Source organism: Rhodanobacter humi (genome assembly GCF_041107455.1).
GTDB lineage: Bacteria > Pseudomonadota > Gammaproteobacteria > Xanthomonadales > Rhodanobacteraceae > Rhodanobacter_A.
The window spans coordinates 1,421,378-1,533,096 of the sequence record NZ_JBGBPY010000001.1 but is presented as its reverse complement, the minus strand read 5'-3'; the positions used below and the strand labels follow the sequence as shown (position 1 = coordinate 1,533,096).

General features: G+C 68.8%; 104 protein-coding genes, 1 tRNA gene and 2 riboswitches (2 of these 107 running past the window's edge). Of the genes, 62 read left to right on the top strand and 43 right to left on the bottom strand.

Annotation, left to right across the window (positions count from 1 at the left end; all coding sequences use genetic code 11):
• A protein-coding gene (locus AB7878_RS06800) for a DUF6491 family protein (protein ID WP_369493637.1) crosses the window boundary here: on the top strand, positions 1-355 show its 3' portion. Its footprint begins 98 nt before the window's first position; 355 of the gene's 453 nt are visible here — the last part of the coding sequence; its start codon lies beyond the left edge, outside the window; its stop codon occupies positions 353-355.
• A gap of 4 nt (positions 356-359) precedes the next feature.
• On the opposite strand, the gene AB7878_RS06795 is transcribed toward AB7878_RS06800, so the two are convergent.
• On the bottom strand, positions 360-773 hold the full coding sequence (locus AB7878_RS06795; RefSeq protein WP_369493636.1) for a universal stress protein: 414 nt from the start codon (positions 771-773) through the stop codon (positions 360-362).
• 201 nt (positions 774-974) lie between these two features.
• Here AB7878_RS06795 and AB7878_RS06790 point away from each other — a divergent pair, with 201 nt between their 5' ends.
• From AB7878_RS06790 to AB7878_RS06750, 9 genes are all read left to right on the top strand, one after another.
• Positions 975-1,433, top strand: coding sequence for a hypothetical protein (locus AB7878_RS06790; RefSeq protein ID WP_369493635.1), 459 nt, complete (start codon positions 975-977; stop codon positions 1,431-1,433).
• A 97-nt stretch (positions 1,434-1,530) separates the two neighbouring features.
• Complete coding sequence (locus AB7878_RS06785; protein ID WP_369493634.1) at positions 1,531-2,073, top strand: peroxiredoxin; 543 nt, start codon at positions 1,531-1,533, stop codon at positions 2,071-2,073.
• A complete protein-coding gene (locus AB7878_RS06780; protein WP_369493633.1) occupies positions 2,073-2,618 on the top strand; it encodes a hypothetical protein in 546 nt (181 codons plus the stop codon). The genes AB7878_RS06785 and AB7878_RS06780 overlap by 1 nt, the downstream gene beginning before the upstream one ends.
• 61 nt (positions 2,619-2,679) lie before the next feature.
• Positions 2,680-3,519: an energy transducer TonB gene (locus AB7878_RS06775; protein WP_369493632.1), complete on the top strand. Its 840-nt coding sequence runs from the start codon at positions 2,680-2,682 to the stop codon at positions 3,517-3,519.
• 128 nt (positions 3,520-3,647) lie between these two features.
• The gene (locus AB7878_RS06770) at positions 3,648-4,397 is read left to right on the top strand and encodes a DUF2884 family protein (RefSeq protein WP_369493631.1); all 750 of its coding nucleotides are present in this window, start codon (positions 3,648-3,650) and stop codon (positions 4,395-4,397) included.
• 92 nt (positions 4,398-4,489) lie between these two features.
• Positions 4,490-4,933, top strand: coding sequence for a PA2169 family four-helix-bundle protein (locus AB7878_RS06765; protein ID WP_369493630.1), 444 nt, complete (start codon positions 4,490-4,492; stop codon positions 4,931-4,933).
• Between the two features lie 135 nt (positions 4,934-5,068).
• Positions 5,069-5,395, top strand: coding sequence for a DUF2845 domain-containing protein (locus tag AB7878_RS06760; RefSeq protein WP_369493629.1), 327 nt, complete (start codon positions 5,069-5,071; stop codon positions 5,393-5,395).
• A 130-nt stretch (positions 5,396-5,525) separates the two neighbouring features.
• Entirely contained in the window at positions 5,526-6,350 is an 825-nt protein-coding gene (locus AB7878_RS06755) for a DUF2884 family protein (RefSeq protein ID WP_369493628.1), read from the top strand.
• A gap of 227 nt (positions 6,351-6,577) precedes the next feature.
• Positions 6,578-7,426, top strand: coding sequence for a mechanosensitive ion channel family protein (locus AB7878_RS06750; RefSeq protein ID WP_369493627.1), 849 nt, complete (start codon positions 6,578-6,580; stop codon positions 7,424-7,426).
• Between the two features lie 516 nt (positions 7,427-7,942).
• On the opposite strand, the gene AB7878_RS06745 is transcribed toward AB7878_RS06750, so the two are convergent.
• Together AB7878_RS06745 and AB7878_RS06740 are read right to left on the bottom strand one after the other, a co-directional pair.
• Positions 7,943-11,542, bottom strand: coding sequence for a M1 family aminopeptidase (locus tag AB7878_RS06745; protein WP_369493626.1), 3,600 nt, complete (start codon positions 11,540-11,542; stop codon positions 7,943-7,945).
• Positions 11,543-11,566: 24 nt separating this feature from the next.
• Complete coding sequence (locus AB7878_RS06740) at positions 11,567-12,451, bottom strand: ABC transporter ATP-binding protein (protein WP_369493625.1); 885 nt, start codon at positions 12,449-12,451, stop codon at positions 11,567-11,569.
• A 243-nt stretch (positions 12,452-12,694) separates the two neighbouring features.
• On the opposite strand from AB7878_RS06740, the gene aceF reads away from it, so the two are divergent.
• Positions 12,695-14,398, top strand: coding sequence for a dihydrolipoyllysine-residue acetyltransferase (gene aceF, locus AB7878_RS06735; protein WP_369493624.1), 1,704 nt, complete (start codon positions 12,695-12,697; stop codon positions 14,396-14,398).
• A gap of 97 nt (positions 14,399-14,495) precedes the next feature.
• Complete coding sequence (gene lpdA / locus AB7878_RS06730) at positions 14,496-16,328, top strand: dihydrolipoyl dehydrogenase (protein WP_369493623.1); 1,833 nt, start codon at positions 14,496-14,498, stop codon at positions 16,326-16,328.
• Between the two features lie 76 nt (positions 16,329-16,404).
• On the opposite strand, the gene AB7878_RS06725 is transcribed toward lpdA, so the two are convergent.
• Complete coding sequence (locus AB7878_RS06725; RefSeq protein WP_369493622.1) at positions 16,405-17,097, bottom strand: hypothetical protein; 693 nt, start codon at positions 17,095-17,097, stop codon at positions 16,405-16,407.
• Positions 17,098-17,211: 114 nt separating this feature from the next.
• Between AB7878_RS06725 and dapB the strand changes: the two genes are divergently transcribed.
• Positions 17,212-18,069, top strand: coding sequence for a 4-hydroxy-tetrahydrodipicolinate reductase (dapB, locus tag AB7878_RS06720; protein WP_369493621.1), 858 nt, complete (start codon positions 17,212-17,214; stop codon positions 18,067-18,069).
• Between the two features lie 19 nt (positions 18,070-18,088).
• Here the strand turns inward: dapB and AB7878_RS06715 are convergent, their stop codons facing one another.
• From AB7878_RS06715 to AB7878_RS06705, 3 genes are all read right to left on the bottom strand, one after another.
• On the bottom strand, positions 18,089-18,772 hold the full coding sequence (locus AB7878_RS06715; protein ID WP_369493620.1) for a hypothetical protein: 684 nt from the start codon (positions 18,770-18,772) through the stop codon (positions 18,089-18,091).
• Between the two features lie 86 nt (positions 18,773-18,858).
• Positions 18,859-19,326, bottom strand: a complete 468-nt coding sequence (locus tag AB7878_RS06710) for a hypothetical protein (protein WP_369493619.1) — start codon at positions 19,324-19,326, stop codon at positions 18,859-18,861.
• The gene (locus AB7878_RS06705) at positions 19,323-19,898 is read right to left on the bottom strand and encodes an RNA polymerase sigma factor (protein WP_369493618.1); all 576 of its coding nucleotides are present in this window, start codon (positions 19,896-19,898) and stop codon (positions 19,323-19,325) included. Before AB7878_RS06705 ends, AB7878_RS06710 begins: the two co-directional genes overlap by 4 nt.
• Positions 19,899-20,018: 120 nt before the next feature.
• On the opposite strand from AB7878_RS06705, the gene AB7878_RS06700 reads away from it, so the two are divergent.
• Positions 20,019-20,345 carry a hypothetical protein gene (locus AB7878_RS06700; protein ID WP_369493617.1) on the top strand — a complete coding sequence of 109 codons (327 nt, stop codon included), beginning with the start codon at positions 20,019-20,021 and terminating at the stop codon, positions 20,343-20,345.
• A gap of 112 nt (positions 20,346-20,457) precedes the next feature.
• Positions 20,458-21,087 (top strand): trimeric intracellular cation channel family protein, encoded by a 630-nt coding sequence (locus AB7878_RS06695; protein WP_369493616.1) that lies wholly within the window; start codon positions 20,458-20,460, stop codon positions 21,085-21,087.
• Positions 21,088-21,169: 82 nt separating this feature from the next.
• Here AB7878_RS06695 and AB7878_RS06690 read toward each other — a convergent pair whose 3' ends face one another.
• A complete protein-coding gene (locus AB7878_RS06690) occupies positions 21,170-21,445 on the bottom strand; it encodes a hypothetical protein (RefSeq protein ID WP_369493615.1) in 276 nt (91 codons plus the stop codon).
• Between the two features lie 290 nt (positions 21,446-21,735).
• Here AB7878_RS06690 and AB7878_RS06685 point away from each other — a divergent pair, with 290 nt between their 5' ends.
• Genes AB7878_RS06685 through AB7878_RS06675 form a run of 3 tightly spaced genes read left to right on the top strand, consistent with a single transcriptional unit; the run spans position 21,736 to position 24,490 of the window.
• Positions 21,736-22,698: an ABC transporter ATP-binding protein gene (locus tag AB7878_RS06685; protein ID WP_369493614.1), complete on the top strand. Its 963-nt coding sequence runs from the start codon at positions 21,736-21,738 to the stop codon at positions 22,696-22,698.
• A complete protein-coding gene (locus AB7878_RS06680; protein ID WP_369493613.1) occupies positions 22,695-24,011 on the top strand; it encodes an ABC transporter permease in 1,317 nt (438 codons plus the stop codon). Before AB7878_RS06685 ends, AB7878_RS06680 begins: the two co-directional genes overlap by 4 nt.
• Positions 24,012-24,046: 35 nt before the next feature.
• A complete protein-coding gene (locus tag AB7878_RS06675) occupies positions 24,047-24,490 on the top strand; it encodes a DUF4262 domain-containing protein (protein WP_369493612.1) in 444 nt (147 codons plus the stop codon).
• 8 nt (positions 24,491-24,498) lie between these two features.
• Here AB7878_RS06675 and dinB read toward each other — a convergent pair whose 3' ends face one another.
• From dinB to AB7878_RS06660, 3 genes are all read right to left on the bottom strand, one after another.
• Positions 24,499-25,578 carry a DNA polymerase IV gene (dinB, locus tag AB7878_RS06670; RefSeq protein WP_369493611.1) on the bottom strand — a complete coding sequence of 360 codons (1,080 nt, stop codon included), beginning with the start codon at positions 25,576-25,578 and terminating at the stop codon, positions 24,499-24,501.
• Between the two features lie 94 nt (positions 25,579-25,672).
• Entirely contained in the window at positions 25,673-26,023 is a 351-nt protein-coding gene (locus AB7878_RS06665) for a gamma-glutamylcyclotransferase family protein (RefSeq protein ID WP_369493610.1), read from the bottom strand.
• Positions 26,023-26,919 (bottom strand): ATP-grasp domain-containing protein, encoded by an 897-nt coding sequence (locus AB7878_RS06660; RefSeq protein WP_369493609.1) that lies wholly within the window; start codon positions 26,917-26,919, stop codon positions 26,023-26,025. Before AB7878_RS06660 ends, AB7878_RS06665 begins: the two co-directional genes overlap by 1 nt.
• A gap of 11 nt (positions 26,920-26,930) precedes the next feature.
• Positions 26,931-27,006: riboswitch (S-adenosyl-L-homocysteine riboswitch) on the bottom strand.
• Positions 27,007-27,148: 142 nt separating this feature from the next.
• Between AB7878_RS06660 and AB7878_RS06655 the strand changes: the two genes are divergently transcribed.
• Positions 27,149-27,913, top strand: coding sequence for a COG4280 domain-containing protein (locus AB7878_RS06655; protein WP_369493608.1), 765 nt, complete (start codon positions 27,149-27,151; stop codon positions 27,911-27,913).
• A complete protein-coding gene (locus tag AB7878_RS06650; protein ID WP_369493607.1) occupies positions 27,910-28,116 on the top strand; it encodes a hypothetical protein in 207 nt (68 codons plus the stop codon). The genes AB7878_RS06655 and AB7878_RS06650 overlap by 4 nt, the downstream gene beginning before the upstream one ends.
• Here AB7878_RS06650 and AB7878_RS06645 read toward each other — a convergent pair.
• Positions 28,113-28,439 (bottom strand): hypothetical protein, encoded by a 327-nt coding sequence (locus AB7878_RS06645; protein ID WP_369493606.1) that lies wholly within the window; start codon positions 28,437-28,439, stop codon positions 28,113-28,115. The two genes, AB7878_RS06650 and AB7878_RS06645, sit on opposite strands and share 4 nt — an antisense overlap.
• Before the next feature lie 274 nt (positions 28,440-28,713).
• On the opposite strand from AB7878_RS06645, the gene AB7878_RS06640 reads away from it, so the two are divergent.
• The 4 genes from AB7878_RS06640 to ligB all read left to right on the top strand — a co-directional run bounded on the left by AB7878_RS06640 (position 28,714) and on the right by ligB (position 34,978).
• Entirely contained in the window at positions 28,714-30,054 is a 1,341-nt protein-coding gene (locus AB7878_RS06640) for an APC family permease (protein ID WP_369493605.1), read from the top strand.
• 185 nt (positions 30,055-30,239) lie between these two features.
• Entirely contained in the window at positions 30,240-32,357 is a 2,118-nt protein-coding gene (locus tag AB7878_RS06635) for a beta-galactosidase (protein ID WP_369493604.1), read from the top strand.
• Positions 32,358-32,423: 66 nt separating this feature from the next.
• Complete coding sequence (locus AB7878_RS06630) at positions 32,424-33,200, top strand: NRDE family protein (RefSeq protein WP_369493603.1); 777 nt, start codon at positions 32,424-32,426, stop codon at positions 33,198-33,200.
• A gap of 95 nt (positions 33,201-33,295) precedes the next feature.
• On the top strand, positions 33,296-34,978 hold the full coding sequence (gene ligB, locus AB7878_RS06625; protein WP_369493602.1) for an NAD-dependent DNA ligase LigB: 1,683 nt from the start codon (positions 33,296-33,298) through the stop codon (positions 34,976-34,978).
• Positions 34,979-35,081: 103 nt separating this feature from the next.
• Here ligB and AB7878_RS06620 read toward each other — a convergent pair whose 3' ends face one another.
• From AB7878_RS06620 to dinG, 6 genes are all read right to left on the bottom strand, one after another.
• Entirely contained in the window at positions 35,082-35,483 is a 402-nt protein-coding gene (locus AB7878_RS06620; RefSeq protein ID WP_369493601.1) for a YchJ family protein, read from the bottom strand.
• Between the two features lie 347 nt (positions 35,484-35,830).
• On the bottom strand, positions 35,831-36,427 hold the full coding sequence (locus tag AB7878_RS06615; RefSeq protein ID WP_369493600.1) for a DUF938 domain-containing protein: 597 nt from the start codon (positions 36,425-36,427) through the stop codon (positions 35,831-35,833).
• A gap of 10 nt (positions 36,428-36,437) precedes the next feature.
• Positions 36,438-36,635: a hypothetical protein gene (locus AB7878_RS06610; protein WP_369493599.1), complete on the bottom strand. Its 198-nt coding sequence runs from the start codon at positions 36,633-36,635 to the stop codon at positions 36,438-36,440.
• A 97-nt stretch (positions 36,636-36,732) separates the two neighbouring features.
• A complete protein-coding gene (locus AB7878_RS06605) occupies positions 36,733-37,311 on the bottom strand; it encodes an NnrU family protein (RefSeq protein ID WP_369493598.1) in 579 nt (192 codons plus the stop codon).
• Positions 37,312-37,379: 68 nt separating this feature from the next.
• Positions 37,380-37,931 carry a HutD/Ves family protein gene (locus AB7878_RS06600; RefSeq protein ID WP_369493597.1) on the bottom strand — a complete coding sequence of 184 codons (552 nt, stop codon included), beginning with the start codon at positions 37,929-37,931 and terminating at the stop codon, positions 37,380-37,382.
• A 3-nt stretch (positions 37,932-37,934) separates the two neighbouring features.
• Positions 37,935-40,034: an ATP-dependent DNA helicase DinG gene (gene dinG / locus AB7878_RS06595; protein ID WP_369493596.1), complete on the bottom strand. Its 2,100-nt coding sequence runs from the start codon at positions 40,032-40,034 to the stop codon at positions 37,935-37,937.
• A gap of 113 nt (positions 40,035-40,147) precedes the next feature.
• Here dinG and AB7878_RS06590 point away from each other — a divergent pair, with 113 nt between their 5' ends.
• A complete protein-coding gene (locus tag AB7878_RS06590) occupies positions 40,148-43,096 on the top strand; it encodes a bifunctional diguanylate cyclase/phosphodiesterase (protein WP_369493595.1) in 2,949 nt (982 codons plus the stop codon).
• 30 nt (positions 43,097-43,126) lie between these two features.
• Here the strand turns inward: AB7878_RS06590 and crp are convergent, their stop codons facing one another.
• Positions 43,127-43,822, bottom strand: coding sequence for a cAMP-activated global transcriptional regulator CRP (gene crp, locus AB7878_RS06585; RefSeq protein WP_369493594.1), 696 nt, complete (start codon positions 43,820-43,822; stop codon positions 43,127-43,129).
• 425 nt (positions 43,823-44,247) lie between these two features.
• Between crp and speD the strand changes: the two genes are divergently transcribed.
• Positions 44,248-45,033: an adenosylmethionine decarboxylase gene (gene speD / locus AB7878_RS06580; protein WP_369493593.1), complete on the top strand. Its 786-nt coding sequence runs from the start codon at positions 44,248-44,250 to the stop codon at positions 45,031-45,033.
• Positions 45,034-45,202: 169 nt separating this feature from the next.
• On the opposite strand, the gene coq7 is transcribed toward speD, so the two are convergent.
• The gene (gene coq7, locus AB7878_RS06575; protein WP_369493592.1) at positions 45,203-45,844 is read right to left on the bottom strand and encodes a 2-polyprenyl-3-methyl-6-methoxy-1,4-benzoquinone monooxygenase; all 642 of its coding nucleotides are present in this window, start codon (positions 45,842-45,844) and stop codon (positions 45,203-45,205) included.
• Positions 45,845-46,042: 198 nt separating this feature from the next.
• Between coq7 and rplM the strand changes: the two genes are divergently transcribed.
• The 3 genes from rplM to AB7878_RS06560 all read left to right on the top strand — a co-directional run bounded on the left by rplM (position 46,043) and on the right by AB7878_RS06560 (position 46,959).
• Entirely contained in the window at positions 46,043-46,471 is a 429-nt protein-coding gene (rplM, locus tag AB7878_RS06570; protein WP_369493591.1) for a 50S ribosomal protein L13, read from the top strand.
• Positions 46,472-46,480: 9 nt separating this feature from the next.
• A complete protein-coding gene (gene rpsI, locus AB7878_RS06565; protein ID WP_077484758.1) occupies positions 46,481-46,873 on the top strand; it encodes a 30S ribosomal protein S9 in 393 nt (130 codons plus the stop codon).
• Positions 46,874-46,884: 11 nt separating this feature from the next.
• Positions 46,885-46,959: transfer RNA gene (locus AB7878_RS06560), tRNA-Gln, on the top strand.
• A gap of 215 nt (positions 46,960-47,174) precedes the next feature.
• On the opposite strand, the gene AB7878_RS06555 is transcribed toward AB7878_RS06560, so the two are convergent.
• The 3 genes from AB7878_RS06555 to AB7878_RS06545 form a co-directional block, all read right to left on the bottom strand.
• Positions 47,175-47,582, bottom strand: coding sequence for a hypothetical protein (locus AB7878_RS06555; protein WP_369493590.1), 408 nt, complete (start codon positions 47,580-47,582; stop codon positions 47,175-47,177).
• Entirely contained in the window at positions 47,579-48,070 is a 492-nt protein-coding gene (locus tag AB7878_RS06550; protein ID WP_369493589.1) for an Mpo1 family 2-hydroxy fatty acid dioxygenase, read from the bottom strand. Before AB7878_RS06550 ends, AB7878_RS06555 begins: the two co-directional genes overlap by 4 nt.
• A 157-nt stretch (positions 48,071-48,227) precedes the next feature.
• A complete protein-coding gene (locus tag AB7878_RS06545; protein WP_369493588.1) occupies positions 48,228-49,124 on the bottom strand; it encodes a phosphoribosylaminoimidazolesuccinocarboxamide synthase in 897 nt (298 codons plus the stop codon).
• Between the two features lie 116 nt (positions 49,125-49,240).
• Here AB7878_RS06545 and AB7878_RS06540 point away from each other — a divergent pair, with 116 nt between their 5' ends.
• From AB7878_RS06540 to AB7878_RS06500, 9 genes are all read left to right on the top strand, one after another.
• A complete protein-coding gene (locus tag AB7878_RS06540; RefSeq protein WP_369493587.1) occupies positions 49,241-49,564 on the top strand; it encodes a c-type cytochrome in 324 nt (107 codons plus the stop codon).
• The gene (gene djlA, locus AB7878_RS06535; RefSeq protein ID WP_369493586.1) at positions 49,561-50,367 is read left to right on the top strand and encodes a co-chaperone DjlA; all 807 of its coding nucleotides are present in this window, start codon (positions 49,561-49,563) and stop codon (positions 50,365-50,367) included. The genes AB7878_RS06540 and djlA overlap by 4 nt, the downstream gene beginning before the upstream one ends.
• Before the next feature lie 85 nt (positions 50,368-50,452).
• Entirely contained in the window at positions 50,453-51,121 is a 669-nt protein-coding gene (gene rpe / locus AB7878_RS06530) for a ribulose-phosphate 3-epimerase (RefSeq protein WP_369493585.1), read from the top strand.
• A gap of 103 nt (positions 51,122-51,224) precedes the next feature.
• Positions 51,225-52,001 carry an SEL1-like repeat protein gene (locus tag AB7878_RS06525; RefSeq protein ID WP_369493584.1) on the top strand — a complete coding sequence of 259 codons (777 nt, stop codon included), beginning with the start codon at positions 51,225-51,227 and terminating at the stop codon, positions 51,999-52,001.
• 763 nt (positions 52,002-52,764) lie between these two features.
• Positions 52,765-53,454 (top strand): proteobacterial dedicated sortase system response regulator, encoded by a 690-nt coding sequence (gene pdsR, locus AB7878_RS06520; protein WP_369493583.1) that lies wholly within the window; start codon positions 52,765-52,767, stop codon positions 53,452-53,454.
• 2 nt (positions 53,455-53,456) lie between these two features.
• Positions 53,457-54,041: a hypothetical protein gene (locus tag AB7878_RS06515; RefSeq protein ID WP_369493582.1), complete on the top strand. Its 585-nt coding sequence runs from the start codon at positions 53,457-53,459 to the stop codon at positions 54,039-54,041.
• A gap of 7 nt (positions 54,042-54,048) precedes the next feature.
• On the top strand, positions 54,049-56,061 hold the full coding sequence (locus AB7878_RS06510) for an ATP-binding protein (protein WP_369493581.1): 2,013 nt from the start codon (positions 54,049-54,051) through the stop codon (positions 56,059-56,061).
• A 262-nt stretch (positions 56,062-56,323) separates the two neighbouring features.
• Positions 56,324-57,799 carry an anthranilate synthase component I gene (gene trpE, locus AB7878_RS06505; RefSeq protein WP_369493580.1) on the top strand — a complete coding sequence of 492 codons (1,476 nt, stop codon included), beginning with the start codon at positions 56,324-56,326 and terminating at the stop codon, positions 57,797-57,799.
• Between the two features lie 20 nt (positions 57,800-57,819).
• Complete coding sequence (locus tag AB7878_RS06500) at positions 57,820-58,458, top strand: hypothetical protein (RefSeq protein ID WP_369493579.1); 639 nt, start codon at positions 57,820-57,822, stop codon at positions 58,456-58,458.
• Here AB7878_RS06500 and AB7878_RS06495 read toward each other — a convergent pair.
• The 6 genes from AB7878_RS06495 to AB7878_RS06470 all read right to left on the bottom strand — a co-directional run bounded on the left by AB7878_RS06495 (position 58,455) and on the right by AB7878_RS06470 (position 65,905).
• Positions 58,455-59,273 (bottom strand): N-acetylmuramoyl-L-alanine amidase, encoded by an 819-nt coding sequence (locus AB7878_RS06495; protein WP_369493578.1) that lies wholly within the window; start codon positions 59,271-59,273, stop codon positions 58,455-58,457. The two genes, AB7878_RS06500 and AB7878_RS06495, sit on opposite strands and share 4 nt — an antisense overlap.
• A 221-nt stretch (positions 59,274-59,494) precedes the next feature.
• Positions 59,495-60,562 carry a serine hydrolase domain-containing protein gene (locus AB7878_RS06490; RefSeq protein ID WP_369493577.1) on the bottom strand — a complete coding sequence of 356 codons (1,068 nt, stop codon included), beginning with the start codon at positions 60,560-60,562 and terminating at the stop codon, positions 59,495-59,497.
• 151 nt (positions 60,563-60,713) lie between these two features.
• Positions 60,714-61,508: a M15 family metallopeptidase gene (locus AB7878_RS06485; RefSeq protein ID WP_369493576.1), complete on the bottom strand. Its 795-nt coding sequence runs from the start codon at positions 61,506-61,508 to the stop codon at positions 60,714-60,716.
• A complete protein-coding gene (locus AB7878_RS06480) occupies positions 61,505-63,079 on the bottom strand; it encodes a serine hydrolase (RefSeq protein ID WP_369493575.1) in 1,575 nt (524 codons plus the stop codon). Before AB7878_RS06480 ends, AB7878_RS06485 begins: the two co-directional genes overlap by 4 nt.
• A 62-nt stretch (positions 63,080-63,141) precedes the next feature.
• Positions 63,142-64,410 (bottom strand): diaminopimelate decarboxylase, encoded by a 1,269-nt coding sequence (gene lysA, locus AB7878_RS06475; RefSeq protein WP_369493574.1) that lies wholly within the window; start codon positions 64,408-64,410, stop codon positions 63,142-63,144.
• A gap of 13 nt (positions 64,411-64,423) precedes the next feature.
• Complete coding sequence (locus tag AB7878_RS06470) at positions 64,424-65,905, bottom strand: transglutaminase-like domain-containing protein (RefSeq protein ID WP_439653772.1); 1,482 nt, start codon at positions 65,903-65,905, stop codon at positions 64,424-64,426.
• A 160-nt stretch (positions 65,906-66,065) separates the two neighbouring features.
• Here AB7878_RS06470 and AB7878_RS06465 point away from each other — a divergent pair, with 160 nt between their 5' ends.
• The 9 genes from AB7878_RS06465 to AB7878_RS06425 all read left to right on the top strand — a co-directional run bounded on the left by AB7878_RS06465 (position 66,066) and on the right by AB7878_RS06425 (position 75,799).
• Positions 66,066-67,475 (top strand): C40 family peptidase, encoded by a 1,410-nt coding sequence (locus AB7878_RS06465; RefSeq protein ID WP_369493573.1) that lies wholly within the window; start codon positions 66,066-66,068, stop codon positions 67,473-67,475.
• A gap of 873 nt (positions 67,476-68,348) precedes the next feature.
• Positions 68,349-69,449, top strand: coding sequence for a dipeptide epimerase (locus tag AB7878_RS06460; RefSeq protein ID WP_369493572.1), 1,101 nt, complete (start codon positions 68,349-68,351; stop codon positions 69,447-69,449).
• Between the two features lies 1 nt (position 69,450).
• Positions 69,451-70,308 (top strand): MurR/RpiR family transcriptional regulator, encoded by an 858-nt coding sequence (locus AB7878_RS06455; RefSeq protein WP_369493571.1) that lies wholly within the window; start codon positions 69,451-69,453, stop codon positions 70,306-70,308.
• Between the two features lie 120 nt (positions 70,309-70,428).
• A complete protein-coding gene (locus AB7878_RS06450) occupies positions 70,429-71,199 on the top strand; it encodes a L,D-transpeptidase family protein (RefSeq protein WP_369493570.1) in 771 nt (256 codons plus the stop codon).
• The gene (locus AB7878_RS06445; protein ID WP_369493569.1) at positions 71,196-72,470 is read left to right on the top strand and encodes a dicarboxylate/amino acid:cation symporter; all 1,275 of its coding nucleotides are present in this window, start codon (positions 71,196-71,198) and stop codon (positions 72,468-72,470) included. The genes AB7878_RS06450 and AB7878_RS06445 overlap by 4 nt, the downstream gene beginning before the upstream one ends.
• A gap of 115 nt (positions 72,471-72,585) precedes the next feature.
• On the top strand, positions 72,586-73,185 hold the full coding sequence (locus AB7878_RS06440; RefSeq protein WP_369493568.1) for an anthranilate synthase component II: 600 nt from the start codon (positions 72,586-72,588) through the stop codon (positions 73,183-73,185).
• Entirely contained in the window at positions 73,182-74,237 is a 1,056-nt protein-coding gene (trpD, locus tag AB7878_RS06435; protein ID WP_369493567.1) for an anthranilate phosphoribosyltransferase, read from the top strand. The genes AB7878_RS06440 and trpD overlap by 4 nt, the downstream gene beginning before the upstream one ends.
• A 63-nt stretch (positions 74,238-74,300) precedes the next feature.
• Positions 74,301-75,095 carry an indole-3-glycerol phosphate synthase TrpC gene (gene trpC / locus AB7878_RS06430; protein ID WP_369493566.1) on the top strand — a complete coding sequence of 265 codons (795 nt, stop codon included), beginning with the start codon at positions 74,301-74,303 and terminating at the stop codon, positions 75,093-75,095.
• A 5-nt stretch (positions 75,096-75,100) separates the two neighbouring features.
• The gene (locus AB7878_RS06425; protein WP_369493565.1) at positions 75,101-75,799 is read left to right on the top strand and encodes an HAD family hydrolase; all 699 of its coding nucleotides are present in this window, start codon (positions 75,101-75,103) and stop codon (positions 75,797-75,799) included.
• Between the two features lie 89 nt (positions 75,800-75,888).
• Here AB7878_RS06425 and AB7878_RS06420 read toward each other — a convergent pair whose 3' ends face one another.
• The 7 genes from AB7878_RS06420 to AB7878_RS06390 all read right to left on the bottom strand — a co-directional run bounded on the left by AB7878_RS06420 (position 75,889) and on the right by AB7878_RS06390 (position 83,807).
• Positions 75,889-77,526, bottom strand: a complete 1,638-nt coding sequence (locus AB7878_RS06420; RefSeq protein ID WP_369493564.1) for an NAD(P)/FAD-dependent oxidoreductase — start codon at positions 77,524-77,526, stop codon at positions 75,889-75,891.
• Positions 77,527-77,673: 147 nt separating this feature from the next.
• Positions 77,674-78,189, bottom strand: coding sequence for a DUF1993 domain-containing protein (locus AB7878_RS06415; RefSeq protein ID WP_369493563.1), 516 nt, complete (start codon positions 78,187-78,189; stop codon positions 77,674-77,676).
• Positions 78,186-79,532, bottom strand: coding sequence for a TCR/Tet family MFS transporter (locus AB7878_RS06410; protein WP_369493562.1), 1,347 nt, complete (start codon positions 79,530-79,532; stop codon positions 78,186-78,188). Before AB7878_RS06410 ends, AB7878_RS06415 begins: the two co-directional genes overlap by 4 nt.
• An 82-nt stretch (positions 79,533-79,614) precedes the next feature.
• A complete protein-coding gene (locus AB7878_RS06405) occupies positions 79,615-79,965 on the bottom strand; it encodes an EF-hand domain-containing protein (protein ID WP_369493561.1) in 351 nt (116 codons plus the stop codon).
• 130 nt (positions 79,966-80,095) lie between these two features.
• A complete protein-coding gene (locus AB7878_RS06400) occupies positions 80,096-81,322 on the bottom strand; it encodes a GGDEF domain-containing protein (RefSeq protein WP_369493560.1) in 1,227 nt (408 codons plus the stop codon).
• A gap of 266 nt (positions 81,323-81,588) precedes the next feature.
• On the bottom strand, positions 81,589-82,188 hold the full coding sequence (folE, locus tag AB7878_RS06395; RefSeq protein WP_369493559.1) for a GTP cyclohydrolase I FolE: 600 nt from the start codon (positions 82,186-82,188) through the stop codon (positions 81,589-81,591).
• Positions 82,189-82,277: 89 nt separating this feature from the next.
• A complete protein-coding gene (locus tag AB7878_RS06390) occupies positions 82,278-83,807 on the bottom strand; it encodes a DNA recombination protein RmuC (RefSeq protein WP_369493558.1) in 1,530 nt (509 codons plus the stop codon).
• Positions 83,808-84,031: 224 nt separating this feature from the next.
• Between AB7878_RS06390 and AB7878_RS06385 the strand changes: the two genes are divergently transcribed.
• The gene (locus AB7878_RS06385) at positions 84,032-85,225 is read left to right on the top strand and encodes an NAD(P)/FAD-dependent oxidoreductase (RefSeq protein WP_369493557.1); all 1,194 of its coding nucleotides are present in this window, start codon (positions 84,032-84,034) and stop codon (positions 85,223-85,225) included.
• Between the two features lie 113 nt (positions 85,226-85,338).
• On the opposite strand, the gene AB7878_RS06380 is transcribed toward AB7878_RS06385, so the two are convergent.
• From AB7878_RS06380 to metF, 4 genes are all read right to left on the bottom strand, one after another.
• Positions 85,339-86,514: a class I SAM-dependent rRNA methyltransferase gene (locus AB7878_RS06380; RefSeq protein ID WP_369493556.1), complete on the bottom strand. Its 1,176-nt coding sequence runs from the start codon at positions 86,512-86,514 to the stop codon at positions 85,339-85,341.
• 172 nt (positions 86,515-86,686) lie between these two features.
• A complete protein-coding gene (locus AB7878_RS06375) occupies positions 86,687-87,604 on the bottom strand; it encodes a branched-chain amino acid transaminase (protein WP_369493555.1) in 918 nt (305 codons plus the stop codon).
• Positions 87,605-87,682: 78 nt separating this feature from the next.
• Positions 87,683-88,252 carry a DUF4124 domain-containing protein gene (locus AB7878_RS06370; RefSeq protein ID WP_369493554.1) on the bottom strand — a complete coding sequence of 190 codons (570 nt, stop codon included), beginning with the start codon at positions 88,250-88,252 and terminating at the stop codon, positions 87,683-87,685.
• Positions 88,253-88,304: 52 nt separating this feature from the next.
• On the bottom strand, positions 88,305-89,129 hold the full coding sequence (metF, locus tag AB7878_RS06365) for a methylenetetrahydrofolate reductase [NAD(P)H] (RefSeq protein ID WP_369493553.1): 825 nt from the start codon (positions 89,127-89,129) through the stop codon (positions 88,305-88,307).
• Between the two features lie 273 nt (positions 89,130-89,402).
• Between metF and AB7878_RS06360 the strand changes: the two genes are divergently transcribed.
• Together AB7878_RS06360 and AB7878_RS06355 are read left to right on the top strand one after the other, a co-directional pair.
• Complete coding sequence (locus AB7878_RS06360; protein WP_369493552.1) at positions 89,403-89,960, top strand: DUF3228 family protein; 558 nt, start codon at positions 89,403-89,405, stop codon at positions 89,958-89,960.
• Positions 89,961-90,024: 64 nt separating this feature from the next.
• On the top strand, positions 90,025-90,855 hold the full coding sequence (locus AB7878_RS06355; RefSeq protein ID WP_439653771.1) for a restriction endonuclease: 831 nt from the start codon (positions 90,025-90,027) through the stop codon (positions 90,853-90,855).
• Positions 90,856-90,931: 76 nt separating this feature from the next.
• Here the strand turns inward: AB7878_RS06355 and ahcY are convergent, their stop codons facing one another.
• Positions 90,932-92,368 carry an adenosylhomocysteinase gene (ahcY, locus tag AB7878_RS06350; protein WP_369493550.1) on the bottom strand — a complete coding sequence of 479 codons (1,437 nt, stop codon included), beginning with the start codon at positions 92,366-92,368 and terminating at the stop codon, positions 90,932-90,934.
• Between the two features lie 23 nt (positions 92,369-92,391).
• A riboswitch (S-adenosyl-L-homocysteine riboswitch) is annotated at positions 92,392-92,517 on the bottom strand.
• Between the two features lie 147 nt (positions 92,518-92,664).
• Between ahcY and ppc the strand changes: the two genes are divergently transcribed.
• From ppc to AB7878_RS06300, 10 genes are all read left to right on the top strand, one after another.
• The gene (gene ppc / locus AB7878_RS06345; protein WP_369493549.1) at positions 92,665-95,373 is read left to right on the top strand and encodes a phosphoenolpyruvate carboxylase; all 2,709 of its coding nucleotides are present in this window, start codon (positions 92,665-92,667) and stop codon (positions 95,371-95,373) included.
• Between the two features lie 286 nt (positions 95,374-95,659).
• Positions 95,660-96,913 carry an efflux RND transporter periplasmic adaptor subunit gene (locus tag AB7878_RS06340; protein ID WP_369493548.1) on the top strand — a complete coding sequence of 418 codons (1,254 nt, stop codon included), beginning with the start codon at positions 95,660-95,662 and terminating at the stop codon, positions 96,911-96,913.
• 115 nt (positions 96,914-97,028) lie between these two features.
• Entirely contained in the window at positions 97,029-97,793 is a 765-nt protein-coding gene (locus tag AB7878_RS06335) for an ABC transporter ATP-binding protein (protein ID WP_369493547.1), read from the top strand.
• Positions 97,790-100,291: an ADOP family duplicated permease gene (locus AB7878_RS06330; protein ID WP_369493546.1), complete on the top strand. Its 2,502-nt coding sequence runs from the start codon at positions 97,790-97,792 to the stop codon at positions 100,289-100,291. Before AB7878_RS06335 ends, AB7878_RS06330 begins: the two co-directional genes overlap by 4 nt.
• A gap of 33 nt (positions 100,292-100,324) precedes the next feature.
• Positions 100,325-102,766 (top strand): ADOP family duplicated permease, encoded by a 2,442-nt coding sequence (locus AB7878_RS06325; RefSeq protein WP_369493545.1) that lies wholly within the window; start codon positions 100,325-100,327, stop codon positions 102,764-102,766.
• 2 nt (positions 102,767-102,768) lie between these two features.
• On the top strand, positions 102,769-102,954 hold the full coding sequence (locus tag AB7878_RS06320) for a hypothetical protein (RefSeq protein ID WP_369493544.1): 186 nt from the start codon (positions 102,769-102,771) through the stop codon (positions 102,952-102,954).
• Between the two features lie 28 nt (positions 102,955-102,982).
• Positions 102,983-104,377 carry a sigma-54-dependent transcriptional regulator gene (locus tag AB7878_RS06315; protein ID WP_369493543.1) on the top strand — a complete coding sequence of 465 codons (1,395 nt, stop codon included), beginning with the start codon at positions 102,983-102,985 and terminating at the stop codon, positions 104,375-104,377.
• Positions 104,367-105,722: a sensor histidine kinase gene (locus tag AB7878_RS06310; protein ID WP_369493542.1), complete on the top strand. Its 1,356-nt coding sequence runs from the start codon at positions 104,367-104,369 to the stop codon at positions 105,720-105,722. Before AB7878_RS06315 ends, AB7878_RS06310 begins: the two co-directional genes overlap by 11 nt.
• Before the next feature lie 68 nt (positions 105,723-105,790).
• Positions 105,791-106,021, top strand: a complete 231-nt coding sequence (locus tag AB7878_RS06305; protein ID WP_369493541.1) for a hypothetical protein — start codon at positions 105,791-105,793, stop codon at positions 106,019-106,021.
• 23 nt (positions 106,022-106,044) lie between these two features.
• A complete protein-coding gene (locus AB7878_RS06300; RefSeq protein ID WP_369493540.1) occupies positions 106,045-106,512 on the top strand; it encodes a TA system VapC family ribonuclease toxin in 468 nt (155 codons plus the stop codon).
• 66 nt (positions 106,513-106,578) lie between these two features.
• Here AB7878_RS06300 and AB7878_RS06295 read toward each other — a convergent pair whose 3' ends face one another.
• On the bottom strand, positions 106,579-107,208 hold the full coding sequence (locus tag AB7878_RS06295) for a glutathione S-transferase family protein (protein WP_369493539.1): 630 nt from the start codon (positions 107,206-107,208) through the stop codon (positions 106,579-106,581).
• Positions 107,209-107,250: 42 nt separating this feature from the next.
• Positions 107,251-109,122, bottom strand: coding sequence for an ATP-binding cassette domain-containing protein (locus tag AB7878_RS06290; RefSeq protein ID WP_369493538.1), 1,872 nt, complete (start codon positions 109,120-109,122; stop codon positions 107,251-107,253).
• Positions 109,123-109,324: 202 nt separating this feature from the next.
• Between AB7878_RS06290 and AB7878_RS06285 the strand changes: the two genes are divergently transcribed.
• Both AB7878_RS06285 and AB7878_RS06280 read left to right on the top strand, forming a co-directional pair.
• Positions 109,325-110,458, top strand: a complete 1,134-nt coding sequence (locus tag AB7878_RS06285; protein ID WP_369493537.1) for a D-alanyl-D-alanine carboxypeptidase family protein — start codon at positions 109,325-109,327, stop codon at positions 110,456-110,458.
• 172 nt (positions 110,459-110,630) lie between these two features.
• Positions 110,631-111,719 carry the 5' end (the start) of a serine/threonine-protein kinase gene (locus AB7878_RS06280; protein ID WP_369493536.1) on the top strand. It continues 1,809 nt past the right edge of the window, so only the first 1,089 of its 2,898 coding nucleotides appear in the window; the start codon lies at positions 110,631-110,633; its stop codon lies beyond the right edge, outside the window.

Here is a 111,719-nt window from a genome sequence, read left to right as displayed (position 1 = left end):
CGCCTACGCGGCGGCGGCCGGCGCGCCGGTGCGCAGCTTCCATTATTTCGACCTGTACTCGTGGGAGCCGCTGGGTGACAGCCAGCTGGCCGTCTACGCCCAGCCGAACCGCGCCTGGCTGCTGGACGTGGGGCCTTGCCCGAACCTGGAATTCGCCAATGCGATCGGACTCACCTCGTTCACCGGCGAGGTGTCGGTGAACTTCGACAAGGTGCTCACCGGTCGCGGCTTTCCGCCGTGCTTCATCTCCAGGATCCGGCCGGTCGACGTGGCGAAGCTGAAGCTGGAACAGCAGGCGCAGCGCAAGATCGAATCCGAGCCGCGGCAGCCGGCCGCCGACGCAGCGCAAAAGTAGACCTCTAGCGAACCACCGTCACCGGCACGTGGGCGCGCGCCAGCACGTTGGTGGAGACCGAGCCGAGCAGCCAGCGCGCCAGCGCGCCGCGCTCGGTGTGGCCGATCACGATGTGGTCGATACCGTGCTGGCCGACTTGGCTGAGCAGCACGTCGCCGGGGCTGCCGTGGGTCAATTCGACATCGACCAGGCTGGCGGCATCCGGCGCGATCGCGGCCAGTTCGTCCTTCAGTTCCTGCAGGCGCTGGGTGCCGGAGTCGGTCATCATCAGCGCGCAGGTGTCGCCGCCCTCGGCCACCTGCAGCACCGACACCACGCGCACCCGGCCGCCGCAGGCGCGTGCCAGTTCCATCGCGAACGCGAACGCGCGGCGCGCGGCGTCCGAGCCGTCGTAACCGACCAGTGAATACTTGGGCATGCTGGCTCCTGTCGCGGCGAAACATCGTCGTTTGGTGAAGGAGTCTGAACGGCACCGCGTTAGCGGAACATCAAGATGAACGGACGCACGCGCGGCTCACGTGCACGTCACGGAGGGCTGTCGAAGCTGGATCGCACGTTCCGCCGGGCAACCGGATGGAAACGGATCCCGCGCCAGATTGCGCCACTGAAGGAGAAGCCGATGAGCAAGCACACTCTCGCCCTGACCGCCGCCCTGCTGCTCGGTGCGGGTGCCTTGGTAGCCGTGCCGGCCGCCCCCGTCCACGCCGCCGAGGCGAACGTGAAGTGCCACCTCACCTTCAGCCTCTCGGGCTGGTCGATCCTCTACAAGCACGCCGAAGGCAGCGGCACCGTGCGCTGCGAGAACGGCCAGCAGGCCGAAGTGAAGATCGTGATGATCGGCGGCGGCCTCACCGCCGGCAAGTACCGCATCGACCACGGCACCGGCGACATCACCCATGTGCGCGGCATCGACGACGTGTTCGGCGACTATGCGCAGGCCGGCGCCGAAGCCGGCGTGGTGAAGAGCGGCACCGCGCAGGTGCTGACCAAGGGCACCACCTCGCTGGCGCTGGCCGGCCACGGCGAGGGCATCAACCTCGGCGTGTCGGTGGGCAAGTTCACCATCAGCCATCGCTGAAGCGGCGCGGCAGGAGGGTTCGAAGGGCGCCGCGCGGCGCCCTTCGTTTGCGCGGCGGCGTACACTGGGCGGCGCTGCCCCCTCCCGGAGAACCGCGATGCGTCGCCTGTCGCTGCTGTTCGTGCTGACCCTGCTGTGCGGCCTGCTGGCCGCTCCCGTCGTTGCCGCCGATGCGTTGCCCCAGGTCGGCGCCGCCGCGCCCGGTTTCCGGCTGCAGGACCAGAACGGCCACTGGCGCAGCCCCGCCGACTATCACGGCCATTGGCTGGTGCTGTACTTCTATCCCAAGGACTTCACCCCTGGCTGCACCACCGAGGTGTGCACCTTCCGCGATGACGTCGCCAAGCTGCGCCAGGCCGGCGCCTCGGTGGTCGGCGTGAGCCTGGACGACGTGAAGTCGCATGCCGATTTCGCCGCCAAGTACCACGTGCCGTTCCCGCTGCTCGCCGACACTGCGCATCAGGCGGCCACCGCATACGGCGTGTTGTCCTCGATGGTGGGCATGCACTACGCCAAGCGCACCACCTTCCTGATCGACCCCGCGGGCAGGATCGCCAAGGTCTATGCCGACGTCGACCCCAAGGCGAACTCCAGCCAGGTGCTCACCGACCTCGCCGCCATGAAGAAGGCGGCGCCCTGATGGCGGTGATGTCCCGGGCCGAATCCGGTTCCACCGCGCGCGGTTTCGCGGCCTGGCGCGTGCTGGTCTGGCTGATGCTGTTGCTGGCCGCGTTCGGCAGCGTGCAATACCTCAGTCATGCAGATCTCCTGTGGGCGCATCGCGCCGGCCTGTCGCCGGACGACGGCGCCGCGCTGCAACGCATGCTGGCCTGGGACATCGGCTACCTGCTGGCCGCGTTCGTGCTGATCGTGCTGTGCGCCGGCTGCATCCTGCGCCAGGCCTGGGCGCGCGCACCGCTGCGCGTGGCCTGCGGCGTGCTGGTGCTGTGGGCGCTTGCCAGCGGCGGCATGATGCTGGCCCAATGGCCGCAGTTCCATCGCGCCAGCGCCGACGCGCTGGCCCAGCTCGGCAACGACGCGACCCTGCGCAACGCCGTGGTGCACGCCCGCCGCGTCTACCGCATCACGCTGGGGCTGAAGGCCATCGCGATCCCCGTGCTGCTGTGGCTGGCCTGGCGGCTGGGCACGCCAGCGGTGCGCTCGCAATTTCGCCATCGGCGCTGAGCGGTGGTAGCGCAGGACACGTTTCCGAATCGGTCCATCGTGCAGTCAGGGAGGGGCAGGGATGAAACGCTGGTTGCCGGGGTTGTTGTGCATGGTGCTGTCGGGTGCGGCGCTGGCTGCTGGGCCGGGTGCGGCGAGCAAGCGGGTGCAGGCGAGCATGCTGGTTACCGGCACGATCGAGGTGGCGCCGGACGGTAGCGTGGCGCAGTACGTGCTCGACCATCCGAATGAACTGCCCTCTGCGGTGAAGGGCCTGCTGGTCAAGGCCATCCCGATCTGGAAATTCGAGCCGATCGTGGTGGATGGCAAGCCGGCCATCGCCAAGGCGGCGATGAGCCTGCGCATCGTCGCCAAGCCGTTGGGCGACGGCAATTACAGCATTACCGTTGCCGCCACCCACTTCGGTGATCGGAACGACGACCACGCGATCAAGTCCGTGCAGCGGCGGCCGCCGGTGTATCCGCCCGAGGCCATACGCGAGCACGTGACCGGCACGGTGTATCTGGCGCTGCGCGTGGATGCCGCGGGCAAGGTGGCCGATGCCGCCGCCGAGCAGGTGAACCTTGGCGAGATCGGCAGCGATGTCCAGATGAAGCAGTGGCGTGATCGGCTGGCATCGGTCTCGGTGGCCACCGCCAGTCGCTGGACGTTCAGCCCGGCGACGGACGCCGCGTCGCCGTATCGCGTGGTCCGGGTACCGGTGACCTTCAATCTCCGGATCAACGGCTATTCCACCCGCGTCGGTTATGGCCAGTGGAATGTCTACGTGCCCGGGCCGGTGCAGCTGATCCCGTGGCTGGACAACAAGCTGATGTCAGGCGGGGCCGATGCCTTGCCGGACGGCGACATCGATCAGGTTGGCCACGATCTGCGCCTGCTGACGCCCATCAAGGGCGCCTGAGCCAGCTGGTGACGGACGGAACGCGCTCCGGTTCGCGAGGGCGTCTTTGTGCCGATGCGCCACATGTTCAGCATGGGTTGCCCCGGTCGCGGGTATCGCTGCGCTATCCCATTCCCGGAATCCTCCCGATGCGCCTCTGTCGTCTGCCGCTGTTCCTGCTGCTGTTCGCCGCGTTGCCATTGCAGGCGCAGGACCTCGCTACCACCTGCCACGCCACCAGCAGCTACGACGTGACGCTGCGGCCGGGCAGCGTGCTGTTCGACCGTCCTTCGCCCGCACCCACGCGAGTGGAACTGGGCCAAGGCGCGTTGCGCACCGATGGCGTGGCGGTGCCGCTGAATGCCGAGGAGCAGGACCGGATGAGCCTGTTCGAGCGCGACCTGCGCGCGCTGGCGCCGCGCGTGCGCACGGTGGCGCAGCACGGCGTGGACATTGCGGCGCAGGGCCTGCGCGAGGAAGCGGCGGGCATGGGCCTCGGCGCCGATACGCGGGCGCAACTCGACCAGCGGCTGGCGGCCGACGCGGCCAGCCTCAAGCAGCGCATCGCGGCCAGCAACAGCACGCACGACTGGCAAGGCGGCGCGATGGACCAGTACGTCAACCAGATCGAGAGCGATCTGCTGCCGTTGATCGCGGCCGACCTTGGCCAGCAGGCGCTCACCGCCGCCATGAGCGGCGACCTGCAAACCGCGGCCAGCCTGCGCGACCGCGCCACGAACCTTGCCACGCAACTGGAGCCGCGCATGCGCCAGCGAATGCAGGCGCTGCGGCCGCAGATCGAGGCGCTGTGTCCGGCGATCCGCCAGCTGGCCACGCTGCAGCAAGGTGTGCGCGACAGCAAGGGCCGGCCATTGGACTTGCTGCAGATCGGCCAGTGAGCGTGACATCTCCCTGACGCGGATTAATCTCCGGCTAAGTAGCCGTGGGCGAGGATGACGCCATCAACCTCACCGCCCGATCGGGGGCGACCGTGGCCTCGAGCGTCATCTGCACCACTTGCAACCAGCTGATCCGCCGTGGCATCGACCTGTGCCGCCTGTATCGTCATGCCGCCCTCGCGGTGAGCGAACCGGGTCTGCGCGCGGTGCTGGACGAGGATGCCCAGGCGCTCGCCGCCATGGTCGTCGAGTTGCAGCACGAGGTGACGCTGGCCGGCGGCGTGCCGCGCATGCACGGCAGCTGGCGCGCCGCGCTGCGTTGCCGACTGGTGGACGGCATGGCGCGCACCGCCGCGCGGCGCGACAGCGCCTGGATCCACGCCCTGGCGCAGGACGAGTCGGGCCTGCTGCGGGCCTTCGAACGGGCGATTGCCGGCCTGCCCGAGGACTCGGCCAAGGTGCTGCGCCGGCAGCTGCCGCGCCTGCGCGGCATCCATCTGGACATGCACAGCCTGGCCGGCCCCGCCCATTCCTGACGGCACGCGCCTGACGGCACGCGCCGACACACGCGCGGGCGGCACGCCCACCCGATCCCCGGCATCCTGCCGTCGCCGACGTCGCGGCGTCCGCATTAGCTTGCATGCTCTTGTCCGTCGCACGGGGAGCGTGCCATGCATCGTCACCGACTGGCCAGCCTGCTGGCCTGCATCCTGTTCACCTGCGCTACCGGCGCCGCCGCCTCCGACAGCCTGCGCGTGGGCAACCGCGTGCTGGTGGTGGGCGACAGCGCGGCCACGGTGAGCGCCCTGCTCGGCAAGCCCACACACAAGTCGCACCAAGGCACCTCCCGCAGCGGCGGCCGCCACGGCAAGCGCGCGCGCGGCGTCTCCGCCAGCGCGACGCACGGTGAGCAGTGGCAATACCGGCGCAACGGCAAGGTGATCGTGGTCACCCTGGTCGACGGTCGCGTCAGCGACATCGACGAGCGCAGCTACTGACGGTTTCGCGCCACGCAAACCGTGACTGATGGCAGGGCATGACGCATGGCGCATGCCGCTGGGGACTGCGTAACTGAAGCTTCCGGGCATGCCGGTGCTCGCAGCCGGCATCAGACCACGGGAGGTTTGCATGTCCGGACATCGCACAGTCGCCACGCTTGTCCTCGCGCTCAGCCTTGCCCTCGGCCTGCCAGTGCAGGCGGACGGGGTCCACGTGCGCGGCAACCAGTGCGGCTACAACAGCAACTACGACGTGCGCGTGACGCCGGCCGGCATCGACTTCAGCCGCAGTGGCACGCAGCCGGGCAAGGTCTTCATGCACGACGGCACGCTGCGCATCGACGGCCGGCCGGTCACGGTGTCGGCGGAGGATGCGGCGCGGCTGCGCCGCTACGAAGCGGGCATGCGCAACCTGCTGCCCGAGATGGCGGGCATCGCGCACGAGGCCGTGGGCATCGCGTTCGATGCGCTGACCACGGTGGCCGCCACGCTGGGTGGCAGCCAGCATCGCCGCGATGCGCTGGTGCGCGAGCTCAACCAGTCGCGGGTGCAGGCACTGCGCGGCACGGACGCCAGCATCGATGCCGCGCACTGGAGCCAGCAGGACTTCGCCGACGCGATCGAGCAGCCGGTCGACAAGGCCAGCAACCAGTTGGCCAGCGCGCTCACGCGCAGCGTGATGTGGTCGCTGTTCACCGGCCGCGCCGACGAACTCGAGGCCCGCGCCGATTCGATCGACGCGTCGATGGAAAAGGAGATGCAGGCGCGCTCGGGCCAGCTGGAGGCGCGCGCCAAGGCGATCTGCCCGCGTCTGGCGGAGCTGGACGAACTGCAGCAGCAGTTCCGTTTCCGGCTCGCCGATGGCCAGCCGCTGCAACTGCTGACGGACAACCGGGATCGCAAGGGCAGGGACAGCCAGAGCGGCGCGGACGACGACGCAGTCGCCACGCGCTGATACCCCCAGGATCCGTGCGCTCCCCGCACGGTGACATGCCGCGCCCGGCGTGATGCCGCCCGCGGCATTTTTTTATGACCACCATCCTTGGCGGTCGCCCTTCGGGCCATCGCTGCGCGATGTCATTGTCGCTCTTGGCGATTTTTTGTCTGCTGGCTGCAGGGGCGGGGACGCGGCGGACACGGCCCTGCTGCTAGGCTCCTTGCCAGTCTTTCCGAGCGACCGCCATGCACGAATTGTCGACCCGTCTTGCCTCCGTGGATCTCTCCGCCATCGTGGCCAGCGTCGGTCCACGCCTGCTCGGCGCGCTGCTGATCCTGCTGATCGGCGCGTGGCTGGCCGCGCGGCTGGCGAATTTCAGCCAGCGTGCGTTGCGTCGCGCGAAGGTGGACGACACCTTGGGTGGTTTCCTGCGCAACCTGATCTACGGCGTGCTGATCGCGGTGCTGGTGGCAATGGTGCTCGCCGCGCTGGGCGTGTCGCCGGCGCCGATGGTGGCCGCGCTGGGCACCGCCGGCCTGGCAATCGGTCTGGCGCTGCAAGGTTCGCTGTCCAACCTCGCCTGGGGTGTGCTGCTGATCATGTTCCGGCCGTTCCGGGTGGGCGACTACGTCACCGCCGGCGGCATCGACGGTACCGTGCAGAGCATCGACCTGATGTACACCCAAGTGCTGCTGCCCGACGGCCGCGAAGCGGCGGTGCCCAACGCCAAGGTGGGCAGCGACGCCATCCTCAACTTCAACCGCCGCGGCACGCGCCGGGTCGACCTGAAGATCGGCGTGGGCTGGCGCGATGACCTCACGCAGGCGATGGCCACACTGCAGCAGGTGCTGGCGGACGAGCCGCTGGTGCTGACCGAGCCCGCGCCCGGCGTGTGGGTGGACGGTATCGCCGGGCAGACCGTGACCCTGGTGCTGCGCGGCTGGGTGAAGAGCCCCGACGTGTGGGCCACGCAAACCGCGCTGCTGCGCGCGGTGAAACAGCGCATCGACGCCGGCGAGTTGAGTTTGCCGGCGACGGCGCACGAGGTGAGTGTGGTGCAGGGGGCGGTAAAGGGTGGCGCGGGAGCGCCGTGACCATGACACTGGGGGTGCTTGCGCAAGCGACGAAGCGGTTTCGGGCGCCTGCCGGCGCCCGAGTCGCTTTCTCTCGCGTGCCCGAGAGAAAGTGACCAAAAAGCTTCTTGCACTGTGTTTTTGATCCGGCTTTTCGAGCAGTGCGCGCAGGATGCGCGCCGCTCTTCCGGGGCCCCTGGGCGGCGGTGAGGCGGGGACGACAGGCCGCGCAGCGGGCGAGTCCATGGATGGGCTCGCCTTTTCGCGCGGGCAGGATGCCCGCTCGAAAAGCCCGACCCCGTCTCACGGACTTGCCGTCCATGGATGGACGGCAAGCGCCAACCGGGGCGGCCTTCTCTTTGGGTTACTTTTCTCTTGGCCGCGCAAGAGAAAAGTAACTCGGGCCGCGGCAGCGGCTCGAAACCGCTTTGTCGCTTGCGACAAATCCCAAAACCAACCCTGCCACTGCATGCAGGGGAGGGAGTCAAGGCGATACGTGCAGCCTTACAGGCCGCGGCGCAAGCGGCTCAAGGCCCCCTACTGCAGCGTCACCGGCTTGCGGTTGTCGGCGGGCACCTTGTCGATCAGTTCGTTGTAGGGGTCGATGCCGGCGATCGCGGGCTTGCCGTCCACGGTGACGGTGATGGTGCTGTCGCCGTCGGGCAGCATGCGCTTTTCGAGGTACAGCGGCTTGCCGTCCCTGCCGCCGCCGGGCGAGGCGGCGAACACGCCGATGGCGATCGGGATGTTCGGGGCGGCCTGGGTCTCCTTGCCCTTGCCGTCGGCCCAGGCCATGCCGGCGTGCACCTTCATCGTCACCTCGTACCTGCCGTCGGGCAGCTGCTTCGCGCTGGCGTCGAGCATGCGGTTGTCGAACAAGGTGATCTTCCAGAAGAAGTCGTCGAGCAGCGGCTGCCACTTGGGCCCCAGTGCGGCGGACAGCGCGGCCACGAATTCCTTCGAGGTGGTGTAGGGCGGTTGCTGGAAGCCCTTGTCGAGCAGGAACTGCTTCAGCACGGCGTCGAGCTTGTCCTCGCCCACGTAGTCCTGCAGCGCGTAGAAGATCAGCGAGCCCTTGTTGTAGTGGATGTATTGCTCGTTCTCCACTTTCGCCAGCGGCTCCTCGGCCACCTTGTCGGTGGCGCGGCCCATCAGGTACCTGTCCAGCTCGTACTTCAGGAACTTGCGCATCTGGTCGGCGCCGTACTTGTGCTTCATCACCATCAACGCGCTGTACTGCGCCAGCGATTCGCTGAGCATGGTCGAGCCCTGCATGTCCGCGCCGATCACCCGGTGCGCCCACCACTGGTGCGCCACCTCGTGGGCGGTGACGTAGTACACGTAGTCGATCTTGCTCTGGTCGCGCAGGTCGGCGATGAAACCGATGCTCTCGGAGAACGGAATGGTGTTGGCGAAGCTCTGCGCCAAGGACATGTAGCCGGGGAACTCCAGGATGCGCAGCTGCTTGAACTGGTAGGGCGTGTAGTGGGCGTCGTAGTACGCCAGTGAATCCTTCGCGGCCTCCAGCATGCGACCCACGTTCCAGGCATGCGCCGGGTTGTAGTACACCGACACCTTCACGCCGGCCGCGTCTTCGCTTTTCACCGCGTAGCGCGCGGACAGCCAGGAGTAGAAGTTCAGCATCGGCTGCTGCCTGCCATCATCGAGCGTGGCGTAGTGGAAGTAGCGGCGATTGCCCGCCGTCCATTCCTTCTGCAGCGTGCCGGGCGCCAGCGCGATCTGGTCGGCGGTGGTGGAAACGGTGGTGTCGAAGCTGATCCAGTCCGCGTCGTTCGAGATGTAGGTATTGGCGCGTGCGGCCTCGTCGCCCAGCGGCGGCATGCGCGGCACGTCCAGCTTCAGTCCGTACTTGCGGCGGTCGTTGCGGTCGGTGAGCTGGTTGCCGGGCTGGTAGCCGAATTGCGGCAGCTTGCCGCTGTTGAAGAACGTGCCGTTGTGCACCAGGAAGGTCTCGCCGCTGTCGTTGGTGAAGCCCTTGGGCGCGTAGTCGATGTCGAAGTCGAACGGCATCGTGGCGCCGGGCGCCAGCGGCGTCTTCAGCTTGTAGATCGCCACGCCGAGGCGCCGGTCGAAGCTCATGGTGTCATGCGGCGCGAAGGCCAGCGTCTTCGGCGCGAAGCCGTCGGCGTAGTTCACCAGCAGCTCGGTCACCGGCACGTCGTGCCGGTTGACCAAGGTGTAGTGCGCACGGATGTGCAGCTCGCGCTGGTACGGGTAAATGTCCACGTCGGCCTGTACCGCGGCGATGCGCGGCTGCGGCAGCCCGGCGTATTGCGCGTACTGCTTCTCGTAGTCGGCGCGCTCGCGCTTCTGCGTCGTGCCGTTCGCGTAATGGTTGAGCACGTTGGTGTTGTAGTAGATCCAGCCGCCCAGGCCCGCGAAGCCGAGCAGCGTGGCGGCCAGCACCGCCGCGAGCGCGGGACGCAGCCGCGCGCGCGCCTCGCGCAGGCGTTCCCGCCAGCCCTGGCCAGTGCCACGCACCCACAGCAGCGCGGCCAGCACCAGCAGCGCCAGTGCGAGGCAGGCCCAGTACGCGTCGAACCACAGCGCGCCGACCAGGAAGTGGCCGAAGCCGTTCAAGTCCGAATACGGCACGTCGGGCGCGGCGGCGTAGTTGTAGAGGTTGTGGTCCCAGTGCAACCAGGGGAAAGCGAGCTGGCAGACGAACCAGACGATGACCAGCAGGTAGCCGAGGTAGCGGTTGTCGGTGGCCACCTGCAGGAACAGCGCCAGCACCGCCAGCAGCGCGAACGGGATCGCCTGCAGCGCCAGCGTGCCCAGGTACAGCCCTGGCTCGATGTGGCTGTAGCCGTGGGCCAGCTGCCAGGCGATGCCGAATACGGCGCCGGCGAGCAGGTACGTCACGATCACCGCCAGCAGTGCGCCGAGCTTGGCGGCCAGCGCGATCCAGTCCGGCAGCGGAAACGCGTCGCTGACCTCGGCGCTGCGCTGTGCGCGCTCGCGCCACACCAGTTCGCCGGCGTAGAACATCACAATGATGTACAGCAGCCATTGCGAGCTGCCGGCGATCAACTCCAGCACGCTGTGCGTCACCGGATACGTGGCGGTGCCGTAGATGCGCCCGGACAGCGCCAACGAGAACGCCAGGTTGACCAGGCCGAACACCAGCATCACCAGGAACGGCACGCCGCGCAGCACGCTGGCGGTGTCGAACGCCAGCAGTCGCCACAACTGCACCAGGCGTGCGCGCCAGTCGGCGGAAAGTCGAACCGCGGGCAGGGTCAGCTCGGTGGCGGTGGCGGCCGGCCGCAGCAGCGGCGGTTCGGCGCGCTGCACGCGCCGACGCAGCCGCAAGCCTTCGCGGTCGGCGCGGAACAGCGCGAACGCGGTGCCGGCCAGCAGCACCGCGACGCCGCTCCACAGCAGCCGGTTGAACAGCAGCAGGCCGGCCAGCGGCGGCAGCTGGCGATTGATCTGTTCCGGCGCCCAGTAGCGCGTGACGATCTGCAGCGTGCGGCCGCCGAACGGGTCGAGGATCGCCGCCAACGCGTGGTTGTTCACGTCCTGGGTCAGCAGCTTGGCGATCGAGAGCAGCACGATGAAGGCAATCACGCCGATCAGCGTGGCCAGCAGCGAGCGCGTGGCGGTGGCGAGCAGGAACAGCACGGCGGCGATGAACAGCAGGTTCGGCAGCACCATCACGCCGAACGCCCAAGCGTAGCCGTGCCAGTTCGGCGGACCCAGCCGCGCCGCATCGACCCAGGGCATGCTTCCGCCCGCAGCCAGCCCCAGCGCGCACAGCAGCATGATCGCCACCATCACCAGGTAGCCCGCCGCAAAGCGCCCGCCCAGGTAGGCGCGCTTGCGCAGCGGCGTGGCGAACACCAGCTCGGCGGTGCCGTGGTCGAAGTCGCGCAGCGCCGCACCTGCCACGAACGCGGCGGCCAGCAGCAGGCACAGCGGCGCGAGGTTGTCGAGCAGCCGCACGATCACCAGCGGCGCGTTGCGCAGCACGTTGCCGCTGGCGCCGCCGACCACCACCGCGTCGGTGCTGGCGAACAGGAAGGCCAGCGCCGCGAACACGAAGGCGATGATCCAGAACAGCGGGGCCCTCAGTTGCTGGCGCAGCTCGAAGCGGAGGATCTCGAAGAACATGGGCTGCATTCCCGGAAGGCGGTGTCAGGCGGCGCGCGTGGTGGCCTGCGCGCGCAGGCGGCCGAAGTACACGTCTTCCAGGTCGGGGGCGACCGGCTCGAAGCCTGTCTCGGGCAGGCCGTCGGCCAGCACGTGCAGCAGGGTGCGGCCGCCGGCGAGGCGGGTGGAGAGGATGTTCATGCGGGCGCGGTAGCCGTCCAGTTCGCCCTTGTCGATCGTGCGTCGCCAGACCCGGCCTTCCAGCGCGCGGATCGCCTCGCGCGGCTCGCCGGCCAGCAGCAGCTGGCCCTGGCCGATGATCGCCATGCGCTGACAGAGGTCGGTGACGTCTTCCACGATGTGGGTGGAGAGGATCACCACCACGCGCTCGCCGATCTCCGCGAGCAGGTTGAGGAAACGGTTGCGCTCCTCCGGGTCGAGGCCCGCGGTGGGTTCGTCCACGATCACCAGGCGCGGGTCGCCGATCAGCGCCTGGGCGATGCCGAAGCGCTGGCGCATGCCGCCGGAGTAGCTGCCCAGCTTGCGCTTGCGCACGTCCCACAGGTTCACCTGGCGCAGCAGCGCCTCCACCAGCTCGCGCCGCTCGCCCTTCGCGGTGACGCCCTTCAGCACTGCGAAGTGGTCCAGCATCGCCTCGGCCGACACCTTCGGATACACGCCGAATTCCTGCGGCAGGTAGCCCAGCAGGTGGCGAGTGGCCTGCTTGTCGGCCAGCAGGTCCATGTCGTCCAGGTGGATGCTGCCCTCGTCCGGGTCCTGCAGCGTGGCGATCGTGCGCATCAGCGTGGACTTGCCCGCGCCGTTCGGCCCGAGCAGGCCGAACATGCCGTTCGGGATGTCCAGCGAGATGTCGCGCAATGCGCGCACGCCGTTGGCGTAGGTCTTGGACAGCTGGCGGATGCGGAGCATGGGTTCCTTGTGCCGTGGCGGCGATGGCAGGCAGGCACAGTGTGGCCGAGCCGATCCGTGGGCCGCATGGGCCTCACGTCACGGGACTTTCGTCACGTGGCGCATACGCATGCATACGTATGCGCATGCGTACCGGATGGCTTTGAAAGCTGCCGCGACGGCCCCCCGTTCGCTATGATGGAAGCCTTGCGGCCGCCCCTCTGTCCCCCGCGCGGTCTGCCCTCGCCATTCGCAGGAGACACCATGGCCGACATCCAAGAAGCCCGCGTACCCGACATCGGCGGCCACGACAACGTGCCGGTGATCGAGGTGATGATCAAACCCGGCGACCGGGTGGAGAAGGAACAGAGCCTGATCACGCTGGAGTCGGACAAGGCCACCATGGAAGTGCCCGCGCCGTTCGCCGGCACGGTGAAGGAAGTGAAACTGAAGGTGGGCGACGAGGTCTCCGAGGGCGCGGTGATCGCGCTGATCGAGGCCGATGGCGCCGCCGCGAAGCCGGCACCCGCACCCGCGCCGGCGGAAGCGCCGAAGGCAGCGGCTCCCGCTCCCGCGAAGGCAGCCGAGCCGAGCCGCAGCGAAGCGCCCAAGGCCGCGGCCGGCGGCGGCGTGCGCGAGGCCCGCGTGCCCGACATCGGCGGCCACGAGGGCGTGCCGGTGATCGAGGTGCTGGTGAAGGCCGGCGACACCGTTACCAAGGACCAGGGCCTGGTCACGCTGGAATCGGACAAGGCCACGATGGAAGTGCCCGCTCCGTTTGCCGGCACGGTGAAGGAAGTGAAGCTGAAGGTGGGCGACGAGGTCTCCGAGGGCGCGCTGATCGCGCTGATCGAAGGTGCGGACGGCGGCGCCGCCGCGCCGGCCCCCGCGGCACCGGCGCCGGCCAGGGCGGAGGCCCCGATGGCGGCGGAAGCGCCTGCACCGAGTCGCCGCGCCGAGCCGGGCCATGCGCCGGAGGGCGACGTGCCGCCGCAGGCGCGCCCGCCGTTCGACGCGAACATCGTGATGCCGGGTGACGCGCCCTACGCCAGCCCCGCGGTACGCGCGTTCGCGCGCGAGCTGGGTGTGGACATCCACCAGGTGAAGGGCAGCGCGCGTGGCGGCCGCATCGTGCGCGAGGACATCAGCGCCTACGTCAAGCACGCGCTGGCCTCGGGCGCGCGACCGGTGAGCGGCGGCGCCGTCGCGGCGGGTGGCGGGCTCAACCTGCTGCCGTGGCCGAAGGTGGACTTCGCCAAGTTCGGTCCGGTGGAGGAGAAGCCGCTCTCGCGCATCCAGAAGATCTCCGGCGCCAACCTCGCGCGCAACTGGGCAATGATCCCGCACGTCACCCAGCACGAAGACGCCGACATCACCGAGCTGGAGGCCTTCCGCAAGAAGCTCGGCGAGGAGGTCAAGTCGTCCAAGGAAGGGGACCTCAAGATCACCCCGCTGGTGTTCCAGATGAAGGCGGTGGTGGCGGCGCTGAAGGAATACCCGCAGTTCAACGCCTCGCTGGACGAAACCGGCGAGAAGCTGATCCTCAAGAAGTACTTCCACGTCGGCATTGCGGTGGACACGCCCGACGGCCTGGTGGTGCCGGTGATCCGCGACGTGGACAAGAAGGGCCTGCTCGACCTCGCCCGCGAGCTGGGCGAGATCTCGAAGAAGGCGCGCGACAAGAAACTGGGTCCGGCCGACATGTCCGGCGGCTGCTTCTCGATCAGCTCGCTGGGCGGCATCGGCGGCACCGCGTTCACACCCATCGTCAACGCGCCGGAAGTGGCCATCCTCGGCGTCTCCAAGGCCTCGATGAAGCCGGTGTGGAACGGCAAGGAATTCGCGCCGCGCCTGATGCTGCCGCTGTCGCTCAGCTACGACCACCGCGTGATCGACGGCGCGCTCGCCGCCCGCTTCGCCGTGTTCGTCGCGAAGCAGCTCGGCGACATCCGCCGCCTGCTCCTCTGACGGTTGTCCCCCTCTCCCGCTTGCGGGAGAGGGCCGGGGAGAGGGCAGGCTCGCGACGAGCCCACACGCGCAGCGCATAGCAATTCAAGGATTCCCCATGGCGAACACGATAGAAGTGAAAGTCCCCGACATCGGCGGCCACGACAACGTGCCGGTGATCGAGGTGCTGGTGAAGGCCGGCGACACGGTGACGAAGGAACAGAGCCTGATCACGCTGGAGTCGGACAAGGCCACGATGGAAGTGCCATCGAGTGCTGCCGGCACGGTGAAGGAACTCAAGATGAAGGTGGGCGACGAGGTGTCCGAGGGCGCGGTGATCCTGCTGCTCGAAACCGATGCCGCCGCAGCTCCCGCTCCCGCTCCGCTCCCCTCTCCCTCCGGGAGAGGGGTCGGGGGAGAGGGTTCGGCCTCGCCTCAGGTCAGCATTCCCGCGAGCACCCGCCCCTCACCCCAACCCTCTCCCCAAAGGGGAGAGGGTGCAAACGCGCCGCAGGCGGCGGCTGTTACCGGAAAAGAGCCGGACATCTCCTGCCAGCTCGTCGTCCTCGGCTCCGGCCCCGGCGGCTACTCCGCCGCGTTCCGCGCCGCCGACCTCGGCCTCGACACCGTGCTGGTGGAGCGCTACGACACGCTGGGCGGCGTCTGCCTCAACGTGGGCTGCATCCCCTCCAAGGCGCTGCTGCACGCCGCCGCGGTGATCGACGAGGCCGAGGCGATGGCCGCGCACGGCGTCAGTTTCGGCAAGCCCAAGCTGGACCTCGACCAGTTGCGCGGGTTCAAGACCAAGGTGGTGGGCCAGTTGACCGGCGGCCTCGCGGGCATGGCCAAGCAGCGCAAGGTGCGCACGGTGCAGGGCACCGGCGCGTTCGTGTCGCCGCATGAAATGGAAGTCCAGACGGCCGAAGGCGTGAAGCTGATCCGTTTCGAGCAGGCGATCATCGCCGCGGGTTCGCAGGCGGTGCGCCTGCCGACGTTCCCGTGGGACGACGAGCGTGTGATGGATTCCACCGGCGCGCTGGAAATGCAGGACGTGCCGGGCAAGCTGCTGGTCGTGGGCGGAGGCATCATCGGCCTGGAGATGGCCACCGTGTATGCCGCGCTGGGCAGCGAAGTGACCGTGGTCGAGTTCATGGACCAGATCATCCCCGGCGCCGACGCGGATCTCGTCAAGCCGCTGGCCAAGCGCCTGGGCGGCAAGCTCAAGGGCATCCACCTGAAGACCAAGGTGGTCGCCGCCAAGGCCACGAAGAAGGGCATCGAGGTGGGCTACGAGGGCGAGAGCATTCCCGAAACCACCGTGTTCGACCGCGTGCTGGTGGCGGTGGGCCGCTCACCGAACGGCGGCAAGATCGGCGCCGACAAGGCCGGCGTGGCGGTGACCGAGCGCGGCTTCATCAACGTCGATACGCAGCTGCGCACCAACGTGCCGCACATCTTCGCCATCGGCGACCTTGTCGGCCAGCCCATGCTGGCGCACAAGGCGGTGCACGAGGCGCACGTGGCGGCGGAAGTCGCAGCGGGCCACAAGGCGTATTTCGACGCGCGGGTGATCCCGTCGGTGGCCTTCACCAATCCCGAAGTGGCCTGGGTCGGCGTCACCGAGCGCGAGGCGAAGGAGAAGGGCCTCAAGGTGGGCGTGGGCAAGTTCCCGTGGGCGGCTTCGGGCCGCGCCATCGGCATCGCGCGCACCGAGGGCTTCACCAAGCTGATCTTCGACGAGGCGACGCACCGCATCGTGGGCGGCGCCGTGGTCGGTGTGAACGCCGGCGACCTGATTTCCGAGCTGGCGCTGGCCGTGGAAATGGGCGCCGAAGCCGCCGACATTGCGCTCACCGTGCACCCGCATCCCACCTTGGGCGAATCGGTGGGCATGGCGGCCGAGGTCTACGAAGGCACCATCACCGACCTGTACATCCCGAAGAAGAAATAAGCTTCGGCGTTTCGCAAAAAGCCCGGCTTCGGCCGGGCTTTTTCGTGCGTGCCAACTGTTGAGGTGATGGCGATGTTCAGTGCCGAGGCGCAGCAGGCGACGCCGCGACGAGGTCGGGCATCTCAAGCTTGAATGCCCGTTCCAGGGAATTCAGCGCGACGACCGTGTCGCCTATCGAGGAGTCCATGGAATTCACGGCATTCATCATCTCGAGTGGCTGGATCGTGCCGGCCCTCAGGCCGGCATCGACATCGTTCATTCGCGATCCCAGCAGGTTGACGCTGGTATTGAACGAGATGCGTCGTTCGAACTCGCTCTGGTCGGCAAAGATCGTGGCGTAGTGGCGCAGCCGGTTGGCGTCGATCCAGCCTGCCGACTGGTTGGCGACAGCCACGTCCCAGGCTTCGTGGCGCATTTCCGGCAAATACAGTCCGAGAAAGAAATGACCCTTCGTCTGTTCGTTGACGTGCTGCCGGACGGCTGCGGCATCGGTGCCATCCTTCACGGCCTGGATCAGGTAGTCGTCCAGCTGCGTCAGCACCTTCAGGCGCTGCACGTCGGCCTCGTGCATCTTGCGGATGTCGGCGAGGTTGGCGCCCAGCTCTGCCTCGATCTGCGCGCTGGCCATGGCCGCCGCATGGACGTGGTGGGTGTGCTCGATCCAAGCCTCCAACCCCAACGCAGTGAGGATGCTGAGCACGATCATCAGGTAGTGCTTGGCGAAATCCCTGAAGGATTCCAGTCGGGTGTTCGGCGGTTCGATGTGCACGGAGGACTCCGACAGTGGCGGGCCAGCTGCAGAGCGTAGCGGATCGCCCGGCACGCGACTTCGGACATGACGTGCCATGCCGGCACGGATACCATCGCAAGCCGCAGCCTATTGATGAAGCATGCGACGAACGCCGCATTCCGGCGCAACACACGAATCTGCGAGGTGACCATGTCGCTGAAGGTATGTCTCGCCGGCGCCACCGGCTGGGCCGGCTCCGAGTTGGCGCGCGGCATCGCCGCGAACAGCGATCTCGATCTGGTGGCCGCGGTGTCGCGCCGCCATGCCGGCCAGCCGCTGGGTACGGCGCTGGGTGACGCTGCGATCACCACGCCGGTGTTCGCCAGTGCCGCCGAGGCGCTGGCCGCGCGCTGCGATGTGTTCGTCGAGTACACCCATCCCGACACCGCGCGGGCGAACATCCTCGCCGCGCTGGAACACGGCGCCCACGTGGTGGTGGGCACCTCGGGTCTCAGCGACGAGGACTATGCGCGGATCGACGCGGTGGCGCGCGAGCGCGGTCGCGGCGTGCTCGCCTGCGGCAACTTCGCGCTCACCGCGGTGCTGCTGATCAAGTTCTCCGAGATGGCGGCGAAGATCCTGCCGCAGTGGGAGATCATCGACTACGCCTACGCCGGCAAGCCGGACGCGCCCAGCGGCACGGTGCGCGAGCTGGCCACGCGCATGGGCAAGGTGCGCCAGCCACGGCTGGAAGTGCCGCTGGAGCAGACCAAGGGCCTGCGCGAGACGCGCGGCGGCACGCTGGCCGGCAGCCAGGTGCACGCGGTGCGACTGCCGGGTTTCGTGCTCGGCGCGGAGACGATCTTCGGCTTGCCGGACCAGACCCTCAGCATCCGCCACAACGCCGGCGGCAGCGCCAAGCCCTACGTGGACGGCGCGCTGCTGGCGATCCGCAAGGTGTCCACGCTGACCGGCCTGCACCGCGGGCTGGACGCGGTGCTGGAACTCTAGGGAGCTGCTTGCGGCCCCCTCAGCCGTGCACCCCGCTTTCTGCGTCCTTGCCGAGCGCGGTGACGAGGTGACTTTCCAATTGCTGCAGGTGGGACTGGGTTTCCGCGGAGGTGTTGATCATCTGCCGCGCGGCATTGACGAAGTCGAGCGGGTCGACGGTGGCGCCCAGGGCGATGCGCGTGCGCAGACGCTCCACGGCCGGCGCGTCGATCAGCAAGGTGCCGTCGTGGCTGATCCAGTCCGAGGTTTCGCGCAGGTCGGCGTAGGCCACGGAATAGCGGCGCAACACGGCGTCATCCATCCAGCTGGCCGACTGGTTGGCCACGGCGACGTCCCACGATTGCGAGGCGAACGTCGGCCAGTTGATGCTGAGCCGGAAGTCCTCCTTGTGCGCCTGGATGTACTGGTTGATCGTCGCGGCGGGCACGCCGTCGCGGATGTCCCTGGCGACGGCGTCGTCGAGCTGCCGCAAAGGGGCGACCAGGCCCTGGTTGGTCTTGATCGAGGTACGCACGTCGGCCAAGTTCGCCTGCAGTTCCGTGCGGATGTGCAGGCTGGCCGCCTCGGCCGCATGGGCATGGTGCGCATGCTCGATCCAGGCCTCCAGTCCCAGCGCGGTGAGGATGCTGAGCACGATCATCAGGTAGTGCTTGGCGAAATCCCGGATGGATGCCAGCCGGGTGTTCGGCGGTTCGATGTGCATGGGGTCTCCGACGCAGGCGGGAAAGCGGCGAAGCGTAGCGGATCGTACGGTTCCGGTTGGCGCCGGGTGTCGGCCGGTTCGGAGGCTCAGGCGGTCGGGCCGTGCATGTGCCGCTGCCATAGCCCGAGCAGCCAGGACGCGACTAGGCAACCGCCCAGCGCCAGCAGCCAGCCCGTGGCGGGCGTGCCGGAGGAGGGCAGCAGGCCGCGGAAGGCGGGCAGCCAGGCGCTGCCGTAGTACGCGAGCACCACGCCGCCGGCGACCAGCAGCATGACGACGAGCGTGCTCGCCAGCGTGGATTCGAGACGCGCCTCGGCGGCATGCTGTCGGACTGGCGCAGCAGTGACCCGCGCAGCCATCCGCCGCGCGAAATCCGCCGGCAGCGCCACGGGCATGGGTTCGCGCAGCGCACGTGCCAGCAGGCGGTAGCGGCGCACGCGGGCGTTGTCGCCGGCCGGAGCCAGGCCGCGGCGCTCGGCGTCGAGCGCACGTTCCTGCGCCAGCCATTCGCGCTCGCGGGCGGGATCGTCGAAAGGAGGAAGATCGTGGTTCATGCGGCTACTCCCGTCCGGGTTTCCAGCGCCTCGCGCAGGCGCAGGCGCGACCGGAACAAGTGGCTCTTGATGGTACCGCTGGCCAGCCCGGTGATGTGGGCGATCTCGGGAATGGTGTTTTCCTCGAGGTAGTACAGGGTCAGCACCGTACGCTGCAGCGGCGGCAGCGCTTCGATCGCGCGGTGGAGCTGCTGCGCGGTTTCCGCATCGGCCCAGGCGGCTTCCAGGTCGAAGTCGTCGGCCACGGTTTCGACCAGCGGCGCGCCGTCGTCGTCGTGCGCTTCGGCCAGCGGGATGCGCTTGTGCTGCAGGTGGCGCAGCGCGATGGTGTACGCCACGCGGCCGATCCAGGATTTCAGCGCGCTCTCGCCGCGGTACTGGTGCAGGCACTGGTGCACGCGCAGGAAGGTGTCCTGGCACAGCTCGCGCGTGTCCTCCGGATTGCGCACCATGCGCTGGATGATGTGCCAGCACAGCCCCTGGTGCTCGCGCACGAGACGTTCGAACGCGCCTGGCCGATGGGCCAGCGCGGCGTCGACCAAGGCGCGGTCGGAGGGGTAGGTGTCATCCATGGCGCAAGAGATACACGCAGGCGCGCGACGGTTGCAGCACGTCGACTGCAACCGCTGGCTGGTGACTGGTATCCATGTACCTGAAACCCGTCATCACCCTTGCCCGACACGGAGGAATCCATGAATACCGAGATCTTGGTCCCGATTGCACTGTTTGTCTGCATTACCTACGCCATCAAGGTCTGCGTGGACGCGATAACGCGCCGGCGCATGCTGGATGCCGGCGGCTCGGCCGACCTGGTCGCCTCGGTGCTGCGCGACGAGGAGCTGCGCCGCCGCCATTCCTCGCTGCGCTGGGGCATCGTGCTGCTGTCGGTGGCGCTGGGCTTCGGCCTGATCCAGTGGTTCGGCTGGCAGGACGTCACCCCCGGCATGATCGCCGTGCTGGCGGGCGCCACCGGCCTCGGCAACCTGGTGTTCTTCGCGATCTCGCGCAAGCTCGGTTGAGAGCCGGCGCGAAGTCTGAGGCGCGCGCCGACCGCAGACTTCGCGCCGGCCGGAAAACTGGTTCAATGGCGGGCATCGCCGCACCGTCGGCATGCCCGCTTGAGCCGGCCACATGAACGAGCAACTGCTGTTCAACCTCGTCGACCTGGCCGGCACCTTCGCGTTCGCGATCAGCGGCGCCGTCGCGGCGCGGCGGCGCAACCTCGACCTGTTCGGCATCCTGGTGATCGCCTACATCACCGCCTGCGGCGGCGGCATCGTGCGCGACCTGTGCATCGGCGCGATCCCGCCGGCGGGCCTGTCGGACTGGCGCTACCTGCTCACCGCGGTGGTCGCTGCGCTCGCCACCATCGTGGCCTACCGACAAGTGGAGCGGCTGACCTATCCGGTGCGGTTGTTCGACGCGATGGGCCTCGGCCTGTTCGCGGTGTACGGCGCGCACAAGGCGCTGCTGTTCGGCGACAACGCCGAGGTCGCGATCCTGCTCGGCATGACCACCGCGATCGGCGGCGGCCTGGCGCGCGACGTGCTGCTGGCGCGCGTGCCGGTCGTGTTGCAGAAGGAGATCTACGCCTCGGCCGCCTGCGCGGGTGCCGCGCTGGCGGTATTCGGCGAACGGCTCGGCTGGCCAGCGTTGTGGGCGACCTGGTTGCCGATCGGGTTGTGCTTCGCGCTGCGCTTCGTTTCGCTGCGCTATGGATGGAACCTGCCGCGTTTCGGGGGCAAACACGACGGATCCTGACTGCGCGCGGGTCGCGGTCGGCACGCAAAAAGGGCCGGATCGTGCGATCCGGCCCTCGTCGCGCGCCAGGGGCGCAGGATGCTCAGTGATGATGGCCCTTGGCGTGGCCCTTGGCCGTGTGCTTGCCCTTGTTCTTGTCGTTGGCAACCGGGCTGACGGTCTTGCCGACGTTGCTGTCGTCCGCCTTGGCCGTGTGCGCGGCATCGGATACCGCATCACCATGCGCATCCTGGTTCATGGGCATGGACGCATGGCTGGGCGGGGTGTGGCCGCCGGCGTGCTGCGGAGCAGCGGTGGCGTACGAGATCGGCAACGCGAAGGCGGCGGCGATCAGGGCAGCGGTGACGATCTTGGTCATGGCATACCTCGGTCTGGGTGAACCATGCGGCGCATGGCGCAGCCACGATAGAGCCGTGCCCGGCCCGCAAGATGAACAGCAGATATTCGTGAAAGATCTGTGCGAGAGCGATCTCGCGTGTTGCGGTTTCGGGGGGTGTTGCGCGGTCGCAGGAACCTGTCGGTGCCTGGGGCCCAGGTGTGAAACCGGGGCGCCGGATGCCGAAAGGCAGGGGTATGCGCGGCTGGGTGCATGTTAAGTTGCGGAAATTCGGGCCGGGAAGGCCTTGGCGGCAAGGGGGAGAAGCAGGCATGTCCACGCCCAGCGTCAGCGTCGAATCGGTGACCAAGCGGTTCGCCGGCCATGTCGCGGTAAGCGATTTGTCGTTGCAGGTGCCGTCCGGCGGCATCTACGGCCTGCTCGGCCCCAACGGGGCCGGCAAGTCCACCACCATCCGCCTCATCATGAGCATCCTGCAGCCGGACGAGGGGCGCATCGCGCTGTTCGGTGCCAGCGGCAACAGCCGCGACCTGTCAGCGCGCATCGGCTACCTGCCCGAGGAGCGCGGCCTGTACAAGAAGATGAAGGTGCTCGATCACCTGGTGTTCCTGGGCGAGGTCAAGGGCATCGCGCGCAACGATGCGCGCAAGCGCGCGCTGATATGGCTGGAACGCCTCGACATCGCCGGCTGGGCGCAGAAGAAGGTGGAGGACCTCTCCAAGGGTATGCAGCAAAAGGTGCAGTTCGCCGGCGCGCTGCTGCACGAACCGGAGCTGGTGATCCTGGACGAGCCGTTCTCCGGCCTCGACCCGATCAACGCGCAGACCATGAAGGACATCGTGGTGGAGATCGCCGCCAGCGGCCGCACCGTGCTGTTCTCCACGCACGTGATGGAGCAGGCCGAGCGCATGTGCGACCGCGTGGCGATCATCGCGCGCGGCAAGCTGGTGGTGGACGGCACGGTGGCGCAGGTGAAGGCCGACTTCGGCGGCCGTCACGTGGCGCTGGGCTTCAGCCATGACCGTGAGCGCGCCAACGCCGTGCTCGCCGATCCGCGCCTGGTCGCTCGGCTGGACGACTATGGCGCCAGCGCCGAGTTGAAGATGGCCGACGGCGCGGACCCCGAACAGTTGCTGGCCGCGCTGGTCAGCGCCGGCGTGGGCCTGCGCCGCTTCGAGGTGGTGGAGCCTTCGCTGCACGCCATCTTCGTCGCCAAGGTGGGCGTCGACCCCGACGCCACCCCTTTGCCTGCCGTCGCCGGAGTCGCCGCATGAACAAGACCCTTGCCGTGATCCGCCGCGAGTACGTGGAGCGCGTGCGCACCAAGGCCTTTCTGATCTCCACCTTGCTGCTGCCGGTGTTCATGCTGGCGATGGCGGTGTTGCCTGCCTTGCTGATGAGCGGTGGCGACCACACCAGCCGCGTGGCGGTGGTGGACGCGTCCGGCAGCGGCCTGGGGCAACCGGTGCTGACCACGCTGGATGCCGCCACCATCGGCGACGGAAAAACGGCCAGGCCGCGTTACGAGGCGACGCTGTTCCCCGCCGATGGGGCGAACCTGGCCCAGGTGCGCGATGGCCTGATCGCCAAATCCGGCTTCGCGAAGGGCAACGGACGGGACGGCTGGGACGGTGTGCTGGTGCTTGATGCCGGCACGCTGGCCAGCGGCAAGCTGCGCTACTACGGCGACGACGTGACCTCACCCGAGGGCATGAGCCGGCTGCAGCGCGAGATTTCCAAGGCGCTGGCCGGCGTGCGCCTGGCGCATGCCGGCGTGGATCAGGCGTTGGTCACCAAGGCGATGGCGCCAGCGGACATGGACACCGCCAAGGTCACCGACGGCAAGCTCACCGGGCAGAGCGGCGAGGCTTCGTTCGCGCTGGCCTATGCGATGGGTTTCCTCCTCTACATCGCCATCATCTCCTACGGCAGCCGCACCCTCACCTCGGTGATCGAGGAAAAGAACTCGCGCATCATGGAGGTGCTCACCTCCTCGCTGACCCCGTTCCAGATGCTGATGGGCAAGGTGCTGGGCGTGGGGCTGGCCGGCTTGACCCAGATGGGAATCTGGGTGGGCACGGCGTTCGTGCTGGGCAGCCAGGGCCCGCACCTGGCCGGCGCGTTCGGCATGGGCGCCGCCGCCGCGGGCAAGTTCGCCATCCCCAGCATGCCGCCGGCGCTGCTGGTGGTGTTCCTGCTCTACTTCGCGCTGGGCTTCCTGATCTACGGCTCGCTGTACGCGGCGATCGGCGCGATGTGCAACACCATCCAGGAGGCCCAGCAATACGCGGTGTTCGTCACGATGAGCATCCTCGTGGGCTTCATGGCGATGTTCGGCCTGATCAACGACCCCTCGGGCGCGCTGGGCACCACGATGTCCTTCATCCCGTTCTTCGCCCCGTTCACCATGCCGGTGCGCTGGTCGATGACCGCGGTGCCGCCGCTGCAACTGGCACTGTCGCTGGGCCTGATGGTGCTGGGCCTCATGGCCTGCGTGTGGTTTGCCGCGCGCATCTACCGCACCGGCATCCTGATGTACGGCAAGAAGCCCACGTGGGGCGAGCTGTGGCGGTGGATTCGGGCGTGAGGCGGTGGCGTTCTATGGGTGGGGAATGCTTCGCCGTGCATGACACCATGGTCGCAACAGACATCAAGCGCTACGGATGGCATTGCCTCCATGTGTCCCCTGCGCTAGGCGAAAAGGGCTGTGTCTTTACCTATTCCATAGGGTTCGCGAAGTCATACGGCGCACCTGAGATAGCGGTGTTCGGCATGCAGCAAGAAAAGGCTCATTCGTTGCTCAGCGAGTGTGCAACCTTGCTCAGGAACGGTTACGTCATACGGTTCGATGTCGAGGATCCCAATGTCTTGGCCGGTGATTACAACGTAATTTTCAGGCCAGTTCGACCGGCCTACAGGGGCGAGTACTTCGGCACTGCCATGCGCTACTACGCAGACAAGGCGTTCACTGCTGCGGTCATGTTCTTGCCTGATCGGCAGCATCGTTTTCCGTGGGAGGCCGGTTACGACTACGTTCCGGTCGATGAGGCGCTAGCCATCGTCTAGCTCCAGCATCACCCGAACAGCTCGTACTGCGCCGCGTACTGGTCGGCTTCCACGAAGCCGGCCAAGCCCACGCCGACGAGGCGATAGCGGTTGTCGGCGGGGCGTTCCACCCGCGCGCGCAGCGCGCAGGCCAGTTCGGCGAGTTCGCGTTCGGATTGCGGCCGTTGCGCGGGCGTGAGGCTGCGCGTCAGCGTGTGGAAATCGGCGGTCTTCAACTTCAGCACCACGGTGCGCGCGATGCGGCCTTCGCTCGCCTCGCGTTGGTGCGCAGCCCAGGCCTTCTCGGCGAGCCGGCGGATGTGCGGTTCCAGCTCGTCTAGCGTGAGGTCGTGCTCGAAGGTGTCCTCGGCGGACACCTGCAAGGTAGGGCGGTCGGGCGTCACCGGATGTTCGTCGATGCCCAGCGACAGCTCGTGCAGGCGCCGGCCCCAGCGACCAAAGCGTTGCTCCAGTTCCTCTGCCGCGAACGCGCGCAAGTCGCCCACGGTGGCCAGGCCCAGTGCGACGAGTTTGCCTTCCATCACCTTGCCCACGCCGGGCAGGCGGCCGATGGGCAGCGGCGCGAGGAAGTCCAGCACCTCGCGCGGGCGTACCACGAACAGGCCGTCGGGCTTGCGGAAGTCCGAGGCGATCTTGGCGAGGAACTTGTTCGGCGCCACGCCGGCCGAGGCGGTGAGGCGGGTTTCCTCGCGGATCGCGGTGCGGATCGCCTCGGCGGTGGCGGTGGCCGAAGGCAGGCCGTTGTCCGTGGTGGTGACATCGAGGTAGGCCTCGTCCAGCGACAGCGGCTCGATCAGAGCGGTGTGCCGCGCGAAGATCTCGCGCACCTGGCGCGATACTGCCTTGTAGCGCGTGAAGTCCGGCGGCACGAAGATCGCCTGCGGGCACAACCGCTCGGCGCGGATCGCGGGCATCGCCGAGCGCACGCCGAACTTGCGCGCCTCGTAGCTGGCCGCGCACACCACCGAGCGCGCGCCCTTCCACGCCACCACCACGGGCTTGCCACGCAGTGACGGATCGTCGCGCTGCTCCACCGACGCGTAGAACGCGTCCATGTCGACGTGGATGATCTTGCGGGGTGTGGGCACGTGGCGGGGACGGGCGATGCGGTGCGCACGATTCTAGAACGCGTTGATCCGGATCGCGCCGGCACCGCCGCGCTGGCGGTGCCGGCGCGGGCGATTACTCCGCGCGCACGTACATCCACGCCCGCAGGCCGGAGGCGAGCACCACGGCCGCGCGCCGGTAATCGTCCACCTCGTAGGCGTCCGCCTGCGCCAGTTCCTGCGACGTGAGGCGGAACACCGTGCCGCGCACGCGATCCGCCGCATCCCCGCTGGGCATCGCGATGGGGTGGTGCGTGGCGCCGCTGGTGGCGACGACCTGCGCGTCGCGGATCGCCAGCTGTTCGAGACGGTAGCCGGGCAGTGCGTCCGGCGCGCCAGTTAGGTGGCGGCCGAAGGTGGCGAGCTGCACGGCCTCGCTTTGCAACGTGCCGTAGGAGAACAGCAACTCGTCGGCCTGGGTTTCCATCAGGCGTTCTCCGGCGTGCGTGGGGCGCGCCGTGCCTGCAGCCGTGCGGCGACGGCGCGGGCAAAGCGTTCGGCGGCATCGGGCCGTCCGGCCAGGAACAGCGAAGGCTCGATCAATTCCAGCTCCATCAGCAGGAAGCGGCCGTCCGCGACCACGCCGTCCACCCGCGCGTACACCGCCTCGCCCAGTCCGAGCTCCCCGCAAGCCGCCAGGGCGTGCCGGGCTGCGGCCAGCGTGGCCGCCTCCGGTTCGGCGGCTTCGGTAAGGCCGCCGTGCTCGTGCTGCACGCGGTAGTCGCCCCGCGCTGGCCGCTTGATGACGGCGTGGCTGAATTCGCCGCCGAAGAACAGCAGCGACCATTCGCCCTGCTCGACCACCGCCGGCACGAAGGGTTGCAGCAGGTAATCGCCGGGCGGTAGTTCCGCCACGGCGCGATCGAAGGCGACATCGCCCGCGGTGCCGCGCACCGTGCGCCACGCACCGCCGCTGACGCTGGGCTTGACCACCACGTTGCGCCCCGCCTGCGCGGCCAGCGCGTCGCGCAGTTCGGCATGCGCCAGAAAGCGGGTGGGAATGGTGGCCACGCCCAGCGATTCCAGTTGTGCCAGGTAGTGCTTGTCGCTGTTCCAGCGCAGCAGGGCGCTGTCGTTGATCGTGGGCACGGCCAGCGCGTCGAGCCGGTCCAGCCAGTGCAGGAACTGCGCATGGTGCTTGAAGTAGTCCCACACGGTGCGGATCAGCACGGCGTCGTGGCGCGTCCAGTCCACGGCGGGGTCGTTCCACATGCAGGGCGTGGCATGCACGCCGAGGCGTGCGAGCGTGGCGACGGCATGCGCGTCGTCGGGATGGACGCCCGGATGGTCGGCGTCGGTGGCAAGGGCAAGCTGGATGGACATAAAAACCCTCTGCATGGAGGGCGCCCTTGTCTCGAGGATCGCGGGCCGAGCGTGGCGGATCGCTCCGTCGCAGCACCCCTCGGCGCGGACTGCGCGGCGCGAATCGCCGGCGCAACAGGGAAGCATCGCGCAGGCGATGCATGGCGCGCATTCTTCGGCGGCGAGGGGCGGCTGTCAATCGCGCGGGCGTATGCTGCGTGCCTGTACCCGCCCCGCGACGGAGCCCAACATGCCGATCGACTGGACCCATGCCGGCGCCACCGTGCTGGCCGCATTCCTCGCCTCGCTGGTGGAATGCGTGGAGGCGCTGACCGTGGTGCTGGCGGTGGGCGCCACGCGCGGCTGGCGCAGCGCGCTGGCCGGCAGTGCGACGGGCCTGCTGGCCTTGCTGCTGCTGGTGGTGCTGCTCGGTCACGTGCTCACCCGCATCCCCTTGCACGGTTTCCAGCTGGTGGTGGGCGCCTTGCTGCTGCTGTTCGGCATGCGCTGGCTGCGCAAGGCCGTGTTGCGCGCGGCCGGCGTGCTGGCGCTGCACGACGAGGAAGCGATCTACCGGCGCGAGATGCGGGTGCTGCGCGAGCAGGGCGACGCGCGGCCGGGCCTGGACAAGCTTGCGTTCGCGGTGACGTTCAAGAGCACGGTGCTCGAAGGCGTCGAGGTGGTGTTCATCGTGCTCGCCATCGGCGCCGGCCGCGCCGACCTGCTGTGGCCGGCCAGCCTGGGCGCGCTGGCCGCGCTGCTGCTGGTGGTGGCGTTGGGATTGGTGGTGCATCGGCCGCTGGCGCGGGTGCCGGAGAACACGCTGAAGTTCGCGGTGGGCGTGCTGCTCTGCGCGTTCGGCACGTTCTGGGCCGGCGAGGGCATGGGCTACGCGTGGCCGGGTGGCGACTGGTCCATCCCCGGCCTGGTCGGTGCGTTCCTCGTGGTGGCCGCGCTGTGCGTGGCTTCGTGTCGTCGCCTCGCCGCCGTCGGCGCGAAGGAGCTCGCGCGATGAACGGCTTGCGCACGGCGCTGACGGAGCTGTGGGGCCTGTTCGTCGAGGATGGTCGCTACGCGCTCGCCATCGTGGTCTGGCTGCTGCTGGCGTGGCGCGTGCTGCCGCTGCTGCAGCTGGGCCGCGGCTGGAATGCGGTCATCCTCGCCGCGGGCCTGCTCGCGATCCTGGTCGAGAGCGTGCTGCGCCGCGCACGGCATTAGTGGTCGTCCCAGAACACCTCGACCGCGCCGCGATTCATGAAGCCCCATATGGGCGTGCCCAGCCGTACCAGGCCCTCGCGGATGCGGTGGGTGGATTCGTCGTAGGCCGAGATGCGGTAGACCATCTGATATTTCGAGGTGGTGAACCACATCGACAGCGGCATGGCCAGCCAGAACGCATTGGATTTTGCGTGCAGGATGCGCAGGCCGTTGGCGGCGGCCCAGTCCTGCAGCAGGGCCTTGGCGTTTTGCCAGTGGCGCCAGCTCAGCCAGATCGCCGCGGCGATCAGCAGCAGGAACAGCAACGTCGTGGTTCTGGTCATCGCGCCTCCATGGATTCCCCGCGCGCAGCGTGATCCGGGTTTAGCAGCCTGTCGAGCTTTGATCGGCCGGCCTGCGAATCCGGCCGTGTGGTCCATATTTCCGCCACTTCTTGCCCCATAGAACCACTATGGGGCGGCGAATTGTCGAAAACCGGCCCTCACACAACCGAATTCTCGCCTCGACCATCAAAGTCCGACAGGCTGCTAGCGGGCGGGCAAGCCCCCTGTCCACGGGGACTGGTCGAACCCCCGTCCGCCATGCCAAGGTTGCCGGATGACGACAGCCACCAGCTCCCCTTCGTACCTGCGCCGCCTCGGCGTGTGGGACGGCGCGATGATCGTGATCGGCGGCGTGATCGGCGCCGGCATCTTCCGCACGCCGGCGACGGTGGCCGAGCGCACGAGCTCGGGCCTGCCGCTGCTGGTGCTGTGGGTGCTGGGCGGCCTGCTCACGCTCACCGGCGTGCTGTGCTACGCGGAGCTCGGCTCGCGGCGACCGCAGGCGGGCGGCATCTACCTCTACCTGCGCGAAGCGTTCGGCATGCTGCCGGCCTTCCTGTTCGGCTGGACGATGGCGCTGATCAACTACCCGGGCAGCGTGGCGGCGGTGGCGACCACGTTTGCCGACTACTTCTGCAAGGCGGTGGACCTACCGCTGCTGTGGGTGAAGCCGGTGGGCGTGGCGGCGATCGTGTTCATCGTGGGCGTGAACCTGTTCGGCATCCGTGCCGGCGCGCTGATGCAGAACATCTTCGCGGTGCTGAAGCTGGCGGCGATCGCGCTGCTGGTGGCGGTGGGCCTGGCGCTGGCGCACGGCCACCTGGGCGGCGTGCTGGCGGCGGACGCCACGCAGCACGTGTCCAGCGGCGCCTTCGTGGGCGCGCTGCTGCCGGTGCTGTTCACCTACGGCGGCTTCCACTACTTGAACGACCTCGCCGGCGAGGTGCGCGATCCGCAGCGCACGCTGCCGCGCGCCCTGCTGCTGGGCATGCTGGGCGTGGTGCTGGCCTACGTGCTGGCCAACGTGGCCTACCTCACCGGCCTGGGGCACGCGGGGCTGGCCGCCAGCCAGGCGCCGGCGGCCGACCTGATGCGCCGCCTGTTCGGCGAAACCGGCGCGAAGGTGATGGCGGTCGGCATCGCCTGCTCCACCTTCGGCTACTGCAGCATCGCGATCGCCGGCGGTGCCCGCGTGCTGCAGACCATGGGTGCGGACGGCATGCTGTTCCGGGCGGTGGGCTACATCGACCCGCGCACGCGCGCGCCGCAGGTGGCGCTGGCGCTGCTGGGCGGGTGGACGGTGGTGCTGATGCTGTGGGGCAACTTCGGTCAGCTGGTGGACTACACCACGGTGGGCGAGTGGCTGGGCCATGCGTTCGGCATCGGCACGCTGTTCTGGTACCGCTGGAAGTTCGTGGACGAACCCGCGCCCTACCGCGTGCCGCTGTTCCCGCTGCTGCCGCTGGTGTTCGTGCTCACCGTGCTGGGCGTGATCGTCGCCACCGCGATCGCCTCGCCGCACGACGCGGGCATGAGCCTGGTCATCATCGCGTTGGGTGCACCGGTGTACTGGCTGTGGCGGCGCTGGCAGGGCCGTTCACTCCGTTCGCCCTGAGCGTAGGTGCGCAGCACCGGAGTCGAAGGGCAGTCGGCTGCTGGCGCTTCGACTTCCTCGCTCACCAAAGCGCGGCCATCCGTGGCCGCTCCTCGCGTCGCTTGCTTTCGCAAGCTACGCTCAGTGTGAACGGATAGTGCGGCTGGGTGATCGCGTTTGATGAGTTTCGTGAGGATGCGCACGTCATGAAACGGGCTTGGTTGTTCGCTTTTGTTGCCTTGTTCGCCAGCCACGCGATGGCGACAGACGTGGTCGATCTGGCGTCGTCGCCGACAACAGCGCGCATCGGCTTGCAGCAGGTGACGCGCGCGGTGGCGACGGAGACGGCGCAGGACGGTGTGCAGCAGCGGCGCTACACCTTCCAGCCATCCGCGCAGCCGCAGATCACGATCGCTCCTGCGCAAGGCGCGTGGAACTGGAGCGGGCAGGGCGAGCTGCACCTGCGCGTGCAGAACGCGATGCCGTGGGCGGTCACCCTGGTGGTGGACATCGACGGGCGCGACGCGAAGCAGCAACTGCATGCGGTGGTGGGCTTGCCAGCCGGTCCCGCGCAGACCCTGGTGATTCCGTTGCACGTCACCTCGCCGCTGGCCTTCGGCATGCAGGTGGGCCCGGCCAAGCCGTTCGAGGATGGCGGCCGGCGGGTGCTGCTGGCGACCACGGTGGCGGGAGGGCTGGATCGTTCCGGCGTGCGCGACGTGCGGCTCTCCATGCCCGCGCCGCAGGCTGCGCAATCCATCCTGTTCGGCAAGTTCGAGGTGGTGGCGGGCGAGGCAGCGCTGCGCGACGCCTACACCGACATCGTGGATCGCTACGGCCAGTACACGCGCGAGGCGTGGCCGGAGAAGATCGCCGACGATGCCGCGTTGCGTGCCGCCGTGAAGCGCGCGCCGCCAGCCGCATCGGCGGCTGGCGTGGACCGTTACGGCGGACGTCTGGACGTCCGTCTGCGGGCCACCGGCTGGTTCCACACGCAAAAGGCGGATGGTCGCTGGTGGCTGGTCACGCCCGGCGGCCACGGCTTCTTCTCGCTGGGCGTGAACACCGTGAAGGCCGACGACACCCGCACCTACGTGCAGGGCCGCGCGTCCATGTTCCGCGACCTGCCGCCGGACAGCGGCACGTGGGCCGCGTTTTACGGCAACGCCGACAACCGCAACGCACAGCAGGGCGCGGGCGCCGGCCGCTGCTGCGACCACGGACAGTGGTTCGACTTCTACGCCGCCAACCTGTATCGCGTGGATGGCCGGGACTGGCTTGCCGCCTGGCGCATGCGCGCCCTGGCGCGGCTCAAGGCCTGGGGCTTCAACACCGTCGCCAACTGGAGCGACCCCGCGCTGGGCGCGCTGCACCAGTTGCCGTACACGCGCGAACTGGACATCCGCGGCGACTTCGGCAATGTCGCCACCGGTTACGACTGGTGGGGCCGCATGCCCGACCCGTTCGATCCACGCTTCGCGCAGGCGGCGGATGCGGCAGCGGCGAAGGCCGCGCAAGGCGTGCGCGACGATCCTTGGTTGCTGGGCTATTTCGCCGACAACGAGTTGTCGTGGTCCGCATACGGCCCGCAGGGGCGCTGGGCGCTGGCCGTCGGCACTTTGCACGGCGAGGCGCGCAGCGCGGCCAAGCAGGCCTTCATCGCCGACTTGAGGAAGAGGTACGGCACGCCGGACAAGCTCGCGGCGGCATGGGGCATCACGCTGGCGTCGTGGGATGCGCTGGACGCCACCGATTTTCCCGCGCCCGAGCCGAACGAAGCGCACCCCGCCATCGCCGACGACTACAGTGCGTGGCTGAGCCGTTACGCCGCGCAATTCTTCCGCACCGTCGCCGAGGCCATCCATAGTCACGATCCGCATCATCTCTACCTCGGCAGCCGCTTCGCGGTCAGCACGCCCGAGGCCATCGCGGCCTGCGCCAGGTACTGTGACGTGATGAGCTTCAACGTCTATGCCGACGTGCCGCAACACGGCTATGACGCGGCGCTGGCGAAGAAGCTGGACAGGCCGGTGTTGATCACCGAATTCCATTTCGGCTCGGACGACCGCGGCCCGTTCGGCAAGGGCGTCGTGTCCGTGGCGAACGAGGAACAGCGCGGCGCGGCCTATGCGCGCTACCTGCAGGCGGCGGTGGGCGACCCCGACATCGTGGGGGCACACTGGTTCGAATACGCGGACGAGCCGGTGACCGGTCGCCTGCTCGACGGCGAGAACTCGCATTTCGGCCTGGTCGGCATCACCGACATTCCGTTCGCGGGCTTCGTGGAAGCGGTGCGCAAAGCCAATGCGTCGCTACGGCATTGATGTGCTGCCGGGTCGCAGCGACGGTGCAGTGACTATGCTTGCCCGGATACTTCGTGAGGTGAACCCATGTGTCTGATCGCCTTCGCCTGGCAGGCCCATCCGCGCTGGCGCCTCGTGCTGGCCGGCAACCGCGACGAATTCCACGCACGGCCCAGTGCGCCGCTGGCGCGCTGGGACGATTTGCCGATCACCGGCGGCCGCGACCTCGAAGCCGGCGGCACCTGGCTGGGCGTCACCGACGCCGGGCGTTGTTGCGTGGTCACCAACGTGCGCGACCCGCGCGATCCGCAGCTGGGCGCCTCGCGCGGCCTGCTCGCCACTGACTATCTCGTGGGTGCCGACGACGCCACGGCGCATGCGCAGACCTTGCTGGCGGCGGCAGCGGACTACCGTCCGTTCAATCTGCTCACCTTCGATGCGCAGGCCGCGTTCTATCTCGGCAACCGGCCCGAGGCGCGCGCACAGGCAGTGACGCCCGGCGTGCACGGCTTGTCGAATGCCGACTTCAACACGCCCTGGCCGAAGACGCGCGCGCTGATGGCGCGGCTCGCCGCATGGACCGGGACCGGCGACGCGGACGATTTCGCGCCGCTGTTCGCCGCGCTCGCCGACGAGCGGCAGGCGTCGGATGCCGAGTTGCCCGACACCGGCATCGGGCTGGAGCGCGAGCGCTGGCTGTCCGCGGCTTTCATCCGCGGCACCGACTACGGCACCCGCGCCAGCACCGTGGTGGCGATCGCCCATGACGGGCGCGGCGTGATCGAGGAACGCCGCTTTGGCCCCGAGGGGCGCTTCCTCGGCGAAAGCCGGCTGAGCTTCGGTCCGCGCGCCGCCGTGGATTGACGCCCCGCGCCTACGCGCTGGCGCGCGCGAGGCTGTCCGACGCCATGCAGTGGCACGGTTAGCGTTGACGGCGCCATTCACGGTGGGAGCGTCACATGCGCACGGCTTGCCTGTTGTTGCTGCTGGTCATGTCGGGCGCCGGTCTCGTGCATGCGGCAGACTGCCCCGACTGGTCGCCCGAGCAGGCCCGCCGGGAGCTGGCTGCGCTGCACGACAGGCTGGACGGCTGGAACCATGCCTATCGGGTCGATGGCCACTCGTCGGTGAGCGACGCCGTTTACGACCAGGCCGAGCAGCAGCTTGCGACGTGGAGCCGGTGCTTCCCCGAACAGGCGCCGGCGCCGCTGGCGCATCTGGGCGATGCCGGTGGCCGTGTCGGTTCGCCGGTGGCACAAACCGGGCTGGCCAAGTTGCCCGATGCCGCCGCGGTCGAGGCGTGGATGCGTGCGCGCGGCAACCGCGACCTGTGGGTGCAGCCCAAGGCGGATGGCGTGGCGGTGACCCTGCTCTACGAGCACGGCCGACTGCGCCAGGCCGTCAGTCGCGGCGACGGCCTGCATGGTTCGGACTGGACCGCGTTGGCGCAGGCGATAGACGCGATCCCCAAGCAGCTGCTGCAGGCGCCAGCCCGCGTGGTGCTGCAGGGCGAGCTGGTGTGGCGCCTGCCCGGCCACGTGCAGGCCAAGGACGGCGGCGTCAATGCGCGTTCGGCGGTGGCCGGCGCGCTGGCGCGCAACACGCTGGACGCCGCCACCGCCGCGAAGATCGGCCTGTTCGTGTGGGACTGGCCCAGCGGCCCGGCCGACATGCCGGCGCGACTGGCCGGCCTCGCCACGATGGGCTTCGCCGACAGCGCGGCGCTCGCGCAACCGGTGGCGAGCCTCGACGAAGCGAGGCGCTGGCGCGAGCAGTGGTACCGCCAGGCGTTGCCGTTTGCCGCCGACGGCACGGTGCTGCGCCAGGGCCATCGACCGTCGGCCGACACCTGGCAGGCGCGGCCGCCGGACTGGGCGGTGGCGTGGAAATACCCGGCCGCCTCCGCGCTGGCCGAGGTGCGTGCGGTGAACTTCACCATCGGCCGCAGCGGGCGCATCACGCCGGTACTGGAACTGGCGCCCGTGCAGTTGGACGACCATCGCGTGCAGCGGGTCAGCGTGGGTTCGTTCAAGCGCTGGCAGGCACTGGACATCCGCCCCGGCGACCAGGTCGAGGTGGCGCTGGCGGGGCTGACCATCCCGCGCCTGCAGTCGGTGGCGTGGCGCGCGGCGCAGCGTGCCGCGGTGGATGCGCCCGATCTGGCCCGTTATGGCCCGCTGAGTTGCTGGCAAGCCACGCCGGGCTGCGAACAGCAATTCCAGGCGCGACTGGCCTGGTTGGGCGGAAAGCAAGGCCTGCGCCTGCCAGGTGTTAGCGTGGGCACCTGGCAGGCGCTGGCGGATGCCGGCGTGGTCCGTGGCCTACTGGACTGGCTGACGCTCACGCCCACGCAACTCGCCGCGGTGCCGGGGCTGGGTGCGAGCCGCTCCGCAGCACTGGCGCAGGCGTTTGCCGACGCACGCGGGCGACCGTTCGGTGACTGGCTGCACGCGCTCGGCGCGCCGGATGACGCGGCGGATGCTGGAGAGGATTGGGCCACGTTGGCTGCGCTGGGCGAAGGCGACTGGCGTGCGCGCGGCGCCAGCGCGGCGCGTGCGCGCCAACTGGCTGTCTTCTTCGCCCATCCCGAGGTGCAAGCCTTGGCGGGCCAATTGCGCACAGCCGGCGTGCAGGGTTTTTAGGTCTGTAGGAGCGCACCCCCGGATCAAGTCCGGGGCAGGCTCTGTGCGCGAATGCTTTGATGCTTCGATCAGAGCGAAAAGCCATCGCGCACAGGGTGCGCTCCTACATCAGCTCGCCGTCGACGTAATACCAGCGGCCCGCCTCACGCACGAAGCGGCTGAGCTCGTGCTGGCGGTGCGCACGGCCGCTGCCGAGACGGTAGCGGGCCACGAACTCCACGGTCGCATGCTCGTCGTCGATGCGCTGCTCGCGGCGCACGTCCAGTCCCAGCCAGGTCGGCGCGGGCTGCTGCGCGGCCAGCCGCAGCGAGGCGGGGCGGGTGTCGGCGTGCCAGCTGGCCAGCAGGTAATCCTCGCGCTTGAGCACGTAGGCGCTGTAGCGCGAGCGCATCAATTGCGCGGCGCTGGCGGCGATCACGTTGCCGTCATGCAGCGGGCCGCAGCAGGCGCCGTAGCCGGCGGGATTGCCGCAGGGGCAGGGGGTCAGGGTGTCGATCGCCTTCATGCCGCCTTTGTACACGAGAGCCTGCCCCATATCTCCACTTGGCTCGCATTGCCTTGCCGTGGCCGTCAGGTGGTGGCGCGTGGCGCAGCGCCTGCTTGGCTGGCAGGTCAAGGCGCGCGCTGCCGCATGGCGGCCACGGCAAGGCAACCCTTCCTCGCTCCTCAAAGCCGAGTCCATCCATGGACTCTCCCCGCGTGCGGGTCGGGTCTGTTTGCCCGCATCCCTGCGTCATCACTCAGTCGTGGACGGACGTCCACTCCTTCGTTCTTCCTTGGCCTGCGCACAAACAGCTCCCGATGCGGGCCAGGCGGAGATATGGGGCAGGCTCTTGGCGGTGGCGTGCAGGCTCAGTGCCGGCTGCGCTGCCAGACGCGGCAGCGGTTGTTCGCCGGCATCGCCACGTCGTCGACCAGCGCAAAGCCTGCCGCCGCGGCCAGCGCGTCCACGGCCTCGGCGTCGCGGATGCCCATGTGCGCGTCGCGCGCCTTCAGCCACTGGTCGAACGCGGCATTGCTGTCGCTGGTGTAGCGGTCGCCGTCATTGAACGGGCCATAGATCGCCAGCCGCGCGTCGTCGGTCACGACGGCCGGCAGCTGGGCGAACAGCGCCTCCACCTCGTGCCAGGCCATGATGTGCAAGGTGTTGGCGCTGAACACCGCGTCGAACGCGCCGCGTGGCCACGGTCCGTCGACATCGAGTTCCAGTGGCGGCGGCGTGTTGGGTAGCGCCGCCTCGTCCAGCCAAGCGCGGATGCCCGGCAGATTTTCAGTGCGGTCCGAGCATTGCCAGTCCAGCCAGGTCAGCGCGGCGGCGAAATGCACGGCGTGCTGGCCGGTGCCGCTGCCGATCTCCAGCACGTGCCGCCGGTCGGCAAAGTACTGGCGCAACACCTCAAGGATGGGTTCGCGGTTGCGTTCGCAGGAAGGGGCGTGGGGTTTGTCCACGCCCACGCCATCAGGCCGGGCGGCCGCGCAGCACGCGGGCCGGCAACATCAGCAGCGCGCCGAGGAAGGCGAATACCGCGCCCACGGTGATGCCGATCAATCGTAGCGGCAAGCAGATCAACCACACGATGGGGTAGAGCACCAACGCCAGCAGCGCGAGCGGCCAGCAGAACACCAGCAGCAACAGCCAGAGCAGGAAGGCGGCCATGGCACGACCTCACGGGGGATGGGTGACAGCACTCTAGCGCGATCCGCCGCCGCCGCGCAGGTGGCTTTCGGCACATCGGCGGCACGTTGCCACGGGGCTACATCACCGGCTTCACGCCGATCAGCAGCGCATGCAGCCAGAACGCGAAGATTGCCCAGACCACCACGCCGATCACCACGGTGATGGCGGTGTTCTTGGCCGTGCCGGGCGGGTACGCCGTGCCCTCGCGGCGGTCGCGCCGGCGCGAGGCGGCGAACAGCACGACGGCCCACAGCAGGAACGCGCCGAACAGCACCACGTCGTGCAGCATGCCGGTGGCGAGCAGGTGGCCGAACGCCCAGGTCTTCACCGCCAGCAGCTGCGGATGGTGCAGGCGCGCCTTGATGCCGTTGCGCGGTGCCCGCCCCGCAATGAACAGCACGAACGCGACCAGGGTGAACAGCGCATTCAGCCGCACCAACCACGGCAGCGGCGTGTACAGCAGCACCGGATGGTGCCGCGCCAGCGCGAAACCCCAGCAGATCAGCACGAAGCCGACCAGCGACACCAGCGCGAACAGGCCCTTCCACTTCTTCTCGCCGAGTCGCGCGATCTGCCGCTTGCGCCAGCCATCGGCGAAGACGCGCAGCGAATGTATGCCGAGAAACAACACGAGACCGAGGATCAGCACAGGCATGGCAGGCGACTCCGGGGGCGGTGCGCTGGAGTATAGGCAGCCGGGGCTGGCGCCACGAGTGACGGTTGTCAGGTAACTGCTTCGACGCGCACGGTCAGCGCCAGCGTGTTCTCGTGCAGGACGAACGCGCCGGAACCGGGGCGCCAGGCGTCGCCCGCGTGCAGCACACCGTCGCCGGTGTCGATGCGACCGTGCGCGCAGTACACCAGCACGATGGCGGCATCGGCTTGCTGCGTACCCGCCGTGCGCCACACCTCGATGCCGCCACGCGCACGGCCGCGGCGCAGCATCAGGTTGAAATCGCGGTTGGGGCCGCCGGCCAGCGCCACGTCCACGCCGGCTTCGCCGGGGAACGCAAACGGAACGCAGGGCGTGGTGAGCGCATGCGTGCAGCCGTCGTCGAGTTTCATCGTGAAACCGTCGCCGGCCAGCAGGGCGATCACGCGATCGATGCCCGGAAACGCGGAGAACGGCGCGGCGCTCTCCACCTCGGCCACGCTCACCCGCCACAGGAAATCGTCCATGCCTGCACCGGGCGGATGGACGGCCAATTCGCGGGTGCGGCCCAAGCCGTTCTTCCACGGTTTGGCCGGGCAATCGGCGAGGTGGAGGATGCCCATGCGCTACCTCTCGATCACGCGCCGGAACGGCGGCAACGCCCGCAGCATCCCGGCGCCGTAGCGCTTGGTGACCACGCGACGGTCCAGCAGCACGATGCGGCCGGTGTCGCTCTCGTTGCGGATCAGGCGGCCGCAGTACTGGGTGAGCAGGCGGGTGGCTTCGGGGATGCTCACCTCGATGAAGGGATTGCGGCCGCGCGATTCCAGCCATTCCGCGTAGGTGGCGCCCACCGGGTCGGTGGGCACGGCGAACGGCAGCTGGGTGATGACCACGGTCTCACACAGCTTGCCGGGCAGGTCCAGGCCTTCGCCGAAGCTGGCGAGGCCGAACAGCGTGCTGCCACGGCCTGATTCAACGTCCGTGATGTGCTCGGCGATCAGCTGCGTCTTGCCCAGCGAGCCCTGCGCGCGCACCTTGCGCACCTTGTCGATGGGCAGGCGCTGCAGCACGCGGTCGAGTTTGGCGCGCGAGGTGAACAGCACGAGGTTGCCGGCGCTCCAGTCGAGGTGTTCGGCCAACCAGTCGCTGATCGCCTGCGCGTGTTCCTCGCGCGCGTCGGGCAGGGCGGCGATGGCGGGCACTTCGAGCTGCGCCTGCGCGGCGAGGTCGAACGGCGAGGGCAGGCTGAGCGTCACCGCGTCGTCGGGCAGGCCCACCGCGTCGGCGTAGCCGCGGAAATTGCCGCCCGCGCTCAGCGTGGCGGATGTCAGCACTACGCCGCTGGCGTTGCCCCATAGCACGTTGCGCAACAGGCCCGCGGCGGACACGGCCGAGGCATGGCAGACCAGTTGCTGGTCGCCGGTGAGCGTGACCCAGCGCGCCAGCGGCGGCGCCTGATCCGGATCGTCCACCGACCAGGCCTGCCAGCAGGCGGCCTGCTTGCCGACGCGTTCCAGCGCGATGCCCAGTTCGCGCGACAACGCGTCCTGGGTGGGGCCGCCGTCGGTCATCTCCACCACGGCGCGGCGTACCGCGGCGAGCCAGCGCTGCACTTCGCCGGCCTGCAGGCCGAGCAGGCGCGCGTGCTCCACCCAGGCTTCGGGCAGGCGGCCCAGCGAGCCGCGGTACATCGGTTCGCTCTCGGCGGGGTCGGGCAGCCAGCCGAGGCGGATCTCCTTTTCCAGCGCTTCCAATGCGTCGGAGAGTTCCTGCAGCCTGGCGTCGCCGGCATCGAGCGTGAGCTTGCCGAGGTTTTCCTTGTCGGTGAGCGAATAGGCCGCGTGCACCTGGCGGCCCAGTCGGCTCAGCTGGCGCACCGCGTTGGCCAGATGCACCTCGGCGGCGCCGCGGTCGATCGCCTTGCCCGGGATGTGGTGGGCCTCGTCGAACACGTACAGCGTCTCGTCCGGACGCGGCAGGATCACGCCACCCCAGTTGTCGTCCTCGCCCGGCATGGTGAGGTCGGCGAGTACCAGGTCCTGGTTCGCCACGATGATCTCGGCATCGTCCACCGCGCGGCGTGCGGCGAAGAACGGGCAGATCATGAACTGGCCGCACTTGCGGTTGGTGCAGCCGCCCGCGCTGGTGGTGAGCATGGGGCGCAGCAGCTCGCTGACCGGTTCGGGCGCGCTGTCCATGTCGCCATTCCATTCGCCGGCGTCGAAGGCCTGGGCGAGTTTCGACAAGGCTTGCTTGTCGCGCTCGGCGGGTGGCCTGGCCCACAGCGCGAGGTCGGCGTCGAAGCCGGCAAGGCCCATCTGCGCCGAACCGGCGAGGCTGTTGCGCGCCATCGCGAGGTTGCGCGGGCACAGGTAGCGGCCGCGACCCTTGGCCAGCGCCACCTTGGCCTGATGGCCGGACAGCTGCAGGTACAGCGGAATGTCGCGCTCCACCAGCTGCTCCTGCAGCGCCACCGTGGCGGTGGCGATCAGCAGCTTCTTCTTCTGCGCCCGCGCCACCTCGTGGCCGGCGATCAGGTAGGCCATGGACTTGCCGGTGCCGGTGGGCGCCTCGATCGCGGCGACGCCGCCCTCGCTGGCCAGCGCCTTCGCCACCTCGGCGATCATCTTTCCCTGCGAGGCGCGCGGGCGGAAGCCGGGCAGGCCGTCCTTCAGGCGCGTATAGGCGGCGCGGATGGCGTCCTTGGTGGTGTCGGCGAGCATGCGTGCATCCGGGGCGAGCCGCCCATTCTAGCGGGCGGGTGGTGCCAGGAACGGATGCTGGGCGCTGCCGCGGTCGCGCGCTACCATCGGCCGGGGGAAAAATCATCGGCGCCATGAACCAGTTCGGCAGGTCGCATGTCACGATTCCAGGCGAAACCGACCAGCTGGCCTGGTTGGGACGGCTGATCGGTGCGTCCACGCCGCAGGCGGTGGGCGAACTGGTGGTGGAACTGGCCCGTGGCTGCGCGGGCTGTCGCGATGCCCGCCTGCTGTGGCTGGAGCGGGGCGAGTGCCGTGCCGCGGACGGCCCCGTGGACGCGCCTGTGCGCGCGCGGATGCTGGCGCTGCTGCGCGACGAGGAGGGTGTGGCGACGGCCGTCGACGGCGAACTCGCGATCTGGCTGGCGCCGGACGTGCCCGCCGTGCTGTTGCTGGCGCCGGAGGACACGGCGACCGGCCCGCGGCTGGCCGCGGTGCTGGAACCCCGCCTGGCGCTGGCCGGGCGCCAGCTGCAGCAGTTGCTGGCACTGGCCGAGCTGCACGGTTCGCATCGCCAGCTGGAACGCTCGGAGAACCTGCAGCGCGCCCTGTTCGCGATCTCCGACCTGGCCGGCGCCGATCTCGACATGCCCGAGCTGTTGCGCGGCATCCACGCCATCGTCGGCACGCTGATGTACGCCGAAAACTTCTACATCGTGCGGCACGACCCCGAGCGCGGCACGGTGCGGTTCCTGTACTTCGCCGACACGGCGGATACCGCAGGCCCCGACATCGACCGCGACGAACCGCTGGAGGCATTGCGCGGTTCGCTCACCTGGCACCTGCTGGGCCAGGGGCAGTCGCTGATGGGCAACGCCGAGCAGCTGGCGGCGCAGATCGGCGAACCGCTGGAGGTGGTCGGCCCGGACAGCGTGGACTGGCTGGGCGTGCCGATGCTGCGCGAAGGGCGCGTGCATGGTGCGCTGGTGGTGCAGAGCTATCGCCAGGGCGTGGGCTACTCCGACGAGGATCGCGCGGTGCTGGGCTTCGTCGCCGCGCACGTGCTCACCGCGCTGGAGCGCAAGCAGAGCAAGGATGAACTGGAACGCCGGGTGCTGCGACGCACCCGCGAACTGGCCGCCGCCAACCGCGAGCTGCAGCAGGAAGTGCTGGAGCGCCAGCGCGCGGAACGCCTGCAGTCGGTGCTGTTCCGGCTGGCCGAGCTGGCCACCGCCGACCTCGACGAGGGCGCGTTCTACCAGCACGTGCACGCGGAGGTGGGCAGCCTGCTGGACGCCTCGAATTTCTACATCGCCTTGCTGGACGAGGAGCGGCAGCGGCTGGATTTCCCGTATTACGTCGATGCCGGCGTGCAGAGCACGTTCAGCCTGCCGCTGGAGCGCAGCATCACCGCCTACGTGCTGCGCACCGGCCGGCCGTGGCTGGGCACCCGGCGCGAACTGGAGGCGATGGAAGCGGCCGGCGAGGTGGTGCCGCACCACATCGGCACGCCGTCCGCCTGCTGGCTGGGCGTGCCGTTGCGCACGGGCGAGACGGTGATCGGCGTGGTCGCCGTGCAGGGCTATGGCGACGAGATGCGCTTCGGCGCCGCCGACCAGGAACTGCTGGGCTTCGCCGCGCTGCAGATCGCCAACAGCATCCATCGCCGCCGTGCCGCCACCGACCTGCTGCAGGCCAACCTGCAGCTGGAGCACCGGGTGGAGGCGCGCACCCGCGAGTTGCGCGAGCAGATCGCCGAGCGCGAGCAGGTCCAGCGGCAGCTGCGCCACGAGGTGATGCACGATCCGCTCACCGGCCTGCCCAACCGCGGCTTCCTGCGCGAGCGCCTGGGCGAGCGGCTGGCGCGGCAGCCGTCGGGCGCACTGCCTTGCGCGCTGCTGTACCTGGACGTGGATCGCTTCAAGGTGATCAACGACAGCCTGGGCCACCTGGCCGGCGATGCCTTCCTGCAGGCGACCGCGAACCGCCTGCGCGCCTGCGTGCACGAACCGGACGTGGTGGCGCGGCTGGCCGGCGACGAGTTCGCGGTCCTGCTGGATGCGGTCGCCGAACCGGCCGTCGCCGAGCGCATGGCGCAGGGCGTTCTGCAGGCCTTGCACCAGCCGCTGTCGATCGGTGGTCGCGAGCTGCAGCCCTCCGCCAGCGTGGGCATCGCGATCGGCGGTGATCGCCACGTGCTGGCCGACGCGCTGCTGCGCGACGCCGACATCGCGCTGTATCGCGCCAAGCAGCTGGGACGTGGCCGCCACGTGTTGTTCGACGAGACGCTGGCCCGCAATGCGGTGGACGAACTGGCGCTGGAGGTCGAGCTGCACCATGCCCTGCTGCACGGCGAGTTCGTGCCGCACTACCAGCCGATCTTCCGGCTCGACAACGGTGCGGTGGTCGGCCACGAGGCGCTGCTGCGTTGGAACCATCCGCGGCGTGGCCTGCTGCTGCCCGACGACTTCGTGCGCGTCGCGCAGGACTGCGGCCAGCTTGAGGCGATCGACTGGCAGCTCTACGAGCAGATCTGCGCACGCATGGCGCGGCCGGATGCCGGCGCGGGTTTCGTGACGATCAATGTCTCGCCGCAGCACCTGCGCCATGCGCATTTCGACCGCCGGCTGCTGCAACTGCTCGAACGCAGCGGCTTGCCGCCTGCGCGGCTGCTGATCGAGCTGACCGAAGGCGCGCTGCTGGACGATCCGGAACTGGTGCGCACCATCCTGGAGCGCCTGCGCGCCGCCGGCGTGCTGACGGCGCTGGACGATTTCGGCACCGGCTATTCCTCGCTGAGCTACCTGCACTCGCTGCCGCTGGGCAAGCTGAAGATCGACCGGATGTTCGTGCGCGAGCTGGATGCCGTCGGCGGCGCCGGCACCGACTCGGTGGTGGCGGCGATCCTCGCGCTGGCCCGCACGCTGGGCATCGGCGTGATCGCCGAAGGCGTCGAAACCGCGAGGCAGCGCATGTCGCTGCTGGCGATGGGCTGCGAATTCGGGCAGGGCTTCATGCTGGGCCGGCCGGAGCCGTCGCCCTGCCTTCCCGCGGCCGCCATGGGCGCGGCAAGGCAGGGGTGATGCGGCGCGCCCGCCGGCGGGCGCGATGGCCTAGCGCGTGCCGCGCACCACGATGGTCTTGCCGGACACGTCGATCATGCCCTGCTCCTCCAGCTGCTTGAGCACGCGGCCGACCATTTCGCGCGAGCAGCCCACGATGCGGCTGACTTCCTGGCGCGAGATGCGGATCTGGGTGCCCTCGGGGTGGCTCATCGCGTCCGGCTCGTCGCACAGGTCGAGCAGGGTGCGCGAGATGCGGCTGGTGACGTCCATGAACGCCATCCGGCTCACCTGGCGCGAGGTGCGCAGCAGGCGGTTGGTGAGTTGGGAGCCGATCGCGAACAGGATCTTCGGACATTCCTCCTGCAGCGGGCCCTTCATCAGCTGGAACAGGCGCTCGTAGCTGATCTCGGCCATCTCGCACACGGTGCGCGTACGCACCACCGACTCGCGCTGGGACTGCTCCACGAACAGGCCCATCTCGCCGATGAACTGGCCGCGGTTGATGTAGGCGAGGATCAGCTCGCGGCCCTGCTCGTCCTCGGTGCACACCGCGAGCGAACCGTCGATCACGTAGTACAGCGTGTTGGCCGGGTCGCCGGGGCGGATGATCGCGGTCTTGCTCGGGTAGCGGCGGCGATGGCAGAGCGCGAGGAAGCGCTCCATCGAGGCCGGGTCCGGCGCGAAGGCGAGCGGGGCCTGGGAGCGTTCGAAGGCCTGTTGCAGCTGGTATTTGAGTAGCGCCACGGTGTCTGGTTCCCCTTGAATGGTGGCCCTGCGAGCCTTCCATGGGCCGACGGGCTGCATCGATCAGCTGGCTGTCGCGCGCCGTTGCCGGCGGCGGGTTCACGCGGGACGCACGCAGGCGATGGAAACTTGCGCGGCGTCCGGCAGGTCATCGTTGCGCACGGGGCTGGCCTTGGCGTGCGCCGCGGCTTGCCGCGGGCCGGACCCTCCCCGAACCCCCATTATGGCAAACCCGGGTGAATTGACGCAGGTTCAGTTTTTCCCGATTTTGCCGCATACTTCGCAGTCTTTCGCTCGTGGCCCATGGCCGCGGGTCGTTCGCCGGGTCGTGGGAGACAAGGGTCCCCACCATCCGAATTCCCGCGGGGACCCTTGGTGCTAACCCGCCTCATCTGCTGACCGTGATCCGGTCATGGAGAGTCGCCGTGGTCAAGCCGCTTCCGCGCCTGCGCCTGCAGGGCTTCAACAACCTCACCAAGGCCCTGAGCTTCAACATCTACGACATCTGCTACGCGGTGTCCGAAGAGCAGCGCCAGCGCTACATCGAGTACATCGACGAGCAGTACGACGCCGATCGCCTCACCCAGATCCTCACCGACGTGGCCGAGATCATCGGTGCGAACATCCTGAACGTGGCTCGCCAGGACTACGACCCGCAGGGCGCCTCGGTGACCATCCTCATTTCCGAGGAGCCTATCGTCGACAAGCTCGGCCGCGATTCGATCGCCGGCGCGGTGGTCGCGCACATGGACAAGAGCCACATCACCGTCCATACCTATCCGGAAACGCACCCCCACAACGGCATCGCCACTTTCCGCGCCGACATCGACGTGGCCACCTGCGGCGTGATCTCGCCGCTGAAGGCGCTGAACTACCTGATCGACAGCTTCGAGTCGGACATCGTGGTGTGCGACTACCGCGTGCGCGGCTTCACTCGCGACGTGAAGGGCAAGAAGCACTTCATCGACCACAAGATCAACTCGGTGCAGGACTACCTGGCGCGGCACATCCGCCAGAAGTACGAGATGTTCGACGTCAACGTGTACCAGGAAAACATCTTCCACACGAAGATGCACATCAAGGACTTCGACCTCGACACCTACCTGTTCGAGGCCCACGCCGACGACCTCTCGTTCAAGGAACGCCAGCGCATCGAGTCGCTGCTGCGCCGGGAGATCGAGGAGCTGTTCCACGGCCGCAACCTGATGTGACGCGAAAAACCCGCCGAAAGGCGGGTTTTTCTTGTGGAGCGTGGCATCCGCCGAAAGGCAGGTTTTTCGGGGCCTTTGCTTTTGCAGGAGCGGCTTCAGCCACGATGCTTTTCCATGGGTGACCGAGGGCATCGCGGCTGAAGCCGCTCCTGCATAACAAGAATCCGTCCTACACCCGGTAGGCCACCGTCTTCATCACCATCGAACTGGCCTGCATCAGCTGCGGGATCGGGAACGGCAGGGCGATGCCGCCGCGCGCCTGCGCGTCCTGCGCGTGGCGCACCTCGTCGGCCTGCATCTGCGCCAGCACGGCGCGCGAGCGTTCGTCCTGTGCGGGCAGGCGCTCCAGGTGCTCGGCCAGGTGCGCTTCCACCTGGCGCTCGGTTTCCACCACGAAGCCCAGGCTCACCGCGTCGCCGACCAGTGCGGCCAGCGCGCCGATCGCGTAGCTGCCGGCGTACCACACGGGGTTCAGCAGGCTGGGGCGGCTGTCCAGCTCCTGCAGGCGCTCGCCGCACCAGGCGAGGTGGTCGGTTTCCTCGGCGGCGGCGTGCAGCAGGTGTTCGCGGTTCTCCGCGTGGCGCGCGAACGCGGCCTGACCGTCATACAGCGCCTGCGCGCAGACCTCGCCAGTGTGGTTCACGCGCATCAGGCCGGCGGCGTGGCGGCGTTCGGCATCGTCCAGTTCCGCGTGGGCAGCGCCGTGTGCGGGCGAGGGGCGATTCGCCTCGGGTGCGCCGGCCACCGTCTCCAGCGCGCGTTCGATGCCGGCCAGCAGGCGGTCCAGCGGGCTGAGCGTGCGGGCGTTCATGGGCGATCCTCCGGTGACGGGCGGCGACGCAGGTTCGGGGACTATGCAAGCGTCGGGCGCCGCATGCTATCATTGCCAGCTCACAGGCCACCTGTCGGTGGACTTGCGCCAGTGATGACGGCTCCGCTATCATCTCGCGCCTTTGCTTCACCGATTATTGTGCAACCGCCCTCGCCGGCGGCAGACGGGTATCTCGAAATGAAAACTTTCAGCGCCAAGGCAGAAAGCGTCAAGCGCGACTGGTTCGTGGTCGACGCCACGAACAAGACGCTCGGTCGCCTGTCGACCGAAATCGCGCGTCGCCTGCGCGGCAAGCACAAGCCGGAATTCACCCCGCACGTGGACACCGGCGACTACATCGTCGTGGTCAACGCGCAGAAGGTGCACGTCACCGGCGCGAAGCTGGACGACAAGATGTATCACCGCTTCACCGGCTACGTCGGCAACCTGAAGACCACCAGTCTGAAGGATCTGCTGGCCACCCACCCGGAGCGCGTGATCGAGATCGCCGTCAAGGGCATGCTGCCGAAGAACGCGCTGGGCCGCGAGATGTATCGCAAGCTCAAGGTGTACGGCGGCGCCGAGCATCCGCACGCTGCGCAGCAGCCCCAGGCGCTGGAAGTTTAAGGAACCATCATGGCGATTCAGCAGAATTACGGCACCGGCCGCCGCAAGACCTCCGCCGCCCGCGTGTTCCTGCGCAAGGGCACCGGCGCGATCGAAGTCAACGGCAAGACCCTCGACCAGTTCTTCGGTCGCGAGACCTCGCGCATGATCGTGCGCCAGCCGCTCGAACTGACCCAGAACACCGACAAGTTCGACATCAAGGTCACCGTCGAAGGCGGCGGCATCACCGGCCAGGCCGGCGCGATCCGCCTCGGCATCGCCCGCGCGCTGATCGAGTACGACGAAAGCCTGAAGTCGTCGCTGCGCAAGGCCGGCTTCGTGACCCGCGACGCCCGCGAGGTCGAGCGCAAGAAGGTCGGCCTCCACAAGGCCCGCCGCGCCACCCAGTTCTCGAAGCGCTAAACTACGTTTACAGCCCCGTCGCCAAGCGGTAAGGCACCTGACTCTGACTCAGGCATTCGGTGGTTCGAATCCATCCGGGGCTGCCAAAACCCCAAAAAGCCCGCCGCAAGGCGGGTTTTTTGCGTATGGATGGCAGACCTTCCGGTCGCCAGGTCGGGACTGATGCTTGCCAGGCCATTGATGATGCGCGACATGCCGAGACGTCCTGAGCGGCATTGGTGACCTCGACTCCCAGCGGCAGCGGCACGTCCTCGCGCGGCGTCTCGCCGGGATGCGGATGGTTCTTCATCCTCCGGCAGCCTCACACCAAACTGGTAGCCACCCCGAACCCCACCGCCATCACCACCCCCACTGCCAGACACGCACTCCCTGGTCTTACCCGCCGCGCATCCACTCGCGGCGTCAACCGCCACAGCAGCGCTACGCCGACCGCCATGTCCAGCACCAGCGCCCAGCGCAGCAGTCCGGAAGTGAGCAGTGCCCGGAACGGCGGCTGCAGATGCCCCTCGTACGCGGCCACGCCGACCACCAGCAGCATCCCGAGCAGGGTCCACAGCAGGCAGGCGAGGTAGACGCGGTTGAACACCACGTTGCAGCGCTCGGTCCAGCGCAACACGGCCCAGGCGATCAGCGCACAGAGCAGCGCGCCGATGCTGCCGTAGAGCACCCACCACACCAGGGAGCTGACCAGGGTGAGCAGGGAATTCATACGGCGTGTTTGAAGCCGAGCCGGCGCAGCAGCTTGGCCATCAGCCAAGCCGGGCCGATCAGCAGGTAGGCGAGGTCGGTGAGGAAGCTGGGCTTGCGGCCTTCGAACTTGTGGCCGATGAACTGGCCGATCCACGCCACCACGAACACGCCGACAGCGAGCCAGCGCAGGTTGGCCGCGCCGAGCTGCCAGTACAGGAAGTTGGTGAGCAGGCCGAGCACGGCGAACGCGACCAGCAGCGCCAGCGCCAGCGGGCGCGAACGCTTCCAGTACCAGTAGAACGCCAGCACCATCACCGCCACCGCCCAGGCGCCGGGGCGCAGCCACGCCTGCGGCACGGGGATCGTCCACAGCAACGCGATCACCGACCACACGATCGGCGGTACGCAGCACCAGTGGAATACCTGGTTCATCGGGTTGCGGTGATCGGCGCTGTAGCTGTCCAGCCAGTCCTGCATGCTGCGCGGGTTTGCGGCTTGTGTGGCCATGGTGCGCTCCGCTCGTGGATCAGGGATGCAATAGCAGCACGGCGATGGCTGGCGTCGCAAGCCGGGGCAGCCGCAGGAACGCCGTAGGAGCGGCTTCAGCCGCGATTTCCACACACGCCAGGCAATCGCGGCTGAAGCCGCTCCTACGAACCGATCGTCAGTCCAGCTTGATGCCGGCCAGCCGCTCCAGCGCCTCACCATACTTCGCAGCGGTGCGCGCGATCACCTCGTCGGGGATCACCGGGCCGGGCGGGGACTTGTTCCAGCCCTGCGCCTCCAGCCAGTCGCGCACGAACTGCTTGTCGTAGCTGGGCGGGCTGATGCCGACCTGGTAGCTGTCGGCGGGCCAGTAGCGCGTGGAGTCGGGCGTGAGCATCTCGTCCATCACGTACAGCTTGCCGTCGGCGTCGGTGCCGAACTCGAACTTGGTGTCGGCGAGGATGATGCCGCGCCCGGCGGCATAGGCGGCGGCCCACTTGTAGATCGCCAGCGTGGCGTCACGCACCTTTTCCGCCAGCTCGCGGCCCACCAGGTTCACCACGGCGTCGAAGCTGACGTTCTCGTCGTGATCGCCCACGGCGGCCTTGGTCGAGGGCGTGAAGATCGGCTCGGGCAGCTGCTGCGCCTGCTTGAGGCCCGCGGGCAGCGTGATGCCGCACACCGCGCCGGTCTTCTGGTAGTCCTTCCAGCCCGAGCCGATCAGGTAGCCGCGCGCGATCGCCTCCACCGGCACCGGCTTCAGCCGGCGCGTCACCACGGCGCGCTTCGCATAGAGCGCGAGGTCGGTGCCGGGCGGCAGCACCTCGGCCAGCGGCACGTCGAGCAGGTGGTTGGGGATCAGGTGCGCGGTCTTGCCGAACCAGAAGTTGGAGATCTGGGTGAGCATCTCGCCCTTGCCGGGGATCGGGTTCGGCATCACCACGTCGAACGCGGAGAGTCGGTCGGTGGCCACCATCAACAGACGCTGTTCGTCCAGCGCGTAGACATCGCGCACCTTGCCGCGGTGGATCAGTTCCAGGCCTGGCAGGTTCGATTGCGGCAAGGTGGTGGGCACGACGGCGGTTCCGTGGCGAGGAGGGAAGCGCTCATTGTAGCGGCTGGCGTCGCATTGCCGCGGTGCGCCGCGGGCAGGCTGCTAGAATTCGCGGCTTTCGGCCCCAGCTTCCGTCGATGCGCATTTTGATCGCGGCACTCTGCCTCACCGTCGCCCTTCCGGGCCTGGCCCAGACACCGACGTCCGCCGCGGCGAAGCCGTCGCGGCTGGGCTTGTGCGCGGCCTGCCACGGCGACACCGGCATGGCCGTGATGCCCGGCGCGCCGAACCTTGCCGGGCAGCGGTTGGATTACCTGCGCCAGGCGCTGAAGGATTACCGCGATGGCCGCCGCGACGTGCCGGTGATGCGCGCCGCGCTCGGCCCGCTCAGCGACGCCGAGCTGGACGCGCTGGCGCGCTGGTACAGCGCGCAGACCCTGACGCCGGCGGGCCAGCCATGAGTTTCACCTACACGCTCTGGTTCGGCTTCTTCGGCCTCTTGATCGGCCACCTGCCCGGTGCGATCACCGGCGCCATCATCGGCTTCGTGTTCGACAACCTGCGCCACAGTCAGCGCAAGCAGGCGACGCCGGAGGCGGGCGGCTTCGTCGGTCCGCTGTTCGCGCTGCTGGGTGCGGTGGCGAAGTCCGACGGCCGCGTCTCCGAGGCCGAGATCGCCGTGGCCGAACGCATGATGGCGCGCATGGGCCTGGACGCCGTGCAGCGCCAGCAGGCGATCGCCAGCTTCAACGCCGGCAAGCAGCCGGAGTTCGACGTCACGCCGACCATCGATGAGCTGCGTCGGTGGGCCGGCCTGCGCCGCGACCATGCGTTCCCGGTGCTGGACGTGGTGATCGACACCGTGCTCGCCGAAGGCAATCCGCCGCCGGAGAAGATGGCGATACTGCGCCAGCTCGCGTTCGCGCTGCGCATCAGCGACATGGAGCTGATGGCGCTGATGGCGATGAAGGGCTACGCGTGGAACGCTGGCGGTGCGCGCGGCCGCGGCGGCCAAAGCTACGGCGGTGGCGGCTACGTGCCGCCGCAGCGCAATACCCAGGGCCCCGATCCCTACACCGTGCTCGGCATCGAGCGCAGCGCGGACGACCGTGCGGTGAAGCGCGCCTACCGCAAGCTGATTTCCGAACACCACCCCGACCGCCTCGGCGACCTGCCCGAGGCGATGCGCAGGCAGGCCGAGGCCCGCGCCAGCGAGATCAACGCCGCCTACGAGCGGATCAAGGCGGAACGCGGCTTCAAGTAGGAGCGCACCCTGTGCGCGAATGCCTTGGCTTCGTTCAATATCAGAGCGGTCGCGCACAGGGTGCGCTCCTACAGGAATCATGCCCATGAGCAAGCAGAGCCCCGTCATCGCCCCCTCCATCCTCGCCGCCGACTTCGCGCGATTGGGCGAGGACACCGCCGCCGCGCTGGCCGCGGGTGCGGACTGGGTGCATTTCGACGTGATGGACAACCACTACGTGCCCAACCTCACGATGGGCCCGATGGTGCTGTCCGCGCTGCGCAAGTACGGCATCGCGGCGCCGATCGACGTGCACCTGATGGTGAAGCCGGTGGATCGCATCGTGCCGGATTTCGCCAAGGCCGGCGCCAGCCTGATCAGCTTCCACCCCGAGGCCAGCGAGCACATCGACCGCACGATCGGGCTGATCAAGGATTCCGGCTGCCAGGCCGGCCTGGTGTTCAACCCCGCCACTTCGCTGGATTGCCTCGACTACGTGCTGGACAAGCTCGACCTCGTGCTGATCATGTCGGTGAACCCCGGCTTCGGTGGGCAGAAGTTCATTCCGATGGCGCTGGAGAAGCTGCGCCGCGTGCGTCGCATGATCGACGAGCGCGGCCTCGCCGTGCGACTGGAGATCGACGGCGGTGTCACCGCCGACAACATCGGTGCGATTGCCGCCGCGGGTGCCGACACCTTCGTCGCCGGCTCGGCGATCTTCCACGCGAAGGACTACCGCGCCGAGATCGCAGCGATGCGTGCGGCCATCGGCTGACGTACTGAGTCGCCCGGGAGCAAGGAAAGTCCCGTGATTTAGCCGGTTGTCGCCATGGAGGCCTTGATCGTAGGATCATGCGGAACCGCCAAGGGAGGCAGCGATGATCACGATCGATCGGGGGGTGGGGCGCGCAGCACGAGCATGGCTCTTGATGAGCGGACTCGTCATTGCCGGTTCGTTGCCGGCCGAACCACTTCCCGTGCCCGCCACGGGTGGCACGTCGAAAGAAGCCTCGATCGAGTGCAACGACAGCCTCTATCGCTTCCTGCCGGGCGAAGTGAATTTCTGCCTGGCAGCACGCGAACGGCAGCGGAACAATGCGGTCGGCACGCTGGAGATGTTGAAACTGGCGGCGGGCTGGGGCAGCAAGAAGGCCCAGTACGCACTGGGCTTGATGTATTTCAATGGCGAACTGGTCACGGCCAATCGCCCGCTGGGTCTGGCCTGGCTGGGTCTGGCCGCCGAGCGTGGCGATCGCGTTTATGGGGCTGTGTTTGCCTCCGCGTATGGCAAGGCCACGACCACCGAACGGCAGCAGGCTCAGACGAGGTATGCCTCGCTGCTGCCAGTTTATGCCGATGCGGTAGCGGCGCGGCGGGCGCAACGACGCTTCGATCGCGAGATGCATGAACTCTCGCGATTCGAGCCCTATCCCAGTGACCTTTGCATTGCAGGCATTGCAGGCATTGCAGGCGGTGTTGCCATCGACCAGGGCAATCCGGTTTGTCCAAGCTCCTCGGTAGCCGTTACGCGGTTGAACCGGATCGGCGACATGTACTTCGAGGGCTGGGTGGGGCATGTGAGCGTAGGTGCACTGCAGCCGGTGCGGAATGACGATCACAACCAGCGGGAGCAGCCATCCGCCGGCGGCAGATAGCCAAGGTCGGCAGAAGCGGCTTCCAGGAAGCGTTGAGGGCGCCACAGACACGCAAAAAACCCCGGCGCGATAACGGTCACGCCGGGGCAAACGTCATTGCATGACGTGCGAGGAGACACCATCGACCGGCGCCGTGGCGCGGATGCGGTCGTCGCGGAGGGGAGGTCCATCGGCCGCATCGGCGCCATCCACGGCAATGGAATGGCGCCAGTCAAGAAGACTGACCGGGCCTGGCCGGATTGGTTCCCGCCAAACGGCGCCGGGAGTTGCGTGACATCGCGTCAACGATGGTGGCCGCAAAAAAATCCCCTCGCTCGGAGGGGATGAAAGGAACCACCATGTTGGAGGAACGGGGTTGGCTGGATGGGCCGTCGTGCCAAGGCATCTTCATGCCCCGCGACCGGCGCGCCTCCCTGCGCGCCAGCCGCACACTGGCCTTCCACGGATAAACGGTGTCAGTGCAGCCCCAGTAGCAGGCCGAGCAGCAGGGCGCCCAGCGCCAGCGTCACCCGCAGCGGCTCGAAGCTGCGCAGTTCAGCGTTGGGGTCGCGGTCGGTGGCATCGTGGCGGGGCATGGCGGCATTCCGGAGGGCGTTGGATGCATCTCACGCCCCGGCGCGGCCGCGCGGGCGGCGCGGCAAGGGCCGCTTGCCGCTGGGTTGTGGCAAAACGCGGGCAGCGCCCGCATGCGGCTTGCGCCATCGGCGCGCACATAGCACGCTGCGCGCCATCGCATCGCAGCATCACAAAGCCGGGAGCCGCCATGGGTCGCAATATCGCCATCGTCGAAGACGAGCCGCTGATCCGCGCCAATTACGTCGAGGCGCTGAACCGCTTCGGCTACGACACCCGCGGCTACGGCTCGCGTCGGGAGGCGTCGAACGCGTTCGCGATCCGGCTGCCGGAGCTGGTCATCATCGACATCGGCCTCGGCGACGAGCCGGAAGGCGGTTTCGACCTGTGCCGTGAACTGCGCGCGAAGTCGGCGACGCTGCCGATCATCTTCCTCACCGCGCGCGATTCGGATTTCGACGTGATCTCCGGCCTGCGTCTGGGCGCGGACGACTACCTCAGCAAGGACACCAGCCTGCACCAGCTCGCCGCGCGCATCGCCGCGCTGTTCCGCCGCATCGAGTCGCTGAAGGCGCCGGCGGCCAGCGAGACGGTGATCGAGCACGGCCCGCTGAAGATGGAATCCGAGCGCATGCGCATCACCTGGAACGGCGCCGAGGTGCCGCTCACCGTCACTGAGTTCTGGATGGTGCACACCTTGATCCGCTTCCCCGGCCACGTGAAGAACCGCGACCAGCTGATGCGCGAGGCGGAACTGGTGGTGGACGACGCCACCATCACCTCGCACATCAAGCGCATCCGCAAGAAGTTCATCGCGGTGGCGCCGGAATTCGACGCGATCGAGACCGTGCACGGCGTGGGTTACCGGTGGAAGCCGTGAGCATGCGTGCGACGAGGAAGTTGCTGCTGGCGCTAACCTTGCTCGCGCCTTTTGCGGCACTGGCTGCCGCACCGACTGACGACGTGCTGGCACACGGCGTGCGCGACGGCAAGGCGCCCGCCTGGGCGATCGCGGTGGCGAGTCCGCCCGGCTGGACGCGCGATTGCTGCATGTATGCGAAGGCGATCGGCGTCGATGCCGTGCTCTACCAGGGCGAATGGACCGGCAAGCCCGAGCGCGTGATGGTGCTCAACGTGTGGCCGCGCAAGCTGGCCACGCTGGCCGACGAGCTGGCGGCCGACCGCAAGCAGTACCTGCAGCGCGATGAAGCGGGCAAGGCCACCGCCATCCGCATCCACAACCCGCACATGCCGTGCCGGGGCGTGGTGTACGAGGGCAGCGACCGCATCGACGATGCGGTGGTGTTCTGCGATCCGGGCGTGGCCAGCGGCATCCGCCTGAGCTGGTCGATGAGCTTCGCCGACGGCGATGTCACGCAGCGTGCGTTGCTCGACGCCTTCATGCGGGTGGCGACGAACGCGCGTTACCTGCGTTACGTGGCGCCGCCCGCGGCCAAGAAATCCTGACGACACGATGACCCTGCGCCGCAAGCTGCTGCTGGTCGCGCTGTGCACGCTGGCGCTGCCGGTCGCCGGCTGGCTGTACGTGCGGCAGATGGAGGCGCTGCTGCGCGAAGGACAGGCGCAAGCGCTGATCGCCTCCGCGCGCGCGGTGGCGCGCAGTCTGGTGGTGACGCACGCGCCGCTGCCGCAGGGCGAAGCGGCCTGGTACGTGCAGCAGGCGGCCAACCCGATCACCGTGGACGGCTACGGCGACGACTGGGCGCCGCTGACGCCGTGGAGCCAGCCGTTCGGCACCCGCGGCAAGCTGCTGCTGGCCGAGGATGCGAGCGGGCTGTACCTCTATGCCGAGGTGCGCGACACCCGGCGTACCCGCGCCGACGCGCAGGACGGCGCGAACGCGCTGGCCGCCGATCATCTCAACCTGGTGCTGGGCAATGCTTCCGGCCAGCAGCATTACCTGCTGGAAAGCGATGCGCCCGGCACGATCGCGGCCCGTGCGCTGGGGCCGCCGGTGGCCGGCCTGCCCGCGGAATTCCCGGCGCAATGGCAGGAGGACGGCAGCGGTTTTCGCATCGAGTTGCGCCTGCCGCGCAGCTTGCAGTTGCAGATGCTGGGCATCGGCGCCTATGTCGCGGTGGCCGGTGGCGACCGCATGGCGGTGGAAACGCGACCGCTGCTGGACTATTCGGCCGCGCTGTCCGCCGAACTCGCCAGCCTCGCGCCCGAGCGCACGCAGGCGCGCGTGCTGTCGCCGCAAGGCTGGCTGCTGGCGCGCAGCGGTCGGCTGGATACCGCGCCCGGCGCGCACGGCCAGCCTGGCTGGTTCGCATCCATGGTCTACCGTTCGCTGCTGGCCACACGGCTGGAGGACGCGAACCTGTGGGCGCAGGACGTGCCGCGGCTGGACACGCCCGAAGTGCTGCGCGCCCGCACCGGAACGCCGGTGAGCGTGTGGCGCAGCGGCGAGGAGCGCGGCAGCGTGGTGCTGAGCGCAGCGGTGCCGATCGAGAGCGACGGCAAGCCTGTCGGCGTGCTGCTGCTGGAACAGGCCAGTCGTGCGGTGCCGCTGCTGGCCAACCGCGCACTGTTCGGCCTGCTGCTGACCAGTTTCGGCGTGCTGCTGCTGGCCGGCGCTATCCTGCTGTGGTTCGCGACCCGGCTCAGCCTGCGGCTGGGTCGGTTGCGCAATGCGGCCGAGCGTGCGCAGCTGTCGGATGGACGTCTGGACGGCCTGTTCGAGCGTGGCCGCTTCCCGATGACCGACGCGCCGGACGAGATCGGCGACCTCGCGCGCAGCTTCGAGCGGCTGTTCGAGGCGGTGGGCGGCTACACCGACTACCTGCGCACGCTGGCCTCGAAGCTTTCGCATGAGCTCAACACGCCACTGGCGATCGTGAAGTCCTCGCTGGACAACCTGGAACACGCCGAGCTGCCGCCGGATGCCCAGCCCTACCTCGCTCGCGCCCGCGACGGCGTGGCGCGGCTGGGCGCGCTGGTGCGCGCGATGAGCGAGGCCAGCCGCATGGAGCGCGCGATCGCCGCCGCCGAGCCGGAAGACGTGGACCTGCGCGAGGTGGTACGCGGCTGCGCCGAGGCCTACCGGCCGCTGGCCGGTGCGCGGCGGCTGGACTGCATGCTGCCCGATGCGCCGCTGCACCTGCACTGTGCGCCCGAGCCGATCGCCCAGGCGCTGGACAAGCTGTTCGACAACGCGCTCTCGTTCACCCCGGCGGACGGCTGGTTGCGGCTCAGCCTGCGCGCCGTCGACGGCGGGGCCGAGATCGAGCTGGCCAACCAGGGCCCGCCGCTGCCCGCGGCGATGCAGGGGAGGTTGTTCGATTCGCTGGTGAGCCTGCGCGACAAAGCCACCCCCGGCGACGCGCCGCACCTGGGTCTGGGCCTGTACGTGGTGCGGCTGGTGGCCGAACGCCACGGCGGCGTGGCCAGCGCGCGCAACCTCGACGACGGCAGCGGCGTGGCGTTCAGCCTGCGCTTGCATGGCATGCCGCGGCAGCGGCTTTGAAGAGCTAAGGAGCTTCATCCTCCTTCTGTGACGCGCTCGCATCGCTGCTGTTTCCCCTCTCCCCATCGGCTTGCCGATGGGGGAGAGGGTTAGGGAGAGGGGGGCTTTTGCTCCGGAAGTCCGCGGAATGAAAGCGCCCCCTCACCCAGCCCTCTCCCCCAAGCGAGCTTGGGGGAGAGGGAGTTGCAAGTTCGGACGTCCATACGGAAAACCGCGTGGCCCTGCTATCGTGTGCAACCCGTCCCCGTCCGGATTGTTCCCCGTGATCTCCCGTAGCGATTTCGACGCGCTGGCCGCGCAAGGCCACACCCGCATCCCGCTGGTGCGCGAGGTGTTTTCCGACCTCGACACCCCGCTGTCGGTGTACCTGAAGCTGGCCGATGGCCCGTACACCTTCCTGTTCGAGTCGGTCGAGGGCGGCGCCACCTGGGGACGCTATTCGATCATCGGCTTGCCGGCGAAGCGGGTGTACCGGTTGCGCGGGCATGAACTGGAGGTGGAGGATTCGGGCGAGATCACCGAGCGTCGTCACCTGGACGATCCGCTGGGCGAGATCGAGCGGCTGCGCCAGCAATACGACGTGCCACGACTGCCGCAGCTGCCCGCGTTTTCGGGCGGTCTTGTCGGCTACTTCGGTTTCGAGACCATCGGCTACATCGAGCCGCGCCTCGCGCAGTGGGATCGCGCCGACGAGCTGGGCACGCCCGACGTGCTGCTGATGCTGGCCGAGGAGGTCGCGGTATTCGACAACCTCAAGGGTCGGTTGTACCTGATCGTGCATGCCGATCCGGCGCAGCCGCAGGCGTATGCCGAGGCGCAACGCCGGCTCGATGCGCTGGTCTACCGGCTGCGCCAGGGTGGTGCCTCGTATCCGCAGCTCACCCAGTCGACCGCGCTGGACGAGAGCGATTTCAAATCCTCGTTCACGCGCGAGGAATTCGAGGCGATGGTCGAACGCGCGAAGGAATACATTCGCGCCGGCGACATCTTCCAGGTGGTGCCCTCGCAGCGTCTGAGCGTGGGCTTCAATGCGCGGCCGGTGGACGTGTACCGCGCGCTGCGCGCGCTGAATCCCTCGCCGTACATGTATTTCGTCGACCTGGGCCGGACGCAGATCGTTGGCTCCTCGCCCGAGATCCTCGCGCGGCTGAAGGACGGCAAGGTGCTGGTGCGTCCGCTGGCCGGCACGCGCAAGCGCGGCGCCACCGAGGCCGAGGATCAGGCGCTGGAAGCGGAGCTGCTGGCCGACCCCAAGGAGCGCGCCGAGCACGTGATGCTGATCGACCTGGGACGCAACGACATCGGCCGGATCAGCGAGACCGGCACGGTGGAAGTCGCCGAATCCTTCGCGATCGAGCGCTACTCGCACGTGATGCATATCGTCTCGCAGGTGCAGGGCACGGCGAAGCCGAACCTCAGCTACATGGACGTGCTCAAGGCCACGTTCCCGGCCGGCACGCTCAGCGGCGCACCGAAGATCCGCGCGCTGGAAATCATCCAGGAACTCGAACCTTACAAGCGCAACATCTACGCCGGCGCGATCGGCTGGATCGGCTGGTGGGGCGACGCCGACACCGCCATCGCGATCCGCACCGCGGTGATCCAGGACGGCCGCCTGCACGTGCAGGCCGGCGCCGGCATCGTCTACGACTCCGACCCCGCCGCCGAGTGGGAGGAGACGATGAACAAGGGCCGCGCGCTGTTCCGCGCAGTGGCGCAGGCGGCGCAGGGCTTGTAGGCGTGCGTTCGCGGAACCTCGTGGCGTGCGTTGCGCTGACGCTGCTGGTTGCGCCGGTCGCCTCCGCGCGTGGGGGCTGGCCGGACACGCCGCTCGCCCGCACGCAGGCGCTGGCCGAGTTGCAGACGCTCAACGCCGAGTTGCTGAGTCATCCCAGCGCCACGCTGACGCTGGAGCGCTGGTGCAGTGCGCATCATCTGGCGGCGCCGGCAAAGATCGTGGCGCATCGCGTGCAGGGCGGGGACAAGCCGCTGCCGCCGGACGGTCGCACGCTGCTCGGCATTGGTGCGGGTGAGTCGGTGCGCTATCGCCGCGTGCAACTGGCCTGCGGCGACACGGTGCTTTCCGATGCCGACAACTGGTACGTGCCGTCGCGGCTGACCGCGGCGATGAACCGGCAGCTCGACACTACCGACGTACCGTTCGGCAAGGTGGTGCAACCGCTGCACTTCCGCCGCCAGACGCTCTCCGCCGAGCTGCTGTGGTCGCCGTTGCCGCAAGGCTGGGACAGTGGCGCCGCCCTGCCGCCGGCCAGCGGCCAGCCATTGGCGATCCCGTCCCACGTGCTGCAACACCGCGCCTTGCTGTACACGCAGAACAACCAGCCCTTCAGCCTGGTGGTGGAGAGCTATACCGCGAGCGTGCTGGTTCGCCCTTAGCCGGCCGACGTTTGCGTCGTAGGCGCAACGCAGGTGTTCGCGCTTGGCTCGATCTGCTGCGCAAGGTTGTAGAGGATGCGCAGATCCTCGGCATCCAGCGTGTCGCCTTGCATGCCGCGGAAGTGGTGGTGGAAGGAGCGCACGGCGGCGGCGCGGTCGTCCAGCGCATAGCCGACCACGGCCATCGCCATCCACGGATCGAAGCCGGGCGGCGGGTCGCACAACGGGCCGTGCGGCCAGCGGCCGAAGCCGGCGTCGGCGAGTTGCTGCCACGGGAACAGCGGGCCGGGGTCGTCCTTGCGACCGGGCGCGAGATCCTCGTGGCCGATGATCTGGGTGGGCGGGATGTGCAGCCGCGTGGTGAGGTCGGCGAGCAGGCGCAGCAGGCTGGCGATCTGCGGTTGGGCGAACGGCGAATGGCCGTCGTTGTCCAGCTCGATGCCGATGGAGGCCGAATTGAGGTCGGTGATGGTGCCCCAGCGTCCCGGCCCCGCCTGCCATGCGCGCAACTGGTCGGGCACCAATTGGTAGATGTGGCCGTCGCTGCCGATCAGGTAATGCGCGCTCACCGGGCCGCCACTGTTCTTCGTGCGCAAGGTGTCCAGCGCTTCCTGCGCGGAGTGCTCGTCGGTGAAGTGCAGCACGATCAGCACCGGTCGGCGGACGTCGTGGTTCGGCGAGGGCACCCAGGTGGCCAGCGGGTTGCGCAGCGGCAGCGGCGCGCAGGCGGCAAGCAGTGCGAGCGACAGCAGCAGGATGGCGGTGCGCAGGAGGCGGGGTGTGGGGTGTGTCTGTAGCATGGCGATGGGTTTCATGGCTTCTGCATTTTGCCCGTCATTCCAGCGAAAGCTGGAATCCAGTGAAGCATGCGTGCGAAGCACACGAAACAGGTATTGTGTGCTTCGCACGAGTTCCCCGACTGGATGACTCGCTGCGCTCGCCCCTGCGGGGCCGTCTGCTATGCAGACGTTCTGCGCGCTTCGCGCTTGTCCGGCCTGCGCCGGAATGACGGTGATGGCCGTGGGGGCGATGATGTTCAATGCAGGAACGGCTCCGCAATCGCCAGCACGGTGCGGTAGGGCTCAGGGTCGTTGCGGTTGCTGAGCAGGATCACCGTGAGGTGCTGCTTCGGCCAACGCACGATCACGTTGCGGAAGCCGATGCTCTCGCCTGAATGCCACAGCGTGTCGCCGGTGATGCGCCAACCGTAGCCGTAACTGGCTTCGTACGGCTCGCCCACGACCTTCGCATGCGGGCTGAAGGCGAGCTTGCGCGAGGCGTCGCTGAGCAGGCGGTCGTCGTACAGCGCAGCGTCCCATTTCGCGAGGTCGTCGATGCTGGAATAGATGCCGCCGTCGCCGCGGGTGGCGCTGGTCAGATCCTGGTCGGTGCGCTGCCATTGGCCGTCGGTTTCGCTGTAGCCGTACGCGCGGTTGGGCACTCCGCTCTTTGAAGGCATGGTGTCGTCGTGCACGTAGAGCAGGGTGTGGTCCATGTGCAGCGGCTGGAAGATGCGCCGTGCGAGGAAGTCCTGCAACGTCACGCCTGAGGCCTTCTCCACCACCAGGCCGAGCAGCACGAAACCGGTGTTGCTGTAGCGGTAGGCGGTGCCGGGCGGGAAGTAGCCGTGCGTGGTGGCGGCGATCATGCGCAGCACGTCGTTGTCGTTGAGCTGCTTCGTGGTGTCGGGCGGGATCAGGTCCTCGTAGTCGAGCAGGCCGCCGGTGTGGCAGAGCAGTTCGCTCAACGTCACATGGGCAGTGAAGGTCGGCAGCGTGGGCAGCCAGTGGCGGATCGAGTCGTCGAGCTTGAGCTTGCCGTCCTGTGCCAGCAGCAGGATCGCGGCGGCGGTGAACTGCTTGGTGACCGAGGCGAGGCGGTAGTCGGTGGCCGGGGAGGCGGCGACGTGGTGCTCCAGGTCGGCCATGCCGTAGCCGCGGTCGAGCAGAGGCTTGCCGTCCTTGATGACCAGCAGCGAGGCGCCGGGGACGTCGCCGGTGTAAGGCTGCATCAGGCGGTTGGCGTTCCGGATGGCGTCGGTGGTCGATGCGCTTGCAGTGCCGGTGATGAGAAGCGACAGGGCGAGGATGGTGGCGAGACGCATGATAAACCTCCAGGCACGGCGGCTTGAGCCCCTCCCCCGCCGGGGGAGGGGTTGGGGAGAGGGTTCGGTATCGCCGCAACGTTCGGCTTCGTCCCAACCCTTTCCCCAACCCCTCTCCCGGTGGGAGAGGGGAGTTTCGGTGGGCGCGATGTCATTCCACCGGCACGTCGTACAGCGTGTGCGGTGTGGGTTCGGGCGTGAGGGTGTAGTGCCACCACTCCAGCGGATAGTTCCGGAAGCCCTCGCGTCCCATCGCCGCGCGCAGCAGCAGGCGGTTGGTATGTTGCTTCGCGTCGATGCCGGGCGCGTCGGTATGGGCACGCACGCCGAACCAGTCGAAGCCGGTGCCCATGTCCAGCGGCGCGCAATGTGTGCCGTCGGCGGCGCAGCGTTCCATGGTGAGGTCCACGGTGGCGCCGCGGCTGTGGCCAGAGATGGGCGCGATGTAGTCGCCCAGCAGTTGCGACTTGTCCAGGTTCGGGTAGTGCTGGGGCTTGGTGCGCTGGTCGCCGAGGTCGTGCGCCCAGTGCACGAAGTCCGCCACCGCGAGGGCGGGGCGATAGCAATCCCACAGCTTCAGCCGGTAGTGCTGCGTGCGCAGTTCGCGCTCGACGCGCGCCAGCGCTTCGGCGGCGGGGCGCAGCAGCAGGCACTTGGGCGCGAGGTAGCCGTGCACTGGCCGGCCGACGAAGTTGTCGCTGCTGGCGTACTTGATGTCCTCGGCGATGTCGGGCACCAGGCTGCGGATGTCGACCAGGTTGGCCTGCGCTGCGGTCTTCGCTGGCGAGAGTTGTGGCGGTGGCTCGTCGGCCTGTGCGATCTGCAGACAGGTCGCGAGGACGATGATCGACGCGATGCCGTAGGAGCGCACCCTGTGCGCGATCCAGCTTTTCGTGGAGAGCCGATCGCGCACAGGGTGCGCTCCTACAGTGAGCCGGTGCTTCATGGGCAATCCCCGGTGCGCACGAAGTGCAGGTCTTCGTAGTCGGAACTGAAGTCGCCCAGCGGATCGACCTTGGCCATGGTCAGCGTGGCGGCCTGGCCGCCTTGCGCGGGATGGAAATCCAGCCAGGCGTCGGGGTCCATGCCATGTTTGCTCCAGTGCACCAGGTCGCGGTTGCCGAGACGCATCACGTCGCCGTTGAGCCGTGGCGACTTGGCGACGGCGAAATGCACGCGGTCGCCGCTGGGGCACAGCATGAGATCGCCCAGCCAGGGATCGCGGTAACGCCCCGTCCACGCCGCCAGCGCGGCAGGCGCGACGGGCGTGGCCTTTGAGGTGTCCGGCGCAGCTGCACGCTTGCTGGCCCGCTCGTCGATGCGTTGCTGCGCATCCGCGTACCACGTGACATCGTGCGTGTCGTCCGGCTTGGTGAAGTGCTTGAGCAACGCTTCGCCGAGCACGGTGCGCGCGGATTCCGCCTCGCCGTTGATGAGGAACACGAAGCCGTTCTTCCGGTCGGGCAGCAGCATCAGTTCGGAATACATGCCATCCAGCGTGCCGGTGTGCCACACCGTCCAGCTGCCGTCCACGTCGGTCATGCGCCAACCATAGCCGTAGGCCATGATGTGGCTGTCGTCCCAGTCGCGGCGCTGTTCGGAGACGGGGATCAGCATGTGCGGCGACTGCAGCACGTGGCGCTGTTCCGCAGAGAGCCACTGCAATTGCGCCGGCGTAGGCACCAGCCAGTTGCGCGCCCAGGTCAGCAAGCCGTCGAGGTCGCAGCGGATGCCGCCGGCGGGGGCGGAGGTGATCGCGGGAATCACCGGGCCGTCCTCGTCCACCGGCACGTTGCGGTCACCCTCGCGGGAGTGCGGCTCGGCCACGTCGCCCACCGCGTCGCGGTTCCACTCGCCGACCTGGCAGCGGGCCAGGCCCAGCGGCTGGAACACCTCGCGGTGCATCAGCGTTTCGTACGGCGCGCCGCCCGCGGCGGCGGCCACTTCGCCGGCCACCACGTAGAGCAGGTTGTCGTACTGGTACTTCGAGCGGAAGCTGTAGCCGGGCTTGATGTGGCGCAAGCCGTGGATGATGTCGGCGCGGGTGAACGCGTTCGGTTCCGGCCACAGCATCAGGTCGCCGCCGCCTTCGGGCAGGCCGCTGGAGTGCGTAAGCAGGTCGGCCACGCGCATGTTCTTCGTGACCCACGGGTCGTGCATCTGGAAGTCCGGCAGGTACTTCGTCACCGGGTCGTCCCAGCGCAGCTTGCCCTGGTCGACGAGGCGGCCGAGCAAGGCGGTGGTCATCGCCTTGCTGTTGGAGGCGATCTTGAACAGGGTGTGCGGAGTGATCTTGTGTCCCGAACCGGCGACGGTCTCGCCGCGCGTGGCAATGTAGACCACCTTGCCGTGCTCGATCACGCCGAGCGCGATGCCGGGCAGGTGGTAGCGCGCGACCACGGCGTCGAGGATGCGGTCGTAGTCGCCGTTCGCCGGAGGCGTCGCAGGCGCGGCGGCGTGCGCGGAGCCGACGATCGCGAGGACGGCGAGCAGGGCGAGGCAAAGACGCCCCCTCACCCCGACCCTCTCCCCCGCGGCTTCGCAGCAGGGGAGAGGGAGTTGGGCGTGCGCGCTGCGTTTCATGTCGTCTCCCACTGGCTGGCCGACTGTTCGCCGGCGAGCATTTCATCCAGTGTCTGCCGACGGCGGATCAGCGCATGGCGACCATGGTCGAGCAGCACTTCGGCGGCCAGCGGCCGCGAGTTGTAGGTGGAGGCCATCGAGGCGCCATAGGCGCCGGTGGCGCGGATCATCACCAGGTCGCCTGCCGCGCACGCCGGCAGCGGGCGGGCCTGTGCGAAGGTATCGCCGGTTTCGCAGACCGGGCCGACGATGTCGTATACGGCCTGTGGGCGGGCTTTGTCCGTTACCGGCACGATGTCGTGCCAGGCGTCGTACAGGCTGGGGCGGGCCAGATCGTTCATCGCCGCGTCCAGCACCAGGAAGTCGCGCGCCTCGCCCTGCTTGATGCGCAGCACGCGCGTCAGCAGCACGCCGGCCTCGGCCACCAGGTAGCGGCCGGGTTCCAGCAGCAGGCGCCCCTCGAAGCCGGCGAGCGCCTCGCGGATCACCGCCACGTAATCCGCCGGCGCGATAGTCACGTCGCCTTCGCGATAGCGCACGCCGAGGCCACCGCCCACGTCGATGCTGGCGACGGGATGACCGGCGTCGCGCAGCTCGCGCCAGAACGCGGCCACGCGTTGCAGGGCGAGGCGATATGGTTCCAGCGAGAGGATCTGCGAACCGATATGCACGTGCAGGCCGTCCAACTGCACATGCTTGAGCGTGGCGCGCGCATCGAACCAGCGGCGCGCCTCGGCGATGCTCACGCCGAACTTGTTCTCCGACTTGCCGGTGGAAATCTTGGCGTGGGTCAGTGCGTCCACGTCCGGGTTGATGCGCACCGCCGCGCGCGCCATGGCGCCGTGTTCTCCCGCAATGCGCTCGATGGCGTGCAGCTCGTCCAGCGATTCCACGTTGAAGCGCTGGATGCCCGCAGCCAGCGCCGCGGCGATCTCGTCGTCGCGCTTGCCCACACCGGAAAACACGATGCGTGCGGGAGGCATGCCGGCACGCAGCGCGCGCTGCAATTCGCCGGCGGAGACGATGTCCGCGCCCAGCCCGGCCTGCTCCATCAACTCCAGGATGGCGCGGTTGCCGTTGGCCTTGACCGCGTAGCAGATCATCGCGTCCATACCGTGCAGCGCCTGCTGCAGGCCGGCGATGCGCTGGCGGATCGCGCTGGCCGAGTAGGCGTACAGCGGCGTGCCGTATCGAATGGCGAGCGCGGCGAGATCCACGCCGTCGAAATGCGTGGAGGGCGAGGCGGCCGTAGCGCGAATATTCATGTCGATGGATGGATCAGGGCTGCGCGACCGGCGACCAGTCGAAGCTGTAGTTCCACTGGTCGTAGTAGAGGTTGCCGCCGCTCCACTCGACTTCACCGCGTTGCGAATCCACGTTGTCGGAACGGAACGCGTGCTTGGCCGGCACGAAACGCTGGCCGTAATCGCTGTTGAAGGCGACGCGCCAGGCGTCCAGCCCGCCGAGGTAGAACCATTCCAGCGCGTCGTCGCCGGGCTTGGCTTGCGCGCCCGGATGCAGGCGGCCGAAGGTGACGTCCATCGGCACCCAGCCATAGGGCGCGAGGTAGAGCTGGCCCCAGTCGTGGATGTCGTTGTAGCCGTGGTCGGCGAAGATCGCGCCGGACTGCCAGCGCGCCGGGATGCCGTTCAGGCGCAGCAGGGTGATCAGCAGCATGGTCTGCTGGCCGCAGTCACCGTGGCCGGCATGCAGCGTGTAGTCGCTGAGGTTGGGGATGGTGGAGTACTCGCGCGCGCCGGCCCACGGGATCTCGTCAACCGCGGCGAACAGCTTCTGCGCGATGCGATAGGGGTTCTTCTCGTCGCCCACCACCTGCCGCGAGAACAGGCGCAACTGCTCGGTGAACACGAGGTGCGGCGGGCGCTCGGCCACGTACGGCGCGAGTGCCGGCGTGATCGTCGCGGGCACCACCTGCGCCGGGTCGATCACGTGGTACTGCGCGGAAAGCGTGAGTTCGTAGGTGACCGAGAACGTGGTGGGCTTGCCGGCCTGCGCGGGTTTCTCGAAATACACCGTGCGCATCGGCGCGGCGTTGGGCGCGAGTTCGTGCTTCGCCGGCTCGCTGCTCACGTAGCGGATGTCGTCCTGCTGGCCCGGCAGCGGTTTCGGGTAGGGAATCCATGCCCGCACGATCTTGCCGGCCGGCACCGCGTCGGCATCCACGGTGAGCGTCTGGGTGATGCGCACGCGATGCGGCAGCACGCTGCTGCGGTGTTCCTGCAATGCGGCTGCGCGCACTTCGCGGTGGTAGTCGTTCAGCACCTGCAGCGGGTCGTCGTCGAACGGCGCCGGATGGGCGCGGCGCGCGGCGGCCTCGGCGCTGAGCCGGAAGATGTTGGAGGCGTCGCGCTTGAAGTACATCACGCGGCCATCGATCACCATGCGTTCGAGCAGGCCGTGTTCGTCCCAGTCGCGGAATTCGTCGTCGCGCAGGTCGGGCACCTGCTGGCGGATGCGCGCCTTCAGCGCGTCGGCGTCGAGCGAGAAGTCGTAGCGGATGCGGCGCATGCGTTCGCGCTGGAACAGCAGTGTCTCGCGCGTGGCGGCATCCGTCCCTGGTTGGTTCAACGCCTGCGTGATGTCGGCATCGGCGGCCTGGAACTGGCCGGCATCGACCAGGGCGGCAATGCTGGTCGGCGTATCGGTGGCCCAAGTCGCCGCAAAGGGCGCGGCCAGCAAGGCCAGCGCGAGCAGCAGGCGTGTTGCCTGGCGTGGAGCGGTTGCCACGTTCGCCACCATGAGAACCCCGCGATGCTTCCCCAAGCGGGCTGTGTAGCACGCTTGCAAATGGCGGTCAATAATTTATGCTGACGACGAAATTTATTGGAATCAAATATTCCTTGGCACATTGCGTGACCATGCTGCGCATCTGGCGGCGTGCAGGCGAAGGGGTGAAACGATGAAACGTCCGGTTCTCGCAGCCTTGGTGCTCGCCCTCGCGCTCGTCCACGCGCCGCTGTCGGCGCGCGATGCACCGGCTGCCGCCTTGCCGATCCCGCCCAGTGGCGTGCTCGGCGTAGGTGATGCGCAGCTCACCCCGGCCTTCTGGATCGGCCTGCAGGCGCAGCCCGACCGGAGCATCCTCAGCCGCGCACAGATCGACGCGCAGAACGCGAAGCTGTTCAAGCTCGATCCCACCATGCACGACCTCGCGGCACTGCCCGCCACGCTGCCGCGCGCGCCGGTGGCCGCATGGATCGAGCACTTGTCGAAGCGTCCTGCGCATGTCCTGTACGACGTGCACGGCCAGCCGGTGCCTGCGGCCACGCTGGACAAGATGCAAAACGATCTGGCTCTGGACGCGATTCCCGCGCAGACCACGGTGCGCTACGGCCTGGTGGTGCAGCGCGCCGCGTTGCGCAGCTTCCCCACCACGCTGCGCGTGTTCAGCGAGCAGGGCGACACCGACATCGACCGCTTCCAGGAAAGCGCCGAATTCCCCGGCACGCCGGTGGCCATCGTGCACACCAGCCGCGACGGGCAGTGGCTATTCGTGCTCAGCCCGCGCTACGCGGCGTGGGTGCAGAAGCGGTACGTGGCGGAAGGCACGAAGGACGTGGTGCTGGCCTACGCCGCGAAGACGCCGTACCGCGTGGTCACCGCCGCCAGCGTGCGCACCGTGTTCACGCCCGAGCAGCCGGCGATGTCGCAGCTGCAGCTCGACATGGGTACGCGCGTCCCGCTGCTCACCACGCTGCCGCCCGACCAGCCGGTGAACGGCCAGACGCCGTATGCCGCGTACACGCTGCAGCTGCCGATTCGCAAGGACGACGGCAGCCTGCAACTGGTGCCCGCGCTGCTGCAGAAGAACACCGATACCGCCGGCGACTACCTGCCACCGACGCCGCGCAACCTGATCACCCAGGCGTTCAAGTTCCTCGGCGAGCGCTACGGCTGGGGCCATGCCTATGACGGCCGCGATTGCTCCGGCTTCGTCTCCGACGTGTACCGCAGCCTGGGCGTGCAGATGCCGCGCAACACCGGCGACCAGGCCAAAAGCCCCGCGCTGGAACACCGCCTGTTCACCGCCGCCGACAGCCACGCGGTGCGCCTGCAGGCGGCGATGCAGCTGCAGCTGGGCGACCTGGTCTACATCCCCGGTCACGTGATGATGGTGCTTGGCCAGTGGCAGGGGCAGCCGTGGGTGATCCACGACGTGCTGGGCATGAGCTACCGCACGGCCGACGGATCCACCGCGCACGTCAAGCTCAACGCGGTGTCGGTGACGCCGCTGTTGCCGATGCTTTATGGCGATGACGGTTCCACTTTCATCGATCACATGACCAGCATCGTGCACATCCGCCGATGAATCGCAGGCGATCCCAACGGTGGCCACCATCTCCCTGCCTCCGTTGGCGGGCTTTGCTCCCCTCGCCCGCTTGCGGGAGAGGGGTTGGGGGAGAGGGGGCTTTTGCTTTTCTCAAGTTTCCAGAAGCGACAAAGCGGTTTCGAGCGCCTGTCGGCGCCCGAGTTACTTTCTCTTTGCGTGGCCAAAGAGAAAGTAACCAAAGAGAAAGGCCACCCCGGTTGGCGCTTGCCGGGCGTCCTGCCCGGCAAGTGCGTGAGGCGTGGCCGGGCTTTTCGAGCGGGCTCCTGCCCGCGCGAAAAGGCGAGTCCATCCATGGCCTCGCCCGCTGCGCGGCCTGGTCGTCCCCGCCTCCCCGCCGTCCAGGGGCCCCGGAAGAGCAGGCGCGCACCGTGCGCGCCAGAAGCGACAGCAACAGCAGGGCACTGCGGGCTTGCGGTTCGCCGTCTCCCTCCCCTGCGTGCAGGGGAGGGTTGGGGTGGGGTGCTCTTGCTTCTGCGCGCTGCGAGCGCGCTGCTCTACCCGGGCCCCTATGGCGCGGCGGGCGGGTGGAGGAAAGTCCGCAGGATGGCCGGCAGGAGGCCGGCCAGTTTTTCGCCGGTATATGGACGTGCCGTCGAAAAACCCCGGAGCCCGCCCGCGCACCCGCAGGGCAGGATGCCCGGAGGGCGAGCCATCGGGGCGCCCCTCTCTTTGGTTACTTTCTCTCGGGCATGCGAGAGAAAGTAACTCGGGCGCCGACAGGCGCTCGAAACCGCTTTGTTCTCGCGATCAACCGGCACTGTGCGTGCTCAAGGTCATCGCGCACAGGGTGCGCTCCTACGATCGCGGGAGCGCGCGGACACCTACGTATTCAACAAGGATGAAAGCCATCCCATGAAAATCACCGACATCCAGTTCGGCATGCTGCGTGTGCCGCTGAAGACCCCGTTCAAGACCGCGCTGCGCACCGTCAACCAGGTCGAGGACATCGTGGTGATGGTGCACACCGACACCGGCCACGTGGGCTACGGCGAGGCGCCGGCCACGGCGGTGATCACCGGCGACACGCACGGCTCCATCGTCGATGCGATCCGCCACTACATCACGCCGCGGTTGCTGGGTCAGGAGGTGGCCGACCTCAATCGGCTGACCGGGCTGATCCAGTCCTCGATGGAGAAGAACTCCAGCGCCAAGGCGGCGGTGGAGATCGCGCTGTACGACCTGTGGGGCCAGCTCTACGGCGCGCCGCTGTACAAGCTGCTGGGCGGCGGAGACCCCGTCATCACCACCGACATCACGATCAGCGTGGACTACATCGACAAGATGGTGGCCGATTCCGTCGCCGCGGTGGAGCGCGGCTTCGAGTCGCTGAAGATCAAGGTGGGCAAGGACATCGGCGTCGACATCGAGCGGGTCAAGGCGATCTACGCCGCGGTGGAAGGCCGCGCGCTGCTGCGCCTGGATGCGAACCAGGGCTGGACCGCCAAGCAGGCGGTGTACGCGCTGCAGACGCTGGAGGAGGCCGGCATCAAGCTGGAGCTGGTCGAGCAGCCGGTGAAGGCGCGCGACCTGGAAGGCATGCGCTACGTCACCGAACGCGTGCACACGCCGATCATGGCCGACGAGAGCGTGTTCGGGCCGATGGAGGTGATCGAGCTGATCCGCCTGCGCGCCGCCGACATCATCAACATCAAGCTGATGAAGACCGGCGGCATCTCGAACGCGATCAAGATCGCCGACATCGCCGCGCTGCACGGTGTGGAATGCATGATCGGCTGCATGCTGGAAACCTCGATCAGCGTGGCGGCGGCGGTGCACGTGGCGGTGGCCAAGTCCAACGCGATCACCAAGGTGGACCTGGACGGGCCTTCGCTGTGCCAGTTCAACCCGGTGGACGGCGGCGTGATCTTCAACGAGTCCGAGATCTCGGTGACGGATGCGCCGGGACTGGGCATCCGCGAGATCCGCGGGCTGGAAACCGGCGTCGTCGCCTGACATGTCGCCGCTGGTCAAAATCCGCTCCGAGCGCGACCGGATGTCGGCGGTGGAACGCCGCATCGCCGATTTCGTGCTGGACAACGCGCAACTGCTGCGCGACTACTCCTCGCAGCAGCTCGCCAACGCGCTGGGCATCAGCCAGTCCAGCGTGGTGAAGTTCACCCAGAAGCTGGGTTTCAAGGGCTATCCCGACCTCAAATACTCGGTGGGCGAGGCGATCGCCCGCGCCGACAACGGCGACGACGACGAGGCCGCCGCCCAGGTCGGCGGCGAGACCGGCGAGTCGCTGGCCGGCAGCCTGTGGCGGCGCAAGTCCGAGGCGGAGGAGGCGACCCGGTTGATCAATCCGCCGCAGACGCTGGCGGCGGTGGCCGCCGCGATCGGCACGGCCGGGCGCAGCGGCAAGGTGTTCATCATCGGCCTCGGCGAGGACGACATCCCGGCGCGCAGCTTCGCGCTGAAGCTGTCGCTGCTGGGCATCCTCACCGTGCACAACTTCGACACCGCACGGATGACCGCCAACGTCTCCGCCGCCGGCCCCGGCGACGTGCTGGTGGTGTTCTCCGAGCACGGCAACCATCCGGCGCTGGGCAAGATCAGCCGCTACTTCCGCGAGCGGCGCGGGCAGGTGATCAGTGTGACCCGGCACACCGCCAACCCGCTGCGCACGCTGGCGGACGTGGCGCTGCTGGTGTCGGCGCACGACGAGCGCCCGTACATCCAGCCACTGCTCTACCAGTCCGCGTTGCAACACCTGCTGGACGTCGTCTTCGTGCGCCTGTGCGAAGGCGACGACGCCAGGCACGCGCAACTGGTCGCCAACCTGGACCGCATCCAGCAGATGCTGGAGCCGTGAATGGCCGCTCGGACGTCCATCCACATCGCACCCTCGAGCCCCGCTCCCTCCGGGAGAGCGATACCCTTGAACCCCTCTTCCGCCGGGAGAGGAAATCCTTCGCTGGAGGTTTTCGTGGCCATGCGCAACCGCCTCGTCACTCTGCTGATCGCCGGCCTGGCCTTCGCAGGCAGCGCCGTCGCCGCCAGCGCCCCGTCCGCCGCCTGGTCCAATGCCGGCCAGATGATTCTGGTCACCGTGCCCGACTGGAACACGATCGAAGGCACGTTGCACGCCTACCAGCGCGACCACGGCGGCGCGTGGCATGAAGTGGGCGCGGCGCGGCCGGTGGTGATCGGGAAGAGCGGCGCGGCCTGGGGCATCGGCCTGAACCCGGCGCAACACGATGGCCCGCAGAAGCGCGAGGGCGACGGCCGCAGCCCGGCCGGCGTGTTCCGCATCGGTACCGCGTTCGGCTACGCCGCCCACGCGGACACGGCACTGCCGTATCTCGCGCTCACCGCCACCGACTGGTGCATGGACGTCAGCGGCACGCCGCTCTACAACCGCATCGCCGACACGGCCAAGGTGGGCGCAGCGGCGCTGAAGGGGGCCAGCGAACCGATGCGGCGCGACCTGCACTTCCATGGCGACCAGGCCTACCGGCTCGGCTTCGTGATCGAGCACAACCCGGATGGTGTGCCGAACGGCGGCAGTTGCATCTTCGCGCACCTGTGGTCGTCGCCGACCACCGGCACCACCGGCTGCACCGCGATGACGCCGGACAGCATGCAGCACCTGCTGGCATGGCTGAAACCGGAGGAACACCCGGTGTTCGTGCTGCTGCCGCAGGACGAATACGCGCGCCTGCGCCACGCATGGCAACTGCCCGACCTGGAGGCCGGCCGATGAGCGCCACTACCCGCGTGTTGCTGGGCCTCGCGGTGGGCGCGCTGGCCGGCCTGGCGCTCGCCGCCTGGGCTCCAGGCTGGGCCGTGCGGGCGGCGGACGTCGCCCAGCCGATCGGCCACCTGTGGCTCAATGCCTTGCAGATGACGGTGGTGCCGCTGGTGCTGGCGCTGGTGGTGGTGGGCGTGAACACGGCCAGCGATGCGGCGGCTTCCGGGCGCATCGCGCGGCGCACCCTCGTCGCCATCATCGCGGTGCTCGCGCTGGGCGCAGCCGTCGCCGCGCTGCTCGCACCGCCGCTGCTGGCGCTGTTCCCGCACGATCCGGCCTTGGGCGCAGTGCTCGGCGGCCATGCCACGAATGCCCCCGTGGCGGCCGCGCCGGGCTGGGCCACTTGGTTCGAGGGCATCGTGCCCAGCAACGCGCTGATGGCCGCGGCGCAGAGCGCGATGCTGCCGCTGGTGGTGTTCGCGTTGTGCCTCGGCTTCGCGCTGACGCAGTTGCAGCCGGCGCGGCGCGCCCTGCTGCTGGAGTTCTTCCAGGCCATCGCGGACGCGATGATCGCGATCGTGCGCTGGGTGCTGTGGCTGGCGCCGCTGGGCGTGTTCGCGCTGATCCTCGCCGTCTGCGCGCGCGCCGGCCTGGGCATGGTGCGCGCGCTGGGCGTGTTCGTGCTGCTGGAGATCGTCCTGCACCTCACGGTCACCGTGTTGATGCTGCCGGTGGCGGTGCTGTGGGGCGGCGAACGGTTGCGCCGCTTCGTGGTCGCGCTGGCGCCCGCGCAGGCGGTGGCGGCCAGCACGCAGTCCTCGCTGGCCTCGCTGCCGGCGATGCTGGAGAGCGCGGAACGGCGGCTCGGCTACCCGACCCAGGTCACCGCGCTGGCGCTGCCGATGGCGGTGTCGCTGTGCCGGCTCACCAGCCCGGTGCAGTACATCGCTTCGGCCTGCTTCATCGCCTGGGCCAGCGGCATCCACCTGGGGCCGGCGCAGCTCGCGGCGGGCGCGGCGCTGGCGGTGGTGATCAGCCTGGGCTCGGTCGGCCTGCCGGGCCAGGTCACCTTCATGGCGACCAACCTGCCGGTGGCGCAGGCGATGGGCGTGCCGGTGGCGCCGCTGGGCCTGATGCTGGCGGTGGACGCGCTGCCCGACGTGTTCGCCACGCTGGGCAATGTCACCGCCGACCTCACCGTGACCAGCGTGGTGGCGCGGCAATCGCGACATGACGCGGCAACCGACGCGCCGCGCGCGCCGGAGGGCGCCAACGGACCGTAACGCCCGTGGAACGTCGCAGGACGGACGGGCGCCCGGCGCAACGAGCACGGGCAAATGGCCGGCTATACTGCAAGGCCCGCGGCGCCCGTTGCGCCGTCCCGCCCGCAGGCCCGCCATGCTGCTGATGATCGACAACTACGACAGCTTCACCTTCAACCTCGTGCAGTACCTGGGCGAGCTGGGGCAGGAGGTGAAGGTGGTGCGCAACGATGCGCTGGACGTGGCCGGCATCCGCGCGCTGAAGCCCGCGCACATCATGATCTCGCCGGGGCCGGGCACACCGGACGACGCGGGCGTGTCGCTGGACGTGTTGCGCGAGCTGTCGGGCGAGATCCCGGTGTTCGGCGTGTGCCTGGGCCACCAGGCGATCGGCCAGGCCTTCGGCGGCAAGGTGATCCGCGCCAAGCGGATCATGCACGGCAAGACCTCGCCGGTGCGCCATCGCGGCCAGGGTGTGTTCGCCGGCCTGCCCGACCCGTTCGAGGCCACGCGCTACCACTCGCTGGTGGTGGAGCAGGGTTCGCTGCCGGATTGCCTGGAAGTGACGGCGTGGACGGAGAACGCGGACGGCAGCATCGACGAGATCATGGGCCTGCGCCACAGGACCTTGCCGGTCGAGGGCGTGCAGTTCCACCCCGAATCCATCCTCACCCAGCACGGCCACGACCTGCTGGCGAACTTCCTGGGCCTGCCGCGGCGGAAGCTGGCGGCATGAGCGCACGCGAAATCACCATCACGCCGCAGGAGGCCCTGCAGCGCACGATCGAGCACCGCGAGATCTTCCACGACGAGATGATCGCGCTGATGCGCCAGATCATGGCGGGCGAGGTGAGTCCGCTGATGACCGCGGCGATCATCACCGGCCTGCGCGTGAAGAAGGAGACGGTGGGCGAGATCACCGGCGCGGCGCGGGTGATGCGCGAGCTGGCACACAAGGTCGAGGTGGCGGGCGATACCGCGCACCTGCTCGACATCGTGGGCACCGGTGGCGACGGCGCCTCCAGCTTCAACATCTCCACCGCCTCGATGTTCGTGGCCGCGGCGGCGGGCGCACGCATCGCCAAGCACGGCGGGCGCAGCGTGTCGTCCAAGTCCGGCAGCGCCGACGTGCTGGAGGCACTGGGCGCGCGCATCGACCTCGCGCCCGCGCAGGTGGCCGAGTGCCTGGCCGAGACCGGCATCGGCTTCATGTTCGCGCCCAACCATCATCCGGCGATGAAGGTGGTGGCGCCGGTGCGCAAGGAGATGGGCGTGCGCACCCTGTTCAACATCCTGGGCCCGCTCACCAACCCGGCCGGCGCGCCGAACATCCTGATGGGCGTGTTCCACCCCGATCTGGTCGGCATTCAGGTGCGCGTGCTGCAGCAGCTCGGCGCGCGGCGCGCGCTGGTGGTGTGGGGCCGCGACGGCATGGACGAGATCTCGCTGGGCGCGGCCACCCTTGTCGGCGAGCTGAAGGACGGCGTGGTGCGCGAGTACGAGGTCGAACCGGAGGATTTCGGCCTGGCGATGGCGTCCAGCCGCAACCTGCGCGTGGCCGACGTGGCCGAGTCGAAGGCGATGCTGGAACGGGCGCTGGACGGCGAACGCGGCGTGCCGCACGACATCGTCTGTCTCAACGCGGGCGCGGCGCTGTACGCCGCGAACGTGGCCGCATCGATAGCCGAGGGCATCGCGCTGGCGCGAGCCGCGATTGCCAGCGGCGCGGCCCGTGCGAAAATGCAGACCTTCGTGGCAACGACGCAACGGCTGGCCGGCGGGCTGTGATAGCTTGACGGCGCGACGACATGGTCGTCGCCACGATGCCCCGGCCCCGACTCCCCACCGCCCATGACCGACATCCTCAACCGCATCCTCGCCCGCAAGGCGGAAGAAGTGGCCGAACGCCAGTCGCGGCTGCCGCTGGCCGAACTGGCCGCGCGCATCCCCGATCTGCCCGAGACGCGCGGCTTCGCCGCGGCGATCGAGGCGAAGATCAACGCCGGCAAGCCCGCGGTGATCGCCGAGGTGAAGAAGGCCAGCCCCAGCAAGGGCGTGATCCGCGCCGACTTCGATCCGGCGGCGATCGCGAAAAGCTACGCGAAGGGTGGCGCGGCCTGCCTCTCGGTGCTCACCGACAGCGACTTCTTCCAGGGCAGCGAGGCGTTCCTGCAGCAGGCGCGCGACGCGTGTTCGCTGCCGGTGCTGCGCAAGGACTTCATCATCGACCCGTACCAGGTACACGAGGCGCGCGTGATCGGCGCCGACTGCGTGCTGCTGATCGTGGCCGCGCTGGACGACGACGTGCTGCTGCAGCTCTCGCTGCAGGCGGCCGAGCTCGACCTCGACGTGCTGTGCGAAGTGCACGACGAGGAGGAGCTGGAGCGCGCGCTGGCGCTGCCGGTGCCGCTGATCGGCGTCAACAACCGCAATCTGCGCAACTTCGAGACCTCGCTGGAGACCTCGCTGGCGCTGCAGGAACTGATGGAATACGACCGCATCCTGGTCGCCGAATCCGGCATCCGCACGCCCGAGGACGTGGCGCGGCTGCGCGAGGGCGGCATCAACGCGTTCCTGGTCGGCGAGGCGTTCATGCGCGCCGAGGACCCGGGCAGCGAACTGAAGCGGTTGTTCGGCACGAAGTAATGCACATGGACACAGGGGACATGGCGTCGTCCGCGACGGTCGGCACGGACGTGCCGGCGCAGCGCGTGGTGTTGTTCGACTTCGACGGCGTGCTGCTGCACGGCGACGCGTTTTACCTGTTCATCCGCAGCCGCTATGCGCGCTCGTGGCTGCGCAAGCTGCTGGTGCTGCCCTGTCTGCCGTGGCTGCTGCTGCAGCTGCCGTTCTCGCGCCGGCGCGTGGCGCGCACCCTGGTGCACGCCGCGCTGTTCGGTACGGGCGAGCAGCGCTACCAGGCGCAGGCGCGCACCTACGCCGCCGAGATGGTGCAGCACTCGCGCCTGTTCAACCGCGACGCCTTGCGCACGTTGCGCCGCCACCAGCAGGCGGGCGACCGCGTGATCGTGGTGACCGGCTGCGAGCAGGCGCTGGTGGGCGGGATCCTCGAACAGCTGGGCCTGGGCGGGGTCGAGCTGCTGGCCTCACGGCTGCGTGCCACCGGCCTGGGCATGCGCATCGGCTTCCACAACATCGGCGCGAACAAGCTCAAGGCGCTGGCCGCGCACGGCGTGACCGCGTGGCAGCAGGCCTACAGCGATTCGCTGATGGACGTGCCGATGCTCAAGCCCGCCGCCGAGCCGGTGCTGGTTAATGGCACGCCGAAGCTGTGCAAGAAGATGGACGTGGCGCTGGGCCGGGTGGTCGGCCGCGCCGAGTGGCGTTGACGCGCCCGTGAACCGTTCACGCTGAGCGTAGCCCGCGTAGCGGGCGAAGTCGAAGCGCTCCCTTCGACTTCGCGCCTTCGGCGCTACGCTCAGGGTGAACGGGAAGTGGTTATCGACAGCGCCACCGCCTCCGCCACGCGGATCCCGTCCACTGCTGCGGAAAGAATGCCGCCCGCATAGCCCGCGCCTTCGCCGGCGGGGTACAGGCCGCGCGTGTTGAGGCTCTGCAGATCCTCGTCGCGGCGCTTGATGCGCACCGGCGAGGAAGTGCGCGTCTCCACCCCGGTGAGCATCGCGTCGGGCAGCGCGTAACCCTTGATCTGGCGGTCGAACGCGGGGATCGCGGCGCGGATCGCGGCCACCGCATAGTCGGGCAGGGCGGTGGAGAGATCGGTGAGATGCACGCCCGGCTTGTACGAGGGCTGCACGTCACCGAAGGCGCGCGAAGGCTTGCCCGCGAGGAAGTCGCCCACGCGCTGGCCCGGTGCGCTGTAGTCGCCACCGCCCAGGGCGTAGGCGTTCGATTCCCAGTGCCGCTGCAGCGCGATGCCGGCCAGCGGACCTTCGCCGTACGGCGCGTAGTCGGCCGGCGCGATGTCGCAGACGATCGCCGCGTTCGCGTTGCGCTCGTTGCGCGAGTACTGGCTCATGCCGTTCGTCACCACGCGGCCCGGCTCGCTGGTGGCGGCCACCACGGTGCCGCCGGGGCACATGCAGAAGCTGTACACCGAGCGGCCATCGCGGCCGTGGTGCACGAGGTGATAGTCGGCCGCGCCGAGGATGGGATGGCCGGCCTGCGGGCCGAAGCGTGCGTGGTCGATCAGCGACTGCGGGTGCTCGATGCGGAAGCCGATCGAGAACGGCTTGGCCTCCAGGTACACGCCGCGCGCATGCAGCATCTCGAACGTGTCGCGCGCACTGTGGCCCAGCGCCAGCACCACATGGTCGCTGCGCAGCTCCTCGCCGCCGGCTAGCCGCACGCCGCGCACCTGGCGCTCGCCCGGTGCGTCGGTCTCGATCAGCAGATCGTCCACGCGCTGGTCGAAGCGGATCTCGCCGCCCAGTTCCTCGATGGTGCCGCGCATGTTCTCCACCATCGTCACCAGCCGGAACGTGCCGATATGCGGCTTGCTGACGTAGAGGATCTCCTCCGGCGCGCCGGCCGCGACGAACTCGGTGAGCACCTTGCGGCCGTGGTGCCGCGGATCGCGGATCTGGCTGTGCAGCTTGCCGTCGGAAAACGTGCCCGCGCCACCCTCGCCGAACTGCACGTTGGAATCCGGATGCAGCTCGCGCTTGCGCCACAGGTCCCAGGTATCCTTGGTGCGCTCGCGCACCGCCTTGCCGCGTTCCAGCACGATGGGGCGGAATCCCGACTGCGCCAGGATCAGCGCCGCGAACAGGCCGCAGGGACCGAAGCCGATCACGATGGGGCGGTGTTCCAGTCGCGCCGGTGCCTGTGCCACGAAGTGGTAGCGGGTGTCGGGCGTCACCTGCACATGACGATCATCCGCATGGCGAGCCAGCAGCGCGGCCTCGTCGGCCACGTCCACGTCCAGTGTGTAGATCAGCGCGATCGCGCCGCGCTTGCGCGCGTCGTAGCCACGGCGGAACACGGCGTAGCCATGCAGCGCGGTGGGCTGGATGCCGAGCTTCGCGCAGATTGCCGCGGGGAGTGCTTCCGCGGGATGGTCCAGCGGAAGCTTGAGGTCGGTGAGGCGCAGCATCAGGAGGTGGGAGTGTTCGCTGGGGCGAAGGAGCGGATTTTCGCAGATTCGCGGACTTTGCTCCCTCCCCCCGCCGGGGAGAGGGTTGGGGTGAGGGGCAGGTGCTCGCCGCAATGCGGGACCCAGGCGCCGCGCCCGCGCCGCGCCTCAGAACTTCCCGAGGAAATCCGCCTTGCCCAGCTCGGCGCCCGCCTCGCGCAGGATCGCGTAGGCGGTGGTGCAGTGGAAGAACAGGTTGGGCAGCACGTAGTCGAACAGGTAGGCCTGGCCTTCGAAGCGCTGCTCGCCGCTGGGGCTGTTGCGGCTGGGGAAGACCACGCTGCGCGCTTCGCTGCCGTCGATCTGCGCGGGCTGGAAGCCCTGCACGTAGGCGGCCGCGGCGTCGATACGCGCGTACACCTGCGCAAGCGTGGCCTCGTTGTCCTCGAACGACTTCGGTTCGACGCCGGCGAGGCGGGCGCAGCCGCGGGCGGCCATGTCGCAGGCGATCTGCACCTGCTTGACCAGCGGCAGCATGTCGGGGATCAGGCGCGTTTGCAGCAAGGTGGCGTCGCTGACGTTCTTGGCCTTGGCGTGCGCCTCGCCCTGCTGCAGCACATGGCGCAGGTTGGCGAGCGCGCGGACGAAGACGGGAACGGAGGCTTGGTACATGGAGAGACTCATCGGGATGGCTCCACTGGGTCGGGGGAAGGCAGGTCGGCGGCGAGCACGTCGCCTAGGGATGCTGGTGCCATGGGCGCGACGGCGATGTCGTCGGTCGAGGCCGATGCCGGCGCGGCATGCCGAGTGGCGCGGATCGCCACCAGTGTCGCCGCGAACAGCAGCAGCGCGGCCAGCACGAAGGCCACGCCCGGCAGGTGGTGCACCGGCGCGTGGTCGCTGATGAACAGCGCGAACAGGCTGGCGAACATCGACGGGCCGAAGATACCGGCGAGGCTGGCGAGGCTGGTCAGCGCGCCCTGCAGGCGGCCCTGTTCGTGCGGGTCGACCTGGTGGGTCATCATCGACTGCGCCGGCGGTCCGGCGAGGCCGCCGAGGCAGAACACCGGGATCGCGGTCAGGAACAGCCACGCGCTGGACGCGAGGCCGAACACGAGGTAGCCCAGCACGCACAGCGACAGGCCGATCAGGATCATCCGCCGCTCGCCCAGCTTCGGCATCAGCCGGCGCACCAGCACCGCCTGCACCAGGCCGCTGCACAGGCCGACCAGGCCCAGCGTGTAGCCCACCACCTGCGGGCCCCAGCCGAAGCGGTAGTCGGTGTACAGCACGTAGGTGGAGTTGAGCGAGAACTGCGCGAGGTTGATCAGGAAGAACACCGCGGCCAGCGCGAACACCTGCGGGTAACGGCGCAGCAGCACCACCGCGCCGAACGGGTTGGCGTGGCGCCAGTCGAAGCGCGGCGCGCGGCGCTCCGGCGGCAGCGACTCTGGCAGCACGAAATAGCCATAGCAGAAGTTGAGCAGCGACAACCCGGCCGCGACCCAGAACGGCAGGCGCAGGTGCCAGTGGCCGAGGAAGCCGCCGAGCGCCGGGCCCACGATGAAGCCGATGCCGAACGCCGCGCCCAGCATGCCGAACGCGGCGGCGCGCTTTTCCTTAGGCACGATGTCGGCGATGTAGGCGTTCGCGGTGGAGAAGCTCGCCGCGCAGATGCCGGATACCGCGCGGCCCAGGAACAGCAGCCACAGCACCGGCGCCAGCGCCATCACGATGAAATCCACGCCGAGGCCGAAGCTGGAGATCAGGATCACTGTGCGCCGGCCGTAGCGGTCCGACAGCGCGCCCTGCACCGGCGAGAACACGAACTGCATCACCATGAACAGCGTGGCGAACGCGCCCACCCAGACCGCCGCCTTGGCGATGCTCCCGCCGATCAGGTCGACGATCAGGTGCGGCAGCACCGGGATGATGATGCCGAACGCCAGCATGTCCAGCATCACGGTGACGAAGATGAAGGCGAGGGCGGCGTGGTGGCGCGGGGCGTGGGCGACAGGCTGGCTCATGGCACGGATGGCGGCGGCAGACGCGGAACGATAGCGCATCGCGCCGCGCTGCGGCTGGCCGACAGCGGAACGAAAGGCGTCTTCAGCCCGGCGGCGCCGTGAGTTCCTGCGCGTCCAGGCAACCGGTGCGGAGGCGGTCCAGCTTGTGGAACTGGCGGCGCAGGTTCGCCTGCCATTCCTTGAGCGTCACCAGCTTGCCGCGGCCGCCGGGCAACTCGTCGGGCTCCAGCACGCCGTCGTGGTTGGCGTCCATGCGCTCGAAGCCCCGGCTCATGTAGGCCACGTATTCGGCCTCGCTCACGCAGCCGTTGCCGTCGGTGTCGAACTGGCGCAGGTAGGCGTTGCGCGAATCCTGCGCTGCCGCCGCGAGCGGCAGCAGCAGCGCGAGGGTGGCGGCGAGGCCGGGGTGGAGGAAGCGTGGGGCGGTCGGCATGCGGAGCAGTGTGCGGCACGCCGCGCCGTCGCGTCGAGAACGGACGCACGCCGTGCGAAGGCCCGCGCTTGGGAGGCGAAGGCAGCGCGATCCGGCCGTCGCGTCGCCGCGAAGCTCGGCTTTCCGCGGGTTACTCCGCGGGCGGCGTTTGCTGCGGCGAGGGGGCGGCAGCACCGGGCTGGACCGGCGAGGTGTCGCCCATGGCGGCGACGACACGGTTGCGCCCCGCCCGCTTGGCGTCGTATAGCGCGCGATCCGCGCGGCGGACCAGGGTTTGCACCTCGGTGTCCTCCGGCCGGTAAGCGGCGATGCCGACGGAAATGGTGACACCCGGAACATCGGCATCCGACACGGGCGGCATCGCGGCGACGGCCACGCGCAGTCGTTCGGCCAGCGCCATCGCCTCGGCCAGGCCCGTGCCCGGCAGCAGGGCGAGGAATTCCTCGCCACCCATGCGGCCCAGCACGGCCGGCGGCTGCAGCCGCCAGCGGATGGCGGCGGCCAGCGCCGCCAGCACGCGGTCGCCGGTGGCGTGGCCGAATTCGTCGTTGATGCGCTTGAAGTGATCGACGTCGATGATCAGCGCGGCCAGCGTGTTGGGGCGGCTCGTCGCGCTGAACAACCGTGCCGACTCCTCGTCCAGCGCGAGGCGGTTCAGCGTGCCGGTGAGCGGATCGGTGCGCGCCAGCCGATGCAGTTCGGCCTGCACCGTCTCGTTGTACATCAGCAGGAAGCCGATGCTGGCGAGCACCGGCTCCACCGCGCTGTAGATCATCTGCACCGCATTGGCGGGCGAGTAGGCGAGCAGCCCGGCCGCGCCGGCGGGATGCAAGGCCAGGTCGCCCAGCCGGGCGGCCCAGCCCGCCAGGGCGCCCAGCAGCACCAGCAGCATCACCCGCTGCGCGATCGAGCCGCCGCGGCGCAGCGCATGGCGCAGCGGCCACACCAGCAACAGCAGGTAGGCACCCAGCGCGAGCGACGCGATGTAGACGCGCATGCGGTAGTCGGGCACGGCCACGCCGAACCAGGCGATGCCGAGCCAGCCGGTCGCGCCGATCATCACCAGCAAGGCCCGGCGTTGCGGCACGCCCAGCAACAGGCGCAGCGCGCGCGTGGTCTCGGCGTAGGACACCATCAGCACGCCGTTGGCGAGCACGATCGACACCCAGTCGCTGACCTGCCCGCGCAGCCCCATCAGCACCCAGCCGATCGCCTGCAGCAGCAACACGGTGCCCCAGATGCGCAGGCTGGTGCGGGCGACACCGGCATAGGCCCGCGTGGCGACCAGCAGCAGCGGTGCCAGCAGCAGCGCCTGCAAGGCACCGAACAGGGCGATGGTGGCCAGGTCGATTCGCACGATGTCCGGGATGGCGGGTGGCGCCGGTGTGGCGAAAGTACCCCCGGCGCGCTGCCGTTATCGGCCGCAGTGTGAAATACCTTAGTGCCGATTCAATGCTTCTGCGTGATCCGCGCCGGGGGCGGTTTGCGCACAGGCCAAGGCGGAACGAAGGTCGCGGGCAGGATCATGGATGGACTCGGCCCCTGGAAGCGGGGAGCGCATGTCCGTCCACGAGCGGTGATGGCGCACGAATGACGGACAAAAGCACCTTGCCCGGTCTCGCCTCAGCGCACCCCGCCGTGGATGCCGATGAACTGCAGGAACTCGGCGCGGGTGCGGGCGTCGTCGCGGAACGCGCCCAGCATCTGGCTGGTGACCATCGACACGCCGCGCTTGTGCACGCCGCGGGTGGTCATGCACTCGTGGCTGGCGTCGACCACCACCGCCACGCCGGCCGGCCGCAGGTTCTCCTGAATGCAGTGGGCGATCTGCGCGGTGAGCTTCTCCTGCACCTGGAAGCGGCGCGCGTAGCCTTCCACCACCCGCGCCAGCTTGCTGATGCCGACCACGCGGTTAGTCGGCAGGTAGCCGACGTGGGCGCGGCCGATGATCGGCGCCATGTGGTGCTCGCAGTGGCTCTCGAACTCGATGTCGCGCAGCACCACCATCTCGTCGTAGCCCTCGACTTCCTTGAAGGTGCGCTTGAGGTAGTCGGCCGGGTCTTCCGTGTAGCCGCTGAACCAGTCGCGATAGGCCTTCACCACGCGCTTGGGCGTGTCGAGCAGGCCTTCGCGCGCGGGGTCCTCGCCGGCCCAGCGCAGCAGGACGCGCACGGCTTCCTCGGCTTGTTCGCGGGTGACGTCGTTCGGGGTGGGGTCGCTCATGGGGATGCTCGGTACGGCGGGACGTGACAGTGTAACGCCCGTGCCACGGCAGGCGACGACGCGAGTGTGCAAAGCCCGCGGCAGGGAGGTCAGGCCTCGTCGTCGACCGGCTCGTCACCTTCGAGACCGCTTTCGGGAAGTTTGTCCGTTGCACCCGCCTCGTCGCCTACGGACGACAGCTTTTTCGGCATGGATCGCTTTGGCTTGATCCCGAGATCCCGCAGTTGTTCCGCTTGTCGAACCAAGCCATTCCGCGGGCTGACCAAGGCCTTTTCCGCGGCTTGGGTCGCCGTGGTTGCCTTGGCCAGCGCCTCACCGATAGTCACGACGTGCTCGCTGAAGCGCACTGCGGCGTCGTACATGAGGCCACCGCGCTTGACGATCTCGTCCATGCTGCGCGTGGTCCTTTCAACGCGCCATATGTATTCGATCGTGCGCAGCACGGTGAACAAGGTGTTCGGTGAAACGAGCGCGACGTGCCGTTCCAATGCGTACTGCGCGAGGCTCGGATCGGCTTCGCTGGCAGCCATCAGTGCGCTCTCGATGGGCACGAAAAGCAGGGTGAAATCCACGCTCTTCAAGTTGTAGAGCGACGGGTAGTTCTTTCCCGAAAGATCCTTGATATGCCGCTTGATGGAGGCGGAGTGGTCTTCCAGTGCTTCTGTGCGAACGTGATCGTCGTCGGTCGCTGCGACGTATCGCTCGTAGGCAACCAGCGATACTTTCGCGTCGATGACGATGGCGCGCTCTTGCGGAAGATCCAGCACCACGTCCGGGATGAGTCGGCCATCCGTATCGTCGGTGTGATGACTTGCCTGCGTGCGGAATTCGATCCCTTCACGCAGCCCGGCCAGTTCAAGTACCCGTTGCAGTACTGCCTCGCCCCAGATGCCGCGCGTCTTGCTCTCGCCGCGCAGCGCGTTGGTGAGTGACTGAGCCTTGGCGCCGATGTCCTGATTCAACTCGGTCAGGTGACGGATCTGCGCGATCAATCCTTCGCGCGCTATGAGGTCCGCCTCACGAGTTGCCTCAACCTTGCCCTTGAAGTCGTCGAGGGACTTGCTGAAGGGGGTGAGCAGGTTTGACAGTGTGGCTTTCTGCTGCTCGTTGAGCCGGGCGCCTTTCTCCTCCAGAAGTGCATTGGCCATCAGCTTGAACTCCTTGGCCATCTCATCCTTCGCATCTGCCAGCAGCTTGCTGGTGTCAATCTCACGCTGCCGCGCCGATTTCACTTCTTGATCGAGTCGAGCCTGCGATTCGAGCAGCCTGCTTTTCTCCTCGGTCAGGCTCTTGTTGGCGGCGGTCAGTTGGGAGAGTTGTTCGTGCGCCAGAGCCAGGCTTCTACCTGCCGCATCATGCTGACTGGACATGCTGGCCAGGTCGGCGCGCCTGGCCGAAAGAATCTCCTGCACGGTCCTCAGTTCTTTCTCCAGGCTCGCTGCGCGTTCGGCTTGCACCTGTGCAGATGCCAGTTGCGTAGTGGCCTCGTGGAATTTGGTTTCGGTGTCGCTGCGCTCACGTGCGACATTGCGTCCGTGCAACAGTACGACTGCTTGCAAGGCGATGACGATAAGCACGACAACGACGAGGACGATCAGCAGAAGTTCGGTGATGGACATGACGTATCCAGCGGAAAACAGGTCGCCAGTTTACGCGCTGGCGTATCAGTTACTGCGACAGCTTGTACGCAGTGCCGGCATGGCACTCGTGCAGTCATTCGGAACGCTTTGCGGCATGGACGCATCCTATGTCCAGTCGGATCGTCCCGGCGGCTGCGCGTATTTCACGCCGCCATTGCCGCTGAGGTGCATCATGGCTCGATCCACTGGACCGGGAGGGCATCATGGAGCATGTACACGACTACCTGATCGTCGGCGCCGGCATGGCGGCGGACGCAGCGGCGAAGGCGATCCGCGAAGTCGACGCCGCGGTGAACGTCGGCATGGTCGGCGAGGAAGGCGCGCCACCGTACCAGCGCCCGCCGCTGTCCAAGGCGCTGTGGAAGGGCGGCAAGACGCTGGCGGACATCGACCTCGGCACCGCGGCCAGCGGCGCGAAGCTGTACCAGGGCCGGCGCATCGTGGCGCTGGACCGCGCGGCGCACGTGGCGCGCGACGGGCAGGGCGACACGTATCGCTATCGCCGCCTGCTGCTCGCCACCGGCGCCACGCCGCGGCGGCTGCCGTTCGAGGGCGGCGACCGCATCATCCACTACCGCACGCGGGACGACTACCAGGCGCTGCGTCGCTACGCCGAACCCGGCGCGATCATCGCGGTGATCGGTGGCGGCTTCATCGGCGCCGAGCTGGCCGCCTCGCTGTGCGGCATCGGCTGCAAGGTGAGCATGCTGTTTCCGGATGCGCACATCGGCGCGGGCCGCTACCCCGATGGTCTCGCACGTTACCTGGACGACTACTACCGTCAGCATGGCGTGGACCTGCGCAGCGGCGTGCGGGTGACCGGCAGCCGGCCCACCGATGGCGGCGTGGAACTCACTCTGTCCGACGGCAGCGTGCTGCGGGTGGAAGCCGCGGTCGCCGGCCTCGGCGTGACGCCGAACACCGCGCTGGCCGAGCAGACGGGCCTCAAGGTGGACAACGGCATCGTGGTCGACGCGCAACTGCGCAGCAGCGATCCCGACATCTGGGCCGCCGGCGACGTGGCGAACTTCCACAACCCCGCGCTGGACCGGCGCCTGCGCGTGGAGCACGAGGACGCCGCGGTGAGCATGGGCCGCCACGCCGGCCGCGCCATGGCCGGCATCGCCGACAGCTACGACACGCTGCCGTTCTTCTATTCCGACCTGTTCGACCTCGGCTACGAGGCAGTCGGCCTGCTCGACACGCGCCTTGACGTGGTCGAGGATTGGCGCGAGCCCAACCGCGAAGGCGTGGTGTATTACCTCGACCACCGCCGCGTGCGCGGCGTGCTGCTGTGGAACACCTGGGACCAGGTGGATGCAGCGCGCGCGCTGATCGCCGAGGCGGGGCCGTTCGATGTGGCATCGCTGAAGGGGCGGCTCCCGCGTCAGGCGTAGTCGGACGGCAGCGTGTAGGAGCGGCTTCAGCCGCGATCTGCTGTTCGGGCGTGAGAAGGTATCGCGGCTGAAGCCGCTCCTACGGCCGCTCTTGCAGCGACTCCGGCGCCGACTCACTCCACCCGGCAGAACACCGCCTTGAGGTAGCGGCTTTCCGGCACGTCGGCGCGCACGGGGTGGTCGGCGCCGGCGCCGCGCACTTCGAGGATCTGGATCTCGCGGCCGGCGTTCAGCGCCACGCGGCGGAGCATCTCCAGGAAGTCCGCTTCGCTGACGAGGCCGGTGCAGGAGCAGGTGAGCAGCAGGCCGCCGGACGGGATCACATCGAGCGCGAGGCGGTTCATCGCGAAGTATTTCTTCAGCGCGTCGAACACCTTGCTGCGGTCGCGGGTGAGCTTGGCGGGATCGAGGATCACCGCGTCGTATTTTTCGCCGCGCGCCACCGCGGCGCGCAGCCAGTCGAAGATGTCGGCCTGCTGGAAATCCACCGCCACGCCGTTTGCGGCTGCATTGGCGCGGGCGATGTCGAGAATGCCGGCATCCATGTCCACGCCGACCGCTTCGCGCGCGCCGCCGGCCATCGCGTGCACCGCGAAGCCGCCGGCGTTGCAGCACAGGTCGAGCACGCGGCGGCCGCGTGCCAGTTCCGCGAAGCGGCGGCGGTTGTCGCGCTGGTCGGCGAAGAAGCCGGTCTTGTGGCCCGAGCCGGGTGCGGCGTGGAAGCGCAGGCCGTGCTCGTGCACTTCCACCGCGGCCGGCACCTCGGCGGCGCGGCAGTCGAAGGATTCCTGCTTCTGCACGTGCGATTCGGCGAACCAGTACAGCCGCGCGCCGGGGAATTCGGCGAGCAGCGCGGCGTGGATTGCCTCGCGGAACTTCCACATGCCGGCGGCGAAGTATTCGACCACGAGGATGTCGGCGTAGCGATCCACGATCAGGCCGCTGAGCCCATCGCCTTCGCTGTGCACCACGCGCCAGGCGTCGGTGTCCTTGTCGAGCTGCAGCAGTTCGCGTCGCAGCTGCACGGCGCGGCGGATGCGCGCGGCGATCCAGCCGGCGTCGATGGTCTCGGCGGGATCGACGGTGAGCAGGCGCAGCGCGATGCGCGCATGGCCGTTCCAGAAACCGCGGCCGGCGTAGCGGCCCTTGGCATCCACCACGTCCACCACGCTGCCCGGCGGGAGGCGTGCCTCGGGCTTGTGCACCTGCGCCGACCACACCCACGGGTGGCCGGGTGCGCGGTCGGATTTCAGGCGGATGACAGGGAGGGCGGAAGTCGGCTCGTTCATCCGCGAATGATAGCGGCTTGCTTTGCTCCCCTCTTCCTCGCTCCTCAAAGCAGGGCCATCCATGGCCCTTCCCCGCGTCCGCGTGCGGGAGAGGGGCTTCATCGTGAAATGTGCGGCCAGGGATGGCCACCCGTTTGATTTTCGCGATCAGGGATGATCGCAAGGCAGAGACTCACACCGGTTCCAGCCAGCCCCACTGGTCGTTGGTCTTGCCGTTGAACAGGCCGAAGAACAGTTCCTGGATGCGGCGGGTGACGCGGCCGGCCTTGCCGGCGCCGATCTGCTTGCCGTCGACCGCGCGGATCGGGGTGACTTCGGCGGCGGTGCCGCACATGAACACCTCGTCGGCGAGGTAGAGGTATTCGCGCGGCAGGTCGCGCTCGATCACCTCGATGCCGTCCTCGCGCGCCAGCGTGATCAGCGAGTGGCGGGTGATGCCGGTGAGGATGGACGCGCTGGCCGGCGTGGTGTGCAGTACGCCGTCGAACACCAGGAAGATGTTCTCGCCCGCGCCTTCGCTGAGCAGGCCGGTGGAGGCCAGCGCGATGCCCTCGCCGAAGCCGAGGCGGCGCGCCTCGCGCGCGATCAGCTGGCCGGACAGGTAGTTGCCGCCGGCCTTGGCGCCGGCCGGGATGGTGTTCGGCGCGAAGCGCTGCCAGCTCGACACGCAGGCGGTGATGCCGTTTTCCAGCGCCTCCGGTCCGAGGTAGGGGCCCATCGGCCACGCGGCCACGGCCACGTCGATCGGCGTTTCGGCGGAGAGACCGAAGCCGCCCAGGCCGCGCCACGCGACGGGGCGCAGGTAGGCAGCGGAGAGACCGTTCTTGCGGATGACCTCGCGGCAGGCCGCAGCGAGTTCGTCGCGCGTGCATGGCAGTGCCATGTCGTAGATCTTCGCCGAGTGGAACAGGCGGTTGAGGTGGTCGGTGAGGCGAAAGATCGCCGCGCCGTCCGGCGTGGCGTAGCTGCGGATGCCTTCGAATACCGAAGAGCCGTAGTGCAACGCATGCGACATCACGTGGGTGGTGGCCTCGGCCCACGGCTTGATCGCGCCGTTCTGCCAGATCCATTCGGGGTACTGCTGCGCCATGGCGAATCTCCGTTGGGGACCGCCCATGATAAACCCGCGCCTCGTGCGCCAGGGTTTGCAGCGCAGCAAGCGAGGCCTTCAGCCGCCGTAGCGCAGCCACAGGCAGCCGGCCTGGCGGGTGATCGCGAAACGCGCGCTGCGTTCGCCGTCGTCGCCACCGGTGCGCAGCTGCAGTTCGTCGGCGGGGGGCGCCGCGGACGACGCGACCGGCGACAGGTCGCTGCCGGCGGACGCGGGATCGTCACCCGGGTCGTCGCCGAAGTGGATCTCCAGCAAGGGCTGCCGCACCAGCCGGCTCAGCGCACGGATGTCGTCGACCGCCGACACGTGGCCGTAGCCATGCCACAGCATCAGCCCGGCCAGCTGGTTCGGGTCGCGCGCGGCGAAGGCGTCGATCACGCGCTGGCGCAGCTCCGCTGCGGTGCCGGCGCAGCGCTGCAGGGGCGCCGGCAGGCCGGGCGTGGCGACGCTCGCGGCGGACGCAGGTGGCGGCGCCTGCACCGGCGTGGCCTGCTGGGAGGTGCAGGGCTGGTCGGTGAACACCGGGTTGCCGTGCGCGTCCACGCAGCGATGGATAGTGTTCTGCGCCCGCGCCGGCAGGGCGAGGGTGCAGAGCGGAAGCAGCAGGAGCAGGGCAAGCACGCGCATCGCGCCAGCATAGCGATGCGCCGACGGCGCGACCGTGAATCAGTCCGGCGGTTTAATCCAGTTGTTCCAGCACGGCCCGCGTGGCCTTGGCGCGGTTCAGCGTGTAGAAGTGCAGGCCCGGCGCACCGCCGTCCAGCAGCCGTCGGCACAATTGCGCCACCACTTCGGCGCCCAGCGCGCGCACTGCGGCGGCATCGTCGCCATGCGCCTGCATGCGCTTCGCGATCCAGCGCGGGATCTCGGCGCCGCACAGGTCGGAGAAACGCTGCAACTGGCTGTAGTTCGCGATCGGCATGATGCCCGGCACGATCGGCACCCGCACGCCGAGCCGGTGCGCATCCTCCACGAAGCGGAAATACGCGTCCGGGTTGAAGAAGTACTGGGTGATCGCGCCGTTCGCGCCGGCATCCACCTTGGCCTTGAAGTGGCGCAGGTCGGAGTGGGCGTCGTCGGCCTGTGGATGGACTTCCGGATACGCCGCCACCTCGATGTGGAAGTGGTCGCCCGAGTGCTCGCGGATGAAGCGCACCAGCTCGGCGGCGTAGCGGAAATCGCCCGCGCTGGCCATGCCGGAGGGCAGGTCGCCGCGCAGCGCCACCAGGCGGCGGTAGCCCGCGGCCTGGTAGCCGTCGAGCAGGGCGCGGATCTCGGCGCGCGTGCCGCCCATGCAGGACAGGTGCGGCGCCACGGCGAGGCCGTGCACGGTGTGCAGGTGCGCCACGGTGTCGCCGGTGTAGCTCAGCGTGGAGCCGCCGGCACCGAAGGTCACCGACGCGTACTCGGGCTGCCAGGCCTTCAGCGCCTGCGCGGCCTGGTCCAGTTGGGCGCGCTGCTCGTCGGTCTTGGGCGGGAAGAATTCGAGGCTGATGGCGGGCATGGGAGTCCTTGGCGGCTGACTCGGGCGATTTTATACGTTCATCGCGATGAAAAGATAGATGGCCAAATGATTCTCTCCATGGCTCGGGTGAGACTCTGGACATCGAGTTCGGCGAGACGTCATTCCCGCGAAAGCGGGAATCCATGTGCTTCGAATCGGGGCCGCCATGGATGCCCGATTGCGCGGGCATGACGTCGTGTTTCGTGGCCAAAGTCCGGGGCATCGGGCCAATGGGCGAGTTAACCTGTGGAGCCATTGCTTGGTTGTGGCGCCATGTCCATCGTCCTCACTCCCTTCGCCCGTGCCCGCCTGTTCCCGCGCGAGACACGGGGGAACACGATCCAGGACTGCGCCCCGGAACAGTTCCAACGCCACCTCAACGACGAAACACCGTTCAAGGTGCTCGAAGGCTACGCGCCGTTCTGCCAGCTGCATGTACACCGCAACTGGACCTCCACGCGCTGCCTCACCGTGCCGATCACCGACGCCAACCGGCATCAGCTGCGCAGCGCCTACGAGGCGCGCACCAAGGCGGAACTGCCGGTGCTAGTGCGCTGGTTCGAGGGCGTGGAATCGCCGGTGGCGAACTGGCTCGTCGTCATCCTCTACAGCCGCGAGCAACTGGCGAAGGAAGGCGAACCCATCGATGCGGACTGGGGCATCGTGGGCTGCCTCTACACCCTGGAGCCGGAGGAAATCCCGATGGCGCCGATCACCATGCTGCGCAATGCGCTGGGTGTGGAGGAGGGCGGCTCCGGCGTGCCGCTGGATCGCGAGGCGTATCGGCGTTCGGTGGCGTTCTGGGAGGCCAACGCGAACTGGCGGCCATAGCCGAATGCTTGCCTGCCCCCAAGCATGTCCGTAAGTTTGTGCGGACTTCGACAGGGGGATGCACATGGCACGCACACGGGCGAATCTGTTCACCGACATGGCGGCCCTGCCGTGGCCATTCGGGATCGTGGCTGGCATCGTCGGGTTCATCGCCATCCGCTACGGCATCGCGTGGTGGGTGGGGAGCAGCGGTGGTCCGCTCGGTCAGGCATTCGCGCAGCATGGCGCGGTCTTCGCGCCGCTGGCCTGGATCGTGCTCGCCCTGTGCTGGATTGCGGCCCTGGCTTCGTGGTGGGGCCGGCGTGGACGCCAGCAACTGCTCGACACGCGCACCGGGCTGGACAGCCTGGCCACGGTGGGCTGGCGGCAGTTCGAGTTGCTGGTGGGCGAGGCGTTTCGCCGCCGTGGTTACGTGGTGGAGGAGAACGGGCTGGGCGGTGCCGATGGCGGCATCGACCTGATCCTGCGTCGCGATGGTCGGCGCACGCTGGTGCAATGCAAGCAGTGGCGTCGCTCCCGGGTGCCGGTGTCGGTGGTGCGCGAGATGTACGGCCTGCTTGCCCATCACGGCGCCGATGCCGTGCTGGTCGTGGCCTTGGGTGCTTTCACGACGGATGCGCAGCGGTTCGCCGATGGCAAGCCCATCGAGCTGATCGGTGGCGAGGCCTTGCTGCGGATGATTCGCGAAGTGCAGGCCGCGCCTGCGCAAGCCAAGGCGACCGCGGGGTCGGCGAAGCCGATGCCTGTGCCTGCGCTCGTGCCCGTGCCTGTCGAGCCCGCTGCACCGCCGGCGTGCCCGCGTTGCGGCAAGGCGATGGTCGAGCGCAGCAACAAGCGCACGGGCGAAATGTTCTGGGGATGTGCTGCGTATCCGGCCTGTCGCGGCACGCGATAGTGTTGGCGCACCCTGCCAAAGAAAACGGGCGCCTCGCGGCGCCCGTTTCGTTTTGTGCAAGGTCGAAGCCGCTCGCTCAGTAGCGGTAATGATCCGGCTTGTACGGGCCTTCCACCGGCACGCCGAGGTAGCCGGCCTGTTCCTTGGTCAGCGTGGTCAGCTTCACGCCGATCTTCTCCAGGTGCAGGCGGGCGACTTCCTCGTCCAGCTTCTTGGGCAGGATGTAGACCTTCGCTTCGTACTTGTCCTTGTTCGCCCACAGGTCGATCTGCGCCAGCGTCTGGTTGGAGAACGAGTTGGACATCACGAAGCTGGGGTGGCCGGTGGCGCAGCCCAGGTTCACCAGGCGGCCTTCGGCGAGCAGGAAGATCGCGTTGCCGTTCTTGAACGTGTACTTGTCCACCTGCGGCTTGATGTTGAGGCGGGTGGCGCCCGAGGCGTTCAGCGCGTCGACCTGGATCTCGTTGTCGAAGTGGCCGATGTTGCAGACGATGGCCTGGTCCTTCATGCCCTGCATGTGGGCCAGCGTCAGCACGTCCTTGTTGCCGGTGGTGGTGACGTAGATGTCACCGCGGCCCAGCGTGCTCTCGACGGTGTTGACCTCGAAGCCTTCCATCGCCGCCTGCAGCGCGTTGATCGGGTCGATCTCGGTGACCACCACGCGCGCGCCGTATGCTCGCAGCGAGTGCGCGCAGCCCTTGCCCACGTCGCCGTAGCCGCACACCACGGCGACCTTGCCGGCCAGCATCACGTCCATCGCGCGCTTCAGGCCGTCGGCCAGCGACTCGCGGCAGCCGTACAGGTTGTCGAACTTGCTCTTGGTCACCGAGTCGTTGACGTTGATCGCGGGGATCAGCAGCGACTTCGCCTCGGCGAGCTGGTACAGGCGGTGCACGCCGGTGGTGGTCTCCTCGGAGACGCCCTTCCAGTCCTTGACCACGGTGTGCCAGTAGCCCGGACGCTCGGCGTGCACGCGCTTCAGCAGGTTCTTGATCACCTGCTCCTCATGCGAGGACGCCTTCTCGTCGACCCACTTCGAACCGTTCTCCAGCTCGTAGCCCTTGTGGATCAGCAGGGTCACGTCGCCGCCGTCGTCGACCACCAGCTGCGGGCCGAGGAAGCCGCCTTTGCCGTCGGGGAAGCTCAGCGCGTCCAGCGTGCAGTCCCAGTATTCCTCCAGCGTCTCGCCCTTCCACGCGAACACCGGCGTGCCGGTGGCGGCGATCGCGGCGGCGGCGTGGTCCTGGGTCGAGAAGATGTTGCACGAGGCCCAGCGCACGTCGGCGCCGATATCCTTCAGCGTCTCGATCAGCACCGCGGTCTGGATCGTCATGTGCAGCGAGCCGGTGACGCGCACGCCCTTCAGCGGCGTGGAGGCGGCGTACTTGCGGCGGATCGACATCAGACCCGGCATCTCGTGCTCGGCGATGTCCAGCTCCTTGCGGCCGAAATCGGCGAGGCCGATGTCGCGGATCTTGTAGTCGTGGCTGTTTTCTTTCAGTGCGGCGTTCATGTGCAGCTCCGGTTCTGGTGGGGACAAACCGGGCGCCGTTGTGAAAGGAACCGCCGAGCCTGGCCGTTGGATGAGCCGTCTACACAGGGATGTGCAGGCGGTTGCGGACGAATCCGCATGCACCAACGGTCGCAGCGCCCCTCGACGGGAAGCGACGATTATAGCGGCGAGGCACGCAGGCGTGCCTCCGGCAGCGCATGCCGCCGCTCGCCGGCAGGGTTTTGCGGCATTGCAGCAAAACGGTCACACATGCGCTAGGCTTGGATTTCCGCCCCCTGCGAGCCGATGCCGTCGTGATGAACGCTTCCCGCAGTCCCGAGCCCGCCTTGCCCGATGCGCCGCTGCGCGACGACGTGCGCCGTCTGGGCGCCCTGGTCGGTCGCATGCTGGCCGAGCAGGTGGCGCCGGCCTTTCTCGACGAGGTGGAGCGCGTGCGCGTCGCCGCCATCGCTCGCCGGCAGGAGGACGCCCCGCTGGACGGTCTGGCCGATCCGCTGGCAGGGCTCGACACGGCGCATGCGGAAGCGCTGGCGCGCGCCTTCGCCACCTACTTCAACGCGGTGAACATCGCCGAGCGCGTGCATCGCATCCGCCGCCGCCGCGACTACCAGCGCGCGGGCGGCGCACCGCAGCCGGAATCGCTGCGCGACGTGCTGGAACGCCTGAAGGCGCAGGGCGTGACCGCGGACGAACTGCTGGAATGGCTGCTGCGGCTGCAGGTGGAGCCGGTGTTCACCGCGCATCCCACCGAGGCGGTGCGCGCCTCGCTGCTGGAGAAGGAGCAGGCGATCGTGCGCGCGCTGGTCGACGGTTTCGACGCCGGCCGCACGCCGCAGGAGCGTGGCGAGGACGAGGAGCGCATCCACATGGCGCTCACCGCCGGCTGGCAGACCGCCGAGGCCTCGCCGGTGCGGCCCAGCGTGCAGGACGAACGCGACCACGTGGGTTTCTACCTCGCCGATCCGATCTACCGCATCGTGCCCGCACTGTACGAGTCGCTGGCCGAGGCGTTGCAGGCGGTGTACGGCGTGGCGGTGCCGTTGCCGCGCCTGCTCTCCTTCGCCACCTGGGTGGGCGGCGACATGGATGGCAACCCCAACGTGGGCGCCGACACCATCGCCGCCAGCCTCGCCAGCCAGCGCACGCAGGTGCTGGAGCGCTACATCGCCGACATCGCCGCGCTGGCGCGCCTGCTCAGCCAGACCGAGGGTCGCGTGCAGGTCGATCCGCGCCTCCGTCGGCGGCTGGAGGATTACCGTGCTCGCTTCCCGCAGGCCGCGGCGCGCATCCGTCCGCGTCACGCCGACATGCCTTACCGCAGCCTGCTTACCCTGATCGGCGCGCGGCTGGAAGCCACCCACGAAGACGAACATCCGGAGGCCTACACCTCCGCCGACGAACTGCGTGCCGACCTCGAACTGATCGCCGCCAGCCTGGTCGACCACCGCGGCCTGCACGCGGGTGCCTACGCGGTGCAGCGACTGATCTGGCGCGTGCGCAGCTTCGGCTTCCATCTCGCGCGGCTCGACGCGCGGCAGGATTCGCGCGTGCACGACGACGCGCTGGCCGCGTTGTTCGGCGACGCCGACTGGGCCAACCACAGCGTGGACGAGCGCGTGGTCGCGTTGCATGCCTGCCTGCGCGGCGAGCGCGACTTCGTCGCCAGCGAGGACAGCGTGGCCGCCTCGCTGCGCGCGGTGTTCGCCGCCCTGCGCGACGCGCGCCAGCGCTACGGCGCGGCGGCGACCGGCCTCTACATCATCAGCATGGCGCGCTCCGCCGCCGACGTGCTGGCGGTGCTGGCGCTGGCGAGGCATGGGGGGCTGGTCGAAGGTGACGGTGTTGTCCCCCTGGACGTCGCGCCCCTCTTCGAAACCATCGACGACCTCAAGAATGCCCCTGCCACGCTGCGCGCCCTGCTGGCCGACCCGCTCTATCGCGCCCACCTCGCCGCGCGCGGCGATCGCCAGTGGGTGATGCTGGGTTATTCCGACAGCGGCAAGGACGGCGGCACGCTGGCCTCGCGCTGGGGCCTGCAGCGCGCCCAGGTGGAACTGCTGGAGGTGGCGGGCGAGCATGGCATCGCGCTGGCGTTCTTCCACGGCCGCGGCGGCTCGGCCAGTCGCGGCGGCGCGCGCATCACGCCCGCGCTGCTGTCCTCGCCGCGCGGTTCGGTGGCGGGCGTGCTGCGCGTCACCGAGCAGGGCGAGGTGATCCACCGCAAGTACGGCATCCGCGCGCTGGCGCTGCGCAACCTGGAGCAGACCGTGGGCGCGGTGCTGCGCGCCAGCCTGCGCCCTCGCGACGAGGACGCGCGCGAAACGCAGTGGCGTGAGCGCATGCACGCGCTGTCCGCGCGCAGCCGGCAGGCCTACCGCGCGCTGGTCGAGCGCGAAGGCTTCGTCGAGTATTTCCGCAGCGCCACACCGATCGACGTGATCGAACGCATGGCGCTGGGTTCGCGTCCCTCGCGCCGGCGCAGCATGCGCGGCGTGGAAGACTTGCGCGCGATTCCCTGGGTGTTCGCGTGGACGCAATGCCGTTCCATCATCACCGGCTGGTACGGCCTGGGCAGCGCGCTGGAATGGGGCGCAGCCGAATACGGTGAGCAGGCCATGGCCGAGATGGCGCGCGACTGGCCGTTCTTCGCCAACGCGCTGGACGACGTGGAGATGCTTCTCGCCAAGTGCGACCTCGCCATCGCCGAGGCGTTCTCGAAACTCGCCGGCCCTTTGCACGAAGACTTTTTCGGCCTGATCCGCGCCGAGTTCGAGCGCAGCCGTGCCTGGGTGCTCAGGCTCAAGGGTGCGGACGAACTGCTGCAGGGCGATCCCCGCCTCGCCGCCTCGATCCGCCTGCGCAATCCCTACATCGACCCGATGAGCCTGCTGCAGGTGGACCTGCTCAAGCGCTGGCGCGCGGATGATCGCCAGGACGACGCCTTGCTGCAGGCACTGGTGGCCTGCGTCAACGGCGTGGCGCAGGGGTTGCAGAACACCGGCTGACGGCACCCCGCAGGGCGTGCAATGGCGGGCGGGCGTAGGAGCGGCTTCAGCCGCGATGCTCCTGGCGCCTGTTCCGGCTTTCGGGAAAGCCCAAAAGCATCGCGGCTGAAGCCGCTCCTGCCGTGCCCGGGTCCGTGCCAGGGAGCGGTGTCCGCAGGCGGATGATGCCGTCCGCATCCGGACAGATGGCCGTGCATGCGCCCAGCCACGGGCGCGCCGGATTGGCGATGCCATGCGGTTTGGGGTGTTGGGCGCAGGCTGGCACGCGGCTTGCCATGCAAGCCGCATGGATATCGCGAACCCGATCTATGGCATCCGCAAGCGCCGCCGCCTGCGCCTGATGGCGGGCGGCGCGGCGCTGGCCGTGGCCGCGCTGGCGGTGCTGGTGTGGCGGCTGGGCCCGGCCTTGCCCGCGGCGGATCGCTCCAGTCTGTGGATCGACGCCGTGCAGCAGGGCGACATGCTGCGCGAGGTGCGCGCCACCGGCACCCTGGTGCCGCGCGAGATCCGCTGGCTGGCCGCCGCCACGCCCGCCACCGTGGAAAAGATCCTGGTGTGGCCGGGCACGACCGTGCAGCCCGATACCGTGCTGATGCGCCTGTCCGATCCGGCAACCGAGGACGCGCTGCGCAACGCGCAGGCGCAAGTGGCTGCGGCGCAGGCGCAGGTGGCCGCCAAACGCGCCGAGCTGGAATCGCAACTGCTCGACCAGCGTTCCGCGCAGGCGCAGGCGCAGTCCGACTACGCCTCGGCCAAGGTCAAGGCCGATGCCGACGCCATCGCCGCGAAGGAACACCTGATTCCGCGCGTGCAGTTCGAACAGGGCCAGATCGCTCTGGCTCAGTTGAAGGAACGCATGGGAATCGAACGGCAGCGCGTGGCCGCGTTCGCCGCCAGCATGAAGGCGCAAGTCGACGCGGCGCAGGCCGCACTTGTGCAGCAGCAGAGCAACCTGCAACTGCGCCAGCGCCAGGCCGATGCGCTGCAGGTGAAGGCCGGCATCGCCGGCGTGCTGCAGGAAGTGGCGGTGCAGGAAGGCGCCCAGGTCGCCGCCGGCGCCAACCTCGCGCGCGTGGCCAGGCCCGACGTGCTGATCGCGCGCCTGCAGGTGCCCGAGGTGCAGGCCAAGGACGTGGCCATGGGCATGCCGGTGAGCGTGGACACCCACAACGGCCTCGTCGACGGCAAGGTGGAGCGCATCGACCCGGCCGTGCGCAACGGCAGCGTGCAGGTGGACGTGAACCTCACCGGCAAGCTGCCGGAGGGTGCGCGGCCCGACCTCTCCGTGGATGGCCGCATCCTGATCGCCCAGCTGCATGACGTGCTCTCGGTGGGCCGCCCCGCGCTGGCCAAGGCCGATGGCGACCTCAGCCTATTCCGCCTCGACGCTTCCGGAGATACCGCGACCCGCGTGCCGGTGCGCATCGGCGCCGCCTCGGTGGATCGCGTGGAGATCCTGCGTGGATTGAAAGCCGGCGATCGGGTGATCCTTTCCGATACCAGCCAGTGGGACAAATACGACCGCATCAAGCTGCGATAACCCCATAGGAGCGGCTTCAACCGCGATTCGTCGCGTCAATCGCGGCTGAAGCCGCTCCTACGAAAGCAAAGCCATCGCGCACAGGGTGCGCTCCTACACATCCTCCGGAGCTTTTATGACCAACCCCGCCAACGTCATCACCCTCAAGGACCTGCGCAAGGTGTTCCAGACCGACGAGGTGGAAACCCACGCGCTCAGCGAGGTGCACCTCGACATCGCGCGCGGCGAATACGTCTCCATCTCCGGTCCGTCCGGTTGCGGCAAGACCACGCTGCTGTCGATCCTGGGCCTGCTCGACACCGCCAGTTCCGGCAGCTACGTGCTGAACGGCCACGATGTCGCCGCGCTCAACGCCGCGCAGCGCGCGCGCATCCGCAACGCGGAGATCGGCTTCATCTTCCAGGCCTTCAACCTGATCGGCGACCTCACCGTGCAGGAAAACGTGGAGCTGCCGCTCACCTACCGCGGCGGCATCGACGCCGCCGAGCGCCGCGCCCGCGTGCAGGAGGCGCTGGAGCGCGTGGGCATGGCGCACCGCATGCGCCACTACCCGGCGCAGCTCTCCGGCGGCCAACAGCAGCGCGTGGCGGTGGCGCGCGCGCTGGTGGGCAAGCCCGCGATCCTGCTCGCCGACGAACCCACCGGCAACCTCGACTCGCGCAACGGCGAGGCGGTGATGGCCCTGCTCGACGAACTGCACAAGGGCGGCGCCACCATCTGCATGGTCACCCACGACGCGCGCTATGCGGAACTCGCGCAGCGCAAGGTGCGCCTGTTCGACGGCCGCGTGGTCGACGAGGAAACCTACGACCGCCTGCGCCGCGAGGACGAATCGCGCCTCGACGCGCTGATCGGCCAACGCATCGAGGTGGGTGCGTGAACGCCGCACTGGCGAAAGTCTGGCTCGTCGAGATCTGGCAGACCTGGCGCGCCAGCCTGCGGCGGCCTGGCTTCCTGCTGTTGGCGAGCGGCGTGCTGGCGCTGGGCATCGGCGCCTGTACGTCCGTGTTCGTGCTGGTCGACCACGTGCTCCTGCGGCCCTTGCCGTATGCCGCGCCGGAGCAGTTGGTTGCGCTGGGGCCGACGAGTCGGGGGCAGCTGCTTGACGATGTATCGCCCCAGCAATACCAGCACATGGCGTCGATCAAGGGTGTGGCGTCGATGGGCCTCATCAGGGATGAGTTGACGGCGTACAACGTGTCCGGTGACGGCACGCCGGAGCAGGTGTACGCCTTCCGTGCCGACCGGGGCCTGCTGCCCACGCTGGGCGTGAAGATGCTGCTGGGACGCGACTTTTCGGTGCAGGAAGACCAGCCGAACGGCCCGAAGGCGGTGATCCTCGCCGCGGGCTACTGGCGCCGGCGCTTCGGCGGCGCGGCCACGGTGATCGGTCGGAGTTTGAACGTCGAAGGCGTGCCGCACACCATCGTCGGCGTCCTGCCCGCCAGTTTCGACCAGTTCGGCAAGGGCGACATCATGCTGCCGCTGGCACTGGCCACGAACACCTACGACGACGGCACCAATTTCCAAGCCATCGCGCGGCTGGCGCCCGGCAGCATCGTCGCGGCGGTGGACGCGCAGGCGGACGCCGCGATGCATGCGATGTACGCGGGCCTCGGCGGCGCGGAGGCCGACTACTGGAAGCACGTGCACTTCGGCAGCGTGCCGCTGCAGGCAGCGCTGCACCAGGAGCAACGTCCGGTGATGCTGCTTTTCCTGGCCAGCGCCCTGTGCGTGCTGGTGATCGCGTTGGTCAATCTCGGCAATCTGATGCTGCTGCGCACGCTGTCGCGCAACCACGACGCCGTCGTGCGCCAGGCCCTGGGCGCGCCGGCCTGGCGCCTTGCCGTGCCTGCCTGCGCCGAAGGTGTGCTGGTGGGCGCGAGCGGCGCCATCGCAGGTCTGGCGCTGGCCGCGCTGGGCCTGTCCCTGTTCGTCCATTACGCCCCGGCCGGTTGGACGCAGGGGGCTACTCTGCACCTGTCGACGGGGATGATCCTGCTGGCGCTGGCCATCGCGGTGCTGGGCGCGCTGCTGGCGGCGACGTTCGGCGCCTGGCGCGGACTGGCCACGGCATCGGTGCAGGAGGCCCTGCACGAAGGCGGTCGCAGCCAGGGACGCCGCAGCGGTCGACTGGGGCGGGGCCTGGTGATCGCGCAAATGAGCCTGGCGACTTGCCTGATGTGCGGCGCCGGCCTGTTCCTGCATACGCTCTACGTCGCGGCGCGCACGCCGCTGGGATTCGCCAGCGATCACATCCTCACCTTCGACCTTGCACCGGTGCGGGCCGATCATCCGGACGCCGTCTCCACGCTGGCATTGGTGCAGCGACTGGTGACTCGCCTGCACGCCTTGCCGGGCGTAGACCGTGTGGCCGTCACCAATGGCTTGCCGGCGGGCGGATTCGCCCAGCAGTTCAACATGGGCGGCGTCCATGCGCCGGGGCGGGACTACTTCGATCCGAATCCACAGATCCGCGGCGTCACGGCCGACTATTTCTCCACGTTCCGCATTCCCGTGCGTGCAGGACGATCCTTTGACGCGACCGATACGGCAGGTAGCGAGCCGGTAGCCATCGTGAACCAGACGCTGGCTGAGCGCGAGTACGGCGGCCATGCGCTGGGCAAGGAGGTCGTCGTCAACGACTACAGCGGCTATGCGGCGGGCAAGGTGATGGCCGACGACCCGGCCTCGCGCCCCGTGACCGCACGCATCGTCGGCGTGGTCGGCGATACGCGGCAGTTCGGCCCGCTGGACGACCAGCAGCGCTCGTTCGTCTACCTGCCGTTTGCCCAGATGCCAGAGCACATCCTGCGAGTGTTTCGCTCGTTCGAGCCGCTGCGCTTCGCGCTGCGCGTGCATGGCAACCCGGACAGCTATCGCCAAGCCGTCCATGCCGCAGTTGCCGAGGTGGCGCCGGAGCAGCCGATCGCCAATCTGGCGACGATGGAGCAGATCGTGCGCGCCACCACAGACGACACGCGCCGCATCCTGTTCCTGGTCGGCACGTTCGCGTTGCTGGCTTTGGGGTTGGCGGCAGCCGGGATGTATGCCGTGATGACGGTGGCGGTCGCCACCCGCCAGCGCGAATTCGGCGTGCGCATGGCGCTGGGCGCGCAGCCGCTGGGCATGGTGCGCCTGGTGCTGCAGGCCGGCGGTCGGCAGATCGCGGTCGGCCTGTTGCTTGGCGTGGCCATCGCGCTCGCCCTGTCACGGATGCTGGGCGCCGTGCTGCAGGAGATCGGTCGCGGCGTCGTCGATCCGTTCGTGCTAGTTGGCGTCTGCGCCGTGCTCGCGGTGGCCGGCCTGCTGGCCTGCCTACTGCCCGCGCTGCGTGCGGCGCGGGTGGCGCCGATGCACGCCTTGCGCGGGGAGTAGGGCGATGGAAACCACGACTCGCGAGGTTCACGCGTGAACATCTGGCTCATCGAAATCTGGCGCTCATGGCGCGCCAGCCTGCGCCGCCCCGGTTTCCTGCTGCTGGCGTCGGGCGTGCTGGCGCTGGGCATCGGCGCCAGCGTGGCGGTGGCCGCGCTGATCCAGAACAGCCTGTGGCGTCCGCTGCCGGTGCCGCAGCCGTCACGGCTGGCGGTGATCGGCAGCCTGCACGACAACGGCCACCCGGGCGGCATCTCGCCGCACGAATACCAGTATCTGGACAAGCTCGACGGCGTGGTCTCGCTGGGATTGTGGCGGCCGCGCTCGACGGTGAACGTCGCTGGTGCCGGCGCACCGGCGCAGTTGCCGGTGATCTACATGGACAAGGGACTTGTTCCCACGCTGGACGTGCAGCCGGTGCTGGGGCGCAACTTCGATGCGCAGGAGGATCGTCCGCACGGGCCGCCCGTGGTCATCCTCGGCTACGGCTTCTGGCAGCGCAGTTACGGCGGCGATCCGCATGTGATCGGCCGCAGCCTGCGGGTGGAAGGCGTGCCGCACACCATCGTCGGCGTGCTCCCGGCAGCCTTCAACACGGTGCTGGGGCCGGGCGACGTGGTGTTGCCGACGGCGGTGCCGGTGGACAGCCGCGACTACAGCCGCAACGGCACCGTGGCGCTCGCGCGACTGGCGCCCGGTGCCGACATCGCCGCGGTGTCGGCGCAGACCGATGCGCGCGAACGCACGATGTATCGCGACATGGGCATGGGCGGCAACTGGAAGAAGCCGCGCTTCGGTGCCGAGGGCCTGGCCTCGACCGTGCAGCAGGACGCGCAGCCGATGCTGCTGCTGTTCATGGCCAGCGCGCTGCTGGTGCTGCTGATCGCGCTGGTGAATCTCACCAACCTGATGCTGCTGCGCGCGCTGTCGCGCAACCACGATGCCGCAGTGCGCAGCGCGCTGGGCGCGCCGCTGCTGCGGCTGATGCTGCCGGCGCTGGGCGAGGGTTTGCTGGTGGGCGGCGTCGGCGCGCTGCTGGGCATGGCGCTGGCGACGACGGGACTCGCCCTGTTGCAAGGCTTCATTCCCGCCGAATGGCTGTGGGGCGGGCGCCTGCATGTCGGCGCGACGGCATGGCTGCTCGCCTTTGCGGTGGGCCTGCTGGGCGCATTGCTGGCGGCGGGGCTGGCGTTGTGGCGCAGCCGCAGCGCGACCACGGTGGACGAATTGCGCGAGGGCGGACGCAGCGGCATCGGCCTGCGCAGCGGCCGGCTCGGCCGCGTGCTGGTGGTGGCGCAGGTGGCGCTGGCGGCGGTGCTGCTGTGCGCGGCCGGCGTGTTCATGCACGGGCTCTACGACGCGTCGCGGCTGCAGTTGGGCTTTGCCGACACCAACATCCTTACCTTCGATCTGGCGCCGGTGAAGGCCGACTATCCGGACGTGGCCTCGATCAATGTCCTGGCGCAGCGACTGGTGCAACGGCTGCAGGCGATATCTGGCGTGACCGATGTCGCGGTGACCACCAACCTGCCTGCCAGCAACGGCCTGATTGGGCAGCTCCAGACCAATCCGCATACGCCGGACGGCAAGGAGTTCGTGGCGCAGTATCACGGCATCGGGCCCGGGTTCCTCAAGCTGTTCTCCATTCCCTTGCGCGAGGGGCGCGACTTCACGCGCGGCGACACGGCTGGCAACGAACGAGTCGTCATCGTCAGCCAGGATCTGGCCGACACGTATTACGGTGGTCACGCGGTGGGCAAGATGATCGACGTGCCCCGTGACGGTGACGGGGTATGGCCGCTGCGTATCGCCGGTGTGGTGGGGGCTACCTATCAGAGGGGACCACTGCAGCCATTGCAGCCGGTGCTGTACATACCGCTGATGCAGATGCCCGAGTCGTCGATGACGATCATCCGCGCCATGGAGCCCCTGCGCTTCGCTCTGCGCGGCCACGGCAACCCGATGGACTGGCAGGCCGGAGTGCGCGCGGCACTGGCCGAAATCGCGCCCGAACAACCCATCGCCAACCTGCGCACGATGCAGCACATCGTGCGCCAGACCACGGCGAGCGCGCGGCTGAGCCTGTGGCTGATCGGCCTGTTCGCCGCGCTGGCGCTACTGCTCGCCGCGGCCGGCCTCTACGCGGTGATGGCGGTAGCCGTGGCTGCGCGCGAACGCGAGTTCGGCGTACGCATGGCACTCGGTGCTGCACCGTGGCGGCTGCTGCAACTGGTGATGCGCGGCGGACTCGGCCAGATCGTCGTGGGCCTGGCGATTGGCGTGGTGGCCGCGCTGGCTGCGTCGCATGCCGTGGCCGTACTGCTGATGACGCTGCTCGGCCGCAGCAACGCCTTCGATCCGGCGGTGGTGTTAGGTGTCTGCGTGGTGCTCGCCGTTGCCGGCCTGCTCGCCTGCCTGTTGCCGGCCCTGCGTGCGGCGCGCGTGGCGCCGATGCGTGCCTTGCGGGGAGAGTGACGATGATCGTGCGCGAGTTGCGTCAGGCGTGGCGGCGGCTGGCCAAGCGACCGGGTTATGCGCTGCTTTCCATCGCGCTGCTGGGCGCGGGGTTGGGCGGCGGCCGCGAGAGGTTGGTGTTCGGCGCGTTGCTGCCGCTGCTGCGCGCGCTGCGCGTCGACCCAGCCGTCGCCTTGCGCTACGAGTGATCGCTAAACTCCAGGAATGAGCGAAGGCATGGCACGCGAACCGACACCCTCCATCCTGATCGCCGACGACCAGGCCGACGTGCGCGAGGCGCTGCGCCTGCTGCTGAAGGCCGAAGGCATCGCCAGCGTGGGCGTGGCCGATCCGGCGGCGGCGCTGGAGGCGGCGCGCAAGCGCGAGTTCGCCTGCGCGCTGATCGACTGCAACTACTCGCGCGACACCACCTCGGGCGAGGAGGGGCTGGACCTGCTGGAAAAGCTGCGCCAGCTCGCGCCCGAGCTGCCGGTGGTGGCGATGACGGCGTGGGGCAACGTGCCGCTCACCGTGGAGGCGATGCGCCGCGGCGCCGCCGATTTCATCGAAAAGCCGTGGGACAACGCGCGCCTGGTCAGCGTGCTGCGCGCGCAGATCGCGCTGGCCGAAGGCGCGCGCCGCGAGCGCCGGCTGGCGGCGGAAAATGCGCTGCTGCGCGGCGAGGCGGGCGAGGATTTCATCGCCGAATCGCCGGCGATGCGCCGCGTGCTGGCGCTGGTGGAGCGCGTCGCCGGCAGCGACGCGAACGTGCTGGTGCTGGGTGAGAACGGCACCGGCAAGGGCGTGGTCGCGCAGCTGCTGCACCGGCGTTCGCCGCGCGCGGCGCAGTCGCTGGTCAAGGTGAACATGGGCGGCATCGCCGAGAGCGTGTTCGAGTCGGAGATGTTCGGCCACGTGCGCGGCGCCTACACCGACGCGAAGGGCGAGCGCATCGGCCGCTTCGAGCTGGCCGATGGCGGCACGCTGTTCCTCGACGAGGTGGGCAACGTGCCGGCCGCGCAGCAGCCGAAACTGCTGCGCGTGCTGGAGGACGGCGAGTTCGAGCGACTGGGTTCCTCGCGCACGCAGAAGGTGGACGTGCGGCTGGTCTCGGCCACGAATGCCGACCTGCAGGCCGAGGTGGCGGCGGGCCGCTTCCGCAAGGATCTGCTGTATCGCCTCAACACGCTGGAAGTGCGCCTGCCGCCGCTGCGCGAGCGCGCGGAGGATATCCTGCCGTTGGCGCGTGCCTTCCTTGCGCGCAACGCGCAACGCTACGGCCGCGACGGATTGCGGCTGGCCGCCTCGGCGGAACGCGCGCTCACGGCGTGGCGCTGGCCCGGCAACGTGCGCGAGCTGCAGCACCTGATGGAACGCGCCGCACTGCTGGCCGAGCACGACGAGGTGGGGGCAGCCGCGCTGGCGTTCGGCGAAGCCGCCGTGATGCCGGCCGCGACGGACCTCGACGGCATGACGCTGGAACAGGCCGAGGCGCATCTGGTGCAACGCGCGGTTGAGCGCGCGGACGGCAACCTGCAGCGCGCCGCCGATGCGCTGGGCATCACCCGCCAGTCGTTGTATCGGCGGCTGGAGAAGCACGACCTGCGCGACGCGAACGGCGATGCCGACTGAGCCCTCCGCGTCGCGCGCCGGCCGCATGCCGCGTTTCGAGCGGCGCGCGCTGCTCGGCAGCCTGCTGGTGGCGACGCCGGGGCTGTTCGCCGCGTTCGCGCTCGCCTGGGCGTCTTGGGATGCGTCGCTGCGCTGGACCGGTGTCGCCGTCGCCGTCGTCGCCACGCTGCTGCTGGCGCGCTGGCAATACCGCCGCGTGGTGTTTCCGCTGTACACGCTGTCCGGTCTGCTGGAGGCGCTGCGCCAGGGCGACTACAGCTTGCGTGGCGTGCAGGGCGGCGTGCTGGGCGACGCGATCTACGACATCAACGCGCTGGCCGAGCGCCTGCAGCGCGAGCGGCTGGAGTTCGAGGAATCCTCCTACTTGCTCGGCAAGACGCTGGCGGCGCTGGACAGTGCGGTGTTCGTGTTCGACGAGAGTCAGCGCTTGCGCCTGTTGAACCCGGCCGCGCAGCGCCTGCTGGATGCCGAGCGCCATCGCTTGTTCGGCCTCTCCGCGGCGGAACTCGGCCTCGCCTCGTTGCTCGAAGGGCCGGCCGCGCGCCTGCTCACACATGTGTTTCCCGGGCGTAGCGGACGCTTCGACATCCGCCATGCGGCGCTGCGCAGCGGCGGCCGCGGCGGCCAGCTGCTGGTGGTCAACGACGTGGGCCGCGTGCTGCGCGAGGAGGAGCGCGCGGCGTGGCAGCGCCTGCTGCGCGTGCTGGGCCACGAGGTCAACAACTCACTGGCGCCGATCCAGTCGATGGCCGGCACGCTGGCCACGCTGGCTGCGCGCGATCCGCTGCCGGAGGACTGGCGCGAGGATTTCCGCGGCGGGCTGGAGCTGATCGGCCACCGCGCCGAGGCATTGGGCCGGTTTCTCTCCAGCTACAGCAGGCTGGCGCGCTTGCCGCCGCCGCAACCGCGGGCGGTGGAACTGTCCACCCTGGTGGCCAAGGTGGCGAAGCTGGAACAGCGCCTGGCGATCACGGTCGAGACCGGCGAGCCGCTGACGGTCGAGGCCGATCCGGACCAGCTCGAACAGGCGCTGATCAACCTCCTGCACAACGCGGTGGAGGCCACGCTGCCCGCCGGCGGCGTGCGCCTGCGCTGGCGCCGCGAGGATGGACGCGCACTGATCGAGTTGGAAGACGATGGCCCCGGCCCGCCACCCAGCGACAACCTGTTCGTGCCGTTCTTCACCACCAAGCCCGGCGGCTCCGGCATCGGCTTGGCGCTGGCGCGGCAGATCGCCGAGGCGCACGAGGGCGGGGTGACGCTGGCCGCGCGCGCGGGCGAGCGTGGCGCGCTGGCCTGCCTGTGGTTGCCGTTGCCGCCATCGGTCGCGCCAGCATCGTCTTGACGACTGATGCGTGATGCGTGATGCTTGATGTCGACGGCGGCAGGTTCCGGCCGCCGGGGGGGCTACCCATGCGCACCACCCTGCAACTCGACGAAGACGTCCTGGCCGCCGCACGAGCGCTGGCCGAGCGACAGGGCCGCACCTTGGGCGAGGTGGTGTCCGAACTGGCGCGCAAGGGCCTGGCGCCAGCGGCGAGCGCGCCGGCCTATCGCAACGGCATCCGCCTGATGCCACTGCGCGCGGATGCGCGGCCGATGACGCTGGACGAGATCAACGCGCTGCGCGACGAAGTGCCGTGAGCGCCGCCAGGCGGAAGACTGGCGTGCGCGAACCGCGTGGCGCATGGGAAGGCGGCGGCACGACCTGGCTGCTGGACGTCAACGTGCTGCTGGCGCTGCTCGACCCCGCGCATGTGCATCACGAGGTGGCGCATGCCTGGTTTGCCACGGCGAACGCCGCATGGGCCAGCTGCAACCTTACCCAGAATGGCGCGCTGCGCATCATGTCGCACCCGCGCTACGGCAATGCCGTGGCCTCCACCGCCATCGCCGCCGAACTGCTGGCCGGGCTGTGCAGCCAACCCGGGCATGTGTACTGGAGCGCCGACCTCAGCCTGCTCGATTCGCCCTTGATCGACCGTACGCGCCTGCTGGCCGCCGAGCAGGTGACGGATACCTGGCTGCTGGCGCTGGCCGTGCAGCACGGCGGCCGCCTCGCCACTTTCGACAAGCGCCTGGTGACCAGCGCGGTGCAGGGCGGCGAGCAGGCCGTGCAGGTGATTTCCGGGTAGCCGCGGCGTGTCGGGCTGAAGCCCGACCTACCCACATTTAGGTCGGGCTTCAGCCCGACACGCGCCTCAAGCCCACTCCACCAACCCTTCCTCTGCACACATGCGCGGCCACGACGGTCGCGCCTTCAGTCGCACGGCGAGCGCCGCGACGTGTGGCCACTCAGTAGCGGGTTTCGGCATGTTGCGTGACCAGCGCATCAGCATCAGCGCGTAGAGATCGGCGACGCTGAAGCGTTCGCCCAGCAGGTACGGACCATGCGCGGCGAGGTGGGCGTCGATATGCGACCAGCATTTCTCGATGCCGGCGCGTGCGTTCTGCTGGATCGTCTCGCCAGCTTCGGCCAGATGGTCGTTCGGGTAGAACCACTGGCGGAACAGCGGCTGCAGCGAGTTGGCGAGGTAGAACATCCATTGCAGGCAGTCGGCGCGTTGCGCGCTGCCCGATGCCGGTGCCAGTGCGACGTCGGGGTGGCGCTCGGCCAGCAGCAGCGCCAGCGCGGCGGCCTCGCCGTGCGGTTGGCCGTCGATCACAAGGGTGGGCACCACACCGTGCGGGTTGATCGCGAGATAGGCGGCGCTGCGCTGCTCGCCCTTCTCGATGTCGATGCGCTTGAGTTCGTACGGCGCGCCGATTTCCAGCAGCGCGAGGTGCACCACGAGGTTGGCCGAGCCGGGTGCGTAGTAGAGCGTATACATGGCGGGTGTCCTTGGGGGATATCCCGCCGATGATACGCGCGCCTAGCCGTCCAGTTCCGCCCAGCGCGCGTAGGCGCCTTCCAGTTCTACCTGCAGCTTCGCCAGCGCCTCGTTCGCCTTGACGATGGCGGCGCTGTCCTGCTGGAAGAAGGCCGGCTCGTTCATCGCTTCGCCACGCGCGGCGATGTCGGCCTCAAGCTGCTCGATGCGCGCGGGCAGTTGTTCGAGTTCGCGCTGGTCCTTGTAGCTGAGCTTGCGCCTGGGTGCCGCAGCGGGCGATGCCGACTCCTCGCGGACCAGGCCCGGCTTCGCCGCCGCCGCGGCAACCGCGGCCGCTGCCGCCGGCCGCTGCCGCAACCAGTCGCTGTAGCCGCCCACGTACTCGCCGATCCGCCCATGGCCTTCCAGCACCAGGGTGCTCGACACCACGTTGTCGAGGAAGGCGCGGTCGTGCGAGACCAGCAGCAGGGTGCCCTGGTAGTCGGTCAGCAGTTCTTCCAGCAGTTCCAGCGTCTCGATGTCGAGGTCGTTGGTGGGTTCGTCCATCACCAGCAGATTCGATGGCTGCGCGAACAGCTTGGCCAGCAGCAGGCGGTTGCGCTCGCCGCCGGAGAGCCGGGTGATCGGCGCGCGGGCGCGCTCGGGCGAGAACAGGAAGTCCTGCAGGTAGCCGATGATGTGCTTGCGCTGGCCGTTGAGCTCGATGAACTCGCGACCCTCGGCCACGTTGTCCAGCGCGTTCTGGCTGTCGTCGAGCTGCAGGCGGTGCTGGTCGAAGTAGGCGACCTGGATGCTGGTGCCCAGCTCGGCCGTGCCGCGTTGCGGCTGCAGCTCGCCCAGCATGATCTTCAGCAAGGTGCTCTTGCCCGCGCCGTTCGGGCCGATGATGCCGATGCGGTCGCCGCGCATCACTGTGGTGGTGAGGTCGTCGATCAGCACGCGGCCGCCGTAGGCCTGGTGCACGTGCTGCAGGTCGATCACCTTCTTGCCCGAGGCCTGCGCGTTCGCGGCGGTCATCTTCACGTTGCCGCCCAGCTCGCGCCGTTGCGCGCGCTCCACGCGCAGCGCCTTCAGCGCGCGCACGCGGCCCTCGTTGCGGGTGCGCCGGGCCTTGATGCCCTGGCGTATCCACACTTCCTCCTGCGCCAGCTTCTTGTCGAACAGCGCATTCGCCTGCGCCTCGGCGTGCAGGCGTTCCTCGCGCCGGCGCAGGTAGTTGGCGTAGTCGCCGGGCCAGTCGGTGAGCTGGCCGCGGTCGATCTCCACGATGCGCGTGGCCAGCGCCTGCAGGAAGCTGCGGTCGTGGGTGACGAAGATCAGCGAGCCGTCGAAGGATTTCAGGAAGCCTTCCAGCCAGCCGATCGCCTCGATATCGAGATGGTTGGTGGGCTCATCCAGCAGCAGCACGTCGGGTCTGCGCACCAGCGCCTGCGCCAGCAGCACGCGGCGCTTCATGCCGCCGGAGAGTGCGGCGAAATCGGTGTCGGCGGGAAGCTCCAGCCGGGTCAGCACCTCGCTGACGCGGCGATCGAGATCCCAGCCATGGCGCGCTTCGATCGCGTGCTGCACCTCGCCCAGCGCATCCAGGTCGCCTTCGTGCAGCAGATGGTGATAGCGCGCCAGCAACTGCCCGAGGTCGCCCAGGCCTGCGGCCACCACGTCGAACACGCTGCCAGCGGTGCCGTGCGGCACCTCCTGCGCCATGCGCGCGATCACGACGCCGCCCTGCACGCGCACCTCGCCGTCGTCGGCTTTCAGCTCGCCGGCGATCAGCTTCATCAGGGTGGATTTGCCTTCGCCGTTGCGGCCGACGATGCACACGCGCTCGTTGCGGTCGATTGAAAGATCGACCTGTTCGAGCAGGAGGGGGCCGCCGATGCTGAAGTCGACGCGCTGCAATTGGATCAGGGACATCCGCCCATTCTAGCGGGCTTCGCCGCCCGGGCGGATTGCTGGCAAGGGCGTTCGGCCTGGAACAATTCATTGTGGAACATCGACTTAACGAATTTATTTCAAGTCTTGCCTATGGAATTTGCTGCGACCATGCGTTAAGGTCGCGCCCACGTGGGGTAAGGTTACGGTTTGTTTGCGAGGTGTTCGGGTGGCCAACGAGTCCATGAGGCTGGGGCGAATGCTGGATCGTCTGCGCGCGATGCTGTTGCTGGGGCTGCTGTGCGGCCTCGGCGGATTCGCCTGCGCGGCGCATGCCGGCTACGCGGCCATCGTGGTCGACGGCAGCAACGGCCAGATCCTGGAGCAGGTCAACGCCGATCATCGCGACTATCCCGCCTCGCTGACCAAGATGATGACGCTCTACCTCACCTTCCAGGAGTTGAAGAGCGGCAAGCTGCAACTCGACCAGTCGATGGCGGTATCCGCCTGGGCGGCGGGCAAGTCGCCCACCAAGCTGGGCCTGCGCGCCGGCCAGACCATCTCGGTGCAGGACTGCGTGCTTGGCATGATCACCAAGTCGGCGAACGATGCCGCCACCGTGATGGCCGAAGGCATCGGCGGCAGCGAGGATCACTTCGCCGAGATGATGAACGCGCAGGCCGCGTTGCTCGGCATGAGCGACACGCATTTCGCGAATGCCTCCGGCCTGCCCGACCCGAACAACACCTCCACCGCGCACGACCTGGTGAAGCTGGCGATGGCGCTGTACCGCGACTTCCCGCAGTACGCGCATTTCTTCGCCACCCAGGAGTTCGTGTTCCGCGGGCACATCGTGCGCGGACACAACCATCTGATGTATCGCTACGCGGGCATGGACGGGCTGAAGACCGGCTTCACCGACGCTTCCGGCTTCAACCTGGCCTCCACCGCCGTGCGCGACGGCCACCGCCTGTTCGCCGTGGTGCTGGGCAGCCGCACCGCCGGCGGGCGCGACAAGCTGATGGCGCGCCTGCTGGACGACGGTTTCAAGGGCGAGCAGACGCCACCGATCCTGGTCGCCGAAGCCGGCGGCGTGCGCCCGGGCAGCCGCGCCGCCCGCATCCTGGAGGCGATCTCGCCGATCCAGACCGCCGAGGCGGATACCGTGCCGGCCTCGGAACGCCGGCCGGGGCCGATCCGCAAGGCGCGCCATGGCAAGTCGGTGGCCGTGGCCAGCTGCGGCTCGCGCGGCAACACCGCCTGCCGGCGCGCTCCCGTGCACCGCGCACACCGTGCCGCGACGCGTCTGGCCGCCCATCATCCGCGGACCAAGAAGCAGCCGGTCGTGGTCGCCTCGCGCCGCGATACGGACGGCTAAGCCTCTCCTCGCCCCACGCCTCCTTTCCCGGCCGCGCGCTGCGTTGCACGCGGCTTGAGTCGTGCCGGCTTCGCCCGGTCGCGGCCCGATGGCTTATCCTGTCGCGCTGAACGCGCGGCACGGCAGCTGCACATGCATGCACGGACCGGGCGGCGCACACACAGGGGCAACCATGACCGGTCAGCTGACCGACCGCTATCTGCGGGCCAAGCGCATCGTCGCGAGCGTGCTGGAAATCGGCGCGGCCGACCGCGATGCCGCGATCGCGCGCGAATGCGGCGACGACGAGGCGCTGGCGCGCGAAGTGCGCTGGATGATCGCCGCGATCGAGCGCAGCCACACCGCCACGCTGCCGCTGCTGCCGGGCGACACGGTCGACCTCAGCGGCCTCGACACGCAGACATCCGCACCGCACCGCTACCGGCTGGTGCGCCGCGTGGGCGAGGGCGGCATGGGCGTGGTCTACCTGGCCGAGCGCGCCGACGCCGGTTTCGTGCAGCAGGTGGCGCTGAAGGTGCTGGGTGCCGGCGCGGTGGGTTCGCCCACACTGCTGGAGCGCTTCGCGCGCGAGCGGCAACTGCTGGCGCGGCTGGAGCATCCCGGCATCGCGCGCCTGCTCGACGGCGGCGTGCTCGCCGACGGCCAGCCTTTCCTGGCGATGGAATACATCGAGGGCGAGCGCATCGACACGTGGTGCGAGCAGCACGGATTGAGCCTGCGCGAACGCATCGCGCTGTTCCTCAAGGTCTGCGCCGCGGTGGAGTACGCGCACCGCAACCTGGTGATCCACCGCGACCTCAAGCCCGCCAACATCCTGGTCGATGCGCAGGGCCAGCCCAAGCTGCTGGATTTCGGCATCGCCCGGCTGATCGACGCGCAGGCCGTCGAGGGCGCGCTCACCGAAACCGGCCAGCATGCGCTGACCCTGGCCTACGCCAGCCCCGAGCAGATCGAGCAGCAGCCGCTGACCACCGCGGTGGATGTCTACGGCCTGGGCATGGTGCTGTACCAATTGGTTGCGGGCCGACGCCCCTGGCAGCACATCACCACGCCGCACCAGCTCAGCCACGCGATCGTCGCCGGCGAGATCGTGCCGCCCAGCCGCAGCGCGCAGCCGCCGCAGGCGGACGGCAGCGAGGCGCCGCGCCGCGTGGTGCCGGCCGACATCGACGCGATCGCGCTGAAGGCGCTGCGCCGCCGGGCCAGCGAGCGCTATGCCACGGTCGGCGCACTCGCCGCCGACCTGCGCAACTGGCTGGAA

Bases quoted from the DNA above. Each gene is read 5' to 3' on its own strand.
- AB7878_RS06795 (WP_369493636.1), bottom strand. From the start codon at position 773: ATGCCCAAGTATTCACTGGTCGGTTACGACGGCTCGGACGCCGCGCGC.
- AB7878_RS06790 (WP_369493635.1), top strand. From the start codon at position 975: ATGAGCAAGCACACTCTCGCCCTGACCGCCGCCCTGCTGCTCGGTGCG.
- AB7878_RS06785 (WP_369493634.1), top strand. From the start codon at position 1,531: ATGCGTCGCCTGTCGCTGCTGTTCGTGCTGACCCTGCTGTGCGGCCTG.
- AB7878_RS06780 (WP_369493633.1), top strand. From the start codon at position 2,073: ATGGCGGTGATGTCCCGGGCCGAATCCGGTTCCACCGCGCGCGGTTTC.
- AB7878_RS06775 (WP_369493632.1), top strand. From the start codon at position 2,680: ATGAAACGCTGGTTGCCGGGGTTGTTGTGCATGGTGCTGTCGGGTGCG.
- AB7878_RS06770 (WP_369493631.1), top strand. From the start codon at position 3,648: ATGCGCCTCTGTCGTCTGCCGCTGTTCCTGCTGCTGTTCGCCGCGTTG.
- AB7878_RS06760 (WP_369493629.1), top strand. From the start codon at position 5,069: ATGCATCGTCACCGACTGGCCAGCCTGCTGGCCTGCATCCTGTTCACC.
- AB7878_RS06755 (WP_369493628.1), top strand. From the start codon at position 5,526: ATGTCCGGACATCGCACAGTCGCCACGCTTGTCCTCGCGCTCAGCCTT.
- AB7878_RS06750 (WP_369493627.1), top strand. From the start codon at position 6,578: ATGCACGAATTGTCGACCCGTCTTGCCTCCGTGGATCTCTCCGCCATC.
- AB7878_RS06745 (WP_369493626.1), bottom strand. From the start codon at position 11,542: ATGTTCTTCGAGATCCTCCGCTTCGAGCTGCGCCAGCAACTGAGGGCC.
- AB7878_RS06740 (WP_369493625.1), bottom strand. From the start codon at position 12,451: ATGCTCCGCATCCGCCAGCTGTCCAAGACCTACGCCAACGGCGTGCGC.
- aceF (WP_369493624.1), top strand. From the start codon at position 12,695: ATGGCCGACATCCAAGAAGCCCGCGTACCCGACATCGGCGGCCACGAC.
- lpdA (WP_369493623.1), top strand. From the start codon at position 14,496: ATGGCGAACACGATAGAAGTGAAAGTCCCCGACATCGGCGGCCACGAC.
- dapB (WP_369493621.1), top strand. From the start codon at position 17,212: ATGAAGCATGCGACGAACGCCGCATTCCGGCGCAACACACGAATCTGC.
- AB7878_RS06715 (WP_369493620.1), bottom strand. From the start codon at position 18,772: ATGCACATCGAACCGCCGAACACCCGGCTGGCATCCATCCGGGATTTC.
- AB7878_RS06710 (WP_369493619.1), bottom strand. From the start codon at position 19,326: ATGAACCACGATCTTCCTCCTTTCGACGATCCCGCCCGCGAGCGCGAA.
- AB7878_RS06705 (WP_369493618.1), bottom strand. From the start codon at position 19,898: ATGGATGACACCTACCCCTCCGACCGCGCCTTGGTCGACGCCGCGCTG.
- AB7878_RS06700 (WP_369493617.1), top strand. From the start codon at position 20,019: ATGAATACCGAGATCTTGGTCCCGATTGCACTGTTTGTCTGCATTACC.
- AB7878_RS06695 (WP_369493616.1), top strand. From the start codon at position 20,458: ATGAACGAGCAACTGCTGTTCAACCTCGTCGACCTGGCCGGCACCTTC.
- AB7878_RS06690 (WP_369493615.1), bottom strand. From the start codon at position 21,445: ATGACCAAGATCGTCACCGCTGCCCTGATCGCCGCCGCCTTCGCGTTG.
- AB7878_RS06685 (WP_369493614.1), top strand. From the start codon at position 21,736: ATGTCCACGCCCAGCGTCAGCGTCGAATCGGTGACCAAGCGGTTCGCC.
- AB7878_RS06680 (WP_369493613.1), top strand. From the start codon at position 22,695: ATGAACAAGACCCTTGCCGTGATCCGCCGCGAGTACGTGGAGCGCGTG.
- AB7878_RS06665 (WP_369493610.1), bottom strand. From the start codon at position 26,023: ATGGAAACCCAGGCCGACGAGTTGCTGTTCTCCTACGGCACGTTGCAA.
- AB7878_RS06660 (WP_369493609.1), bottom strand. From the start codon at position 26,919: ATGTCCATCCAGCTTGCCCTTGCCACCGACGCCGACCATCCGGGCGTC.
- AB7878_RS06655 (WP_369493608.1), top strand. From the start codon at position 27,149: ATGCCGATCGACTGGACCCATGCCGGCGCCACCGTGCTGGCCGCATTC.
- AB7878_RS06650 (WP_369493607.1), top strand. From the start codon at position 27,910: ATGAACGGCTTGCGCACGGCGCTGACGGAGCTGTGGGGCCTGTTCGTC.
- AB7878_RS06645 (WP_369493606.1), bottom strand. From the start codon at position 28,439: ATGACCAGAACCACGACGTTGCTGTTCCTGCTGCTGATCGCCGCGGCG.
- AB7878_RS06640 (WP_369493605.1), top strand. From the start codon at position 28,714: ATGACGACAGCCACCAGCTCCCCTTCGTACCTGCGCCGCCTCGGCGTG.
- AB7878_RS06635 (WP_369493604.1), top strand. From the start codon at position 30,240: ATGAAACGGGCTTGGTTGTTCGCTTTTGTTGCCTTGTTCGCCAGCCAC.
- AB7878_RS06630 (WP_369493603.1), top strand. From the start codon at position 32,424: ATGTGTCTGATCGCCTTCGCCTGGCAGGCCCATCCGCGCTGGCGCCTC.
- ligB (WP_369493602.1), top strand. From the start codon at position 33,296: ATGCGCACGGCTTGCCTGTTGTTGCTGCTGGTCATGTCGGGCGCCGGT.
- AB7878_RS06620 (WP_369493601.1), bottom strand. From the start codon at position 35,483: ATGAAGGCGATCGACACCCTGACCCCCTGCCCCTGCGGCAATCCCGCC.
- AB7878_RS06610 (WP_369493599.1), bottom strand. From the start codon at position 36,635: ATGGCCGCCTTCCTGCTCTGGCTGTTGCTGCTGGTGTTCTGCTGGCCG.
- AB7878_RS06605 (WP_369493598.1), bottom strand. From the start codon at position 37,311: ATGCCTGTGCTGATCCTCGGTCTCGTGTTGTTTCTCGGCATACATTCG.
- AB7878_RS06600 (WP_369493597.1), bottom strand. From the start codon at position 37,931: ATGGGCATCCTCCACCTCGCCGATTGCCCGGCCAAACCGTGGAAGAAC.
- dinG (WP_369493596.1), bottom strand. From the start codon at position 40,034: ATGCTCGCCGACACCACCAAGGACGCCATCCGCGCCGCCTATACGCGC.
- AB7878_RS06590 (WP_369493595.1), top strand. From the start codon at position 40,148: ATGAACCAGTTCGGCAGGTCGCATGTCACGATTCCAGGCGAAACCGAC.
- coq7 (WP_369493592.1), bottom strand. From the start codon at position 45,844: ATGAACGCCCGCACGCTCAGCCCGCTGGACCGCCTGCTGGCCGGCATC.
- rplM (WP_369493591.1), top strand. From the start codon at position 46,043: ATGAAAACTTTCAGCGCCAAGGCAGAAAGCGTCAAGCGCGACTGGTTC.
- rpsI (WP_077484758.1), top strand. From the start codon at position 46,481: ATGGCGATTCAGCAGAATTACGGCACCGGCCGCCGCAAGACCTCCGCC.
- AB7878_RS06555 (WP_369493590.1), bottom strand. From the start codon at position 47,582: ATGAATTCCCTGCTCACCCTGGTCAGCTCCCTGGTGTGGTGGGTGCTC.
- AB7878_RS06550 (WP_369493589.1), bottom strand. From the start codon at position 48,070: ATGGCCACACAAGCCGCAAACCCGCGCAGCATGCAGGACTGGCTGGAC.
- AB7878_RS06540 (WP_369493587.1), top strand. From the start codon at position 49,241: ATGCGCATTTTGATCGCGGCACTCTGCCTCACCGTCGCCCTTCCGGGC.
- djlA (WP_369493586.1), top strand. From the start codon at position 49,561: ATGAGTTTCACCTACACGCTCTGGTTCGGCTTCTTCGGCCTCTTGATC.
- rpe (WP_369493585.1), top strand. From the start codon at position 50,453: ATGAGCAAGCAGAGCCCCGTCATCGCCCCCTCCATCCTCGCCGCCGAC.
- AB7878_RS06525 (WP_369493584.1), top strand. From the start codon at position 51,225: ATGATCACGATCGATCGGGGGGTGGGGCGCGCAGCACGAGCATGGCTC.
- pdsR (WP_369493583.1), top strand. From the start codon at position 52,765: ATGGGTCGCAATATCGCCATCGTCGAAGACGAGCCGCTGATCCGCGCC.
- AB7878_RS06515 (WP_369493582.1), top strand. From the start codon at position 53,457: ATGCGTGCGACGAGGAAGTTGCTGCTGGCGCTAACCTTGCTCGCGCCT.
- AB7878_RS06510 (WP_369493581.1), top strand. From the start codon at position 54,049: ATGACCCTGCGCCGCAAGCTGCTGCTGGTCGCGCTGTGCACGCTGGCG.
- AB7878_RS06495 (WP_369493578.1), bottom strand. From the start codon at position 59,273: ATGAAACCCATCGCCATGCTACAGACACACCCCACACCCCGCCTCCTG.
- AB7878_RS06490 (WP_369493577.1), bottom strand. From the start codon at position 60,562: ATGCGTCTCGCCACCATCCTCGCCCTGTCGCTTCTCATCACCGGCACT.
- AB7878_RS06485 (WP_369493576.1), bottom strand. From the start codon at position 61,508: ATGAAGCACCGGCTCACTGTAGGAGCGCACCCTGTGCGCGATCGGCTC.
- lysA (WP_369493574.1), bottom strand. From the start codon at position 64,410: ATGAATATTCGCGCTACGGCCGCCTCGCCCTCCACGCATTTCGACGGC.
- AB7878_RS06470 (WP_439653772.1), bottom strand. From the start codon at position 65,905: ATGGTGGCGAACGTGGCAACCGCTCCACGCCAGGCAACACGCCTGCTG.
- AB7878_RS06465 (WP_369493573.1), top strand. From the start codon at position 66,066: ATGAAACGTCCGGTTCTCGCAGCCTTGGTGCTCGCCCTCGCGCTCGTC.
- AB7878_RS06460 (WP_369493572.1), top strand. From the start codon at position 68,349: ATGAAAATCACCGACATCCAGTTCGGCATGCTGCGTGTGCCGCTGAAG.
- AB7878_RS06455 (WP_369493571.1), top strand. From the start codon at position 69,451: ATGTCGCCGCTGGTCAAAATCCGCTCCGAGCGCGACCGGATGTCGGCG.
- AB7878_RS06450 (WP_369493570.1), top strand. From the start codon at position 70,429: ATGCGCAACCGCCTCGTCACTCTGCTGATCGCCGGCCTGGCCTTCGCA.
- AB7878_RS06445 (WP_369493569.1), top strand. From the start codon at position 71,196: ATGAGCGCCACTACCCGCGTGTTGCTGGGCCTCGCGGTGGGCGCGCTG.
- AB7878_RS06440 (WP_369493568.1), top strand. From the start codon at position 72,586: ATGCTGCTGATGATCGACAACTACGACAGCTTCACCTTCAACCTCGTG.
- trpD (WP_369493567.1), top strand. From the start codon at position 73,182: ATGAGCGCACGCGAAATCACCATCACGCCGCAGGAGGCCCTGCAGCGC.
- trpC (WP_369493566.1), top strand. From the start codon at position 74,301: ATGACCGACATCCTCAACCGCATCCTCGCCCGCAAGGCGGAAGAAGTG.
- AB7878_RS06425 (WP_369493565.1), top strand. From the start codon at position 75,101: ATGGACACAGGGGACATGGCGTCGTCCGCGACGGTCGGCACGGACGTG.
- AB7878_RS06420 (WP_369493564.1), bottom strand. From the start codon at position 77,526: ATGCTGCGCCTCACCGACCTCAAGCTTCCGCTGGACCATCCCGCGGAA.
- AB7878_RS06415 (WP_369493563.1), bottom strand. From the start codon at position 78,189: ATGAGTCTCTCCATGTACCAAGCCTCCGTTCCCGTCTTCGTCCGCGCG.
- AB7878_RS06410 (WP_369493562.1), bottom strand. From the start codon at position 79,532: ATGAGCCAGCCTGTCGCCCACGCCCCGCGCCACCACGCCGCCCTCGCC.
- AB7878_RS06405 (WP_369493561.1), bottom strand. From the start codon at position 79,965: ATGCCGACCGCCCCACGCTTCCTCCACCCCGGCCTCGCCGCCACCCTC.
- folE (WP_369493559.1), bottom strand. From the start codon at position 82,188: ATGAGCGACCCCACCCCGAACGACGTCACCCGCGAACAAGCCGAGGAA.
- AB7878_RS06390 (WP_369493558.1), bottom strand. From the start codon at position 83,807: ATGTCCATCACCGAACTTCTGCTGATCGTCCTCGTCGTTGTCGTGCTT.
- AB7878_RS06385 (WP_369493557.1), top strand. From the start codon at position 84,032: ATGGAGCATGTACACGACTACCTGATCGTCGGCGCCGGCATGGCGGCG.
- AB7878_RS06380 (WP_369493556.1), bottom strand. From the start codon at position 86,514: ATGAACGAGCCGACTTCCGCCCTCCCTGTCATCCGCCTGAAATCCGAC.
- AB7878_RS06375 (WP_369493555.1), bottom strand. From the start codon at position 87,604: ATGGCGCAGCAGTACCCCGAATGGATCTGGCAGAACGGCGCGATCAAG.
- AB7878_RS06370 (WP_369493554.1), bottom strand. From the start codon at position 88,252: ATGCGCGTGCTTGCCCTGCTCCTGCTGCTTCCGCTCTGCACCCTCGCC.
- metF (WP_369493553.1), bottom strand. From the start codon at position 89,129: ATGCCCGCCATCAGCCTCGAATTCTTCCCGCCCAAGACCGACGAGCAG.
- AB7878_RS06360 (WP_369493552.1), top strand. From the start codon at position 89,403: ATGTCCATCGTCCTCACTCCCTTCGCCCGTGCCCGCCTGTTCCCGCGC.
- AB7878_RS06355 (WP_439653771.1), top strand. From the start codon at position 90,025: ATGGCACGCACACGGGCGAATCTGTTCACCGACATGGCGGCCCTGCCG.
- ahcY (WP_369493550.1), bottom strand. From the start codon at position 92,368: ATGAACGCCGCACTGAAAGAAAACAGCCACGACTACAAGATCCGCGAC.
- ppc (WP_369493549.1), top strand. From the start codon at position 92,665: ATGAACGCTTCCCGCAGTCCCGAGCCCGCCTTGCCCGATGCGCCGCTG.
- AB7878_RS06340 (WP_369493548.1), top strand. From the start codon at position 95,660: ATGGATATCGCGAACCCGATCTATGGCATCCGCAAGCGCCGCCGCCTG.
- AB7878_RS06335 (WP_369493547.1), top strand. From the start codon at position 97,029: ATGACCAACCCCGCCAACGTCATCACCCTCAAGGACCTGCGCAAGGTG.
- AB7878_RS06320 (WP_369493544.1), top strand. From the start codon at position 102,769: ATGATCGTGCGCGAGTTGCGTCAGGCGTGGCGGCGGCTGGCCAAGCGA.
- AB7878_RS06315 (WP_369493543.1), top strand. From the start codon at position 102,983: ATGGCACGCGAACCGACACCCTCCATCCTGATCGCCGACGACCAGGCC.
- AB7878_RS06310 (WP_369493542.1), top strand. From the start codon at position 104,367: ATGCCGACTGAGCCCTCCGCGTCGCGCGCCGGCCGCATGCCGCGTTTC.
- AB7878_RS06305 (WP_369493541.1), top strand. From the start codon at position 105,791: ATGCGCACCACCCTGCAACTCGACGAAGACGTCCTGGCCGCCGCACGA.
- AB7878_RS06295 (WP_369493539.1), bottom strand. From the start codon at position 107,208: ATGTATACGCTCTACTACGCACCCGGCTCGGCCAACCTCGTGGTGCAC.
- AB7878_RS06290 (WP_369493538.1), bottom strand. From the start codon at position 109,122: ATGTCCCTGATCCAATTGCAGCGCGTCGACTTCAGCATCGGCGGCCCC.
- AB7878_RS06285 (WP_369493537.1), top strand. From the start codon at position 109,325: ATGAGGCTGGGGCGAATGCTGGATCGTCTGCGCGCGATGCTGTTGCTG.